The following is a 115,343-nucleotide window of genomic DNA, read 5'->3' on the forward strand; positions in this document are numbered from 1 at the left end:
CAAGAGCCAGGCACCAGGTGAGAAGAACCCAACCACCGCAACGCGGCACCGTCGAGACTGACACTGAGTGTTTGCACGCGACACGCCGCGGCTTGACGTACAACTGCGCACCTTCGCGCGCGGCCGTTAGTCCTGGTATTCCACCGCGCCGTCGTCGAGCACCACCCGCGGGTTGGCGCCGTCGGGACCGGCCGCCTCGGTGCGGAACACCGCCTTGCCCGGCTCGGTCCGCCAGATCGAGGTGGTCAGCGTCTCCCCCGGGAACACCGGGTCGGTGAACCGCGCCGAGATGGCGCTGACTCGGCTGGCATCGCCGCCACCAAGCTCGGCGACCAGCGCACGACCGGCGAAACCGTAGGTGCACAGCCCGTGCAGGATCGGCTTGGGGAAGCCGGCCAGCGTGGTGGCGAACCACGGGTCGCTGTGCAGTGGATTGCGGTCGCCGGAGAGCCGGTACAGCAGCGCCTGGTCCTCCCGGGTCGCGTACGCGACGCGTGAATCCGGTTGCGTGTCGGGGATTTGCGGCGCGACCGCCCGTTGCCCGGGTTCCCCGCCGAAGCCACCGGCCTTGCGGATGACCAGGGTGGTCAACGTCTCGACGACCAGTTCGGAGGTCTTCGAATCGGTGCCGCGCGCCCGCAGCATCACGACGGCGTTCTTGCCCTCGCCCTTGTCCTGGATGTCGGCCACCTCGGCCACCACCTGCAGGCTTCCGGCGGGCGGCAGCGGCGCGAACAGTCGCACTTCCTGGGAGCCGTGCAGCAGCAGCGCCGGGTTGAACGTGCCGATCTTGCCGACGGCCGCAAAGCCCATGCAGCAGATGACGGCGTAGGTGGGCAACACCTGCTGCGGGGTGTCATGACTGTTCTCGGTGGTGAACGCCAGATCGGCTGTTCCGGCGCCGACCCCGAGCGCGTAGAGCATGGTGTCGCGCTCGGTCCATGCGAACGGCATCGGGTCAGCGGTCGCGCCAATGGCCGTCGGATCCAGTGCCACGGATTCTCCTTCACCAGGGACGAATGGGCCCCCACCATTTCAGCAGAACCGGTCGCGTCAGCGCCATCCACACGGCAGGCTGTCGGCATGGGGAAGCACATCTGGAACCGCACCGGCACGCTGTTCGCACTGCTGGCGGCGGCGCTGGCCGCGGTCCTAGTGCTCAGCGGCTGTTCGGGGACACCGCACCCGCGCAACATCACCCTGACGCTGGTCCGGCACGCGGAATCCGAAGCCAACGCCGCCGGAATCCTCGACACGTCGGTGCCCGGCCCGGGACTGACCGACAAGGGCCGCGTCCAGGCTCAGGAAATCGCAGATCAGCTCTCCCGCGGCCACCACGACGGTGTCTACGCCTCGTCGATGGTGCGCACTCAGCAGACCGCCGCCCCGTTGGCCCGCGAACTCGGACGGCAGGTGCAGATCCTGCCCGGGCTGCGAGAGATCAGCGCCGGTTGGTTCGGCGACAAGCCCCGATCGGTGGCCAATTCGGCGTATTGGCTTGCCCCGCAGGCATGGCTGCACGGTGACCGGACCGCGGCCATCCCCGGCTCGATCGACGGCAACCAGTTCAACGACGAGTTCGGCGCCGCGATCCAGCAGATCTATGACTCCGGCGACACCAACCCGGTGGCGTTCGCACACGGGGCATCGATCGCGACGTGGACCCTGATGAATGTCAAGAACCCCCGCGATGAGCTGTTGATCGACCATCCACTGCCCAACCTCGGCAAGGTGGTGATCACCGGCAACCCGGCCACCGGCTGGAAACTGCTGGATTGGGACGGGATTCGCGCATTCTGACCTCAGGCGCCGATGAGCACGTCTGACGGCTCCGATGCCCCGGCCGGTTTGACCGACACCGGACGCGTGGAGGCGTTCAGCGACGGCGTCTTCGCGATCGCGGTGACCCTGCTGGTGCTCGACCTCAAGGCACCCGAGCACGCCCCCGGTCAGCTGCTGGAGGGACTGATCGGGCAGTGGCCGGCCTACCTCGGCTACCTCGCGTCGTTCGGCTACGTCGCGGTGATCTGGCTCAACCACCACCAGGCGTTCATCGCGATCAAACAGGTCAACAAGGGCGTACACCTGGCCAACATCGCGCTGCTGTGCACCACGGCGCTCATCCCGTTTCCGACCGCGGTGCTCTCCCGCGCGTTCATCGACGGCGCCGATGCTCACGACGCCCGTACCGCCGTGGCCCTGTACGCCGGCATTCTGGCGGCCATGTGCGCCAGTTGGCTGCTGCTGTTCGACCAAGTCGGCCGGTGCCCCGACCGGCTGGCCGCCGACGACGCGGATCCGAGCGTGTTCGCCGCCCAACGGTTTCGGTCGATCACCGGGATCGTCGCCTACCTGGCGGCGGGCGCGATCGGCGTGCTGTGGTCGCCGATGGTCGCACTGGCGGTTTTCGTCGTGATGCCGGCCTTCTACGCGTTCAATATCCCGGGCATCGGACGGCGAGACCCAACTCACCATTGACGTAGCCGAGCCAAGCGACCACCATGACCGCATGCGTTATGTCGTTACCGGCGGTACCGGGTTTATTGGACGGCGAGCGGTGGCCCGAATTCTGGAGCACAGTCCCGATGCGCAGGTGTGGGTGCTGGTGCGCCGCGCGTCGCTGGGCCGCTTCGAAGCCCTGGCCTCTCAGCACGGACAGGCGTGGAACGAGCGGGTGAATCCGCTGGTCGGCGACCTGACGGAAGAGAACCTCGGGTTGACCGACTCGGTGCTCGCCGAACTGGGCGACATTGATCACGTGCTGCACTGTGCGGCCATCTACGACATCACCGCCGGTGCGGCCGAACAGCAAGCAGCCAATGTCGAGGGCACTCGCGCGGTGATCGGGCTGGCGCGACGGCTCGACGCCACCTTGTCGCATGTGTCGTCGATCGCGGTGGCCGGCGACTTCGCCGGCGAGTTCACCGAAGACGACTTCGACATCGGCCAGAAGCTGCCGACCCCGTATCACCAGACCAAGTTCGAGGCCGAAGCGCTGGTGCGCTCGGCACCGGGACTGCGCTACCGGGTATACCGGCCGGCGGTGGTGGTGGGCGATTCCCGCACCGGCGAGATGGACAAGGTCGACGGGCCGTACTACTTCTTTCCGCTGCTGGCCAAGCTGGCGGCGCTGCCCCGGCTCAGCCCGATGGCGGTGCCGGACACCGGACGCACCAACGTCGTTCCGGTCGACTACGTCGTCGATGCGCTGATCGAGTTGATGCACGCCGACGGATATGACGGGCGCACCTTCCACCTCACCGCGCCGCGCTCCATCGGGCTGCCCGACATCTACCGGGCAGTTGCTCGAGAGGCCGGGCTTCCGCCGCTGCGCGCCACGCTGCCCGGGGCCGTGGCGGCCCCGGTGCTCAACGTCCGCGGACGGGCCCGGGTGTGGCGCAACATGATGGCCACCCAGCTGGGTCTTCCCGCCGAGGTGCTCGACCTGGTGAACCTGCGACCGACGTTCGTCGCCGACGCCACCCGCGCGGCGCTGGGTGGCCACGTCCGACTGCCCGAGTTCGCCGACTACGCACCGACGCTGTGGCGGTATTGGACGCAGCATCTGGATCCCGACCGGGCCCGCCGTGACGATCCGGCCGGGCCCCTGGTCGGGCGGCACGTCATCATCACCGGGGCGTCCAGCGGGATCGGCCGGGCCTCGGCGATCGCGGTGGCCGAGCGCGGCGCCACGGTGTTCGCGCTGGCCCGCAGCGCCGGCGCCCTCGACGAGCTGGTGGCCGAGATCCGCGCCGGCGGCGGACAGGCCCACGCGTTCAGCTGCGACGTCACCGATTCGGCGTCGGTCGAGCACACGGTCAAGGACATCCTGGGCCGATTCGGCCACGTCGACTACCTGGTCAACAACGCCGGCCGGTCGATCCGCCGCTCGGTGGTGAACTCCACCGACCGGCTGCACGACTACGAGCGCACGATGGCGGTCAACTACTTCGGAGCGGTGCGCATGGTGCTGGCGCTGCTGCCGCACTGGCGGGAACGCCGGTTCGGGCATGTCGTCAACGTCTCCAGCGTGGGGGTACAGGCGAACAGCCCCAAGTACAGCGCGTACGTGCCCACCAAGGCGGCGCTGGACGCGTTCGCCGACGTGGTGTCGACCGAAACCCTTTCGGACCACATCACGTTCACCACCATCCACATGCCGCTGGTGGCCACCCCGATGATCGCGCCGACCGGAAAACTGGTGCCGATGGGGGCGATCAGCGCCGAACACGCGGCGGCCATGGTGGTGCGCGGCCTGGTCGAGAAGCCGGACCGGATCGACACCCCGTCGGGCACGCTGGGCCAGGCCGGCAACTACTTCACACCCCGACTGTCACGCCGGATCCTGCACCAGCTTTATCTGGGCTATCCGGACTCGGCCGCCGCCCGCGGCGTGGCACCGGCCGAAGCCGTTGCGGCGCACCCGACTCGACGCCGACCGAAGCGGCCGTCGCGGGCGATCCCGCGGGTGCGGGTGCCTCGCCCGGTCAAGCGGGCGGTGCGGTTGGTTCCGGGCGTGCACTGGTGAGCCTGCGCTCGTGACGCTGCCCGTCTTCGCCGACTTCGACACCGGCGTCGACGACGCGGTCGCGCTGGTGTACCTGCTGGCCAGCCCGGATGCCGAACTTGTCGGGATCGCGTCGACCGGCGGAAACGTTGCGGTGCAGCAGGTCTGCCGCAACAATCTGGCGTTGTTGGAACTGTGCGGGACGACCGGAGTCCCGGTGTCGCGGGGCGCCGAGGTGCCGCTGAACGGCCCGGTCCACACCGCGGAGAACATCCACGGGCCGCAGGGGCTGGGGTACGCCGAGTTGCCGCCCGGCACCGGACAGCTCACCGGATACGACGCCGCCGCGGCCTGGGTCGCCGCCGCACGGGAACACCCGGGGCAGCTGATCGGGTTGGCCACCGGCCCGCTGACCAACCTGGCATTGGCACTGCGGACCGAACCCGCACTGCCCACACTGCTGCGTCGGCTGGTGATCATGGGCGGCGCGTTCTCCGGCGAACGGTCCGGCTGGGCCGAGTTCAACATCGGATTCGATCCGGAGGCGGCCGCGCAGGTGTTCACGGCGTGGGGAGCAGTTGCGCCGCAACGGCTCCCGATCGTGTGCGGTCTGGATCTGACCCGGCACATCGCGATTACGCCGGCGATCCTGGCACGGCTGGCCGCACCGGCCGGCAACCCGGCGGTTCGGATGCTCAACGACGCGCTGCGGTTCTATTTCGAGGCACACGAGGCGCGCGGCTACGGCTATCTGGCGTATCTGCACGACCCGCTGGCCGCGGCGGTCGCGCTGGAACCCACGCTGGTGACGACCCGCCCGGCCGCGGTACGGGTCGAGCTTGCGCCCGGAGACACGCGCGGGAGGACGATCCCCGACTGGGATGCCGCACAGCCCAACGCGCTGATCGGGGTGGGCGTCGACCCGGCGGCGTTCTTCGACCGGTTCGTGCAACGGGTCAGCGCATTCGCCGGCGCTCTCCCACCGAACGTGTACTGAGGGCGATCTCGGAGCCGAATTCTCGTCCTGAGTGCACGTTCGGCGCGGGGACGCCGATCGGGCAATTGACCTGGTTCACTCGTACACCCCCTCCAGATACCACCGCCGCAGCCGGTAGCACAGCAGCAGCGCCTGCCCGGGTGCCGCACTTCCCGGCGAGTCCTCCAGCAGCGCCTGAACCCGGGCGGTGCGCCCGGAGCCCGGCCCCTCCCGCTGCGGGTCCCACCACCGTTCGTCGACCGGCCAGGGGCCGGCCCACCAGCGCAGCCGGTCGTCGCGGCCCCGGGCGACCAGCCACGCCGGGTCGGCGGAGAAGAATCCCCGGCCCGTTACCCGGATCGGATTGCGTTCGGCGTCAAGCAGTTCCACCGGGTCGTCGAGCAGTACCGCCGGCGACGGCTCGGGGAGCCGGCCGGGCCACGGCTGGCGTGGGTCGGCCAGCGGCACCGGCTCATCCCCCAGCGGGGTCAAGGTGATGCGCTCTGCGGGACCGCGGCCGCCGGAGAGCACCGGCACCCGCACCGCTTCGGGGCCGAGCAGGCCCTGCACCCGTACCAGGGCACGGCGGGCACGCAGCCGGTCCTCCTCCCCGAGGCCACCCCACAGCGGCAACTGCAGCGCCTCGGTAGCCGAGAGCACCTCCACCGGCTCCAGTCGCAACAGCGTCACCGGACCGGTCGGCCGGTCGGAGCCGACGCGGCTGTTCAGCCAGCCATCCAGCTGCCAACGCACCCGATCCGCGGTGGCGTCCTCGGTCAACGGCTCGGCGCACCGCCACACCCGGGTCAGCTCTTCCCCGGTGTCGGTGACGGCGTGAATGGCCAGCCGGGTGCAGCCGACCCCGGCGGCCATCAGCGTCCGGTGCAGCACCCCGGCCAGCGAGCGGCCGGCGAACGCCGCGGCGTCGACCCGGTCGATCGGCGGATCACAGTGCAGCACGGCCTCGAGATCCGGCGTGGGTTCCCGCCCGGACGGCCCGCGTTCGCGCTCGGCGCGAGCGAACCGGTGCGCGGTGAGCGCGTCGGGGCCGAACCGCGAAGTAACATCCGGGCGGGGTAGCGCCGCGAATTGCCCGATGGTCCGAATACCCAAGCGCCACAACAAATCGACCAGGCCGTCACGCCCCGGCCCGGACAGACTGGGCTCGGCGGCCAGCTGACGGATCGACAGTGCCGACAGGAACCGGGCGTCTCCCCGAGGCGGCACCACGGCGCCGGCACGCGCGGCAAGCACCGCGGTGGAGAGCCCGTCGGCGATCCCGACCTGGCATTCGACGTCGGTCGCGGCTACTGCGTCGACGAGACGTTCGGCGGCTTGCTCCTCGGAGCCGAAGGCCCGTACCGCGCCGCGCACCGACACCACCAGCAGTCCGGGCCGCAACACCTCGGCAGCCGGCATCAGTTCGTCGACCGCAGCCAGAACCGGCTCGAACAGCCGGGCATCACGATCGGTGTCGGCGGCCACCACGTGCAGTGCCGGACAGCGCGCCGCCGCTTCTCGGCGCCGCAGCCCGCGCCGCACCCCCGCCGCACGGGCGCCCGCCGAGCAGGCGATCACCCGGTTGGCGAGGGTGACCGCAATCGGCGCGGTGGCCGGCAACCCCGCCGCGGCCGCCGCGGCAACCGCGGGCCAGTCCATGCACCACAGCGCCAGTACTCGAGAGTCGGCCATGAGAGGACTCGCTACCCGGCCTTGGTTCGCCCGGCCACGCGTCCGGCGGCCCGCACCTCGAGCCGCACCGCGCCGATCCGGCCGAACCCGGCGATGGCGCCGCAGCCCGTCATCTTGTCACCTATGGTCTCGTAGCCGCTCACCCGAGCGTCCAGCTGCAGCGCCGTGCCCTGCCAGGTGCCGCCGGAGACCAGCAGGGCACAGCCCCGCTGGCGGGCGCGGGCCAGCACAACCCGGGTGCGCGCCGGCGGCACCGATCGGCCGCCCAGTCCGAGCACCACCAGATCCATGCCGTCCATCAGCACCGCAGCCACCTCCACCGGGTCGTTGCCCGGGTCGGGAATCACCGCGAGCCGGCTCAGGTCGGCGCCCATCTCGGATGCGGCCAGCAGCCCGAGGTCCGGCTGACCGACGATGGCCGCGTTACCCCCGGCCGCCGTCACCGCGGCCACCATGCTCAGCATCAACGAGCGGGCCCCCGAGAGCACTGCCACCGTGCCGCGCGGCAGTCCGACGGGCAGCACCTCGGCCAGCAGCGACGGGACCGGCAGCACCGAGTCGGCGGCCGGGGCCGCCGAAGAGGTCGCAGCCGACGGCCCGGCCCCCCGCCGGCCCGCACCCACCTTGCCCGCCACCGCCGCCATCTGCCGACGCAGCTGTTCCAGCTGGTCGGCGCGATTTTCTCCGGAGCTATGACGTTGCCCCAAGTCCACTGCCGCCGTCATGATCGCCTCCGGGAAACACTCGAATATGTTCGAAACTATGTTCGATTGACCCGAGTGAACACTCCCCCACCGACAACCGTCAAGCCGGATCTCCCGGCGGCGCATCAACGGCCTCGCGCGCCCCATCAGCACCGCCGCCAAGGCCACCGGCCGCCAGGGTTGGTACATAGTTCAAAATATGTAACACTGTTCCGCATGACCCGATCCGTGGAGTCCGACGCGGCTACCGACGCCCTGCCGCTGGGGCCGCAATCCCTGGTGTGGCGCTACTTCGGCGACAACCGAATGTTCTTGATCGGGCCGCGGCCCGCGGTGCTGCAGAACATGCTCGCCGAACTCGGCCAGGGCGTGCTGGATCACTCGGTGTTCTTCACCGACACCGCCGCCCGCATCAAGCGTTCCCTGCCGCCGATCTTCATGACCGTCTACGGCGCCGAGTCCGACAACCCCGGCCAGCAGGTCCGCGACTTCCACCACAACATCAAGGGGACGATGCCCGACGGAAGTCGGTATCACGCCCTGGATCCCGAGACCTACTTCTGGGCGCACGCCACCTTCGTCGAGCAGGTGCTGTACTTCGCCGACACCTTCGTCAAGCGGCTGACCCCCGCCGACAAGGAGCGGATCTACCTCGAATCGAAGACCTGGTATCGCCGCTACGGTGTCAGCGATCGGGCGATGCCGGCCGACTACGCCGAGTTCGAGCGCTACTGGAATCAGATGCTGGACAAGGTTCTCGTCGACCACCCGACCGCCAAGTACGGCGTCGGCTATGTCACCAAGGGCTTCCCCTGCCCCAAGGGGATGCCGCCGGCACTGTGGCGGGCGATCTCGGTGGTCTTCAATCCGCTCGCGGCGTTTCTCACCACCGGCGGTATGCCGCCGAGCACCCGTGCCCAACTGGGCCTGCCGTGGAGTGCTCGACAAGAGCGTCGCTATCAGCGGTTCGCCGCGGCCTGTCGGTCGCGGCCGGTCAACTGGGCATGGGATCATTTGCCGATGCGACTGCGCTACAACCAATTCGCCTATGCCGGCTACACCCGGGACTGACTCGGCGACCACCGCCATCCTCGATGCCGCGGTCGTCGAGTTCGAGCAGCATGGCTTCCGGCGGGTCGCACTCGACGACGTCGCTCGCCGCGCCAAGGTCAGCCGCACCACCATCTACCGCCGGTTCGCCGGCCGCGATGAGCTGGTCGCCGCGGTCATCGACCGGGAGAATGCCGCACTCTACGACGAGATCGCGGCCGAGCTGAAAAGCTCTGGCGCCCAGTCGAATTACTATGTCGAGGCGTTCACCTCGGCGATCATGCAGTTTCGCCGGCATCGGGTGCTCAACCGGATGATCACCGACGAGCCGGCACTGGCCCTGGAACTGGGCCGACAGCACTACGACGCGATCGTGGACCGGATGTCCGAAGCGCTACGGGTGATCTTCCCGGCCGGGTTCGCCGAACGCATCGGCCCGCAGGTCGTCACCGAACTGGCCGACACCATCCTGCGATACGCGGCGCTGGCCCTGTTATTGCCGTCGCGCGAACCGCTGGATTCCGCCGAGGACATCCGCGCGTTCGCGACCGTGCATTTTCTGCCCAGCCTTCCCCTGGCGCTGCGCGCAATGCCGGTGTAGGGCAGTTCAAAACCCCCTCGGTCAGCGAGCCGCACCGACCCCCATCGAGGCGGCCACCTCGGGCATGTAGCGCTCCGCCAGCAAGGTCGCGACGGCCTCGACATCGCTGGCCAGCGGATACATGTGGCGATATTGCAGAACCTGTTTGCCGATCAACCCAAGCCGCTCGGTGAACGTCGGCATACGGCCCGGATCCAGCAACGGTGTGTTGAACGGCGCGCAGTCGGAGCGCTGAAACTCAAAAGCCGCGCTGATCCGCGGCGCGGCCCCGAGCCGGCTGCCGCGCCCGCCCCAGTGCAGCACTGCCTGATTCCAGGCGAACATTGTGCCGGCCGTGGCGGGCAACGCCCGAACGTCCTGCACATTGCGGACCACGGTGTTGTCCGGCCCGTCCCATCGACGCTGGACGAAACGATCGTCGAGATGGGCGGGCAGCACGTACATGCATCCGTTCAGCGGGTTGGCATCGCTGAACGGAAGCCACACAGTCAACGTCCGCGGCGAGTTGTCGTCGTCAAGCGTCCCGATCACCCGGTCGCGGTGCGGGCCCCAGCCCACGGCGTTATCGCTGGGATTGACGTGCCAGACCCAGAAGTCGGGCAACGCCTGATACCCCTCGCCCATCACGCTGGTGAGAAACTCCGAAAGCCCCTGGAAAGCCAGCCACAGCTCGTCGTAGACGAAGGCGAAAGCCAGTGGGATCCCTTGCTGGAACAGCGTCGACACCCCCGCGCGAATGGGCGCGATGGCCGCCTCCGGCAGCGCGTCGGGGACCTGGACGTAGCCCTCGCGCTTCAGGTTGGCCAGCTGGGTGTCGAGCTCGCCGACCGCAGCGGACGGGCGGGCGCCCCCGGCTTCTATCGACATTCCCGGGCACAGCTGCGCCCAGAACTCGCGACGCTGGGCGTCGGCAGCCGAAAGCGCAGCAATCATCGTGGCTACTCCCACTCAATAGTGCCGGGGGGTTTGCTGGTGACGTCCAACACTACGCGGTTGACCTCGGGAACCTCATTGGTTATCCGGGTTGAGATCCGCTCCAGCACCTCGTAGGGCACCCGAGTCCAGTCGGCGGTCATGGCGTCCTCGCTGGACACCGGCCGCAGCACGATCGGATGGCCGTAGGTGCGGCCGTCGCCCTGCACCCCTACCGAACGGACATCGGCCAGCAGCACCACCGGGCACTGCCAGATCTGGTGGTCCAGGCCGGCGGCGGTCAACTCCTCGCGGGCGATCGCGTCGGCCGCCCGCAGCGTCGCCAGCCGCGGTCCGGTGACCTCGCCGACGATCCGGATGCCCAGCCCGGGACCCGGGAACGGTTGGCGCGCAACGATCTCCTCCGGCAGTCCCAACTCGCGTCCGACCGCGCGCACCTCGTCTTTGAACAGCAGCCGCAGCGGCTCGACGAGGCTGAACTTCAGGTCGTCGGGCAGCCCGCCGACGTTGTGATGACTCTTGATGTTCGCGGTGCCGGTGCCCCCGCCGGATTCCACCACGTCCGGATACAGCGTGCCCTGGACCAGAAACTCGACATCGTGGTCTCCCAAGGTGTCTCGCACCGCACCCTCAAACGCCCGGATGAACTGGCGCCCGATGATCTTTCGCTTGCCTTCGGGATCGGACACCCCCGACAGCGCGTCGAGGAACACCGCTTCGGCATCCACGGTGACCAGCTTGGCCCCGGTGGCGGAGACGAAGTCGTTCTGCACCTGCTCGCGTTCCCCGGCACGCAACAACCCATGGTCGACGAAGACACACGTCAGCCGGTCGCCGATGGCGCGCTGCACCAGCGCCGCGGCCACCGCGGAGTCCACCCCGCCGGACAGTCCGCAGATGGCGTGGCCGTCGCCGATCTGTTCGCGCACCTGCTCGATCAGCGCATCGGCGATGTTGGCGGGCGTCCAGGCCGCGTCGATGCCGGCGAACTCATGCAGGAACCGGCTGAGCACCCGCTGCCCGTACGGGGTGTGCAGCACCTCGGGGTGGTACTGCACCCCGGCCAGTCGGCGGGCACGGTTCTCGAACGCGGCCACCGGAGCACCCGCGGTACCGGCCACCACGGTGAACCCGTCCGGCGCGGCGGTCACCGCGTCGCCGTGGCTCATCCATACCGGCTGAGTGCCCGGCAGACCCGCGTGCAGTTCCCCGCCGGTCACCGTCAGTTCGGTGCGGCCATACTCACTGGTCCCGGTGTGCTCGACGGTGCCGCCCAGCGCGGCCGCCATGGCCTGAAAGCCATAACAGATGCCGAACACCGGAATATCGAGGTCAAACAGCGCCGGATCGAGCTGGGGGGCGCCCTCGGCGTAGACGCTGGCCGGTCCGCCGGACAGCACGACCGCCAGCGGATCGCGCGCGGCGATCTCTTCGACGGTCGCGGTGTGCGGGAGGACCTCGGAGAACACCCGCGCCTCCCGAACCCGGCGGGCGATCAATTGGGCGTACTGCGCGCCGAAGTCGATGACCAACACGGGGCGAGAAGATGGTGATGACACGCAAAGAGTGTAGTGGCGGCAAAAGTCAGCCGAGCCGACGGCGGGCATGGTGAAGTGGAGGCACACCGGATCGCCGGAGGGAGAACACGTGCTGGGTCTGCCCGAAACGGTGCGTGCCTGCCTGTTCGACCTCGATGGAGTGCTTACCGACACCGCAAGCGTGCACACCCGCGCCTGGAAATCCATGTTCGACGCCTACCTGTCGGCACGTGCCGAACGCACCGCCGAGCCGTTCGTGCCGTTCGACCCCGAAGGTGATTACCGGCGCTTCGTCGACGGCCGCAAACGCGACGATGGAGTGCGCGCGTTTCTGGCCAGCCGCGGCATCACCCTTCCCGACGGCACCGATGACGACCCGCCCGACGCCGAAACCGTGCACGGCCTGGGCAACCGCAAGAACGAGGCGTTCCGGGTGACGTTGCAGGCCGACGGGGTGGAGGTGTTCGAAGGGTCCCGGCGCTACCTGGCGGCGGTCACCGATGCCGGCCTGGCCACCGCGGTGGTGTCGGCCAGCGCCAACGCCGGTACAGTGCTGGCGCTCACCGGCCTGGAGCGCTTCATCGGCGAACGGGTCGACGGCGTGACGCTGCGCACTGAACACATCGCGGGAAAGCCCGCGCCGGACTCGTTCCTGCGGGCCGCGCAGCTGCTCGGTGTCGCCCCCGCCGCATCCGCGGTGTTCGAGGACGCGCTGTCGGGGGTGGCGGCCGGTCGAGCCGGCGGGTTCGGCTTCGTGGTGGGCGTCGACCGGGTGGGCCAGCGCGACGACCTACTGAGCCACGGCGCCGACGTCGTCGTCACCGATCTAGCGGAACTGATGTGAAAGCGGGCCGATGATCTCCGAGGATTACTTTCCGATAGAACCGTGGCAGATCCGCGAAACCCACCTCGACCTGGATCTGCTCGGGCAGACCGAGTCCCTGTTCGCCCTGTCCAACGGACACATCGGTCTGCGCGGCAACCTCGACGAGGGCGAACCGCACGGCCTGCCCGGCACCTACCTGAACTCGTTCTACGAGGTGCGGCCGCTGCCGCACGCCGAGTCCGGATTCGGTTACCCGCAGGCCGGGCAGACCGTCGTCGACGTCACCAACGGCAAGATCATCCGGTTGATGGTCGACGACGAACCGCTGGATGTCCGCTACGGCGAGCTGATCGACCACGAGCGCATCCTCGATCTGCGGGCGGGCACCCTGTCCCGCCACATCCACTGGCGCTCACCAGCGAAAAAACAGGTCAAGGTGCATTCCACCCGACTGGTTTCGCTGGCTCACCGCAGCGTCGCGGCCATCGAATACGTCGTCGAGGCGATCGACGAATTCGTCCGTGTGACAGTGCAATCCGAGCTGGTCGCCAATGAGGACCAACCCCCGACCTCCACCGACCCGCGAGTGGCGGCGATCCTGGAGAACCCCCTGGAGGCCGTCGAATGCGAGAACACCAACACCGGTGCGGTGCTGGTGCATCGAACCCGCACCAGCGAACTGATGATGGCCGCGGCCATGGATCACGAAGTCGAGGTACCGGGGCGCGTCCAGGTCACCACGATGACGATTCCCGACGTGGCGGCGACCACCGTGGTGTGCGGTCTGCGCCCGGGGCAAAAACTGCGCATCGTCAAGTACCTGGCCTACGGCTGGTCCAGTGAGCGGTCTCGGCCCGCGCTGCGCGATCAGGCCATCGCGGCGCTGACCGGTGCCCGCTACAGCGGCTGGCAGGGGCTGGTCGACGCCCAGCGGGCCTACCTCGACGAGTTCTGGGACGGCGCGGACGTCGAGGTCCACGGCGACCCGGACTGCCAGCAGGCGATCCGCTTCGCACTGTTCCACCTGCTGCAGGCCAGCGCCCGCGCCGAACGCCGCGCCATCCCCAGCAAGGGCCTGACCGGCACCGGGTATGACGGCCATACCTTTTGGGACAGCGAGAGTTTCATTCTGCCGGTGCTGATCTACACCGCTCCGTACGCCGCGGCGGACGCGCTGCGCTGGCGGGCGACAACGCTCGATCTCGCGCGCGGGCGAGCCACCGAGCTGGGGCTGTCCGGCGCGGCCTTCCCGTGGCGGACGATCCGTGGCCAGGAGTGCTCCGGGTACTGGCCGGCGGGCACCGCCGCCTGGCACATCAACGCCGACATCGCAGCGGCGTTCGAGCAGTACCGGGTGGTCACCGGCGACCCCACGGTGGAGCAGGAATGCGGGCTGGCGGTGCTGATCGAAACCGCGCGGCTCTGGCGCTCGCTCGGGCACCACGACCGGCACGGAGTGTGGCACCTGTACGGGGTGACCGGCCCCGACGAATACACCGCGATCGTCCGGGACAACGTGTTCACCAACCTGATGGCCGCCCACAATCTGCGCACCGCCGCCGAGGCGTGCGCCCGCCACCCCGACGCCGCCCACGAACTGGGGGTCACCACCGAGGAGATGGCCGGCTGGCGGGACGCGGCCGACGCGGCGCACATCCCCTATGACGAGGAACTCGGGGTGCATCCCCAGTGCGACGGCTTCACCACGGCCGCGGAATGGGACTTCGACACCCGCAACACCTACCCGCTGCTGCTCAACGAACCCTATGTGCGGCTGTATCCGGCGCAGGTAGTCAAGCAGGCCGATCTGCTGCTGGCCATGCAGTGGCGCAGCCACGCGTTCACCGACGAGCAGAAGGCCCGCAACGTCGACTATTACGAGCGGCGCACGGTGCGCGACTCGTCGCTGTCGGCGTGCACCCAAGCGGTGATGTGCGCCGAGGTGGGGCACCTGGAGTTGGCCCACGATTACACCTACGAGACCGCGTTCGTCGACCTGCGCGATCTGCACGACAACACCCGCGACGGCCTGCATATGGCGTCGCTGGCCGGGACCTGGCTCGCCCTGGTCGCCGGGTTCGGCGGCCTGCGTGACGACGCCGGCGTACTGTCGCTGGACCCCGCACTGCCGGACGGGATCTCACGGCTACGGTTCGGGTTGCGCTGGCGGGGATTTCGGGTGACGGTCGACGCCAACCACAGCGAGGTCACCTACACGCTGCGCGATGGCCCCGACGGTCGGCTGACGATCAACCATGCCGGCGAGGACATCGAGCTGAGCACGCAGTCCCCGACGACGCTGCCGGCCCGTCGGCGTGAACCGTTGCTGCCCACCCCCACCCAGCCGCCGGGGCGCGAGCCGCAGCACCGGCGGGAGGTCGCGCGGTAAACCCGTGCAATAGCCCCGCGGTTTCGGCGCGGTTGCGCCCGCTCAGCGGGAATTACCGCGCCGAAATCACTACTTCCAGCGCAGCGCACCGAAGGCGCTGTCGGGCACCGCGGGGTTCTTCGGCGCGATCGGGTCCAGCCGCCGGTAGACCTCGCCCTGGGCCGGCCGCAGATCGTCCTCGCCCTTGTTGGGCCACAGCGACGCGGCCCGCTCGGCCTGCGCGGTGATCGACAGCGACGGGTTGACGCCGAGGTTGGCCGAGACCGCCGCGCCGTCCATCACCGCCAGGGTCGGGTAGCCGTACACCCGCTGGTAGGGATCGATGACACCGTGCTCGGGGCTGTCCCCGATCGCCGCCCCGCCCAAGAAGTGCGCGGTGAGCGGGATGTTGAACAACTCACCCCAAGTGCCGCCGGCGACGCCGTCGATCTTGGCGGCGATGCGGCGGGTGACCTCGTTGCCGACCGGGATCCAGCTCGGGTTCGGCTCGCCGTGGCCCTGCTTGCTGGTGTAGCGGCGCAAGCCCAGCTTGCCGCGTTTGGTGAAGGTGGTGATCGAGTTGTCCAGGTGCTGCATGACCAGGGCGATCACGGTGCGCTCGCTCCAGTCCTTGGGGTTCAGCAGCCGCAGAATGTTGCGGGGGTCTTCACGGCCCTGGTTCAGCAGTTGCTTCCAGCGCGGCACATCGGTACCGCTCGGCCCGGTGCCATCGGTCATCAGGGTCTGCAACAGCCCCATGGCGTTGGAGCCCTTGCCGTAGCGCACCGGTTCGACGTGGGTGTCAGCGGTGGGGTGAATCGAGGAGGTGATCGCCACGCCGTGGGTCAGGTCCAGGTCCGGGTTGACGTTCAATGTCGCCGCACCCACGATCGATTCGGAGTTGGTGCGGGTCAGCACGCCCAGGTTGTCCGACAGCTTGGGCAGCTTTCCCTTGTCGCGCATCTTGAACAGCAGCCGCTGGGTGTTGTAGGTGCCGGCCGCCAGGATCAGGTGCCGGGCGGTGAAGGTCTTGCGGTGCCGGCGCGCACGCAGGCCGGTTCGCACCGTCGTCACCTGCCACAACCCGTCGGCGCCCTGCTCGAAGGCCGTCACGGTCGTCATCGGATGTACCTGCGCACCATTCGATTCCGCCAGATACAGGTAGTTCTTCACCAAGGTGTTCTTGGCGCCCCAGCGGCAGCCCGTCATGCATTCGCCGCACTCGATGCACCCGGTGCGCTTCGGGCCCACCCCGCCGAAGAACGGGTCGGCCACGGTCTTGCCCGGCGCCTGAGCCCCGTCCTCACCGAAGAACACCCCGACCGGGGTGGCCACGAACGTGTCGCCGACCCCCATGTCGTCGGCGACCTGCTTGACGATGCGATCCGCGTCGGTGAACGTCGGGTTCTTGACCACGCCGAGCATCCGCTTTGCCTGGTCGTAGTGCGGCATCAACTCGGCGTGCCAGTCGGTGATGTGCGCCCACTGCTTGTCGGCGAAGAACGGCTCCGGCGGCACATAGAGCGTGTTGGCGTAGTTCAACGACCCGCCGCCGACCCCGGCGCCGGCCAGCACCATGACGTTGTTGAGCAGGTGGATGCGCTGGATGCCGTAGCAACCCAGCTTCGGCGCCCACAGAAATTCGCGCAGATGCCAGGAGTTCTTGGCGAAATCCTTGTCGGCGTATCGGCGACCCGCTTCCAGCACACCGACCCGATAGCCCTTCTCGGTCAGCCGCAACGCACTCACGCTGCCACCGAAACCCGAGCCGATGATCAGGACGTCGTAGTCAGGCTCCATAGCCAGCAAGTATGACCGTACTCACCGGTAACTTGCTAGATAGGCTGCCCTTACCTGCCAGGCTCAGGAACCGACGGTCAGGCCGACCTTCTGGAATTCCTTGAGATCGCAGTAGCCGGCCTTGGCCATCGACCGGCGCAGCCCGCCGACCAGGTTCAGCGCGCCGAACGGGTCGTCAGAGGGGCCTTCGAGCACCTGCGCCAGGCTGGGACGCTCCCCGTAGGCGACCTGCATCAGCGCGCCGCGCGGCAGGGACGGGTGGGCGGCAGCCGACGGCCAGTACCAGCCGTCGCCCTGCGCCTCGGCCGCGGCCGCCAGCGGCGTGCCCAGCACCACCGCGTCGGCACCGCACGCGATCGCCTTCGCCAGGTCCCCGGACGTGTGGATGTCACCGTCGGCCAGCACGTGCACGTAGCGCCCGCCGGTCTCGTCGAGGTACTCGCGACGCGCGGCGGCCGCATCGGCGATCGCGGTCGCCATCGGCACCGAGATGCCCAGCACCTCATCGGAGGTGGTCACCCCGGAGGTGGAGCCGTAGCCGACGATCACCCCGGCCGCACCGGTCCGCATCAGATGCAGCGCGGTGCGGTGGTCGATCACCCCACCGGCCACCACCGGGATGTCGAGCTCGGAGATGAAGGTCTTCAAGTTGAGCGGTTCCCCGGCCCCGTCACGGTCCACGGCAACCCGCTCGGCGGAGATGATGGTGCCCTGGATGACCAGCAGGTCGACACCGGCGGCCACCAGCGCCGGGGTCAGCGCCGCGGCGTTCTGCGGGCTGACCCGGACCGCGGTCGTCACTCCGGCGTCACTGATGCGCGCCACCGCGGCGCCGAGCAGCTCGGGGTTCAACGGCGCGGCATGCAACTGCTGCAGCAGCCGGATTGCCGCCGACGGCTCCGGCTCCTTGGCAGCGGCCTCGGTGACTTGAGCGATCTTGGCTTCGACGTCGGCATGCCGGCCGATCAGCCCCTCGCCGTTGAGCACCCCCAGCCCGCCGAGCCGGCCCAACTCGATCGCGAACTCCGGGGAGACCAGCGCGTCGGTGGGATGAGACAGCACCGGCATCTCGAACCGGTAGGCATCCAGCTGCCAGGCCGTCGACACGTCCTTGGATGAGCGAGTACGCCGAGACGGCACGATGTTGATGTCGTCGAGCTCATAGGTGCGACGGGCGGTGCGGCCCATGCCGATCTCAACCATGTCACGCATGACGGGTCAGCCTCGTTTCTGTTTCGCTGCGCGAGAATACGCCGGACGAACGCCTGCTTAACGCACGTAGTAGTTAGGCGCTTCGACAGTCATGGTGATGTCGTGCGGGTGGCTTTCCTTCAAGCCCGCGGCGGTGATCCGTACGAATTGTGCCTGCTGCAGCGCCTCGATGGTGGCCGAACCGGTGTAGCCCATCGCCGCCCGCAGCCCGCCGGTGAGCTGGTGGATGACCGTGCTCAACGGGCCCCGGAACGGCACCCGGCCCTCGATGCCCTCGGGCACCAGCTTGTCCTCGGAGAGTGCGTCGTCCTGGAAGTAGCGGTCCTTGGAGTAGGACTTAGCTCCGCCGCGGCCCTGCATGGCTCCCAGCGAACCCATCCCGCGGTAGCTCTTGAACTGCTTGCCGTTGACGAAGATCAGCTCGCCGGGCGACTCGGCGGTGCCGGCCAACAGCGAGCCGAGCATCGTCGTGGACGCGCCGGCGGCCAGCGCCTTGGCGATGTCTCCGGAGTACTGCAAGCCACCGTCGGCGATCACCGGTACACCGGCCGGTGCGCAGACGGCAACGGCCTCCATGATGGCGGTGATCTGCGGCGCGCCCACCCCGGCGACCACCCGGGTGGTGCAGATCGAGCCGGGGCCCACCCCGACCTTCACCGCGTCAGCGCCGGCCTCGACCAGCGCGGCAGCTCCGCTTCGGGTGGCGACGTTGCCACCGACCACCTCGACGCGCTCCCCCACTTCGGCTTTGAGCTTGCCGACCATGTCCAGCACCCCGCGGTTGTGGGCGTGCGCGGTATCCACGATCAGCACGTCCACCCCGGCGTCCACCAGCGTCATCGCCCGTACCCAGGCGTCGTCGCCGACGCCCACCGCGGCCCCGACCAGCAGCCGGCCGTCGCTGTCCTTGGTGGCCAGCGGGTGCTGCTCGGTCTTGACGAAGTCCTTGACGGTGATCAGCCCGGTCAGCTTGCCGTGGCCGTCGACGATCGGCAGTTTCTCGATCTTGTGCCGGCGCAGCAGGCCCAGCGCGGCGTCGGCGGAGACACCTTCTTGCGCGGTGATCAGCGGCGTCTTGGTCATCACCTCGGCGACCGGCTTGTTCTCGTCGACCTCGAACCGCATGTCGCGGTTGGTGATGATGCCGACAAGGGAGCCGTTCTTGTCGACGACCGGCAGCCCGGAGATCCGGAAGCGGGCGCACATCGCATCCACCTCGGCCAGGGTGTTCTCCGGTGTACAGGTGACCGGGTCGGTGACCATGCCCGCCTCGGACCGCTTGACGGTCTCGACCTGGCCGGCCTGCTCGGTGACGGGCAGGTTGCGGTGCAGGACGCCCATGCCACCGGCGCGGGCCATCGCGATCGCCATCCGTGCCTCGGTGACGGTGTCCATCGCGGAACTGACCAGCGGCACCTTGAGCGTGATGTTGCGCGTGAGCCGACTGGCGGTGTCGGCGGTAGCCGGCACCACGTCGGACGCAGCCGGAAGCAGCAGGACATCGTCGAAGGTCAGCCCCAGCATGGCGATCTTGGGGGACTGTCCACCGACCGCACCATCGGCGTACACCACATCATCTTGCGGGCCCATGGCACCGGTCATCGGAGCGCTGACCTCTGTTTTGGACAACCAACGGCCATCTGGGAGCCTCCACTACAAAGCCGGGGTGAGAAGTCCATCCTAATAGCGTCCCGCGAGCGCTTTCGCCCGCCACCACCCTTGACCCCCGACGGCGTCCCACGGCCCACCGCTGGCGTTCTGTCATGGCGACTGCGTACCCTGATGGGCGTGCGTGACCACCTGCCACCCGGTTTGCCACCCGACCCGTTCGCCGACGATCCGCATGACCCGTCCGCCGCACTGGACGCCGTCGAACCGGGCCAGCCACTGGACCCGCAGGAACGGACCGCGGTCGAGGCCGACCTCGCGGATCTGGCGGTCTACGAAGCGTTACTGGCGCACAGGGGAATTCGCGGCCTGGTGGTGTGCTGTGACGACTGCCAGCAGGACCACTACCACGACTGGGACATGCTGCGCGCCAACCTGCTGCAGCTGCTCATCGACGGCACCGTCCGCCCGCACGAGCCGGCCTACGACCCAGAGCCGGACAGCTACGTGACGTGGGATTACTGCCGCGGCTATGCCGATGCGTCGCTCAACGGGGCGACCTCGGAAGCCGACGGTTACCGCTGATCAGGGCTCAATACCAGTAACCACCGCGGTGGCGCACCAGCTCCGCGGCGTCCTCGCGCAGGCCGCGTAACTCTTCAGCCGTCCGAGTATTACTGCCGATATCGGCCAACATGCATGCCAGCGCCCATCGCAACGGAATCAACCCCAGCCGGTCGGTGTCCAGCAGCGCTGCCTCGGCCACCACGCGCGCCCGGTCGAGATTTCCCGCGCAGCACAGCGCGCCGGCCAGCACCACCTGACTTTTCACCCGGTGCCGCACCATGACGTCGCTCGCGAGCTCGCACGCCTGCTCGGCATGGCGCACCGCGGTGGCTCCGTCGCCGGTGACCATCGCCAGTTCTGCGGTCACCCAATGCCGGCGGACCGCCAGGCGCGCCTGCGCGGTGGACGGCTCCGGCTCGACTCGGCCCAGCAGTGCCGCCGACGCCGCGAAACGCCCGACTCCCAGGGCGTCGGCGGCCAACCCGACCAACGCGTCGGCGCGGGCCACATAATCGTCACCGGCCAGCGCCAGCGCCCGGCCGTCCACACCGCGGGCCAGAACGTGCCCGCCGAGCTGGCGCAGAAACGAGCCCCGGGTGCTGTAGGCCAGGGACACCAGCGGGCCGGCCGGCGCCTCGCGCAGCAACGCCGCCAGATCGGCGGCGGCGCTGGCGTAGCGCCCCTGCCCCCCGGCCGCGACGGCGCGCAGCCACCGCTGCCGCGGATTGGTCGCCTTCGGCAGGGGCCAGCGGCCGGGCTCATCGCCGAACGCGGCGGCCGCCAAGACTGCATTTGGGTCCTCGATCATCGCTGCGCGACGTTACGCGGTACGGCCTACGCATAACCACTCCACAGAATGCGGAATAACATCCACTCTCACGGAAACTCCACCCTTTTAGGCCAGCCTTTCTTAACCATCGCGTTGGTTTTACTTCAGATCATTTAGTTACCGTCCCCTCGGCGCCGGAAGACAGCCGGCGCTGTTTTACGCGCACCACCTGAGACACCGCTCGACAAGCCGCATCCCAAAGGTCCGGCCCGAACAGCGTTTTGAGAGGGGTTCCCATGCCACAGGTTGAGCAATTGCCCGGGCGCAACGCGGACGTATGGGATTGGCAGCTCCGGGGAGCATGTCGAGGTGTCGACTCATCGGTGTTCTTCCCGCCCGACGGCGAGCGCGGTCGCGCCCGCGCACAGCGTGAACAGAACGCCAAGCAGTGGTGCCGCAGTTGCCCGGTGCTGGAACAGTGCCGGACGCACGCGCTCGCGGTAGGTGAGCCCTATGGCATCTGGGGCGGTATGTCCGAAGCCGAGCGGCACGCCGCCCTGCGCTGCAACCTGCGCCCCAGCGGCTAATTACTTCCCGACCGGGCCGGCGGCGTCACATCCGCGGCCCAGTGGGTACCTGAGCAGCCCCCGGTTTCCCGGGGGCTGTTCACCCTACCCGGTGTCGAACCCGCGGACCGTTACGCCTGGTCGGCAGGTCTGGTGGCCCTGATCGTGAAGCTCAGTGGCATCACGCCAGATCGCTCGGCCAGGGCCCATTCGCTACCTTCACGGCGCGTCATCTGACCGGGAAGCGCTTCCCACGGCGCGGTGTCGTGCTCGACGAGAAGGTCGATGCGCAATCCGCTGGCGATCAACGCGGTCACGATCTCACCCAGGGAGTGGTTCCACTCGTAGGTTCTCGTCGCCGCGACGGCCCACTCGTCGGAACGTAGCTTTGGTCGTCATCCCACTGCACCGGCTCGTCGTGTTCGAAGTACGGATATCTCAAGTGCACATCGTCACCCAGGGATTCGTCCGTCGATAGCAGGATGGGATGCGCTTCGCGCATGACGAGAGACCCGCCCGGTGCAAGCAGTGCCGAGACCGCGTCAGCCCAAGCGGCAATGCGCGGCAGCCAGCACAACGCTCCGATCCCGGTGTAGACGAGGTCGAAGCTGTTACGCGGCAGAACTTTTGGTGCGTCGTGGACGTCCGCCTGCACGTAGGTCACGGCGTCGCCTGTCTCGGCGGCCAACGTCCGCGCCTCGCGGACGGATTCTTCCGAGAAATCGAGTCCGGTGACCGTGGCACCGAGGCGGGCCAGCGTCGGACAGCAGCGACCGGTCATCGATGAATTGCTGTACCTGATATCCCGTTCCGTCACGCGCCGGCGTGGATCGTGGCCCGGTCGTTCCAGTTGGCGCGGTTCGCCGCGATCCACTCGGACTTCACCTTGCAAACCTACCGCCGCGGTTTCGGTCATTACCCGACTCGCCTGGCGCCGACGCCATACGCTTCCCAACACAACCGTTACGCGGAGTACAAGGGGGAGCAACGTGAAGAAGCAGCTTCTGTTCGGAACCATCGCGGCCGGGTTCGCCATCGGTTTCATCGGCGCGCCCACGGCGAGCGCCGATGAGCAAGGTTTCCTCAATGAACTGCGGGCCAATGGGTTCCCGGGGCTGAGCATCGGGGACGCCCAACTGCCCGACGGTGTGGTCGTGGCGAACGGCTGGATGGCGTGCAACAGGCTGCATCTGGGTGAGAAGCCCGAACAGACGCTGGCCCAGGTGAGCCCGAACGACGTCGACAAGGGGCGCATGCTGATCAACGCCGCGCAGCATCACCTGTGCCCCGATACGCTCTGAGACCCGCGAAGTCGTGCATGCGATGACATCGCAAGGCAGAGCGGGCAAAAGCGCAGTTGCTCACGTCGTCGCCGTCGGCCTGGTGGCGGCCGGTGTCGCAACCAGCCAACCGGTCGTCCACGCCGCGGCCACTCTGCTGTCTGCCATCGGTCCACTGGCGGGCAGCCAGACGGCGCTCATCCTCGGCGGAACCACTCAACCGACGCCCTCGCCCGAATTCGCGCGGTCCGCCGAGAACCTGTTTCTGAACCCGCTGGGCTTCAACGGTGGTTCAACCGGATCGACGGTCTGCTACATGGACGGCACCGACCCGTGCAGTGCCCCGCTACAGGTGCTGACGACGCCCGAACTGATCCAGCAGGGCCCCAGCAGTCTCACGGCAGCCTCGGCGATCGTTCTCGCCGTCGAGAACCAATTCAACGCCAACCCAGGCGCTTTCGACGCCGAGCACCCTCTGACGATCTTCGGCTACTCACAAAGCGCCACCGCCGAGTCGATCGCCATGACTCGACTGGCCGAGGCCGGCATTCCCAGCGACGCTCTGCACTTCGTGTTCATCGGCGACCCCTCCACCCCGACCGGCATCTGGCAACACCTGGAAGCGGCCGTGGAAGCGCTGCTCGGCCCTGACCTGACGGCCTATCTGCTCAACCTTTTCGGCATGACCGATGTCCTGGGCGTCGAGACACCCAATGATCTGTATTCGGCCACCATTTACGGCCTGCCCGGCGACCCGGTCTCCAACTTCGCCGCCGTCTACGCCGCCGAAGGCCTGTGGGGTGCGCTGCTGGATGTCTTGGGCCCGCACGTGTGGTATCTCGGACTGACGCCGGAGCAGGTCGCCGACGCCACCATCACAGTCGACGGCAGCCTGACCTACGTCGATATTTCCGACACCGACATCAACGGCCTCGACGCCTGGATCAACGCGGTTTTCAACGGCGGGGCCGCCAACAGCGGCATCTTCGACAGCCTGTGGGATTCTCTGCAGCTGTTCTTCAACGACTTCTTCTGAGCCCCCCCCCCCCCGGTGACGCCGGCGGCTTTTCTCCAACACATTGGCAGCACCGCTTGGGGGCGCTTCGGCGGCACGAGAACCCTAGACTTCAAAAATGAGAATGTGATATTCATATGCCATACACGGCGGGGGGTTCTCATGGCTCAGGTGACACTGCGCAGGGGCAGTGGTGCTGACACTGTCGGCCGCCTGGCCACTGTCAGCATGGTTCTCGCTGCGTCCGGCGCAGCGCTCATCCCACCCGCCGGGGCCCTGCTCGCCGAGGCGGCCCTGCTGGCCACCACCGGTCCGCTGGCGGGCAGCCAGACCGCACTGATCCTCGGCGGAACCGGCCAGCCGACGCCGTCGCCGGAGTACGCCCGCTCCGCAGAAGAGCTCTACCTCAACGCGCTGGGCTTCAACGGCGGCTCGACCGGCTCGATGGTCTGCCACATGGACGGTACCGACCCGTGCAGCGCCCCCCTGCAGGTGCTGACGACCCCCGAGCTGTTCCAGCAGAGCAGCCTTGCCGACGCAACAGCGCTCGTCCTGGCCGTGGAGAAGGAATTCGACGCAAACCCAGGCGCATTCGACGCCGACCACCCGCTGACCATCTTCGGCTACTCGCAGAGCGCCACCGCCGGGTCCATGGCCATGGCCCAACTCGCGGCGTACGGAATCCCCAGCGATGCACTGCATTTCGTATTCATCGGCAACCCCTCCAACCCAGACGGCGTCTGGCAGCACCTGGAAGCCGCCATGGACGCGACGCTGGGCGCCAAGTTCACCGACGCCTTCCTCAGCTTCACCGGTATGGATGACAGCATCGGCAGCTCTACACCGAATGACCTGTACCCCACCACCATTTACAGCCTGCCCACCGACCCCGTGGCCAACTTCGTGGACTCCTACGCCGAAAACGGCCTGTGGGGCGCACTGCTGAACATCTTCGGCCCACACGTGGAGTACTTGGGTCTGACCCCGGAGCAGATCGCCGACGCCACCACCATCACCGATGGCCTGCTGACCTACGTCAACATCAACGACGACGACATCAACGGCTTCGACGCCTGGCTCAACGCGCTGTTGTTCAACGGGGTCGCCACCAGCGATCCGCTCCAGAGCGTGTGGGACTCGCTGGTGCTGCTGTTCACCAACTCGTACTGAACTCAGCCGGTTTTATCCGCTCGAACTGCACAGTGCCCTCAGCCGTGCGGCGCCTCAGATATCTTGCTCTCCGGCTTTCCCAACGTCTTGCAGTAGGTAGACACCGACAGACGGGTCGCCGAGATCTCCAGATTCGATGGGTCGGCACCGCTTTTGTCCTTGAGCATCTTGGTGATTTCGTCGTCCTGCTTCTTCTCGTCCTGGTCGACGAAGTCCTTGCACTTCGTGTCGCCGCCGGTGTTGATCACCTGTGAGGCCGAACAGCCGCTGGAAATCAGCACGCCCAGCGCAAAGGCAGCAAACGCAACGTTTTTCATCATCGCCACTCCCCTATGCCTCGCGCCCGAACAGGCGCAGCAACCAGAGCAGGATGATCGCGCCCAAAATTGCGGTGAACAGGGTGAACCACCAGCCGCCGCTCGCCGTGTCGACGACGAAGCTGAGCAGGAACCCACCGATCAACGCTCCGACGACACCCACGACTACGTCGGCGAGCAGACCATATTTGGTCTTCATGGCCATACCCGCGATCCAGCCGGCAATAGCGCCGATCACGATGTAGCCGATCCACCCCACACTGGTCAACGTTGTGGAACGGGCCAGGAATTCGGTGGCCGCCACTGCGTTCATGGTGATCTCCTTTTCGACACCTTTAGCGCCGCCCGGTCAGCGTCGCGGAGGATTCATACCCGTTCTTCGCGGCGGCCAATCACCCATCGCTGCTGTTCACCATTGGACCGGAAAATGAATTGATAACCGATGCAATAGATTCGCCCGCTCCGAGTTATCCCGAGCCCTTCGGCAGCTGGTAGGCGAACGACTTCTCCTGACGCTGCTTCATCTTCTCGAGGCACTGGTGGTGCTTACGGGCGTGGTAGGCCAGCGGGAAGTAGGTGAGCCGGTCGGGCAGCACGCGGTAGGCAACCCGAATCGCGGTGTAGATGCGGGTGAGCTGACGCTGCTCGTCGGCACTCCAGGTGACGCCGAGCTTCTCGCGAAGGCGCGGGTCCAGCAGCCCGACCACCGACAGGTAGTTGAACCGCATGGCGGGTCGTAGTGCGGCCTGCACCAGCGGCGCCAACAGTTTCGGCACCGCCGGCGGCAGCTCGGCCTTCCCGGACTGCAGGTCGGCGATCAACTGGCGCGCCTGCGGTGTGCCGCGCAGGGTGTCGATCATCCGCTCGTAGTAGTCGGCCATCTCCTGCTGCGACTCGGGATAACCCCGCATCGGCACGTGCAGCAACCGGGCCAACCGGCGGTTGTCGCGCAGCAGCTCTTCCTTTTCGGCGTCGGTGAACTCGCGACCGATCATCAGTCGCCCCGACTGGGCGTTGATGATGTAGCCGGTGGCAATCACCCACTGGTAGGACTCCGGATGCAAGGCGCTGATCCGTTTGCCGGTTTCGGCGCTTTTCATCGTGATCGGTTTGTGCAGGGCGCGAACGCGGTCACCCTCGGCCTTGGCCTCGGTTCCGCCGTAGGTCCAGCGCAGCACCGAGTCGACCGAGCGGATCGCCCGGCCGCCCGGGTCGCCGTGGAAGGCCGCCGAATAGCGGCCGGTGACCTCGGCGATGACCGGATGCATGGCCTGCATCATGAACGCCGCGCCCTCGAGGATGAGGAAGGTCCATCGGCCGGTGTGCTCGGCGGTCAGCGATTCCGGTGGAATGAGTTCGATCTGTTCGAGGTCCTCGATGTCCTCGACCTCCTGGGCGGGCTGGTGAGCCTCGAGATCGGGTGTTGAGGTCATCGGATTCCCCTGTCTTCCCGTGCCATCTGATCCTGGCGCCGACGCTAATGTGCACGTACGGTCGCATACAAGTCGCGTTAGGAGGTCAGGTGAACGTGCATAGCCCCAGTTCACGGCACCGAAAGTCGCCACAGCAGGCGCGTTCCCGTGAGATGGTCGCAAAAATAGTGACGTCGACGGCGTGGCTGTTGCACCGGCACCCGCCCGAGCAGATCACCACCAACCTGATCGCTGAGACGGCCGACATCAGCAAGGGATCGATCTATCAGTACTTCGCGAACAAGGAGCAGATCATCGACGCCGCGGTGGAGCGCCTTGCCGCCGAACAGGCGCCCGCGATCGAGGACATGCTGCGGGCGATCACGCTGGACCGGCCGGCCTCAGCTATGGAGGCATCGATCGACATTCTCGTCGACTACACGATCGCCAACCGGCGACTGATCCGCTATCTGGCACAACGGCCCGATCATCTGCGCGCGTTCGAGAACGTCTCCGGACTCAACGCCACCTTGTTGGCGATGACCACACTGCACATGAGTCACTACCGCAGCCAATACCGCGACGAACTGAGCCCGAGCGCTCTGGCTTGGTTGTTCTTCAATATGGCCGTGGCAACCACCATGCGCTACATCGAGTCCGACGACCCCATCTCGCTCGACGAACTGCGGGCCGGGCTGAAGTTCGCCTCGGCCGGGCTGCTGGCGCCCAGCTCGTAGGGTTAGCTCGCGCCCGCCGTGATCACCTCGTTGACCTCGACGGCGCGCGCGGCCATCTCGGCGTGCGCCCGGTCCAGGGATTCGGCCTGATCCTCGTCGGCCTTCATCAGGGCCTCGATGTCGAAACCGGCCATGTCGAGCACACCCATGTCCCGAAACGCCTTCTGCACCTTGGGGCCCCACAACCCGATGTCCTTGACAATCGGCACGATGCGACTGAACAGGTGCGACCGGAACTGGATCATCAGCGGTGACGAGTCGACCCATTCCGCGCACTCTTTGACGTTCATGCCGAGGGTCTCGAAGACCTCCTCGCCGCGGAATCGGTCGCGCATCAGGTAGCAGGCATCCACGACGAACTCTTCGCGGTCGTCCCGTTCAGCGTCAGTGAGCTCGGAATAGTAGTCCTTCAACGAGATTCGACCGAAGGCGACATGGCGGGCCTCGTCCTGCATGACGTAGGCCAGCACCTTCTTCGCCAGTGAGTCCGGTGCCGCCAGGTCACGCTGCACCCCGAACGCCGCCAGTGCCAGCCCCTCGATAAGGACCTGCATGCCCAGATAGGGCATGTCCCAGCGGGAGTCACGCAGGGTGTCATCCAGCAGCGCGGTCAGGTTCTTGTTGATCGGGTAGACGAGGCCGATCTTCTCTTGCAGGAACCGCGAGAAGGTCTCGACGTGCCGGGCCTCGTCCATGGTCTGGGTGGCCGCGTAGAACTTCGCGTCCAGATCCGGGACGACCTCGACGATCTTGGCCGCACACACCATCGCGCCCTGCTCGCCGTGCAGGAACTGGGAGAACTGCCAGGCCTGGGAGTGCTGGCGCATCTCGGCTCGGCGCGCGTCGTCCGCGGCCTCCCACATCGGGCTGCCGAACAGTGGATGGAACTCGTCGGGCAGACCCACCGGGTTCATCGGATCGACGTCTTGGGACCAGTCAATGCGTGACTGGGCATCCCACTGCTTGTCCTTGCCCTTCTGATACAGCGACAGCAGCCGGGATCGCCCGTCGTCGTACTCCCACGTGAAGCGCGCGTCGCCGGCGCTGGGGACCTCCCACGAGTACGGCGTGGGAACGTCGGTGTACTTGTCCCGTGTGGTCATGCGCTGCCGCCTTTACCGGGTGTGACCAGTGGTCTCATGACGTGTATCACACTGCGCCGCGGGCGGCGGCGCGTCAAGGATGGCGGGGCCGAAACCTTCGTCGCGGCCCCTCTCGAATCGCCGACCGAAGGCCCCGCAGTGAGCGAAGATCGTCGGCATGGACGGCAACGACGCACGAGCGCGGCGTGCGGCGGCGGAACCCCGGACTGACCTGACGCTGCCGCGCTTCCGGAACGTCATCTGGCTGATGCCGGCCGCCTACCTCCTGCACATCGTCGAGGAATACCTCGGCGGATTTCCCGCGTGGGTCACCCATGACGTCCACGGCCGCTTCGACAACGCCGCCTTCGCCGCCAACAACGTCGCCTTCATGGCGATCCTGGTGACGCTGGTCTACGCGAACTACCGAAGGCAGACCCTGCCTCGCAGCGCTGCGTTGGTTGCCTTCGCCAGCGCAAACCTGTTCTGGGACGCACTCTTTCATCTGGCGATGACGCCGGCTCTCGATCGGTATTCGCCCGGCGTCGTCACCGCCATGCTGTTCTACTACCCGATCTGCCTCGTAATCGGCACCGTCACCATCAAGGAGAGGGTCCTCACCAGGGGCCAGTTCACCCTGGCCCTACTGGGTGGTCTGGCGCTGTTCGCCTTCGTCGTTTGGTACGGGCTGTTCCACTTCGCCGTCTGACCACAACGAAGTCATCGACGCAGCGACGGTGCCGGCGATCGAGAAGGGTTCCACTGCCCGGCCAATCCGCAACGCGCGCCGCGGAGCACTCCTACGCTTCTGACATGCAGGCAGTCCTGTTCAAGCTCGGATTGCTCCTGTTTCTGCTCGGCCTGCTCACCGGGCTCGCCATTCCCGCGTGCAAGAACCCTCGCATGGCGCTGTCGAGCCATCTGGAGGCAACGCTCAACGGAATGTTCCTGGCGCTGTTGGGCCTGCTGTGGCCATACATCCATTTGCCCAACGCGTGGGGAGTTACGGCGGTCTCACTGATCGTCTACGCCGCCTACGCGAACTGGCTGGCGACACTGCTCGCAGCGGCATGGGGCGCCGGCCGGAAGTTCGCCCCGATCGCGGCGGGGGATCATGCGACATCAGCGGGCAAAGAAGGGATCGTCGGCTTCCTATTGGTGTCGCTCGCAGTGTCGATCGTGGTCGGCGTGATCATCGTCATCGTCGGACTCTGAGGCGCCGCCTGCCGACCACCGGCTGGTTACCTCTCCCGCGTCCTTGCCCAACCCCCGATAGCGACGTGGCTTCCGCGCGCGGAGTCAAGGGTCAATACAGGGGGACCGTCAATCGGGCCTCACGACGAGTGGACCGTTGAAATGACGTGGTACGCAGACGACAGGCACAGGCCGGAAAGGTTGGTGATCCGTCCAACCGATCCCGACAAGAGGCCAGCAGCCGGCATCTCTCAGACGGTACTGCGTGAGGTCGACTTTGCGAGCCGCTGCTGAAGTGGTGCGCGCCGCTGACGAGTTCTCGTCTGAGGCCCCCGAGATCAACTGGGAGACCATCGGCCACACGCTGGCCGAGATGTCGTCACACGGCGTCGCGGACGAGTACCCGGCGATGCTGTCCGTGGTCTATTCAGCCCCCGCCGCATCAGAGCCGAAACCGTTGGAGGCCGTCGCCAAGCTCTCGGGGAAGTCGCCCGCCGCTATCAAGAATCACCTATGGCGGGCGGCCCGTGAGGGCCTACTTGAACGGTCACCGGGTCGAGCCGGCGGCGCCTTCACCCAGAAGGCGGTGGATCTGCTCACCGAAACTTGACAGATACCGGCCCTGGCGACGGGACAGCACCGCTGCTTACCTTTAAGTCTATAAAAGCACTATACGGTCACTGTAGCTAAACTATAGGACATTTGCGCATTGTGGACATGGAAGTGCAAATTATGTGCGCCGATCTATTTGCGTTGTGCTCGATCCCGGCGTAGCGTCGCTCGCTGCACGGAGAGAGGGGTTGTGATGGTTACGGAGCGCGACCAAAACTATGTATTGGGTTACCGGTACGCCGAGATGCGACGCCACGAAGGCGCGTGGGTCACCGTTGCAGTTCAGAAAGAATTCGGACGCTTCTACGCGGACGAATGCGTTGCGCGGGGCTTGTCTCAGTCCGAGGCTTGGAAAGAGTTCAAAGACGACCGCGACGAAGACTGATGCTCGATGGTGATTAAAGCATGGCTGGATGGTGATCCCGCGGATCTAGACGCACTGGCCAGGCTGTTGCCGGACGGCGATACCCGCGTGGTCCACGACGCCGAAAGAGACGGCTATTATCTGACCGCACCCGAGATCGACAACCCGCCAACTGGCCAGGCGTACTACGAAGTTGCGAAAGCACTTGTGGTCACCGTGAACGGCTTCGCCCGTGCGACAAACACAACACTTCGTCCCGTGAAGCTGAAAGGCTCATTTTCCGAGGGAGCCTCGGAACATCAGGTGATTTTTCTGGAGTCCGTCGCGGAACTTCGCATACAGGTCGGTAGACCGACTATCACCGTGACGAAGCCAGATGGCACCGTTGTTCCTAGCCCTCCACCCCGTGGGCCGGGAAGATTCGCGGCGGCGAGCAAGCACCCAGACACGGTTGAAGCGCTCGAAATTATGGGCCAGTCCCAGCAACTCGGGTGGGTTGAACTGTACAAGATTCACGAAATCATCCGAGATGCGATCATGCCCGACAAAATCCATGAACTCGGTTGGGCCGACAAGGTCACCGACTCGGCGTTCACGGGGTCGGCGAACCTACCCGGCGTCAGCGGGTCGAGTGCACGGCACGCCCGGATGCCGGGAGTCCCAAAGAACACCATGACTATCGCGGAGGGACGCGACTACATCCGTGGGCTAGTGATCCGATGGCTGGACTCACTGGCCGGAACTTGAGGCATACGCGCGACCTGTCCGAGGTAGTAGTTACGGTGCCCGCATGAAGACACCAGCGTTCACCCTTGTCGCCCTGGCCAGTTCCCTCTGCTCTGCGGCGCTGCTAGCCGCTGCGCCTGCCTCAGCAGGTGACGACGCCGGATTCATCTCAGAAGTCCGAGGGAACGGTGCGATCCTGCCGATGGGCGGGTTGATGGGTGATGCCCAGCTGGTGGCCGGTGGATACGAGGCCTGCGGCCAGATCCGCGGCGGGATGTCCCCGCAGGCGCTGGCCGATTCGAAGCGAGGCTTCAACGTCTACTTCGACCCGGACAAGATGATCGCCGCTTCCCAGCGTCACCTGTGTCCCGACACTTTGTAGAGGGTGAACTCAAGTTTGCTAATGCGGACCTGATGTCCGCGCTACGATCCTGTGCGTGGATTATCTGAAATACGTGGTCCCGCTGATCTCGCTTGGCGGGGTACTGGCTGCCGGATACTATTTTTGGTACAACAAGCGGCGGAAGCGACTTGCAATTGAGACCCACACTACCCCGCTGGTAGCCGCAGGTGTTGTTACTAATGGCGATCTAGAGGTTAGAATAAAAGGACGCAGGATAAACAATCCCTTCCTACTTACAATAGCGGCGACCAACGTGGGACACAAGGACATTGCAACCGCAGATTTCGATGCACAGAAGCCTGTCAAATTTTGGCTAGGGTCGGAAGTAATCGCCAGCCTCAGATTGAACAATGACAGCGATGAAGAGCAGCTATTTCAGTTCGACACCGCGCCGACATTCCTCCTTTTGACCCCTGGGAAGATCGCTGCTGGTGAACGCTGCGCGATTCGCCTAGTGCTAGACGGCAAACCCAACTTCAGGGTGGTGTCAAACCCACTCATCGACACAGATTTGGTCGAAGCTAAAGAATGGTCAACGGCTGATTTCAATGCGAGCATACGGACGCAGCAAATCACAGGAATTTCAGCCACTTTGCCATTTATCCTGGCCCTGATAGTTAAGTCTATTATAGACGGTTACGGCGCTAAGCTAAAGCCACCCTGGGATAGCATCTTTGCATGGTCCTTTAATGTCGCAACAGGCGTGGTTGTCATAGGCGCCATACTCGTGTTGACTGAATTGATTCGGAGGGGTCGACGATTCAAGCGAATCGCCACGACGCTGCCTCGTTGAACCGCTTCGCCTGCGGCTTGCGACTCCGCAGGATCAGCGAGTACAGCCCGGACTCGTTGACGACGGTCCTCACCGGGGTTCCAGGGATTCCATCATTATTAATGATGGAATCACGTTCGTCGTCGTCCAGGTAGGTCAGCGCTGGCTCACGTTGGACACATCAGGCACGTCGCACACGTTCCTTGGCGACGAACCACGGGCTCACCGTCGATGGTCAGGGCCCGCAGCTCCGCGCTGTTCTCGGCGATGGTGGTCGGCACACGCAGGCCGCACAAAAACGCCCCCGGCCCATCAGGACCGGGGGCGTTTCGTGCGAACTATCTAGTGGGCGTGCCCGTGATGGCCGTGGCCGGCGTGCGCGTCGACCTCGACGGGCTTGTCGACCACAGCGGTCTCGGTGGTCAGCACCATCCGCGCCACCGACGCGGCGTTGAGCACCGCTGAGCGGGTCACCTTCACCGGGTCGATGACACCATCGGCGGCCAGGTCGCCGTAGGACAGCGTTGCGGCGTTGAAGCCCTGCCCGGCCGCCAGCTCGGAGACCTTGCTGGTCACCACGGCACCGTCGACGCCGGCGTTGGTGGCGATCCAGTACAGCGGCGCGCTCAGCGCGGCGGCGAACACCTCCGCGCCGGTCGCCTCGTCGCCGGTCAGCGCCAGCCCCGCCAACGCCGCGCGGGCCTGTACCAGCGCCACACCGCCGCCGGTGACGATGCCCTCCTCCACCGCAGCCTTGGCCGCCGCCACCGCGTCTTCGACCCGGTGCTTGCGCTCCTTGAGTGCGGTCTCGGTGGCTGCGCCGACCTTGATCACGGCCACGCCGCCGGCCAGCTTGGCCAGCCGCTCCTCGAGCTTTTCGCGGTCCCAGTCGGAGTCGGTCGCCTCGATCTCGGCACGCAGCTGCTTGACCCGCCCCGCGATGGCCTCGGCGGTGCCGGCGCCGTCGACGATCACGGTGTCGTCCTTGCTGACCACCACCCGGCGAGCCGTGCCCAGCACGTCCAGGCCGGCCTCCCGCAGCGTCAAGCCCACATCGGGGTTGACCACCTGAGCGCCGGTGACAATCGCGAGGTCCTCCAGGAACGCCTTGCGGCGGTCACCGAAGTAGGGCGCCTTGACGGCAACGGCCTTGAGCGTCTTGCGGATTGCGTTGACCACCAGGGTCGACAGCGGCTCGCCCTCGACGTCCTCGGCGATGATCAGCAGCGGCTTGTTCGCCTCAACGACCTTCTCCAGCAGCGGCAGCAGGTCCGGCAGCGAGCTGATCTTGTCGCGGTGCAACAAAATCAGGGCGTCTTCGAGGACGGCTTCCTGCGAGTCGAAGTCGGTGACGAAGTACGCCGACAGGAAACCCTTGTCGAAGCCCACACCGTCGGTGATCTCCAGCTCGGTGGACAGGGTCGAGGACTCCTCCACGCTGACCACGCCGTCGGTCCCGACCTTGGTCATCGCCTCACCGACCAGCTCACCGATCTCCTCGTCGCGCGAGGACACGTTGGCCACCTGGGCGATCGATTCCTTGCCGGAGACCGGGATGGCCGCGGCCAGCAGCGCTTCGGACACGGCGTCGGCGGCCTTGGCGATGCCGGCGCCCAGCGCGATCGGGTTGGCGCCGGCCGCAACGTTGCGCAGCCCGCCGGAGATGATGGCCTGGGCCAGCACGGTGGCGGTGGTGGTGCCGTCGCCGGCCACGTCGTTGGTCTTGGTGGCCACCGACTTCACCAACTGGGCGCCGAGGTTCTCGAACGGGTCTTCCAGGTCCACGTCGCGGGCCACGGTGACGCCGTCCATGGTCACCGTCGGGCCGCCGAAGGACTTGGCCAGCACCACCGTCCGGCCGCGCGGGCCCAGGGTCACCCGGACTGCGTCGGCGAGCTTGTTCACGCCGGCTTCCAACGCCCGGCGCGCGGCCTCGTTGAACTCAATCTGCTTGCTCATAGCTGTTTAAGCCCTTTTCTCTACGCGTGCCGCCCCGGACATCACCCGTATTACGGGGATCTCCGGGGCGGGCACGGTGGTTGCTTTGTGGCTACTTGCCGACGATGGCCAGCACGTCGCGCGCGGACAGGATCAGGTACTCCTGGCCGCCGTACTTGATCTCGGTGCCGCCGTACTTGCTGTACACGACGACGTCACCCTCGGCGACGTCCAGCGGGATCCGCTTGCTGCCGCTCTCGTCCCACCGGCCGGGGCCGATGGCAACGACAGTGCCTTCCTGCGGCTTCTCCTTGGCAGTGTCCGGAATGACCAGACCAGAAGCGGTCGTGGTCTCGGCCTCGTTGGCCTGAACGAGGATCTTGTCCTCGAGTGGCTTGATGTTCACGCTCGCCACGATTGGAGCCCTCCACATTGTCTGGATGCGACCCGGCCGATGCCGAGCCCATCGGAACGTACTTACTTAAGGTGTTCGGCATTCGTACGAGCCCTCGCGTCGTCGTCGCGGGTGCCGAGCGAGAATCCGACCGACTGCCACCTAGCACTCTATACATGAGAGTGCTAGCACTCAAGGTGACCCCGCTGCGAATCGGTCAGGAGATCTGGCCCTGCACCACCGGCAGGCCCGGGTTGGTGGCCACGTCCAGGGGCGACGGCGCCGCCCCGGCGGCGATCAGGTGTGCCGCGAACGACGCGATCATCGCCCCGTTGTCGGTGCACAACCGCAGCGGCGGGATGCGCAGCGTTAAGCCTGCTGCCGCACAGCGTTGTTCGGCGAGTTCACGCAACCGGGAGTTGGCGGCCACCCCGCCGGCGATCAGCAGGGTGCTGACCCCCAGATCAGTGGCCGCGCGCACCGCCTTAGCGGTCAGCACGTCGGCGACCGATTCTTGGAACCCGGCCGCCACGTCGGCTGGGACGAAGTCCGGGTTGCGCTCCACATAGCGGGCCACCGCGGTCTTCAGGCCCGAGAAGCTGAACACGTACGGGTCGTCGCGCGGGCCGGTCATCCCGCGCGGGAACACCACCGCACTGCGGTCGCCGGTGCGGGCCAGCTCATCGAGCACCCGCCCACCCGGATAGCCCAGCCCGAGCAGCCGGGCCACTTTGTCGTAGGCCTCCCCCGCCGCGTCGTCGACGGTGCTGCCGAGTTCGACGATCGGCTCCCCCAGCGACCGCACATGCAGCAGGTGGGTGTGGCCGCCGGAGACCAGCAGTCCCACGCACTCCGGCAGCGGGCCATGGGCATAGACGTCGGCGGCCAGGTGCCCGCCCAGGTGGTTGACGGCGTAGAACGGCACTCCCCAGGCCGCCGCGTAGGCCTTGGCCGCGGCCGCACCCACCAGCAGCGCCCCGGCCAGGCCCGGCCCGATGGTGGCTGCGACTGCGTCCGGACGGCGGTCCCCTCCCAACCCCGCCGTTGCCAACGCCCGGCGCATGGTGGGGCCCAACGCCTCCAGGTGCGCCCGGGACGCGATCTCGGGCACCACCCCGCCGAACCGGGTGTGCTCCTCCACGCTGGAGGCCACCTCGTCGGCCAGCAGCGTCAGGGTGCCGTCGGATTCCAGGCGGGTGATGCCGACACCTGTTTCGTCGCAAGAGGATTCAATGGCCAGGACTACTGTCAAGATCGGGCCCCCCGCCGCATGGTGTAGGCGTCGGCGCCATTGCGGTAGTAGCGCTTACGAAGTCCGGTCTCGACGAAACCGACGTCGCGGTAGAGCGCGATCGCCGCGGCGTTGTCGGTGCGGACCTCTAGGTACACGACGCCGCCGTCGGCGTACTCCAGCAGGTCGGTGAGCAGTCGCCGCCCGATGCCGCGCCCCTGGTGTGCCTTGTCCACCCCGATGGTGTGCACCTCGTATTCGAACGGCGCGGTGCGCCCGAGCCGCGCGATTCCGCCGTAGCCCACCACGGCGTCGCCGATCCGGGCGGCGACGTAGTGGTTGTCACGAGCATCGATCGCCCGGCTGAACGCCTCGGCCGGCCACGGGTCGTCGCCACCGAACAGTTGGGCTTCCAGTTCGGCGCAGCGCAGCGCGTCGCTGTGAACCAGCGCGCCCAGCGTCACCGGCGCAGCGACGGTCGCTGGGGGCTTGGCGTCGGGGCGACGCAGGTACAGCGGTACCAGCGATTCCGGCGCCTCATTCCAATCCCGCACTGCGGCAACCAGTCCCGCAGGAGTCGGATATGTGACGTCAAGGATCGGCAGGCCGAACAGCTCGGTGTGCGCAGGCGAGCCGGCCAGCGCGACGGCATCGGCGGGGTCGACGGCGGCCGGGGCACACACTGCCGGGCCCGCCACCCGGGCCCCGTCGCGATAGCGCGCCCAGTAGACCTCTCGACGGCGAGCATCGGTGACCACCAGGGTCGGTCCGGAAGTGCGCACGCCCATCGCGTCCAGGCTGCACACGCCGTACACCGGGATGCCCAGGGCGTGGCCATAGGCCGCGGCGCTGGCCATCCCGACCCGCAGGCCGGTGAACGGTCCCGGTCCGCAACCCACTACGACCGCGGCCAGATCGGCCATGGTCAGGCCTGCATCGGCCAGTGCGCCCAGCACATTGGGGGTCAGCCGTTCGGCGTGCGCGCGGGCGTCGGGGGTGACCCGCTCGGCCAGCACGGTGCGGCGGTCGGCGGCCACCACGCCGGCGGTGACGGCGGGGGTGGCGGTGTCGATGGTGAGAATCGCTCCGGTCACGGCGCGTGCCACCGCCAGGTCGCGGTGCGTGTCTCGCAGTCCGCCGCGCGGTCCAGCCGAATGTCCAGGTGCCGGTCGGAGAGCCGCTCGGCCAGGCCTTCACCCCACTCCACCACGACGACGGCGTCGTCGAGTTCGGTGTCAAGGTCCAAAGAGTCCAGCTCGGCCAGCAGGTCCAGGCCCGACTCATCGAGCAGCCGGTAAAGGTCGACGTGAATCATCGCCGGGCTGCCCGGCCGGCGGGCCCGATGTTCGCGGGCCAGCACGTACGTCGGGGAGGTGACCGGACCATCGACATCGAGTGCCGCGGCGATCCCCTTGGCCAACACGGTTTTTCCAGCACCCAGCGGACCGGACAGCACCACCACATCGCCGGCTCGTAGCTGTTCGCCCAGCCGGGCTCCCAGCGCGACGGTGTCCTCGGCGGTGGACAGGGTCGCCTCCTGCGGATCAGCCACTGCGCCCGGCCTTTCGGCGCAACCGGTGCGTCAGCATGCCACGGCGCGGAGTGGCGCGCTCCACCAGTCGCACCAGCGCCTCGTCGATGACATCGGGTTCCTCCAACTGCACCAGATGCCCGGCCCCGGGCACGATCACCAGCTCACAATCCCACAACGTGGCCGCCATCGCCCGCGAGTACCCCGGTGGGGTGAGCAGGTCCTGGTCGCCACAGGCGACCAGGGTAGGGATCTTGGCCAGCGTCGGCAGCGCGGCACTCTCGTCGTGGACTTCCAGGGCGTGCAGGAAGCCCACCATGGTGGCGACCGGGGTGGAGTGCATCATCTCCTCGGAGTAGGCCACCACACTCGGGCTGATCTGGTCGGTGCCGTAGGAGGCGGCCCGCAGAATCGGTGCGATCACCCCGCGCGCCGCGCCGCGGCCCCGGTGCACCAGTTTCGGCGCGTACCGCACACTGAACTGCACGGCTTCCAGCGCCGGGTTGCGCAGGATCTGCCCCAGCGGAGACCGCGAAACCCCTTTGGCGGCCGACGATATCAACGCCGTACCGACAATCCGGTTGCCGTAGCGCTGGGGAAACTGCCGTGCGTGCGCCAACACCGTCATGCCGCCCATCGAATGGCCTACCAGGACGATCGGTCCGCGCGGCACGGCCGCCCGCAGCACCGCCTCCAGATCCTGGCCGAGCCGCGGCACGGTGTAGGTGCCCGGTGGGGCAACGCTGGAATCCCCGTGCCCGCGCTGGTCGTAGAAGACCATGCGCACCTGATCGCCCCACTCCGCTGCCAGCCGCGCCCGCTGAAAATGGAACGAGCCCATCCGCAGACAGAATCCGTGCGCGAACACCACGGTCAGCGGTGCATTGCGCGGACCCACGTCGCGCACCGCCAGTTCCACGCCGTCGTCGGTGACCACCACCGAGCTGTGGTCGTGGTCGAGAATCTCGAAATCCTCATCGGCGTAAGCGTCTTCGGCGGTGGTGCGTCGCGTCACCGACCGGGCGATGGTGCTTCCGGCGATGGTGCCGACGGCCGCCAGACCGGCCACCCCCGCCAGCCAGCCGCCGGCCCGCCGCGACCCGCGCCGATTACCCGCCATCGGCGCCCCGATAAGTCCTGGCGACCCGCCCGCGCGGGCTGTTGACCACCTCATAGTGGATGGTGCCCAACACGTCGGCCCAGTCCTGGGCCAGCGGTTCGCCGTCCGCTCCGGACCCGAACACGATGACCTCGTCACCCTCGGTGACGTCGACGGGGCCGGGACCCAGATCGACGACAAACTGGTCCATGCAGACGCGCCCGACGCTGCGCCGACGTCGGCCGTTGATCAACACGTCGAACCGTCCGCTCAGCGGTCGGAACACCCCGTCGGCGTAGCCCATCGGCACCAGTGCCACGGTGGTGTCGACCGGGGCGACCCAGGTGTGCCCGTAAGAGACGGCCTCGCCGGCTTTGATCGGACGAACCAACACCACAAGCGATTTCAGCGTCATCGCCGGAATCAGGCCCATGTCGCCGCGCTCGGGGATGGGGCTCAGGCCGTACATGGCTATTCCCGGCCGAACCATGTCGTAGGCCAGGTCGGGGCGGGTCATCGCCCCTGCCGAGTTGGCCAGGTGCGCGACCGGGAACTCCAGGCCCTGCGCGCGCGCCACAGTCAGCAGGTCGGAAAAGCGTTGCGCCTGAACATCGTTGACCGGGTTGTCAGTCTCGTCGGCGCAGGCCAGATGCGACATCAGGCCACGCACCCGGATCGCGTCGTCGGCGACGGCCCGCTGCAGCGCGGTCACCAGTGCCGGGAAGTCGGCGCCGCCCACCCCGTTGCGGTTCATGCCGGTGTCGGCCTTGACCGTGACGGTCGCGGTGCGCCCGGTGCGCTCCACCGCATCGAGCAACTCGTTCAGCTGCGCCACTGAAGAGACCGCGATCTGTACGTCGGCGGCCAGGGCGGGAGCGAAGTCGGCGTGCGGCCCGTGCAGCCATGCCAGCACCGGTGCGGTGATGTCGGCCGCTCGCAACGTCAGCGCCTCGTCGACGGTGGCCACCCCGAGTTCGACCGCACCGGCACCCAGCGCGGCGCGGGCCACCGGGACGGCGCCGTGGCCGTAACCATCGGCCTTGACCACAGCCATCACCCCGGCGGCGCCGGCGTGTTCGTCCAGCACCCGCACGTTGTGGGCAATGGCGTCCAGGTCCACCAGCGCCTGCGCCAGCAGGCCGGACGTTCGGGATACGGCAGTCATGTCAGGTTCGATTGTCCCAGAACCTCCCAAACCGGCCCGTCGGATCGCCGAGTGTGCGGTTTGATCGGCCTCAAAGCCGTTTTGCGACCGAGAACACACACTCGGCCGCAGCGCTCGCCTGATCAGTGCGAAAAGTGCTGCTGATCGTCGTAATGGCCCGCGGGCTTGACCCGGTCCAGCGCGGTCACCGATTTCATGATGTCGTCGAAAAGCGCGCGGGCGAGATCCGCCGACAGCCCCTCGCGGACCACAACGCGCAGCACCGCGACGTCCTCGGCGCCCTCCGGCATGGTGTAGGCCGGCACCTGCCAGCCGTAGGTGCGCAACTCGTGGGACACGTCGAACTCGGTGTAGCCGCGCTCGCCGGCCAGCCGGCAGCTCACCACCGGGATCGCCGAACCGTCGCTGATCACCTCGAAGTGCTCAGAAGCGGCCAACTGGTGGCTCAGCCAGCGGGCGGTGTCGGACAGGGTCCGCATCACCTCGGTGTAGCCGGCGCGGCCCAGCCGCAGGAAATTGTAGTACTGGCCGACGACCTGGTTGCCCGGCCGGGAGAAGTTCAGCGTGAATGTCGGCATGTCGCCGCCCAGGTAGTTGACCCGGAACACCAGCTCCTCGGGCAGGTAGTCGGCGCTGCGCCACACCACGAAGCCGATGCCCGGATAGGTCAGGCCGTACTTGTGGCCGCTGACGTTGATCGAGACGACCCGCGGCAACCGGAAATCCCACTTGAGGCCCGGGTGCAGGAAGGGCACCACGAATCCGCCGCTGGCGGCGTCCACGTGCACCGGCACGTCCGGCCCGCTGCCGGCGGCGAGGGTGTCCAGTGCCGCACAGATCTGCTCGACGGGTTCGAGTTCCCCGGTGTAGGTGGTGCCCAGGATGCCCACCACGCCGATGGTGTTCTCGTCGACGGCGTCGATCACCTGTTCGGGGGTGATCACGTAGCGGTCCTGGCCCATCGGCAGGTAGCGGGGTTCGACGTCGAAGTAGCGGCAGAACTTCTCCCACACCACCTGGACGTTGGAGCCCATCACCAGGTTCGGAGTGCGACCCTTCCAGTCGTCACCGACCTGCTGGCGCCAGCGCCACTTCATCGCCAGCCCGCCCAGCATCACCGCCTCGCTGGACCCGACGGTGGACACCCCGATCGCGCTGGCGGGGTCGTCGTCGCGCAGGTTCTCGGCGTGGAACAGGTCGGCGACCATGGACACGCAGCGCTGCTCAATGGCCGCGGTGGCCGGGTATTCGTCCTTGTCGATCATGTTCTTGTCGAACGACTCCGCCATCAGCGCCGACGCTTCGGGGTCCATCCAGGTGGTGACGAAGGTGGCCAGATTCAGCCGAGAGCTGCCGTCGAGCATCAGCTCGTCGTGGATGAAGCGGTAGGCGGTCTGCGGGTCCATCGGGTCGTCGGGCAACCGCAGCGCCGGGACCGGCGAGGTAAACATCCGGCCGGTGTAGGCCGGAGCGATGGCATGCGCCGGCACGGACGGGTGGGAATGGGTCACTGCGACTCTCCTCTATAGCTGGGCCAGGGCGGTGCGGATGTGGGTCAGGATGCGCGAGGCCGACGTCGGGGTGTCGCCGGGGCCGGGGTCGGCGGCCGAGGCTGCGGCGGCGCGGGTGTGCACGAATGCGGCGGCGGCAGCGGCCTGGGCGGTGGGCAGGCCCGATGCCAACAGCGCGCCGATCATCCCGGACAGCACGTCGCCGGAGCCCGCGGTGGCCGCCCATGACCCGCCGGACGGGTTGAGATAGACCGGGCCGGCGGGGTCGGCGATGACGGTGACGTTGCCCTTGAGCAGCACGGTGGCCCCGAAGCGGTCGGCCAGCTCGCGGGCCGCACCGACCCGGTCGGGTCCGGGTGGGTGCCCGGCCAACCGGGCGTATTCGCCGGCATGCGGTGTCAGCACCGTTGGGGCGTTGCGCTCGGCCACCAGGGCTGGGTGGGCGGCCAGGATGGTGAGCGCATCGGCGTCGACGATCACCGGCAGATCGGCGCCAAGCGCGAACCACAGTGCGGCGGCGGCCTGTTCCCCGGTGCCCAGACCGGGACCGACCGCCCAGGCCTGCACCTTCCCGGCGGCGGCCGGACTGGGTGCGGCGACCACTTCCGGCCAGTGCGAAACCACTTGGGCGTCAGCGCTTCCGGCGTAGCGCACCATCCCGGAGGTGGCGGCCACCGCCGCCCCGGCGCACAGGATCGCCGCGCCCGGGTAGGTCGCCGAGCCGGCCAGGATTCCGGTGACGCCCTGGGTATATTTGTCGTCGCGGGGACCGGGCGCCGGCCAGCAGGACTCGACGTCGGCGGCGGTCAATGACCGAATGTCGGTGTCCGGCAGGTCCAGACCGATCTCGACGAGCTCGACCCGCCCGCACTGCCCCAGCGCGTGCACCGGCTTGAGGCCACCGAAGGTGACCGTGAGAGCGGCGTGCACCGCGGGCCCGTCCGCCGCGCCGGTGTGCGGGTCCAAGCCGCTGGGGATATCGACGGCCACCACCGAGATGCCTCGCGCATCGACGTCGGCGAAGATCTCGGCGGCGTGCGGCCGCAGCGGGCCGCGCCCGGAGATGCCGACCACACCGTCGATCACCAGATCCGTTGCGGGCGGCACGGTGTCGACGATCCGGCCACCGGCACGTCTGAACGCCGCGAGACCTTTGGCGTGGGCCCGCTCGGGGTCGAGCAGGATGGCGCTGGCCGCCACGCCGCGTCGGCGCAGCAGGGTGGCCGCCCACAGCGCATCGCCGCCGTTGTCGCCGGAACCCACCACCGCGCACAGGTTGCGTCCGGCTATCCCGCCGGTGCGCGCGGCCAGTTCCCCAGCGATCGCGGTCGCCAGCCCGAACGCCGCCCGGCGCATCAGCACCCCGTCGGGCAGGCTCGCCAACAGCGGTGCTTCGGCGGCGCGAATGACCTCGACGCTGTAGTAATGCCGCACTTGCCCTCCTCGCCCTGCTCGCGATTGTCAGGCTAGTGGCCGCCGGCGGTACTCGGGTGATGTCGCAGCGGATGGTGGGGATGGGTCAGCGGGTAGCAGCACAACCCGATCACCAGCGCGGCGGCGTGGCCGATCGCGGTGAAGTCGGGATTGATGAGCAGCGGCACCGTGAAGATGACGACCAGGCCGGCCAGGTAAACCCAGCGCCAGGGCCGACGGATCCGGTAGGTGAGCACCGCCATCACCCCGACCAGGAAGTAGCTGACGCCGATGTCGCGGGCGTAAGTCAGGCGCTCCGATTCCCGGTGCAGGTGGATCAGCGCATACAGCGCACCCTCGCTGACATAGGTGGCACCGACGTGGGAGATCAATCCGACCATCAGCCAACGCAGGTGGCCCAGCCAGTGTTCGGCCGGCGCCAGGAACAGGGTGAAAAGCACCAGATACGGTGACCAGTCCTTACCGTCGATCCACAGCAGGCTGGAGACCAGCACCTCCAGCGGGTCGGTGGCCAGATGGTGCAGGTTGGTGGATTGCTCGACGAGCATGGTGTGCAGCCGCCGGCCGACCAGGTGCTGGATGACGGTGGTGACTCCCAGCACCGCCAGCCACAGGTAGGTCAGCGGCGCGGTGTGCACGAAGTGCCACACCGCCGCCAGGCGCGTTCTGACGTCCGCCACGGCGTACAGCGTCGCATGGTTGATGCAGACACGGACAGACCGACCGCTGATAACCTCGGTGATAATCGGGCCATCCGCCTGCGATCGGCCCCAGGGGATGTGGGGGCACCTCATGAGCGAACCGCATGGTCCGACGCCCAATCCGTATTACCAGTCCCCTTTCGCGCCCATGAACCAGCCCATCCCGCCGGTTGGCGGCGGACCGTTCCCGCCGCCGCTGCTGCCGCCTGGGCTCGGCGGTCCGCCCCCGGGATCACGCGGGCCCAACCGCCGCAAGATGTGGACGCTGCTGGCCACGGTCTGCGTACTCGCGGTGATCGGCGTCGTGCTCACCGTGACGCTGTCCGGGCGTGGTCAGCACGACACGGCCAAACCCGCTGCAAAGACCGGGACCTCGGCAACGGCGTCGGCGTCCTCTGACAAGACACCGGTACCCGTCTCGAAGATCGACGGGTTGTTGCCCCGCCAGGAAGCCCTCGCCGCGGCGGTGGCTGATCCCGAACTCGGGGTCGTGATGAGCGGTGAGGCCATGGATGAGGTCACCGTGGTGGACGCGGACTGCCAGGGCATCAGTTCGGTCGCCTCGGGCCCCGTCTACGCCGGAACCGGTTGGACCGCGATCCGCTGGCAGCGCTGGTACAGCCCGCCCGACATCGATACCCACGACCTGAAGCACGGTCTGCTGGTGTCGGTGGCGACCTTTCCTCGGGCGGAGAACGCGCAGGCGTTCTACACCAAGCAGAGCGACAAGTGGAAAAGGTGCGCCGGCCGCACCCTGAACATGACCGTGACCAGTGGCGACAACGAGCCGCGCGTTTTCTGGACCGTCACCGAGGTCACCGAGTCCGATGAGCTCGTCAAGACGACCGCGATCAGTGAGGGCGGCGGTGGATGGTCATGCCAGGACGCCCTGACCATCCGTAACAACGTCGTCGCGCAGGCCGATGTCTGCGGTAACAGTATCCCGGCCAATGCGGCGCAGGACATCCTCAACGACATCACCCGGAAGGTCGACGCGGCCGGGTGAGCTGACCGAGCGGGCTCCCGAACACCGCCCGCCACGCAATTCCTTGATCAGCCCCTGCGCCTCGCGTATCGTCCGATTCAATTTCGCGTCGCACAGTAGCGAATAGAGGGAGAGGGCCGAGCCGTTGCGCAACCGCTACGCCGGGGAACCGTTCACCACCGCCGATGCTGAGATCGCGGCGGCCTTGGAGCAGGTCTCCATCCCCACGTTGTTGCTGTCGTGCGTGCACATCACCGGCGACCCCCGCTTCATCCGGGACTTCAGGCAGAACGGGATCTTCCTCAACGAGATCCAGGGGTTCATGTCCGAAGAGGACAAGGCCCGGGCCCGCGCCGAAGCGCTGCCGGTGATCGTCGACTATCGCGATCGCGGCTGCCCGCAGCCCGCTCCCCTGCCTGCCGAGCTGGTCAAGGAGATGATGGACTGGGCGGCCTGCGAGACCGTGCCGGATGCCTACCTGGGGCTGCTCTCCGAAGAACTCGACCTCGACGGGGTCGACCCGCGCAGTCCAGCGCCGGTGGAACGCGCGGCGGAGCTGTCGGTGGTGGTGATCGGCTGTGGCGAATCGGGCGTGTTGGCCGGAATTCGGCTGGCCCAGGCCGGTATTCCCTTCACGATCATCGAGAAGAACGAGGGCCCGGGCGGAACGTGGTGGGAGAACGACTACCCGGGCGCTCGGGTGGATGTCGCGAACCACTTCTACTGCTACAGCTTCGAACCCAACAACGACTGGGGTCACTATTTCGCCGAACAACCCGAGCTGCGGGCATACTTCAGCGATCTGGTCACCAAACACGGCCTGACTGAACATATTCGGTGGGGTACCGAGGTCACCGATGCCGTCTGGAACGAGGGCAACGGAACCTGGACGCTGACCACCCGCACCGCCGACGGCGCAGGGTCCACGCTGTCGGCGCGCGCGGTGATCACCGCTGTCGGTCAGCTCAATCGGCCGAATCTGCCCGACCTCGACGGCGCGGACAGTTTCGCCGGGCCGTCGTTTCACTCTGCGGCGTGGGATCACAGTGTCGACCTGACCGGTAAGCGGGTCGCGCTGATCGGGGCGGGTGCCAGTGGATTTCAGATCGCACCGGCGATTGCGGAGAAAGTGGCTCACCTGACGGTGTTTCAGCGCACCGCACAGTGGATGTTCCCCAACCCGATGTATCACGACGCCGTCGACGGCGGGGTGCGCTGGGCGTTGGAGCACCTGCCGTTCTACGGCCGCTGGTACCGCTTCCTGCTGCTGTGGCCCGGTGCCGACAAGGGCCTGGAGGCCGCCCGAGTAGATCCGGACTATCCCGACCAGGACTACGCGGTGAGCGAGATCAACGCCCTGGCCCGGCAGATGTTCACCGGCTGGATCACCGATCAGGTGGGCGACGACGACGAGCTGCTGGCCAAGGTGCTGCCGGACTATCCGGCGACCGGCAAGCGCACCCTGCAGGACAACGGCACCTGGCTCAAAACCCTGCGGCGCGACAACGTCGAACTGGACCGCACCGCCATTCGGCGAATCACCCCGCAGGGCGTGGAGACCGACGACGGCGTCCACCACGAGGTGGATGTGATCGTGTACGCCACCGGTTTTCGGCACACCGATGTGTTGTGGCCGATGCGCATCACCGGCCGCGACGGCACCGATCTACACGCGCTGTGGGGCAGCAAGCCGTACGCGTATCTGGGCATCACTGTGCCCGGCTTCCCGAACTTCTTTGTGCTCTACGGCCCCGGCGCGCATCTGGCACACGGCGGCAGCCTGATCTTCAACTCCGAGTTGGAGATGCGCTACATCGACGCCTGCCTGGCCAAGCTCGCCGATGAACAGCTGCACTCGATCGAGCCGACCGTGCGGGCGGCCACCGAGTGGCATCAGGCCACCCAGGCCGCGATCACCAAGACGGTGTGGGCGCATCCGGCGGTCAAGCATTCCTATTTCAAGAACGCCGACGGCGAGATCCATACCGTGAGCCCGTGGCGGCTCGACGAGTACTGGTCGGCGGTGCGTGAACCGGATTGGTCGCAGTTCGTCATCGCAAAGGAGCGCTGAATTGAGCGGAGTTGTCGTCACCGGGGCAGCATCGGGAATCGGCCGGGCCTGCGCCCAGGCCCTGGTTGCCGACGGCCGCCGGGTTGCGTTGTGGGACATAGCCCCAACGGTTCTGGACGTGGCCGAGAGTTTGGGAATGCCCGGCACGGTGGTCGACGTCTGCGACGACGCCGGGATGCCCGCCGCGGTCGCGGCAGCGGCTGAGGCGCTGGACGGAATCGACGGGCTGGTGCATGCCGCGGGCCGGGTGCTGCCCGAACCGGTGGGCGCCTACACCGGCGAATCCTGGGACGCCGTGATGAGCGTCAACCTGCGCGCCCAGGCGATGCTGGTGCAGTTGATGCTGCCGCACCTGGAGTCCGTCGCCCGAGCAGGCGGCGACCCAGCGGTGGTCGGCATCTCGAGCATCGAGGGGCTGACCGCCAACCCGTTCATCCCGGCCTACTGCGCCTCCAAGGCCGGACTGCTGGGGCTGACCAGGTCGATGGCCGCCCAACTGGGTCCGGCCGGAATCCGTATCAACGCGGTCTGTCCTGGCTTCATCGAGACACCGATGCTGCAGATCGCGCTCGACGTCGAAGAAGTCGCGGCCGGCTTTGTGGCCGCCGCGCCGCTGGGGCGGATCGGTCAACCGGGCGAGGTCGCCCAGGCGGTGGCGTTCCTGATGTCGCCCCGGGCGTCGTTCATCACCGGGACCCAGATCGTCGTCGACGGTGGAGTCACCGCCCGGCATCCGTGAGGTTTAGAAGACCCAGCTCTGCGGTGCGGCAATGACGAAGCCGTGGGCGGCCACCGGACTCACCGCACCGGGCACCTGTGGCTCCTTGAGCACACAGACCAAGTCGGTGGACGGCGGAACCCCGCAGACCATGGACTGGGCGGGTGAGAAGTCCCAGAACACGATCTTGTGGCCCACCGGAAGCTTTGCGGCCGGCGGGCTTCCGGCGAGCAGCGCGTCCGGCGGAGCAGGCAAGAAACGCGCCGGGATGCTTTCCTTCCCGTAGATCCCGGGCAGCTGTACCGAGCCGGCGTCGCGCGGCGCCCCCGGAATGTCGCCCGCGCAGTTGACCTCATGGGTGATCCTGCCCTGCCGCATCCTGCAGACCAGCCCGGATTCGGTGGCGAAGACGACGTTCGGAGCCTGCTGCAGATCGCTGACCGAACCGGGCAGCGGCCCGCTGTCATCGATCAGGGAGTCCACGTCGGGGAAACCCGGGGCCGCCACGGCGTTCGGCACCGTCATCAGCAGGACAGCCGAGCTGACCGCCACTGCCAGTGCTCGCCGCACCACCCGAAGCCTCCCTGTTCGCCGTCAGATCTTCAAAACTACGAGCGGCGGGCTCGCTGGTCAATGTCGCCGGCCGGGCCAACCGCGCGCATGGCCGAAGCGGCGATCGCTTCCTGTAAGCCCCGCGTTGCCAACTCATCGGCCAGCTCGTTGTCGGCGACCCCCGAATGGCCTTTCACCCAGAACCACTCGACCTGGTGACGCGCGCAGGCGGCCTGAAGCCGTTGCCACAGATCGACGTTCTTCACCGGTTGCTTGGCGGCGGTCAGCCAGCCGTTGCGTTCCCAGCCTGACACCCACTTGGTGATGCCATTGCGGACGTAGGTGCTGTCGGTGTGCAGATGTACCACCACGGGCCGGGTGAGGGCTTCCAGCGCCGCGATCGGAGCGGTCAGCTCCATCCGGTTGTTGCTCGTCTCGCCGGGCTCGCCACCGCACATCTCGCGGACGTGGTGGCGCATGCGCAGCACCGCGCCCCAACCACCGGGGCCCGGGTTGGGGCGGCACCCACCGTCGGTATGGATGACGACCACGTCATCGGTGGATTCGGTCATCGGCTGAGGATAGGCGGCGAGATCATCGCGGTGCGGACCGACATACCCAGATCGCGATGCCGCAGCGTGGTGATCCGGCGACCGGGCTGCACGGCGTCCTTCACCGGCGACGTGCGCTCGCCGAAGAACGACGCCGTCGCCTCGATATCGGCGACGACGTAGGTGATACCCCACAGCGTTGACGGACCGTCCGCCCCCGTGTGGGGCGACCCGACGACTTCGAGGATCACCGCACCCAGCCGGAAGAAGATCTGCCGCATCGGCCGACCGCCGAGTTCGGCGTCGCGGACCCGGCGCGACTGCAGCCCGACTGCAGCCAGTGCCTCGACGGTGCGAGGCAGGTTGAGGGACAACAGCACAACGTGATCGATCGAGATCACGCCGTTCGGATGCGCGGCCGGTTCGGTGGCCGCCGCGACAGAGCGGGAGGTGGGGATACCGTCGAGCGGCCCGTCCTGGGGCAAGCCCCGCAGTGCCCACCCGAGGATGCCGGTGCCGCCCCCGGTCAGCCGCAGCCGGACCTCACCCACCCGGCAGACGTCGTCGGGATCCACACTGAACCCCGCCGACCGCCACGTGTCAGGCGGATCGGCAAGATGGAGTTCGTCGATGGTGACGGACATGCCGCTCACAGTACTGCGCCTTGCCGCGCATCTTGTCAGTCCGGTGTGACGGGCTCGGGTTTCAGGTCGCGCCACCAGCAGTAGATAAACAGCAGCATCGACATCACCAGCGCGACGATCACCCAGAGCGTGATCGTGACGTCAATCCAGGATCCGATCGGCGGAGCGTCCGGCAGCGCGTTTCGCAGCGGGACCACCGCGAAAAGCATTGCCGCATACCAGGTCGTCATCGGCGGCTGGAACTTGCGCCAGCCGAGGAAGGTCAGGTTCGCCACGACAACGGCCACCGCGGCCAGGGCGATCAAGACGCCTACGATCACGGCACCGAACGCCATGGTGCTCGGCGACCGGTGCAGCGTGATGCGGTATGGGCCACCATCTTCGCGGTCGCTGACGATCTCGTTCTTCCAACCGGCGATGTGGTCGACGAACGTCACCGACATCCGTTCCGGAACCGTGGCATCCCCGCGCACGACATCGACGGTGATCGGCCCGGTCTGATAGTGATCGAACGGCCACTTCGCCGAGTTACCGGAGATGGTCAAGGGCACCGGGAACTCACCGGGCACCATGCCCTTCGTCCAGGTGCGCTTCGTCGGCGTGACCGCGGAGTGCACCGCGATGCTCAGTTCTTCCGTGAGCCCATGCCGGACAGGGTCGAGCAGTTCGGCCCCCGGCGTGATGGTGACCTTGCCGGTCAGTGTGCCCTTGACCGTCTGGAGGTCCTCGATATCGATGGTCACGGTCGTGCCGTCGGCCGACGCCACGCCTTCGGTGAGGTGGCGCGGGCATCCACAACCCGCGCGCTCATACAGCGCGACGGTGACGAGGTAGGACGCGACGAAGAAGATCGTCATGCCGAGGATCAGAAGCAGTCTGGGCCGGTTGACGTGAACAGCAGGCTCAACGTTGGACAAGTCTGTTCTCCCTCACTCGGTCAGCTTCGCAGTCGACAACAACGGCTGCATCGTCTCATCGTCGCCGCGATTGCCGCCGAGTTTTCGACGGACGGGCGACACACAATCGAGCTGCTGCAACCAGATTCCGGCACCGCCGCGAATCTGCGCCGCGTTAGAAGACTTCGCTGTTCGGCGCGGAGATGACGAATCCGTGCGTCACCGCCGGGCCGCCGCTCTTGCCACCGTTCTCGCGCGCAGCCTTGAGCACACAGGCCACCTCGGTACCCATCGGTGCACCGCAGACCAGCGATTCGGTGGGCGAGAAATCCCAGAACACGATCTTGTGGCCGGGCGCCAACATGATCGACGGAACCTTTGCGGGATCGCCGAGGAGCCCGGCGGGGGCCATCGGCATGAACTGCGCCGGGCCGTTGCCGTCGGCATAGACGGTCCCAAGACTGACGCTGCGAGTTCCCGCCGGGGCGCCAACGAGATTCCCGGCACAGGCCACACTGTGCGTCACTTTCCCGCGACTCTTCCGGCAGGCCAGACCCGACGGGGTGGTAAACGCCAGATCCGGGATTCCGGTGAGGTCAGCGACCGAGCCGGGCAGCGGTCCGCTGTCGTCGAAGAGCGGGCCCAGGTCGGGAACCTCGTTCGCCGCACCAGCATTCGGCGCCTGCGCCAGCACCGCCATCGCGGCGCACACCACCGCCAACAATTGTCGCACTGAATGCTCCCGCTACTCGACGGTGACTGACTTGGCCAGGTTGCGCGGCTTGTCCACGTCGTAGCCGCGAGCCTGCGCCACGCCGGCGGCAAACACCTGTAGCGGGATGGTCGACAGCAGCGGCTGGTACAGCGTTGACACCGCAGGTATTTCAATCAGATGGTCGGCGTAGGGACGCACCGTCTCGTCGCCCTCCTCGGCAATAACGATGGTGACGGCACCGCGGGCCTGGATCTCGCGAATGTTGGAGAGCAGCTTGGAGTGCAACATCGCCGCATTCTTGGGCGAAGGCATCACAACGATCACCGGAAGGTCGTCCTCGATCAGTGCGATCGGGCCATGCTTGAGTTCACCGGCGGCAAAGCCTTCGGCGTGCATGTAGGCCAGTTCCTTGAGCTTGAGCGCGCCTTCCAGTGCCACCGGGTAGCCGACATGGCGACCAAGAAAGAGCACCGCACTCGACGACGCGAACTGCCGCGCCAACTCGGCGACCGAGTCGATGCCTTCCAGCACATGCGACACCAGTTCGGGCATCGCCTCCAGTTGCCGGTACTCGTGCTCGACCTCGTCGGGGTATTTGGTGCCCCGGGCCTGCGCCAGCGCCAGACCGACCAGATAGTTCGCGGTGATCTGGGCAAGGAACGTCTTCGTGGACGCGACACCGATCTCCGGTCCGGCCCGGGTATAGAGCACCGCATCGCACTCCCGCGGGATCTGCGAGCCGTTGGTGTTGCAGACCGCGAGCACCTTGGCCTTCTGCTCCTTGGCGTGCCGGACAGCCTCCAGGGTGTCGGCGGTTTCGCCCGACTGGCTGATCGCCACCACCAGGGTGCTGCGGTCCAGAACCGGGTCGCGGTAACGGAACTCACTGGCCAGTTCGACTTCCACCGGCAGCCGCGTCCAGTGCTCGATCGCGTACTTGGCCAATAGACCGGAGTGGTACGCGGTGCCGCAGGCCACGACGAACACCTTGTCGATCTCGCGCAGCTCCTGGTCACTCAGGCGCTGCTCGTCGAGCACGATCCGGCCGTCCTCGAAGTGCCCCAGCAGAGTTTCGGCCACCGCGGTGGGCTGTTCGGCGATCTCCTTGAGCATGAAGTATTCGTAGCCACCCTTTTCGGCGGCAGACAGGTCCCAGTCGATGTGAAAACGCCGGGCGTTGGCGGCATCGTCGTTGCCCGCGAAATCGGTGATGCGGTAGCCGTCGGCGGTGATGACCACCGCCTGGTCCTGACCCAGCTCGACGGCTTCGCGGGTGAAGGGGATGAACGCCGCCACATCCGAGCCCAGGAACATCTCGCCGTCACCGATACCGACCACCAGTGGGGTGGACCGACGCGCCGCCACGATCGTGCCCGGCTCGTCTGCGTGGGCGAACACCACGGTGAAGTGGCCCTCCAGCCGACGGAGCACCGCCAGCGCCGAGGCGACGAAGTCCCCGGCGGTGTCACCGTCCCGGTATTGGCGGGCCAGCAAGTGGACGGTCACTTCGCTGTCGGTCTCGCTGGTGAACTCCACCCCGGCGCGTTCCAACTCGTCGCGCAGTACCGCGAAGTTCTCGATGATGCCGTTGTGCACCACGGCGAACTTGCCGGCCGCGTCGCAGTGCGGGTGGGCGTTGTGGTCGGTGGGGCGGCCATGGGTTGCCCAGCGGGTGTGACCCAGCCCGGTGCCCCCGGCCAGCAACGCGGGATCGGTCGCGGCCAGTTCGGCTTCTAAGTTGGCCAGCCGACCCGCGCGGCGCCGAACGGTCAGCTGCCCGATTCCGTCGACGACGGCGATGCCCGCGGAGTCGTAGCCCCGGTATTCCATGCGACGCAGGGCCTCGACGACAACGTCGCGGGCAGGGCGTTGCCCGACGTAGCCGACGATTCCACACATAGCTGTTCAGGGTAGTGCACCGGCAGCCCGGTCCCGTCAACCGTGCAGGTCAGTGGCGTCCGGGCTGCCAGCCGTGCAACTGCCGTTTCAGTCCGAGGCTTGCGCTACTCGCTACTGCGCGCCACCGAACAGGTCCGCCAACAGGGCGCCGAAGTCGAAGTCCGTAGCCGCGCCAGGATCCGGCTCAACCTCGGGAGGTGGCCCATCGAAGTCCAGGTCGCCAGTGAGCAGCAATGCGATCACCTGCTCCAAGCCGGCCAACGCGCCGGTCAACCCGACCCCCTGCCCCGGACCGAAGGTCAGGTCGAGGGTGAGTGGGTCGGTGACCGAAATGGTGATTCCGAGCGCGTTGAGGATCGAGCCGCCGCCGTAGATGGGCGGAGGGAGCTCTTCCGCGGACAACGCATCGATATTGCCGCCGACTTCTCCCGGCGATAGCAGGCCGCCGAAGGCGAAGCTCAGGCCGGAAACGGCGACGCCCTCGGGCAGCAGGCCGGCGTCGGCGACTATCGGGATCAACGCGTCCAGGTTCAACGTGGCGCCGTTGAGTAGGCCGTTGAACATATTGGCCGGAATGTTGATCAGCTCCTGCAACGCCGCCGTGGTGTCCGGGTTGTCGCCGCCGAGATTGGCGCTGATGGCTTCGATGCTGTTGATGAGCGCCACCAACGGCGACAGGGACGGCCCCAGGGCGCCGATCAGCAAGCCGGACAACGGCGAGGCCAAGACTTGGACGATCTCCGGGATCGGGTCGGGAATTGCCGGAATGAGCCCGGGAGCCAAGGCTTCCCCTTGGTTGCTGAGCAGGCCGTAGAGCAAGAAATTGCCCAGGAAGAAGTCCGGACTCCCAATCCCACCGTCGCCCGACGGGAGGCTGGTCGTAAATTCGGCCAGCGGGTTGAGGAAGCCCTTCTGGTCACCACCAAGGAACGTCAGGGCGGCACCCAGCTGCTCGAGGTCCAGGTTGCTCAGATCGGCGTTGCTGAGCGCTTCGCTCAGCGCGCTGTTGGCGTCCTGCATCGCGGTCTGCAGGTGCTCGAAGTTGACTTCGGCGGTATTGAAGGCGTCGGCCCAAGCCCCCGTGAAATCGATATCGGCGGTCAACGCGACGTCATGAACCGTGTGAGCTTCGAGCAACGGCGTGGCCACCGGCGTGACAGTGATCATGCCCGCACCTACCAGCGCGATTCCGGCGGTGACGAAGGGGCGCAGTGTCGGATTCATTTGAGCAACTCCTCAAGATCCAGTGTCTTGCCAGCGGAAATAACTGAGTGTGAGGAAGATCATATTTAATAAATAGCTGTGATGCAAGGCTCAGTTCCCAGATTTCCGGCATCGCCGCCGGGCGTTTCGGCACCGACGTGGCCTTTTCGACCCCGATACTTTCTTGGGCTGCTCCCAGCACGTTGCGGCCAACCCGGCTCAGCTCCGGTCCCCAGCGGTTATGTTGGGGATCCGCACGAAGACCCGAGGCGGGGTCGGCCAGCAAACGACGGTCTAGGTGACGACATGCCAGAGGACAACCCAGCCACCGCGCGCACCCTGGTGGAATTGCTACGTCAGCAGGCCGACCGCTATCGAGACAAGGTCGCGTTCGTGTTCGCCCCGGACGGCCTGGAGGAACAGGGTCGGCTGACCTACGCCGAACTCGACCGCAGCGCGCGGGCGATCGCGGCCGCACTGCAACAACAGGGAGCGGCGGGACGCCGCGTGCTTGTCATCTGCCGGCCGGGCCTGGACAGCGTCGCGGCCTACTTCGGCTGCCTGTACGCCGGCGCGGTTGCGGTGCCGGTGCAGGATCGGCTCGGGCGGCTGACGCTGATCGCCCCCGATGCGCGAGCCGGTTTCGCCCTGGCGGACTCCGCGACACAGGACAAACTCAGGGCGAAGGTCGACGGTATGACCAAACGGCCGCTGCGCTGGCTGGCCCCGGGCGACCCCGGCGCGGACCCGGACAGCTGGACGCTGCCGGATATCGACGCCGACAGCACAGCGATGTTGCAGTACACCTCGGGCTCCACCAGGGCGCCCAAGGGCGTCGTCCTGACGCACGGCAATCTACTGGCCAACCTGATCGCGATCCATGAGGCGTGGGGCGGCGACGACCAGAAAGTCGCAGTCTGCTGGCTGCCCCAGCACCACGACATGGGCTTGATCGGCGGCATCCTGCAGAGCATCTACGTCGGCGGCAACACCGTGCTGATGTCGCCGGCCGGCTTCATCACCCGCCCGATGCGCTGGCTGGAGGCCATGTCCCGGTATCGCGCCACCATCGCCACCGCACCGAATTTCGCCTACCAGCTCTGCGTCGAGCGCAGCACCGCCGAGGAGCGCGCGGCGCTGGATCTGTCGCAGTGGTCGACCGCGATGAACGGCGCCGAACCGGTACAGGCCGACACCCTGCGCGCCTTCGCCGAGGCTTTCGCGCCCGCCGGTTTCCGGCCGGAGGCGTTCCTACCGGTGTACGGATTGGCCGAAGCCACCCTGCTGGTCTCGGGCGGATCGGACGCCACCGCACCGGTGATCCGCTGCATCGACCGCACCGCGCTCGGCGAAGATCGGGTAGTCGAGATCACCGACGCCGACGACGGCGATCCCGGCGTCGTGGAGTTGGTCGGGTGCGGCCTCCCGCGAGGCGATCAGCAGATCGTGATCGCCGACCCGGAGACTCGCCGGCGCCGCGACGCCGAGCAGGTTGGCGAGATCTGGGTCTCCGGCCCGTGCGTCGCCCACGGCTACCGAGGCAAACCGGAGGACACCGAGCAGACGTTCGGCGCCTACCTGGCCGACACCGGCGAAGGGCCCTTCCTGCGCACCGGCGATCTGGGCTTCCTGCGAGCCGGCGAGGTGTTCATCGCCGGGCGCTGCAAGGACCTGATCATTCTCCGCGGCAACAACTACTACCCCAACGACATCGAAAAGACGGTGCAGGGCAGTCATTCAGCGCTGTTGTCCGGGCGCGGTGCGGCCTTTTCGGTGACGCCGAAACCGGGTGCCGGCGAACAACTCGTGGTGATACAAGAGGTCGGCGCCACCGGTGACCCCGCCGCCCTCGCCCGCGTGCTGGACGCGATCAAAGCGGCGATCACCCGCCACCATGGCATCGGGGCCCACACCGTCGCCCTGGTGGAGCCGGGCTCGATCCCGACCACCTCCAGCGGCAAGATCCAACGGCAGGCCGCCCGGCAGAAGTTCCTCGACGGAGGGTTCACCGCACTGGCGCAATGGCGAGCCGCGCAGGGATCCAGCAGCGCCCCCGCGCAGCCCCTGGCGGCGGCCCAGACCGCCGCTGCGGCGCAGCGGGCGGTGGCGCTGCAGTACTGGAAGGCACGGCAGGGCTGAGAGCTCAACGTACGAACCGGCGTGCGTTACGGTCATCAGATGGCCAGCATCAAGCGCCTTTACGCCGCGTTGACCCGTCCCGGACCGCATCGCGTCCTGCGCGGAAACCTGGCCTATGCGGGCCTGGCCGGGGCGGTGTACACCCCAGAGTCCGGGTATCGACTTCCCGCGGTGGCCTTCGGCCACGATTGGCTGACCGGCGCCGATCGCTACGCCGGATTGCTGGAACACCTGGCCTCCTGGGGCATCGTGGCCGCGGCCCCCGACACCGGACGAGGGTTGGCGCCGTCGGTACTGGATCTGGCAGCTGATCTGGGCCGCGCCCTGGAGATCGCCACTGAGGTCCGATTGGGGCCGGGCCGGATCAGTGTCGACCGCGACCGACTCGCGGTGGCCGGTCACGGCTTCGGCGGTTCGGCCGCGGTGTTCGCCGCAGCCAGCTTGTCGATGAAACCCAAAGCGGTGGCAGCGATCTTCCCAACCGTGACCACGCCGCCCGCCGAGCAGGCGGCGTTGACGCTGGATTCGCCGGGCATCGTGTTCAGCAGTCCCGACGACCCGAAAGCACTGCGTTCCAACGCGATCGAGCTCGCGCATGCCTGGCAGCATTCCACCCTGCGGGTGATCGGCAAAGCATCGCCGGCCGGGTTGCCGCAGGGCCGCCGACTGACCGGGTTCTTCGGCTTGCCGACCTCGGATCGGCGCACCCAGCGGCGGGTACGGGCCCTGCTGTCCGGATACCTGCTGGCACAACTGGTGGGCGACAAGACATTCCGAGAATTCGCCAACCCGCAGGTGTCCCTGCCTAAGACCGAGGCATTCGACACTCTGCCGGAGCCGGTGAGCCCGGAAGAGAAGATCGCCGCACTGTTCAAGTAGCGCGCGGCAAGCGGTCGCGGCCCCCGGGCCGGAACCCGACGGCCGCAACCGCTGTGGTGATCTAGACGTCGGACAGCATGTCGCCGATCGGGTCGAGCCCGAAAAGGGGCGGGATCTGGTCGGCGCCCTTGCCGTCCCAGTTGTCGCCGAGCAGCACCCCCATGACCTGCGACCACTGCTCCATGGCCGCGATCGGACCGATGGCCACGCTGTCGAGGGTCAGCGTGTCAAGGATCGGAACACCGGTGAGCGTCAGACCCAGGCTGTTGAAGATCGACCCGCCCACCGGGTCCACCGTGGTGCCATCGGCAAAGGTGTAGGTGCCCTGATCTCCGGCCCCGCCCGCAATGCCGGGGCTGAACAACCCACCGAACGCAAAGTCGAGCGCGGTGAGCTCCATGCCCTCCGGCAGCAGTCCCGCGTCGTTGATCGTCGGTACCAGCGCATCGAGATTCAGGTCGGCGCCGTTGAGGAATCCGTTGACCATATTGGCGGGAATATTGAGCAGCTCGTTGAACGCCGCCTCGAAGTCCGGCGTGTCACCGTTCAGCGCGTTGGAGACGTCGGTGACGCTGTTGACCAATGCCACCAGCGGGCTGATAGAAGGCCCCAGCGACCCGATGAGCATTGCGCTCAACGGCGACGACAGGAACTGCAGAATGTCGGTCACCTGATCCGGATCGATCCCGGAATCTTCGGGCAGGAAGCCGGGCAACAGGCTGACCATGATGCCGCGTAACCCGTCGAGGGTATGCGGGGTCACCGCATCCCAGATGGCTTTGCCGGCGTCCTCGGAGGTGTCGACGTTCAGCGTCAGCGCCGACCCCAGCATCTGGAAGTTGCCCTGGATCTCAGTGAACGCGTCCTGGACGGTCTTGGTGCCGTCGGAGACCTCCGCCCAGAGGGCTTGCTGGTTGACGATGAACTGCTGCAGCCCCACCTCGGGGGCGATCAGGAAATTGTTGGCGACCTGCGTGGCGTTGGCGGACGCGGTGTCGAAGACGTTCTGCCATGCGTCAAGGAAGCCCTCACCGGCGGTGAGTCGCAGTGCAGGCGCATGCGCGACAGCGGACGCGGTGACCACAGGAGTGACAGCGATCGTGCTGGCGCCCAGGACCGCTACACCCGCGGTGACGTAGGGACGAAGTGATTGGTGCATCGACATCTCCTCAAATTTCCGTTGCGCGCCCCTTAGGCGCCATGCCAATTCATGCAACACAACTGACATTAGGCTGAGAAATAATGCGAATGTTCGGTTCGGAAAAATTCGCCAGAATCCAGAGCGAGACCCGGAACTTCGATTCCCCATACACTAATAGTTTTCAGATACCTACAGCTCACAGTGACTTTCCAGTCGCCTCACACCTATTTACTCGACGCAAGATTACATTTTGCAACCAAATGTCCATCTTTATGAAAGCCTATCCCATATGAGGGAATGCTGAGATTTCCGATCTGAAATCCAGGGCTGCGCAGACAGACGCACCCGGGTGTCTGCAACAACGGCAACGGCCGCCGAGTCTTTTCAGACCCGACGGCCGTTGCCGTTGTTGTGTGGCGTCTATCCGCCCGCGCCCGCGGTGCCCGAGGCTCCGACCGTGCCGGCTGTCCCGGGCGGCGTGCCGTCACCGGCCGCGCCGCCGGCGCCACCCTTGCCGAGCGCCCCGCCGGCGCCGGGCGTTCCGGTGCTCGCGCCGCCGGTGCCACCGTCGCCGCCCTGGCCACCATTGGCGCCGTTACCGCCAGCGGCCCCATCGGTGCCGGCGCCACCGGCTCCACCGACGCCGCCTGCCGCACCAGCGCCGCCCTTGCCGCCGGCGACACCCTCGGTGCCGACTCCACCTGTACCGCCGTTGCCGCCGGTTCCGGCCGCACCACCGTTGCCCGCGGTGTTGCCCGCACCGCTGGCCGCGCCGCCGGCCCCGCCAGCGCCGCCGACGCCGCCGGCTCCACCGACGCCACTGGCACCGGTCGAACCATTCGTGCCCGAGGTGCTCGCCCCGCCCAGCCCGCCGGACCCGGCAGTACCGCCATTGCCACCGGCAGCACCGGTACCGCCGTCGAAGCCGGCACCGTTGTTCGTGCCACCGACACCGCCGGCACCACCCTTACCGCCGGCACCACCGGTGCCGCCGGCACCACCGGTGCCGCCGGCGCCACCAGTGCCACCGTTGCCGGTGCCCGAGGTGCCACCGTTGCCGCCGGCGCCGGCCGCGCCTCCGTTGCCACCGGTGGTGCCGTTGCCGCCGGCCGCGGTCGTGCCGGCATCGCCGGCCGTCCCTGCGACCCCGGCCCCACCGGCGCCACCCCGGCCGCCCGTGCCGCCGTTGCCGTCCAGTGCCCCGGCACCGGCGTTGCCCGCAGTTCCGCTGGTGCTGGCACCGCCGCTGCCGGCAGTCCCGGCCGCTCCACCGGCCCCGCCGTCACCGCCGATGCCACCGGCCATACCGTTGCCGTCGCTGTCCACGCCGCCAGTCCCACCGGCACCACCGGTACCGCCGTTGCCACCCTTGCCTGCGGCACCGCCGTTGCCACCGTTACCGGTGTTCGAGGTACCACCGTTGCCGCCGGTGCCACCGACGCCGCCGGCGGATCCGTTACCGCCGTTGCCACCGACCGTGCCGGCGACAGTGTCCGTGGCCGTCGTGCCGGTTGCCCCGGTGCTGCCGGTGGTACCCGTGCCACCGGCGCCACCAGCGCCACCGTTACCACCGTTACCGGCATCCGCCGTGCCACCGTTGCCACCGGTGCCGCCGTTCGCGGCCGCACCGCCGGCGCCACCGTTACCGCCGTTGCCACCGTTGACCGCGAGGGCGCCGTTACCGCCGTTACCGCCGGCGCCACCGATCCCGTTGGCCCCTCCGGTACCGCCGTTACCGCCGTTACCGGCGTGACTGGGTGCGACCCCGATGTTGTTGGTCGGTATCGCAGTTCCGGCGCTGTTGCCGCCCTTACCACCCGCACCGCCGGCCGAACCGGCGCCGCCGGTAGCACCATTGCCGCCGTTTCCGCCGCTGGCGGTGCCATTGCCGCCGTCGCCGCCGGCACCGCCGGCGCCGACCGCACTGCTACCACCGTTACCGCCGTTGCCGCCGATGCTCACCCCGGTGGCCGCGCCGTTGCCGCCGGCACCGCCATCGCCGCCGGTGGCGCCGGTACCGGCCGTGGAGGACGGTCCGGATCCGCCGTTACCGCCATTACCGCCGACGCTGTAGACGGTGCCCGCGGTGAAGTGGTCACCATTGACGTCGCGCCAGCCGGTACCGGAACCACCGGCACCGCCGTCGCCGCCGTTGCCGGCGGTTCCCGCCCCGGCCAGGCCGGTACCACCACCGGCACCGCCGTTACCACCTTGGGCGTGGTTGCCGGAGAGCAAACCGCCGCCGGCACCGACGGTGCCATTACCGCCCGCGCCACCGTTACCACCGGTTCCGCCGACGCCGGAACCGGGCGCGCCACCGGTGCCACCGTTACCGCCGTTGCCGCCGAAGGTCTGGACGGTGTCGTCATCGGTGGCGCCGTTACCGCCCGCACCACCATTGCCGCCTGCCCCCGCGGGCGCGCTGGCAGCGGCACCGCCGGCACCACCACTGCCGCCGTTGCCCGCCACACCTTGGACATTGGCGGCGCCGCTGGCGTCACCACCGCGGCCGCCATCACCACCGGCAGCACCCACGTTGAACCCGGTCGAGGCGCCAGCGGCACCACCGACACCGCCGTTACCACCGTTGGTGACACCGTCACCACCGGCGCCACCGACGCCACCGGTACCACCGGAACCGTCACCGGCGTTCGCGCCGGCACCACCGACGCCACCGTTGCCGCCCTTGACACCGTCACCGCCGGAACCGCCGGCAGCACCGTTGCCGGCGACACCGCCGCTGGTGCTGCTCAGGGGGTCACCGCTGCTGCCGCCGGCACCACCGGCGCCACCATTACCGCCGTTGCCCAGGAAGTTGCCGCCTGCGTCCTTGAAGCCCTCGCCACCGTTACCGGCCGCGCCACCATTGGCCCCAACGCCCGCGTGGCCCTGTTCCCAGAAGTTGCTTCCGGCCGCGCCACCGGCGCCACCGGCGCCACCGTTGCCACCGTTGACGTGGTCGACGGTGCCGGCCGCGCCGTCACCGCCGGCGCCGGCCTTGCCGCCATCGCCACCGTTGCCGAGGTTGAAGGCTCCGCGTCCACCGGCGCCACCGTTACCGCCGGCGGTGCCGTTGCCGTTGCCGCCATTGGCGAAGCTGCCGGCCACGCCGTTACCGCCATCGCCACCGACGCCGCCGTTACCGAAGAACCAGGCCACAGAGGCGCCACCGTCGCCACCGTCGCCACCGATACCGCCGGCACCGCCGACGCCACCGTGCCCCAGGCCCCAGGCGCTCGCGCCACCGTCGCCACCGGCGGCACCGAGCCCGCCGGCCCCGCCGTCGCCACCGTTGCCCAGCCAGCCGAGCGCGTCACCACCGTTGCCGCCGGCCACGCCATCGGCATCGCTGCTCCAGCCGGCGCCACCGTCACCGAACCACAGCCCGCCGTCGCCGCCGTCAGGGTTGAGCTCCGTGCCGGCCGCACCATTGCCGATCAGGTATTGCCCGGACATTTCGTTAATGGCGTTGTTGACCATCGCGCCGAAGTCGCTGTCGATCCAGGCGGTCATCCCCATGTGCAGCGGGGTGTAGAACCACTGGTCGAGGATGGTGATCATGTCGAAGGCGGCGGGATCGAAGGCCGCGAGTCCGGGGTCGACGTCGGAGGTGACGTCGGCCGGGGTGAGCCAACTGAAGTCGAACAGATCCTCGAAACCGTCGGCCTGGGCCGCCGGCGCGCCGGCCAGCGGGGCCATTCCGAAGGCCAAGAACGCTGCCACGGCGCTGCCGGTGCCGATCGCCCGGTTGCCGCGCCGCGCTCCGGCCTGAACTTCTGAACCCGGCTGGCTACCGGTGTGACGACGAGTCATTGCGAATACCTCTCCTGATGAAAAGTTCGGCTAGTAGTGAAAGTTGTTGGGGAAAGCGAAGGATCAGCCGACCAGGCCGAGGTCCGAGAACAGGTCGCCGAAGCTGAAGCTGTCCGCCATCGAACTGCCCGCGCCGCCATCGTCAATGCCGCCGTCGTCGACGACGAAGCCCTCGGGCGCCGGGATGCTGAAGATCGGGTCCTTGCCACTCCACGAGCCCCAGCCGAGCTGCGACCCGATGACCTGCGACAGACCCAGCAAGGCACCCAACGGGCCGATCGCGTCGCTGGGCGCGTCGATGGTGGGCGACAGCGCGACACCGGTGTTGAGGTTGAAGCCGATGCTGTTGAAGATCGAGCCGCCGGAGGCCGGCGCCGTGCCGATCTCGTTCCCGTCGGCGTCCAGAATGTGCATGGGGCCGGCCGTGACATGCCCGCCGGTGCTGAACCATCCGCCGAACGCGAAGTCCAGGTGGGTCAGCTCCATGGGCGCCGGGAGCAGACCGGCGCCGTTGATCGCCGGCAGCAGGCCGTCCAGGTTGAGGGTGGCGCCGTTGAGCGATGCGTCGAACATGTTCGCCGGGATGTTGATCAGGCCCTGCAGCGCCCCTGACGTGTCACCGTCACGCAGTGCGTCGCTGATGTCGTCCCAGCTGTTGCCCAACGCGACCCAGGGCGCGATCCAGGGGCTCACCGAGGCGAGCATGAGGGCGCTCATCGGCGAGCCCAGGAAGTTGATGATCGGGGTGAGGGTGTCGGCCTGATCCTCCGGCAGGAAGCCCGGGACCTGGTTGAAGATGATTTCGTGGCCACCGCTGAGGTTGCCTACCGTGTAGCTGCTGTCCATCGTGTGGCGGATGACGTCGTTGATGGTGGCCTGGTCGGCGCTCATCAACGTGATCGCAGACCACGCGTTCTTGAGGTCCGTCTGGATCGCGTTCATCATCGCCGGGATGGTCGACGGGTCGTCGATCATGCTCTGGATGTAGCCCTCGACGTTATTTGTGAACTGGGTGAACCCGATGTTGGGCGCCGCGTCATAGGAGGCCATCATCTGCGCGATGTTGTCCTGAGCGGTGTTGTAGGCCGCAAGGTACGGGTCAGTGAAATCCGAGAGGCTGAAGCCGGCGGTCAAGGCCAAGTCACGTGCGATGGCCATGTGGGTCGCCGGTGTGGCACCCGGGGTGGCAGCGATCAGGCTTGCGCCCACGATCGCGACACCGGCGGTGGCGTAGGGGCGAAGTGCTTGCTGCATCAAAATTTCTCCTCACAACTTGTCGCCGCACCCTGAGGCGCAGGTAGGACCACGGGGAACCTATCTAATATTTAACTTAGAAGCAACTGGAAACGTGAAGTGCCTCAACGGCGGCCCAAAACGTGATCCACGCCTCGAATTGGCCTCGGCCAACCACCCTTGACCTGCGGTTATCTGTCACGCAGTGGTCGGCAGAACCGAATCTCGCTCCCCGGAAGGATCGTTCACGTAAGTAGACTTATCCGACATGCTGTGAACACACTGAGGAACGATGATTAGCGGGGCGACGAACACTCGGACCGGGGGAAATCCTCATGGTCGATAACTTGTGTCCGCTTCGCGGCGTGGATTCATCGGTGGATTATTGGTACAGGCAGGTGTGCCGAAAGCCCCTTGAGTGGACTCTCGAGGTCATATCTGGCTCTAAGGCCGGTCGAGTCGCGTGGAGACACGCGCGCTCGCCCGCCGTGAAGGCGAAAATGACACCGAAACGACCACGGTCGCCGAGCCCGTGATGGACCCGGCGACCGTGGTCGCGTTCAGCTTTCGGCTAGGCGCCGGGCGCTCCGTCCGCGCCCGGGGTACCGGGGGCGCCATTGCCGGCACCGCCGGTTCCAGTGCCGCCGGTACCGGCTGCACCACCAGCCCCGCCGGGACCACCCGGTGTGCCACCGTTGCCGCCTGTGGCGCCATCGCCGCCGTCGCCGCCGGTGTTGCCGGCGCCTTGGGCGGCGCCGCCCTTACCGCCGGCCCCACCGTGACCGCCGGCCCCGCCGGCCCGATCAGCACCGTCGCTACCGGCCGTGGCGCCGCTACCGCCCGCCCCGCCGACGCCGCCCTGACCGCCGGTGCCACCGACCCCGCCGTTGCCGCCGTCAAAGCCGTCACCGGTGGCGTTGGTTCCGCCGCTGCCGCCGGCGCCGCCGGCGCCACCCGCACCGGCAAGACCACCGGCGCCACCGGCACCGCCGTGACCATCGACGGAGGTGCCACCGGCACCGCCCTTGCCGCCGTTGCCGCCGTCGCCGGCCGCACTGCCGTTGCCGCCGGCCGCGTTCGAGTTGTTGGTGCCGGCTGCACCGGCACCGCCCGTCCCGCCGTTGCCGCCGGCCCCGCCGGCTCCACCGGTGCCGTCGCTCCCGACGGTTCCGGCCGGTCCACTAGTGCTGGTACCGGCCGCACCGCCGACGCCGGCCTTGCCGCCGATGCCGCCGTTGCCGGCATTTCCGCCGTCCTGGCCGGTGCCACCGGCCCCGCCGTTACCGCCCGCACCGCCGGCACCGCCGGTGCCACCGACTCCGCCGCTGCCGGCGGCCCCGGTGCCCGAGGTACCGCCCGCTCCGCCGTTGCCGGCGCTGCCGCCGTTGCCGCCGTTGGTCCCGTTGCCGCCGGCCGCGCTCGCCGAGCTGGCGCCGTCAGTGCCGGCAGATCCAGCCCCGCCGTTACCGCCGGCACCACCGGCACCGCCACTGCCGTCGAGTCCAACGGTTCCGGCGGCACCGCTGGTACCGCTGGTGCTCACGCCGCCCGCGCCCGCTGCGCCGCCGTCACCACCGGCACCGCCCTTGCCGCCGTTGCCGCCGGCCAGGCCATTGCCACTGGCATCAGTGCCGCCGGCGCCGCCTGCCCCACCGTGACCACCGATACCGCCGACACCGCCGTTACCGCCCTTGCCACCGTCACCGGTGGTTGCGGTACCGCCGGCACCGCCCTTGCCGCCGGCACTGCCGGCCGAGCCGTCGCCGCCGTTACCGCCGGCCGCGCCGGCAAGCGCTGTGCCAGCGGCGCCGGCCGCTCCGGCCGTGCCGGCACCGCCGTTACCGCCGTTACCGCCGTCCGCCGTGCCGGTAGCGGCACCACCGTTACCGCCCTGGCCGCCGCCGGCCCCGCCGTCACCGCCGTTACCGCCGTGGCCGTCGCCCGCCGCGATGCCGAGGGGGTTGCCGATCGGCGCCGCCGCGGAGCCGCTGCTCGCGCCGCCGTTACCACCGTTGCCGGCCGTCCCGTACGTGCCACCGACACCGGCGTCGCCACCGGTACCGCCGTTACCGCCGATGACCGTGCCGGAGCCACCGGCACCACCGACACCACCGTTACCGCCGGGAAGCACGAGGCCGCTGAGCCCTTGGCCGGCAGCGCCGCCGGCACCACCAGCGCCGCCGTTACCGCCCACGCTGATACCGGTGCTTGCGCCGGCACCGCCGGCACCGCCAAGGCCGCCGTTACCGGCGCCGGCACCGCCGTTGGCGAAGGCCATGCCACCGGCACCACCCGCGCCACCGTTGCCGCCACGGCTGTAGACACCGGATCCGTTGTTCCAGCCGGTGGCGCTACCGCCCTTACCGCCGTTACCGCCGTCGGCGCTTGCGTTCGTGTAGCCACCCTGGCCACCGGCGCCACCGTTACCGCCGGCGAAGGTACCGGTACCGCCGTCGCCACCATTACCGGCGAGGCCGCCGGGGCCGCCCTTGGAATTGGCGGCGCCACCGCTACCACCGGCGCCACCGGCACCACCGGTGGTCTTCACGGTGGCATCGTTAGTGGCGCCTGCACCACCGGCGCCACCGTTGCCACCGGCACCGGCGGCGCCCGTGCCATTGGTGCCTCCGCCGAACCCGCCGGCACCGCCGGCGCCACCGACACCCGGGCCGGTCGCGGAACCTGTGGCGGCACCGCCGGCACCACCGTTACCACCGTTACCGGCGTTGTCGGCGCCGGCGCCGGTGCCACCCGAGCCGCCGGAGCCACCGGCACCACCGTTGATGCCGGCACCGCCAGCACCACCGTCACCACCGTCAGCCGCGGCACCCGCCGAAGCGTTATAGCCCGGGCCGCCGCCCTGACCGCCCGAGCCACCCCAACCGCCGTTGCCGAGGAAGGCACCGCTGCCGTCCTTGGCCGCGTCGCCGCCGGCTGCACCGTTACCGCCGTCCGAGCTGGCGCCGGTCTGGCCGGGCCCGCCGAGCATGCCGTCCACCTTGATCCCCGCGACACCACCGACGCCACCGAGACCACCGGAGCCACCGTTACCACCGTTGAGGTGGGTGGCGTCACCGTCAGCGCCGGCGCCGCCGTTACCGGCAGCGCCGGCCGCGCCGCCGTTGCCGCCGGCGCCGAAGATGTACCCGCTGCGGCCGCCGGCCCCACCGTTGCCGGCGCTACCACCCGTGCCGCCGTTGCCGCTGCCGCCGTTGGCGAAGGTGCCGGCGGCGCCATTGCCGCCGTCACCGCCGACGCCGCCGTTGCCGCCGACGCCGAACAGCCAGCCCACACCGGCACCACCGTCACCAGCTGCGCCACCGGCGAAGCCCGCGGTGATAGCACTGCCGCCGGCACCGCCATCACCACCAATCCCCATCAGCCAGCCACCGGAACCACCATCACCACCGGCCGCGCCGGCTCCACCGGCGCCGCCGTCACCACCGGTGCCGATCCAGCCGAGGGCGCTGCCGCCGTTGCCGCCGGCGACACCGGCCGCGTCGCTGGTCCATCCGGCACCACCGTCGCCGAACCAGAGGCCTCCGTCGCCACCATCGGGATTCAGCGCCGTCCCGTCAGCACCGTCACCGATCAGATACAGCCCGGACATGTCGTTGATGGCACCGTTGACGAACTCGCCCAACGGGTTGTTGATCCAGAACTCCATCACCATGTGGATCGGGTTGTAGAACAGGTTGGTGAACAGGTCGGTACCGAAGTCCGCCGCGGACCCCGGTTCGAAGTTGAAGTTGAAGTCCGCCGGCTGGGCGTCGGACTGGAACATGTCGGAGAGCCAATCGAAGTTGAACAGATCTTCGAAGTCGGCCTGCGCCGCGGGTGCGGACGCCAACGGGGCCATGCCGAACGCCAAGAACGCGGCTACCGCGCTGCCGGCACCGGCCGCCCGGTTGCAGCGCCGCGCGCCAGTCCCGGGCTGAGAGCCACGCTGGCTGCTGGTGTGACGACGATTCATTTTCGAACACCTCTCCTGTGAACAGTCCTGTTGAGCGGTTGTGACTTCTCAGTTCGGGTCATATGACTTGCTGGTCTGCGGGCTTAAAGGCCCAGACCGCCCAAGGCGTCCATGAGGCTGGTCCAATCGAACTCGCCCCCCACGCTGGAGCCTGCGCCGCCGTCGTCGAAGAAGTCGGAGGGGATGACGGGGAAGGAGAACCCGGACAGCGGCGGATCCGCGGGCGGCGGGGGGCCACCGCTCTTGCCGCCCCAGTTCCAGGCGTCTGCGCCCAGCAAACCGGCGATGGTCTGCGACCAGGCCATCATGGCGCCGATCGGCCCGACCGCATGGCTTTGGATGTCCAGCGTCAGCGGGACCCCCAGGAAAGCCGACCCGTCGATAGTGAGGCCGACGCTGTTGAAGATCGAGCCGCCGACCGCGGGCACCTCGGAGACAACGGCTCCGGAAGAGTCGTAGCTCGTGTAGGGGAGGTTGGCGACCGTGCCGGTGCTGAGCAGCCCGCCCAGCGCGAAGTCCAGATGGGTGACCGTGCCCGGCGGCACCACGCCTTCCAGCATCGGCAGCACAAAGTCGAGGTTGAGGGTGGCGCCGTTGAAGAAGGCACCGGTCATGTTGGCAAAGATCTCGTTCAGGCTGTCGCCGTCGGAGATGCTGTTCATCAGCGCGACCAGGGGACTCAGCCCGGGCCCCAGCATGCCCATGATCATGCCGCTCATCGGTGACGAGATGAAGTTGATGATCGGCACTATCGCCTCGGCGTCGGTGCCGGGCGGCAGGAAGCCCGGCAACAACTGCGGCAGCAGCGTGAAGAGCAGGTCGTGTCCGATGGACAGGGTGTTGAGGTCGCTACCGCTGAGGGTGTGCAGAATCGTGGCGGCCGCGATGGGGTCATCCGGGGCGATACCGAGCATGGTGTATGCACTCGTCACCGCGTGCAGCTGATCCTGCATCTCCATGACCACGTCCGGGATCTTCGACGGGTCGCTGAGGATCTCTTGGAAGGCCGCGTACTGGTTGGCGATGAACTGCTGGAACGCCACGAACGGGGCGATGCTGAAGTTGTTGGCGAGCACCGTGGAGTTCTCGGCCGCGATGTTGTACTGCTCGATCCACGGCGCCATCGAGTCGGTCAGAAAGCTGGTGAGCGCTACGTCGCGGGCCGCGGGAATGTCGGGCAGCGACGCAACCGCCGGCGGCACGCTGATAAGCGTGGCGCCCACGATCGCGACACCCGTGGTGGCGTAGGGGCGAAGGGTTTTCTGCACAGCCATCTCCTTAGGTGAGGTGCCGCCCTCGGCAAGCGCCTGGAGAGGTCATGGCGCCGCCGTGTTGCTCCTGAATTCACACTTATTCACTGATGCGAAACAGAACACTAACCGTGAAGAACATAAGACACAAGCATCTTCGTCGAACATTCTTCTTGAGTTTTCAAAGCTCACAGGCGTTAACTTTGCGGTATCTCGCGATCCTGCATAATTTTCGCCTGAGAGTGGACGGTCACCCTGTTCTGGGCATGGCGCATATTCACAACAGAACTGACGTGAACGACATGGCCGAATCGCTGGAAAGCCCCGCAAACCACGCGGTCGCCGGGTCCCCTGGTGGGGACCCGGCGACCGTCAGGCGATCTATCTGGGTGTAACTAGCTGCCGGGGTTACCCGGGGTGCCGGCGGTCCCGTCGGCACCCGAGGTGCCGGGGCTGCCATCGGGGGTGCCGGTGCCGCCCGCACCGGGCGCACCACCGGTCCCCAGCGCGCCCCCGGCGCCGCCGTCGCCGGGCGTTCCGGTGCCGGCCGCGTTGCCGCCGTCACCGCCGTCACCGCCACTACCGCCGCCGCCGCCGTTGGCTCCGGCACCGCCACGCCCGTCGGTGCCGCTGGTGCTCGATCCGCCGTTTCCGCCGGTCCCGGCGCTGCCGCCCTTACCGCCGTTACCGCCATTGCCACCGTCAAGGCCATTGCCGTTGGCGCCGGACCCGGCGCTGCCGGTCCCGCCGTCACCGCCGTTGCCGCCGTGGCCGCCGGCGCCGGCCGCGCCGCCGGCGCCGCCCGTGTTGCCGGTGGAACCGCCACCGGCCCCGCCAGTGCCGCCCGTGCCGCCGGCCCCGCCGTTACCGCCATCGTCGCCTGGCTTGGTAGGCACGCTGGCGCCGTCGGTGCCATTGCCGCCGGCCCCGCCGGCGCCGCCCGCGCCGCCCGCGCCACCGAAAAGGTCGTTCCCGGCAGTGCCGGCGGTGCCGCTGGTGCTGGCACCACCCGCGCCGCCGGTGCCGCTGTGGCCGCCGACGCCACCAGCACCGCCGTTACCGCCGGCCAGTCCGTTGCCGTTGGCGTCGACGCCACCAGCACCGCCTGCGCCGCCGTCGCCGGCCTTGCCGCCCTGACCGCCAGCGCCGCCACCGCCACCGTTGCCGGTGCCCGAGGTGCCGCCGGCGGCACCGTTGCCGCCCTGACCACCGGCACCGCCGGCCTGGCCATTTCCACCGGCCGTGGTGGCCGAGCTGGTGCCGGTGCTGCCGTTTGCGCCGGCGCCACCCTGACCGCCGAACCCGCCGAGGCCGCCGTCGCCGTCGGTGGCAGTGGCACCGTTACCGGCGCCGCCGTGCCCGGCAGTGCCGGCAGTACCGCCGGCCCCACCGATCCCGCCGTTACCGCCGGTGCCGCCGGCCAGGCCGACGCCGGTGGTGGGGTCGTTGCCGCCGGCACCGCCGTCACCGCCCGCTCCGCCGCGGCCACCGGTGCCGCCCCTGCCGGCGTTGCCGCCGATCCCGTTCTCCGAGGTTCCGCCGTTGCCGCCCTTGCCTCCGGCAGCAGCATTGGTGCCGTCGCCGCCAACGCCGCCGGGGGTAGTGCCGCCGGTGCCGGTCAAGGCGCCGTTCGTGGTCGATCCGACAGCGCCGGCCGCGCCCGCACCGCCGACGCCGCCAGTGCCGCCGTTACCGCCGTTGACGTCACCGGCACCGTTTCCGCCGTTGCCGCCTTGTCCGCCGACGCCGCTGGTGCCGTTGCCGCTGCCGCCGACGCCGCCGTTGCCGCCGTTGCCGGCGTGGCTGGTCCCGAAGCCGGCGGGGTTGCCGACGGTGGTTTGCACGCCACCGCTGTCGCCACCGCTGCCGCCGGCCCCGCCGACTCCAGCGGCCCCGTGCTCGGCGTCGCCGCCCTTGCCGCCCACGCCGCCGTTGCCGCCGGAGGCGGTGCCGCCGGCACCGTTACCGGCGGCACCGCCGGTACCCCCGACCTGGTCGCCGTAACCATCCGCACCGCTGCCGCCGTTGCCGCCGTTGCCGCCCACGCTGACCACACCGGCACCGGTGGCACCGGCCCCGCCGTCGCCGCCGACACCACCGTTGCCGCCGACACCGGAGGCACCGATCAGCACGCCCGAGACTCCACCACCCCTACCACCGGCACCACCGTTGCCGCCTTGGCTGTAGACGGTGCCGTCGGCCGCCTTCCAGCCGGTGCTGGTACCGCCGGCACCACCGTTACCCCCATTCCCGCCGGTGCCACCGCTGATGGTGCTGCCGCCGCCACCACCGATGCCGCCGGCGCCGCCCTTGAAGGTTCCAGTGCCACCGACGGTGCCGTTACCGCCGTTGCCGCCGGTCAGGCCCGCACCGCCGCCGCCGCCAGCACCGCCACTGCCACCGACGGTCTTGATGGTGGCGTCGTCGGTGGCGCCGTTGCCGGCCGCACCGGCGTTACCACCGGCACCACCGGCACCGGCCTCACTGGCGCCGCCGGTGCCACCGCGACCGCCGTCGCCGGCGGTGCCCGTCACCCCGACAGCACCGGTGGCGTTACCGCCGACGCCCCCGTTTCCGCCGGAGCCGCCGGCGGTGGCGCCCACGGACGAGCCGCCCTGGCCACCCTGACCGCCGCCACCGCCGTTGATGCCTTCGGCGCCGTTGCCACCGTTGCCACCGTTGCCGCCGACGCCGCCGTTGCCACCGCCACCACCGAGGCCGGCCCTACCTCCGTCTCCGAGGAAGGTGCCGGTGGCGTCCTTGAAGCCCGCACCGCCGTTGCCGCCGACACCACCGTCGCCGCCGGCGCCGACCTGGCCGGCCGCACCGAGCAGCGGCGAGTTGTAGAAGTTGGAACCGCGCGCGCCGGCCGCGCCGCCCGCACCTCCCAAGCCCTGGTTGAACGAGGCCGAGCCTCCGTTACCACCGTTGTGGTGGTCGACGGTTCCTGCGGCGCCGTTACCGCTGTTGCCGGCGATACCACCGGCACCGCCGCTGCCGCCGTTGCCGAACAGGTAGCCCGAGACCCCGCCCGCGCCGCCGGCACCGCCGTTGCCGCCGATTCCGCCGTTGCCGGTACCGCCGTTGGCGAAGCTGCCCTGCGCACCGCCCGAACCCTGGCCGCCGGCGCCGCCGGCGCCGCCGTTGCCGAACATCCAGGCCATGGCCGCACCACCGTCACCGCCGGCGCCGCCCATCAGACCGTTGCCGTTGGCTGCCAGGCCCACGGCGTCACCGCCGGCGCCGCCGTCGCCGCCGTGGCCCATCCAGACCCCACCGATGCCACCGTTGCCGCCGGCCGCACCCGCACCGCCGTCACCACCGTCGCCGCCGTTGCCGAAGCCGATCGCGTTACCGCCGTTGCCGCCGACAACCCCGGCCACATCACTGTTCCAACCGGCACCACCATCGCCGAACCACAGGCCACCATGGCCGCCATCGGGGTTTTCCGCGGTGCCATCGATACCGTCACCGATCAAGTACTGCCCCGAGATCGTGTTGATGGCGCCGTTGACCATCTCGCCGAGCGGATTGTTGATCCAGAACTCGGTCAACATGTGCAGCGGGCTGTAGAACACCTGATCAAACAACGTGGCCACGTTGAAATCACCGAACATCGCCGACATATCGAACGCGTCCGCCGAACCCGAGACATCAACATCGGCGGCCGTCGGAACCAACCAATCGAAACTGAACAGATCCTCAAAATCAGCCGAAGCGGCCGGCGCAGGCGCCAACGGCGTCATACCGAACGCCAAAAACGCCGCCACGGCGCTGCCAGTGCCGATCATCCGATTGCGGTGCCGCGATGCGGTCTTACCTTGAGTCATGCGAATACCTCTCGTGTGAAAGTCGTTTGGGGATAGCAGATTTCGGGCGATCTATGTCGGGCGGTGGCTACAGGCCCAGCCCTGCCACCAGGTCGGCGAACCAGTCGGTAGCCGCGGCCCCACCGGCGCCGCCATCGTCGAGGTCGGGGATCAGCGGCAGGTCAGTCCCGGCCAGCGGCGGGGTGACCGGCACCGCGCCCTTGCCGTCCCAGCCCGAGCCCAACAGCGCACCGAGGGTCTGCCCGAGCCCCAGGATCGCGCCGATCGGGCCGACTGGGTTGCTGTCGATGCTGATGCTCCCCAGAATCGGAACACCGGTGAGGTCGATGCCGACACTGTTGAGGATCGAGCCGCCCACCGCGGGCGTCTCGGCGACGACCTCGCCGTTGGCGCCGAGCACCTGATAGGGGTCGATGGCCACATGGCCGGCGCTGAGCAGCCCGCCGAACGCGATGTCCAAGTGGCCGATCCCCATGCCGGCCGGCAGCATGCCACCGGCGACTTCGTTGATCATCGGCAGCAGGCTGTCCAGGTTGAGGGTGGCGCCGTTGAGAGAGGCCCCGAACATGTTGGCCAACGTGTCGGAGATGCCGTCGTGGTCGCTGATGCTGTTGAGCAGCGCGACCCACGGGGCAATCGCCGGGCCCAGTGAGCCCATGATGATGCCGCTCAAAGGCGAGGACAAGAAGTGGATGATCGGGATGAGATCCGCCGGGAACATTCCACCCGCAATCGACGCCAACGGGCCCGCAAACAGGTCATACCAGCCGAACGTGAAGTCCGCCGAGTTGCCGGCCGCCAAGGTGTGACTGAGCACGATGTTGAGGGTTTCCTCGGTGGGATTGCTCAGGGTGTACCCGGTCAGCACGGCGTCGAGGTTGTGGCGGATCTGCTCGGTGACGTGGGTGAGGTTCGCCGGGTCGTCGAGCAACTGCTGGGCGTAGTCGTTCTGGTTGGCGATGAACTGCTGGAACGCCACACCCGGCGCCAAGTAGTAGTTGTTCAGCATCTGGGTCAGGTTCTGCGATGCCGCGTTGAACACCTCGTCCCACGCACTGTTCGCGGTCAGCGCCACATCACGGGCGGTGCCGATGGTTGGCGGCGACATCGCGGCCGGGGTGGCTGCGATCAGGCTTGCGCCCACGATCGCGACGCCGGCGGCGGTGACGTAGGGACGAAGGGTTTGTTGCACAGCCATCTCCTTGTTGTTGGGTACCGCCCTTGACCAGCGCCCCGTAGGCCGTGACGCCGCCGTATTGCGTCTGCAGTCACATTTGTCCACAGATGTGAAAGGCGACACTACCGGTGAGTAACCTTAGAGGCAAGCAAATTCATTAGATGTTTTTCCAGGGTTTTCGGTGCTTACTCCAAGTGCCCCGGTTAACTTCCCAGGTCAACCGTAAGTAAGACCTGAGACCGATCGGTGGACTTGTTGCCGATATGGCGCACCGCTCAGGCTGTCGCAGTAAGGAGCGCCGTGGTATCTCTGTTAAGTGCGGATCGGTGTACAGCTGGCCTATGCGGGTGGGTTCAAGGAAGCGGTCGAGCAGGTTGTCGCGCTGGAGCGAGTCGGGATCGACGTGGTCTCGGTCGCCGAGGCCTACTCGTTCGACGCCATCAGCCAGCTGGGCTACCTGGCGGCCAAGACGTCGCGAGTCGAGCTCCTGACCGGGGTTCTGCCGATCTACACCCGAACGCCCGCCCTGCTGGCGATGACGGCCGCCGGCCTGGACTACGTCTCCGACGGCCGGTTCGCCTTGGGCCTGGGCACCTCCGGGCCGCAGGTGGTGGAGGGCTTCCACGGGGTGCCGTTCGACGCCCCCCTGGGCCGTACTCGCGAGGTCGTGGAGATCTGCCGGGCGGTGTGGCGCCGCGAACGCCTCAGCTACGACGGGAAGCACTACCAAATGCCGCTTCCGGCGGAGCGCGGAACCGGACTGGGCAAATCTTTGCAGCTGATCAATCACCCTGTGCGCGAGCGCATTCCGATCTCGATCGCCGCGTTGGGGCCCAAGAACGTCGAGCTGACCGCCGAGATCGCCGACGGTTGGCAGCCGGTGTTCTTCTACCCGGAACGGGCCAATGACGTGTGGGGTCCGTCCCTGAAAGCCGGTGCGGCCAAACGTGATCCGGCGTTGGGCCCGCTCGACCTGATCGTGGGTGCCTCGCTGGCCATCGGCGAAGACGTCGAGGACCGGCTGGCTTGGGTGAAACCGCAGCTGGCGCTCTACATCGGTGGAATGGGCGCCAAAGGCCGCAACTTCTACCACAACCTGGCCACCCGATACGGCTTCGGCGACGTCGCCAACCGCATCCAGGAGCTTTACCTGTCCGGACGCAAGAACGAGGCAATCGACGCGGTGCCCGACGAGCTGGTGCGCAACACCTCGTTGGTCGGGCCGCGGGGCCTAGTGGCCGAACGACTGGCCGCATACGCCGAGGCCGGCGTGACGACGCTGCTGGTCGGCCCGCTGGCCACCGGGCCCGCCGAAGCGCTGCGCTACGTCGAGGAGCTGCGCGCCCTGCTGCCGTCCTGACTCAGTGCGCGGGGGCCGGGTGTGGTCCAGAACACCCCGCACGCCAAGATGGGCCCATGGAATTCACGCCCACCGTGACAACCCCCATCGCAGAAACCCTGGTAGACCTGCTACAGCGGCAAGCCGAGCGGTTCGGCGACAAGGTCGCCTTCAGCTTCTCCTACAACGGCGACGACGAAGGCCGCAGCGAGCTGACCTTCAGTGAGCTGGACCGTCGCGCGCGTGCCATCGCCGCGAACCTGCAGCGCTACGACGTCACCGGAGAACGAGTGTTGGTGCTGGTGCGGCCGGGCCTGGACTTCATCGCCGGGTTCTTCGGCTGCCTGTACGCAGGTGCCGTGGCTGTGCCGGTGCACCAGAAGCTGGCGCCGCGCCTGCAGGTAGTCGTCCCTGACGCCCAGGCCCGGTTCGCACTCACCGCCGCCGAGAAGAGCCAGGACACCCGGGCCGCGGTCGCAGGGATTCCCGGGGAACCCGAGCAGTGGTTCTTCACCGATGCGGGCACCGACCCCGACACCTGGGTCGCCCCCGATATCGACACCAACTCCCCGGCTGCCATCCAGTACACGTCGGGCTCGACCCGCTCCCCCAAGGGCGTGCTGCTGAGCCACGGCAACATCCTGCACAACTGCGATGCCATCCGTCAGTCGTGGAACGGCGACGAGAACGCCAAAGGCGTGTTCTGGCTGCCACCGCACCACGACCTGGGTCTGATCGGCGGGATCTTGTCCATGATCTACGTCGGGGCCAGCACGGCGCTGATGTCGCCGACGGCGTTCATCAAACGCCCGATGCGTTGGTTGGAACTGGTGTCGGCGCATCGCGGCGTGATCACCGCCGCGCCGAACTTCGCCTATGACCGGTGCGTGGAGACCAGCACTCCCGAAGAGCGTGCCGCACTGGATCTTTCCTGCATGACCGTGGCGATGAACGGCGCCGAGTCGGTGCGCGCCACGTCGCTGGCGGCGTTCGCCGACGCCTTTGCGCCGTCGGGTTTCCAGCTCTCGTCGTGCTATCCGGTGTACGGGTTGGCCGAGGCCACCCTGTGTGTGGCGTCCGGTTCGCCCGCCGGAGTGCCCGGGGTGCGCTATCTCGACCGAGTCGCGCTGGAGCAGGACCGCATCGTCGACGTGTCGCCGGATGATCCCGCCGCCGCAACGTTCGTGGGCTGCGGTCAGCCGCGACAAGCCGACATCGCGATCGTCGACCCGGTGACCCGCCAGCCCTGCGGTCCCGACGAGGTCGGCGAGATCTGGGTCGCCGGACCCAATGTCGCGCAGGGCTATTGGAACAGGCCGGAGGAGACGGCGGCGACATTCGGGGCGGTGCTGGCCGAGCCGGGCGAGGCGACCCGCGGCCCGTTCCTACGCACTGGAGATCTCGGCTTCCTGTGTGCCGGTGAGATTTTCACCACCGGACGATGCAAGGACCTGATCACCATCGACGGTCACAACTACTACCCCAACGACATTGAGTTCACCGTGCAGCACTGCGACCCGGTACTGGTGTCGGGTCGCGGGGCGGTCTTTGCCACCGACGCGCCGCCCGGTGGCCTCGAGCAGCTTGTCGTCGTACACGAAGTGGACAGCGCGCGGGCCGCTGAGACCGATCTCGATGCCGTCATCGAGGCAATTCGGCTGGCGGTCGCCACCCATCACGGGATCGCGGCCGACGCCGTGGTCCTGGTGCATCACGTGTCACTGCCGACCACCTCGAGCGGCAAGATCCAGCGCGGCCAGTCCAAGCAGAACTTTGTCGAGGGCAAGCTGGCAACCCTGGCCGAGTGGCGTACGCCCACCAAGGAACTGTCGCTGGAGGAGCTGGAGGCGGCGGCCAAGATCGTCTCGACACTGCAGTCGTGGGGGGCCCGCCAAGGCTGAACAACGCGCCGGGCACCTAGCCGGATGTCAGCGGGTTGATCCAGCGCAGGCCGGGAAATCGCTGAAAATCGGAGTCGGCCGAGGCTAGTTCGACGCCGTGCTCGATCGCGAGGGCAGCAAGCTGGGCATCCGGTACAAGGTTGCCGGTGACGTCGACCTGCGTGCAGATCTTGGCGTACGTCTTTGCCGTCGATTCGGTGGCGGGCGGGATCCACACCACCGGGACCGCTAACCAGTCCGAAACGTACGTCCACGCTTCGGGCCCGGTCAATGGGTTGGCGGCCACCCTGGGATGTGTGACGATCCGCAAGAACGCACCGATGGTCTGCCATGGCAAGCCAACCCGGTTGGCGCCGTTCAACGTTTCTTCCAACCACGCCGCGGCCACCGGATTGTGGTTGCTATCGGCGTCGACGGCGTACAGCAGGAGGTTCGCGTCGACAATCATCGGTCGTCATCGAGTAGGTCGAGCACCTCGGCCACGTTGGTGACATCGACCTTCAGTCCGATCGGCGCGGTGCGATGGCGGTATCGAGCCCCGGGGGCGCTGGCCTGTGCGGCGATGCCGCGGCGGGCAAGCAGGTTCAGCGCCTCGCTGATACCCATTCCCTGCCGCCGAAGTCGCTCGACCTCGGCGGCGACATCGCTATCGATCACCACGGTGGTTCTCACCTTGAGCATCGTACGCGTGGCGCATCATGATGCGATAGATGGCACATCATGATGCATGCCCTCGGATCACTCCCCCACCTGCGGTAATTCCTCGGCCGCGGTCTCACACGGGGTCTTCGGTGGGATGACGTCTGTCGGCTGTTCGGCCTCGCTGTTGTCCCCGTCGGCTACGGGTTCGGAGTCCCCGGTCACCGGTGCTGACTCCGGTGCGACATCGGTGACCGGCGCGTCGCCGGTGAGATCCTCGGCATCAGGCTCCTCAGCGGTCTCCGCCGCCGGTTCGGCGTCCGGCTCGGAATCGCCGGGGTCATCGGAGTCTGTGGGGTCGGCATCGCCCCGGGGGTGATCATCGAACGGCTCGGCGAACGGCTCCCCGACGCCGGGCGCGCCGAGCGCATCGGCAAGCCGCGGGATCAGCCCACCCAGGCCTGCGAGTCCGCCGAGGCCACCGCCCGCGCCGCCCGGCAGTCCCGCCGATGGCAAACCCCAGTCGCCGGGCAGGCCGAGCGCTCCGGGCGGCCCCAGATCACCCGGCTGCCCCGCAGGTGGTCCTGCGGGCACCGGGTCGCTCGCCGGCTGGGCCGTTGGATCCGGCGCCACCGCTGCCGTCTGGACCGGCGGACCATCGACGGGGCCAGCGATCGGCGTAACCGGGACCGGCACGGCGGGCACCGCCACGTCGGGCTCGAGCACCGGTCCGAGATCCCCCGGAATCGCGAACGCCACACCCGCCCCGGGTTCCGCTGCCGCGACCGCGGCGCTGTAGGCCGCGGCACTCCCATCCTGCGCCGACCGGACGGCCGCCACCCACTCGCCGCGAACATCGTTGTCCACGTAGGGCATCACTTGCGTCTCCACCACCTCGGCAGCACGCTCGTCGTCGGCGCCGGAGCTCACCGCGTGGGCTGCCGCCAGCCAGGAAGGCCGGTGCGTGCCCACTCGCTGATCGACGTCCACCACCGCGGCGACCTTGGTGTCGATCAACCGCCACAGCTCATCACGCAGCGCACCACAGCCCGCGGCCGCGGCACGCAGCCGGTCCGTCAGCTGTGCTGCGGCGTCGCAGTGCTGGCGCAGGAATTCCGCGGCGGCGTCCGCGCCCGACCCCCGCCAGGCATTGTCCAGCTCGGCCAGTTGCTGTCGTTGTGTGCGCAGTGCGTCGCCGGCGGCATCGGCCAGTGCGTTCAGCGCGGCGCAGTCATCATCGAGCGACCGCAGGTCCAGGCCGGTTTCACTGTCGTAGCGGTCGACGAGCTGACCGTCGTAGCCGGTGAGCTCCGGATCCCGGTATCCACGCCGCTGGCAGGCCGCCACGTAGGCCTGAGTGTCCGTGACAGCCTTGCGCCCCTCGGCCAGCCGTGCGGACACGTCATATCGCTGGGCCACCTCAGCCCACTCGCAGGGCAGAAGCGGCCTCGACCTGCCCGTAACGCGCCAGCGCGGCGCGCAGTGCCGTCGCGATCTCACTGGTGGCCCGCGACCAGCGCATCAGCTCGGGCGACCAGGCCTGTACGGCACGGCGCAGTGCCTCCCCTGCCCCGACATGGTCGCGCCCGGCAGTTCCGCCATCGAATGTCAACCCGCCCAACCGGATACGGGAGGCCATATCGATAGCCGCTGCGGTGGAATCGAAGTGGTCGGCCACCGAGCGCAGCGCGGAGGCCTCGAGGTAGAGCTGTTGTCGTCCCATACGGGTTTGACGCTGACAGCGCTCGAGGGGTTCCCCTGAGTTCGCCGAGATTCGCCGGGTTCATGCGGCGGTCCCAGCTTCGCCTCTCCTACGTCGAGCCTCGCTGAACCGCCGGGCTCAGCGCCGGGTGCGGACCGCGTCGGCGACGTCGGCCGCGATCCGGCGAGCCGTCTCCTCGTCGGAGGCCTCCACCATCACCCGGACCAGCTGCTCGGTTCCGGACGGGCGCAACAAGATTCGTCCGGTATCACCGAGCTCGTCGGTGGCACGCTGCACCGCGTCGCGCACGGTCGGGCGCCCGACCGCCTCGGCCTTGTCGGTGACCTCGACGTTGATCAGCACCTGCGGCAGCGTGCGCATCGCCGAGGCCAGGCCGGCCAGTGGAGTGCCAGTCTGCGCCATCCGCGCCATCAGACGCAGGCCGGTGATGATGCCGTCGCCGGTGGTGGCCACCTGGGGCAGCACGATGTGACCCGACTGCTCACCACCGAGGGTGAATCCGCCGGCCCGCAGCTGTTCGAGGACATAGCGGTCGCCGACATCGGTGGTGTGCACGGTCACCCCGGCCTCGCGCATCGCCAGATGCAGTCCGAGGTTGCTCATCACGGTCGCCACCAGGGTGTCCTCGGCCAGTTCACCGTCATCGCGCATGGCCAGGGCCAGCACGACCATGATGGCGTCGCCGTCGATCACGTTGCCGTCGGCATCCACGGCCAGGCAGCGGTCGGCGTCCCCGTCGTGTGCCAGGCCCAGGTCGGCGCCGTGGTGCAGTACAGCGGCGCGCACCGGTTCCAGGTGCGTCGAGCCGCAGCCCTCGTTGATATTGAGGCCGTCGGGCTCGGCGTTGATGGTGATCACGGTGGCACCGGCGGCCCGGTAGGCCCGCGGCGCCGCGTCCGATGCCGCGCCGTGAGCGCAGTCCACCACCACGGTCAGGCCGTCCAAGCGGGTGCGATGGGATTCGCCCAGGTGCCGCAGGTAGCAGTCCAGCGCATCCTTGGCGTCCACCACCCGGCCCAGCTCGGCGCCGATCGGGCGCAAGCCCGGTCCGGCGGCTACCAGGTCTTCGATCTGGTCCTCGGTGGCGTCGTCGAGTTTGTGTCCGCCCGGGCCGAAGAATTTGATGCCGTTGTCGGGCATCGGGTTGTGCGAGGCGGAGATCATCACCCCGAAGTCGGCTTCATATGCGCTGGTCAGATAGGCCACCGCTGGGGTCGGCAGCACACCGGCGCGCAGCGCGTCAACGCCCTGACTGGTCAGCCCGGCGATGACCGCGGCCTCCAGCATCTCGCCGCTGGCCCGCGGGTCGCGTCCAACGACGGCCACCCGGCGCCCGGTACCGGTGGAGAGCCGCTGCGCCGCCGCGCCGCCCAGCGCGACCGCCAGCTCGGCAGTCAGCTCGCGGTTGGCAACGCCGCGGACGCCGTCGGTGCCGAAAAGTCGACCCATAACTATCCTTTATCGCCGCGAGCGCGCGTATCCCCGACCCGACACGCCGGTATCGGACCGAGAACACGCACCCTCAAACGCAAGCCGGGGGCACCTTCCGCGTGCGGAAGGCACCCCCAACTCGCTGCCAGAATGCAATCGCAGATCAGCGCTTGCTGTACTGCGGAGCCTTGCGGGCCTTCTTGAGACCGTACTTCTTGCGCTCGGTGGCCCGGGGGTCACGAGTCAGGAAGCCGGCCTTCTTCAGCGCCGGACGGTCTTCGGGCTGGACCAGGATCAGGGCGCGGGCCAGAGCCAGCCGCAGCGCACCGGCCTGGCCGGAGGGGCCGCCGCCATCGAGGTGGGCGTAGACGTCGAAGCTGTCCACCCGGTCCACGGTGACCAGCGGAGCCTTGATCAGCTGCTGGTGCACCTTGTTCGGGAAGTACGCCTCCAGGGTGCGCCCGTCCAGGTTGAACTTGCCGGTGCCGGGCACCAGGCGCACCCGCACCACGGCCTCCTTGCGGCGGCCGACGGTCTGGATGGGCCGACCCAGGTCGTGCGGCTCGTAGGCCGGCGCGACCTCTTCGTGCACCTCTACGGTCTCCTCGACCACGATGGCCTCGGGGGCCTCGTCGACCTCGTGGGCCTCAGTACCTTCAAATGCCGTCTCGGTCATTGCGCCACCTGCTTGATTTCGAACGGGATCGGCTGCTGGGCGGTGTGCGGATGCACCGGCCCGGCGTAGACGTGCAGCTTGCGCTGAATCTGACGCCCCAGCTTGGTGTGCGGGATCATCCCGAGGATCGCCTTCTCCACGACACGGTCGGGACGGGTCTCCATCAGCTCACCGATGCTGCGCTTGCGCAGCCCGCCCGGGTAGCCCGAGTGGCGGTAAGCCATTTTCTTCTGCAGTTTGTCGCCACTGATGGCGACCTTGTCGGCGTTGATGATGATGACGAAGTCACCGCCGTCAACGTTCGGCGCGAATGTCGGCTTGTGCTTGCCGCGCAGCAGGGTTGCTGCCGCAACGGCGAGCCGGCCGAGCACCACGTCGGTGGCGTCGATGACATACCACGAACGCGTGGTGTCACCCGCCTTCGGCGCATAGGTGGGCACAGCGCTTACCTCTTCTTTTAACTCGAGCCGGGGTTTCCCGGTTCTTGCGGATCCCGGTGCGAGCCGGGTGCCGGTCTGGCGTCGACGCGTTGGTTCTCGGCGACCGACAGTGACCCGAGGACCCGCTGTGCCAGGAGGCACCGCACGCCAACGGTGCAGCTTACCGGCGGGGATCCGCGCAGGTCAAAACGGGGCATTGCACCCCAATAGCCGCCGTGGCCAGCCTAGATGCCGGTGTGGCCCCGTCGGCTCTCCTCCTTCGGGGCCACACCGTGCTCCGGGGGCAGGCTCTCCTAGCTGCCCCAAGCTCCCGCGGCGCGACGATCGGCATCGGCAACGTCGGCGGCGCCGTCGCGCACGGCGCTACCCAGGTCGAACAGGATCTGGTTCAGCGCGCTGACGGCGTGCTGCCATCGCAGCTGTTCAGCGTGGTAGGCACCGGCCGCCTCCCGTGTCCACACCTGCTGCAGGGGCGCGATCTGCGACCGCAGCTCCTCCAGGGCCCCGTTGAGCCGGGCGGCCGTGGCGTGGATCTCCTGACGGACGCCATATTCGATCTCGTCGAAGTTGTACGACAATGCGGTGTCCATATCCGACCCCACTCAGATTCCGTCGCCGGCGGCGGCGATGTGGTGCGAGTGGGTCTCGGCGACCTCACGCAGCGCACGCTCGTTGTGGCGGATGGTCTCGGCGATGCGCGCCAGCGCGTGGTGCAGGCTCAGCGATTCGGTGTTCCAGCGGTCCAGCACGTCCTGGAAGCGGGCAGCCGCCAGGCCCGACCACACCGACGGCGGCACCGACCGCATCTTGCCGACGAACGCCTGCAGCATCCCCCGGATTTCCTCGTTGCGGGCGTCGGTGGCAGCCGCGACGGCGAGCATGAGGTCGAAGTCGGCGCTGAGTGTGCTGGTGGCTGCGGGTGTGGTCACATCGTCTCCTGCCGTCGGCGGCCGCGGTTCAAGTCGCGCTGATATGTAGTTCGACTGCTGCCGGGCGGGTTCGGTTCCATTGGGCATTGCCACAGCAGCGCGTTGCCGCCGAGGTGACGCGTCGATCTGCGCATTCCCCGTCCACTGCCACCGCCTGGATGACATAAATGCAGAACGAGGACCGTACGCCTTGAGCTGACTGCCGCGTCCGGCCCGTCGACTGCATCGAGGAGGGGAAATGCAGCTAGCTCTGGGCGCCTATCTCACCGCTGGACTGGTCATCACCGGCGCCGGCATGCAGCTGGTTCCGCCGGCGCAACCTGCGGTAGCTCATGCGCCGGCGCTACTGGCCGCCGTTGAGTCCTCGCTCGGGGACGGCACCGCGCTGATCATGGGCGCCAGCTTCATTGCAACCCCCAGCCAGGGCTGGCTCAACGCGTTCGACAGGCTGTACCTGCAACCACATGGCTTCACCGGCGACATGCTGGCGGTGACCACACCGGAGTCGCTGTATCCGTTCACCGGCCCCTTCAGCATGACGTTCGACAACTCGACGGCCCAGGGCCAGCAGATCATCCTGGACGCGATCAAAGCGCAGATCGCCGCCGGCGGAGTCAGCCACGACAATCCCGTTGTGGTCAGCGGCTATTCGCAGAGTTCCACGATCGACTCGCTGCTGATGTCGCGGCTGGCGGCCGAGGGGGTGGACCCCAACGACGTGCACTTCGTGCTGCTGGGCGACCCCAGCAATCCCAACGGCGGCCTGCTGGAACGCTTCGCGGTCCCGGACGGCAACAGTCCCGACGCCACCAGCCTGGGACTCACTTTCAGTGGTGCGACACCGTCGGATATCTCCCCGACCGACATCTACACCTACGAATACGACGGCTTTGCCGACTTCCCGAAGTACCCGATCAACCTGCTGTCCGATCTCAACGCGTACCTCGGCATCGTCTTCAACCACATCGCGTACCTGGGCCTGACACCGGATCAGGTCGCCAACGCGATCCCACTCCCGACGTCGACGGCCGACTCGCTGACCAACTACTACATGATCGAGTCGCCCAGCCTGCCGTTGCTTGACCCGCTGCGGTTGATTCCGTTCGTCGGCAATCCCCTGGCGGATCTGCTGCAGCCGAGCTTGTCGGTGTTGGTCAATCTGGGCTACGGCAGCATCGACAACGGTTGGTCGCCGGGGTTCGCCGATGTGCCCACTCCCATGGGGTTCCTGCCGCCCCAAAGTGTCCTGGACCAAGTTCCCGATGCGCTGCTGAACGGCATACAACAAGGCGTCCAGGACGCGTTCAACACCCTGATGAATCCGACCAATTACCAACTGATCTCGCCCCAGACGATGGACTACGTACTCGGTCCGATCATCAACTCCGCGATAGCCGCGTTCAACCTCGACGGATCACCGGACGACATCTCGAACTACCTCTCGACGTTCCTCGCCGGCGCCGCGAACTGGTTCACCCAGGGCTTCGGGGAGTTGTCGTTCACCCACACCGGCCTCCCCGCGGTCGACATGGCCAGTGCGCTGCTGTTCACCCTGCCACCGCTCGCCGTGGAGCTCTTCAACACCGAGATGGCCGCCGGCAACCCACTCGACGCGATCGGCGAACCACTGGCAGCGCTGGTCGGACTCGCCCCGCTCATGCTGATTGGGGCGCTGCTCTAACCACTCGCCCGGACCACGGCGAGCGTGCGCAGACGCACGATTCTGCGCCGCGTGTCGTGTACAGACACGCACCCTCGCGGTAGAGAGGCTCGCGGCTCAGGGGCTCGCGGGAGAGGGGGCAGCCACAAATGGCACGGTCGCCGGGCCCCATGTAGGGACCCGGCGACCGTGTCGAGGAGGTACTGGCTAGCCAGGGCTGCCCGCGTTGCCGGCGTTGCCGTCAGCACCAACGGGGTCTCCGGGGCCACCGGCGCCACCGGCACCGGCCGCACCGCCGGCGCCGCCTGCGCCCACCGAACCCGCAGCGCCGTTACCGGCACCGCCGTGTCCGGCCGTGCCGGCTGCACCACCGGCCGCGCCGTTGCCGCCGTTGCCGCCGTCGCCGCCCGCCAGGCCGGCTCCGGTGGTCGGGTCGACACCGCCGGCACCGCCGTTGCCGCCTTGGCCGGCGTCACCGCCCTTGCCGCCATTACCGGCGTTGCCGCCGACACCGTTCTCCGAGCTGCCGCCATTGCCGCCCTTGCCGCCGACCGCGCCGTTGCTGCCGTTGCCGCCGACACCGCCGGCCACCTTGCCGGGCGCCCCGGTGAGCGGGTTGTTACCAGTCGAGCCCTCAGCCCCGAAATTGCCGCGACCACCGGTGCCGCCCGTGCCGCCGTTGCCGCCGTTGACGTCGCCGGCGCCGTTGCCGCCATTACCTCCGGCGCCGCCGACGCTGCTGGGGCCGCTGCCGTAGAAAGTGGTGCCGTTGCCGCCGTTGCCGCCGTTGCCGGCGTGGCTGGGCCCGATGCCGAGGGCGTTGGTGGGGGTTTGCACGCCACCGCTGTTGCCGCCGTTACCGCCCACCCCGCCGACTCCGGCGGTTCCGCTGGTGTCCGTAGTGCCGCCTCCGCCGCCTCCGCCGCCGTTACCGCCGGAGGCGGTGCCGTCACCACCGTCGCCACCGGCACCACCGGCACCACCGTCGGCGCCGCTACCCGCGCCGCCGGTGCCGCCCCAACCGCCGTTGCCGCCGATGCTGACCACGCCGGGACCGGTCAACCCGTCTGCGCCGGCACCGCCATGGCCGCCGGCCCCGCCGGAGCCGGTGCCGCCGGTGAGCATGTTGCCGCTGGTCTGGCCGCCGCCGCCGCCGGCGCCACCGTTGCCGCCGATGCTCCAGATCACTCCGTCGGCGTCCTTCCAGCCGGTCGCCACGCCGCCGTCGGCGCCGTTGCCGCCGGCACCGCCGTTGACGGCGTTGGCGCCGTTGCCGCCGCCGCCACCGTCGCCGCCTTTGTAAGTGCCGGTGCCGCCGGCCCCGCCGTCGGTGCTGGCCCCGGCGGTCTGGCCGTTGCCGCCGCCGCCGCCATAGCCACCCCGGCCGCCGATGGTCTGGATGGTGTTGTCGGTGGTGGCGCCGTTGCCGCCGGCCCCGGCCTGGCCGGCGTCGCCGCCGGCGTGGTTGGAACCGCTGTAGCCGCCCTGGCCCCCGGATCCACCGTTGCCGGCGGTGCCGGTCACCCCGACCGCACCGGTGGCATTGCCACCGACACCGCCATTGCCGCCCTGCCCGCCGATACCGGTGGCGCCGTCGGTGGTGGCGGAATTGCCCAGGCCGTATCCGCCGCTGCCGCCCCAACCGCCGGCGTTGCCGCCGTTGATGCCGGAGCCGCCGTTGCCGCTGTTGCCGCCGTTGCCGCCCGCGTATCCGGCGCCGCCGTCACCGCCGATGCCGCCCTCAGCGCCGTTGCCGATGAAGTGGCCGTTGGCGTCCTTGACTGCTTCGCCGCCGGCGCCGCCGTTGCCGCCGTCGCCACCGTCGCCGGCCTGGCCGGCACTGCCATAGAGCGGGGCGCCATAGAACATGGAACCGCGGGCACCACCGAGGCCGCCCACGCCGCCGCGGCCACCGACGCCACCGGCCAGTCCGTTCGTGCCATCGTTGGTGCCGGCGCCACCGTCGCCGGCCGCGCCGCCGCCGCCACCCTTGCCGCCGTTGCCGAGCAGGTATCCGCTGACCCCGCCGTTGCCGCCGTTGCCGCCTTGGCCCCCGCTCATGCCCGTGCCGCTGGCGTTCTGGGTGCCATCCATGCCGGTGCCGCCGGCTCCGCCGGCGCCGCCGTTGCCGAACATCCAGGCCATCGCCGCACCGCCATCGCCTCCGGCGCCACCGAAGCCGCCCGCCACAGTCGCAATGCCGCCGGCGCCGCCGTCGCCGCCGTGGCCCATCCAGACCCCACCGATACCACCGTTGCCACCGGCGGCACCCGCACCACCGTCACCGCCATCGCCGCCGTTGCCGAAGCCGATCGCGTTACCGCCGTTGCCGCCGACAACCCCGGCCACATCACTGTTCCAACCCGCGCCACCATCGCCGAACCACAGGCCACCATGGCCGCCATCGGGGTTTTCCGCGGTGCCATCGATACCGTCACCGATCAAGTACTGCCCGGAAATGGTGTTGATGGCGCCGTTGACCATCTCGCCGAGTGGGTTGTTGATCCAGAACTCGGTCAACATGTGCAGCGGGCTGTAGAACATCTGGTCAAACAACGTGGCCACGTTGAAATCACCGAACATCGCCGACATATCGAACGCGTCCGCCGAGCCGGGAACATCGACATCAGCGGCCGCCGGGACCAACCAATCGAAACTGAACAGATCCTCGAAATCAGCCTGGGCGGCCGGCGCAGGCGCCAACGGCGTCATGCCGAACGCCAAAAACGCCGCCACGGCGCTACCGGTGCCGATCATCCGATTGCGGTAACTCATGTGTGAAAACCTCTCGTGTGAAAAGTCAGATAGGGGAACGGTTTTAGGGGATCTACGCCAGGCGCCAGTTACAGACCCAGCAAGTCCGCGAACCAATCGGTCGCCGCAGCACCACCGGCACCGCCGTCATCGAGGTCATTGATCACCGGCAAGTCGACACCGGCCAGCGGCGGGGTCACCGGCACCGCACCCTTGCCATCCCAACCCGAACCCAACAACGCACCAACGGTCTGGCCCAGGCCCAGCATCGCCCCGAGCGGGCCGACCGCATTGCTGCCGATGTTCAGGGCGCCGATCACCGGGGCACCGGTGAGCTCGATGCCGACACTGTTGAGGATCGAGCCACCCACCGCGGGCGTCTCGGCCACCACCTCACCATTGGCGCCGAGCACCTGATAGGGGTCGATAGCCACATGACCGGCCGTCAGCCACCCACCGAACGCGATGTCCAAATGGCCGATCCCCATACCGTCCGGCAGGAAGTCGCCGGCGGCCTCGTTGATCATCGGCAGCAGGCTGTCCAAGTTGAGGGTCGCACCATTGAGCGAAGCCCCGAACACGTTAGCCAGGGTGTCACCGAAGTTGTCGCCTTCCGTGATGCTGTTGAGCAAGCCCACCCACGGCGCGATCCACGGCCCCAACGAACCCATGATCAGTCCACTCAACGGCGAGGACAGGAAGTGGATGATCGGGACCATCTCCGCGGGGAACATCCCCCCCATCAGCGACGACAACGGACCGGCGAACAGGTCATACCAGCCCAACGCAAAGGTCGAGGAGTCACCGGCCGCCAGAGTGTGGCTCATGACGATCTCGAGGGTTTCCTGACTGGGGTTACTCAAGGTGTACCCGGTCAGCAGTCCGTCAAGGTTATGCCGGAGCTGCTCGGTCACCGCCGTGATGTTCGCCGGGTCATCCAGCAACTGCTGCAAGTAACCACTCTGATTGGCAACGAACTGCTGAAACGCAATCCCCGGCGCCAAATAGTAGTTGTTCAACATCTGCGTCAGGTTCTGCGAGGCCGCGTTGAACACCTCATCCCACGCGCTACTGGCGGTCAACGCCACATCACGCACTGCACCGATCTGCGGCAACGGCGTAACCACCGGCGTGGCCGCGATCAGACCAGCACCCGCGATCGCGACACCAATGGTGGCGTAGGGACGGATTGTTGCGCGCAAGGGATATCTCCTCAAGGTTGTGGCGACTGTCAGGGGTGGATTTGGTACTGCTTGGCACGCGATAGGGAGGTGAGGCTAACCATAGACATCTCTCAGGCAGCGCACGGTTTTCTTAACGCCGGCCGCACGACGAGATGCGAATGCAACGCAATAACAGGACATCTCGGTCGGCACGCCTTAAAGCTAACCGTCATTTTTCTGTGAAGTTAGGACGTTCTTCCGCAGGTTTGGATTATCGTCGGCGCCATGGTTCCCACAGCCCGCTTGGTGCGGCAACGCGCCGGGGTACAGGTCTACGAGTATCCGACCGACCCACATCTGCCGCCGGTGGTGGTGGCCCGGGTTGGCCAGGAACGGCTGTCCCAACACGGCCAGATCCATAACTTCCCGGCGCTGTGGTGCGACCGGGCGACCGGGGTGGTCTACGTGGTCGCGATGGGCGCCACCGTCGGTCCGGAGGCGGTGGAATGCGCCGATGATGGCATCGCGGTGTTCTTCGACCCGGTCGCGGTCGGCGACGACGGCACGTCGCCCTGGCTTTCCTGGCGATCACATCCCCTGCTGCGCCTTTTCCTGCATGAGCACGAGGACGGCCTGCTGCGCATCGAACTGCCAGTTGCTGATCATCCGGCGATCTTCAAAATCCTCGACGCGATGAAAACCGAACTCGCGCAACGCCAGGACGGTGACCGCGAAGCGGTGTCGGCGCTGCTGACCCTGCTGCTGGTCAAGCTCACCCGACTCGCCACCAAGACCATCGACGGCCTGCGCCACGAAGACGAACCGCTGCTGGCTGAGGTGTTCGCAACCATCGACCGGCGCTTCACCGAACCGCTTTCGCTACGCGAGGTCGCACGCGAGGTCTCCGTATCGGCCGGGCATCTGACCACCGTCGTGCGCCGCCGCACCGGACGCACCGTACTGGAGTGGATCACCCAACGCCGCATGGGCGAAGCCCGCCGCCTGCTGACCGACACCCGACTGCCGATCACCGAAATCGGCCAGCGGGTCGGACTTCCCGACGCGGCCTACTTCACCCGGCAGTTCCGCCAAACACACGGCATTTCACCCAGCCAATGGCGAAAATCGCCCCCACCGCCTCTCTGACGGTTGGTGACGTCACTCAGCTGACGGTGTGGGCGGAGCGCACCGCCTGCTCGCACACCGCGCGCAGCGCGTCCTCGCCTCCTGGCTCGCTCTGGCACCCGATGCCGATGCGCACCGCACGGTCGACCAGCACCGCCCAGTCCACCTGATGGCCGTTGCGAATCTCCCGATAGGTCACGGCGGGCCGTCCCGCGCGGGTGCCGACCGGGTTGAAATCGATGAATACCCCAGGCGTTTCGGCGTCAGCGCGTTGCAGGGCCTGCCGCAGCGGCTCTGCGACAGCGGTCTGGGTATCGCCGGCGGCAGGTGCCTGAGTCACATGCAGCACCAGCTGCGGGTCGGTGGGCGAAACCACCTCCACCCGAGCCGATCCCGGCCCGGCAGTCACCCGCCTGGTCGCCCACCCCTGCGGAACCTGCACCGCTACACGGCTTTCCACGAGGTACGTCGTCCCAGGATGTTCGGGGTTCGGAGCGATATCGGGGCGCACCACCAGGGCCAGCGCGAGCACCCCGCCGACCACGCCGGCCGGGGCCAGCCGCAGCCGGCGACCGACGGGCGCCGGATCGGCGACCGACGTATCGACCGTGCGGCGGAGCGGCGGCAGCTGATCGATCACCGTCGCCCGCACCCCGGGCCGCAGCCGCTCCTCGATCATCGTCGAGAGCTCCGGGGCCCCACCGACCCCGACCGGTACGTCGATCACGACAGCGCCGGGACGTTCCCACACCGCCGCACGTATCCGGCGCGCCACCGCGTCGGCGACCTCGTCGGGGGAACCGATACGTGGCTCGGCGAACATGTCAGCGCTATCGGCGCCCGCGACGGCCACCAGGCCAGCGGCGATCTCCACAACCACCGCGGCACCCAGCACCGTCGCTCGCGATCGGGTGACCACCTCGCCGGTCAGCACTCGCGCCGCCGCGGCGAGCAGCTGCACCCTGCGGACCGGCCACCACGACGGATGGATGAGCTCGACCGATTCAACGGGCAACGAGCAGGTCAGCGCCTGGCGCAAGAGCTCGGGCACCGCGACCGGTTGCCCATCGACCAGACCGACCGGGTCATCGATCCAATCCAGCGCCGCTGCGGCGTCGGCCGATTCAGCACCGCCGCAACACAGTCGGCGAATGATTGCGGGGCCGGCCTCGATCACCGCCCGATGCCCGAGGCTCACGGTTCCCAAGCCACCTGGATGAGGCGCTCGCCGTCGGCGCGGGTGATCAGGGTGCCGCGCCCGGGCGGGAGGGTTGCCGGTCGAACCGAACTCAGCGGGCCGTCCGGGGCGGCCCCGCTCATCATCAGCCTCATCGCGCCCAGATCGGCCAGCGCGGTCAGCATCGGCTCGTACATCGACCGGGCCGCTCCCCCGCTGCGGCAGGCCACCATCAGGTGCAGCCCGAGATCGGCGGCATGTGGCAGGTATTCCAGCAGCGGTGTCAGCGGATTGCCACTGGCGGCGGCCACCAGGTCGTGGTCATCAACCACCACATACAGCTGCGGCCCGGACCACCAAGACCCGGCGCGCAGTTGCTGCGCGCCGACGTCGGCGCCCGGCATCCGCTCGGCCAGCTGGTCGATCAGGCTCGGCAGCAGCGCTGTCAGCGCGGGCCGAGACATCGCGTAGCCGGCCAGATGTCCGGTCGGTACAACGTCCAGCAGGCCCCGCCGATAGTCGACCACCCATAGCTGAGCCTGCCCGGCGGGCTGTGCCCGCACCAGCTCGCGGCAGAGCGTTCGCAGCACGGAGGTCTTGCCGCATTCGCTGTCGCCCAGGATGAGCAGGTGCGGTTGGCGGCCGAAATCGATTGCCACAACCTCAAGTCCGCGTTCATCGATCCCCAGAACAGGCGGGCCAGCGGCGGCGGCTAGCTCGGCCCGGTCGACGACGGTCGGCAGCAGCCGGATCGGTGGCGCGACGGCACCGTCGGGGTGCCGCATCGGTGCCCAGCCCTGCGGGCGGGCCAGCAGCATGTGCATGCCGTCATGGGTCAGGCCGCGTCCGGGCCGGCCCTGCGGCACCCGCTGAGCCTGCCGTCGGTCCACTTCGGATTCGGCCGGATCCCCCAACCTCAGCTCGATGCGGGTGCCGATCAGGTCACGCAACGCGGGCCGCACCTCGGCCCACCGCGATGCAGCCAGCATCACGTGCACCCGAAAGGACAGGCCGCGGGCGGCCAGCGCGACGATCCTGGCCTCCAGTTCGAATTCGCGGCACAGGGCGGCCCATCCGTCGATCACCAGGAAGATGTCCGGGACCGGGCCTTCGACGTCCGCAATACGGCCGGCCCGCTGGGCTTCGCGCCGCGCCAGGATTGCCTCCATCTCGGCGACCACCCGCCGAACCAGGTCCGGTTCCCCAACGCCGGCGACCGTCCCGACGTGCGGCAGGCTTCGAATCGCCGAGAGCGCCCCACCACCGAAGTCCAAGCAGTAGAACGCGATTCGCGTCGCGTCGTGGGTGGCACACAGGGCGGCGATCAGGGTGTGCAGCCCGGTCGACTTGCCCGATTGCGGGGCGCCCACCACCGCGACGTGTCCGGCGGCGCCATCCAACCGGATCGACAAGGTGGTGCGACGCTGGTCGAAGGGCCGATCGACGACGCCGGCCGGGACCGTCAGATCGCCGTGGTCGGCGTCGAGCAGGGATCCCAGAGCTGGGGAATCTCCCAGCGGCGCCAGCCATATCTGCCGTGCCGCCGGACCGCGCCCACCCAATCGCGCCAGCATTGTCTGCAGCACGGTGCGCCCGGCCGGATCACCCCCTTCCAAGGCGGGGCCCAGCGGCGCTGCGGTGAACGGGCGTACCGCGACGGAAGCCGATCGGGCACGCGGGTACATCCCGGAGACGTAGGCCGTCTGGAATCGCCGTACCGCGCCGTCGGCGGTCCGCAAGAACCCGACTCCGGGGGTGTTGGGTAATTCGTAGGCGTCGCTGGTTCCCAGCACGAGCCGGGATTCGGCGGCCGACATCGTCTTAAGGCACACCCGGTAGGACAGATGCGATTCCAGGCCGCGAAGCCGGCCCTCCTCTAGGCGCTGGCTGGCCAATAGCAGATGCATTCCCAGTGATCGGCCCAGCCGGCCGATGGCGACGAAAGTGTCGAGGAGATCGGGATGCTGGTGCAGCAGTTCGGAGAACTCGTCGACGATGATCAGCAGTGTCGGCAGGGGCGGTAGCTGCGGCTGCGCGGTCCGCGCCTGCCGATATGCGGCGATGCCGAAGGCCCCGACGGTGCGAAGGAGTTGCTGACGCCGGTGCATCTCGCCGGCCAGCGCATCGCGCATCCGCCCCACCAGCGGTGCCTCGTCGGCCAGATTTGTGATCACCGCACAAACATGGTTGGGCTGCTCGAAGCCGAGAAATGTTGCGCCACCTTTGAAGTCCACCAGCACCAGATTCAGGTCCTCGGGCGAATGCCGGGCCGTCAGGCCCAGCACCAGGGTGCGCAAGAACTCCGATTTGCCCGAGCCGGTGGCACCGACACACAGTCCGTGCGGCCCGCTGCCCCGCTCGGCGGCCTCTTTGATGTCCAGCCACACCGGGTCTCCGCTCGCGTCGGTGCCGATCGGGACGCACAATTGCTGTGCCGCGGCGCCTGCCCATTGGGTCGGCGGGTCGAAGCGGTCGATGTCGCCGATGCCCAGCAGGTGCGCCCACCCCTGGCCACTGCCGGAGCCGACGGGCCGGTGTGCGGCCAGGCGCCGCGCGCACACCGTCGCGTCGGCGAGGGCCAGAAAGTCCGGCCGTCCGACGTGGCGATCGGAGTCGCTTAGCGCCGTCGCGGTCACGTGCAACCGGCGAGCATCGCCTCGCGCACCTGCCTCGGCCACCCGCAGACCGCTGGCATCGTCGATGATCACCACCGCCCGCCGGCCGGCCAGGCTGGTTTCGGCGGTCATCAGGTCGGGGTAGGTCAGCCGCAGCGGACCGCCGGCGTCGAAAGCCGATGGATGCTGGTGGTGCGGTAGCCATTTCAGCCAATCCCAGTGATGCCGACCTGCGACGGCCGCGATCAGCACCGCGTCGGGGCCGTGCAGGACCGCGAGCTGGCAGATCAGCGCACGCACCAGACCCCGCGCCCGCTCCATGTCGCCGTCGAGCAGCAGCGGCGCCGGGCCCAGCACCGTCAGCTCGACCGGCACCTCGGCTATGGCTGCGTGGGCCTCGAGGAAACGGCGCAGCGCGGTATCGGTGACCGGATCGACCTGCCGCGCCGGATCCCGCGACGGTGCCACCAGGCGAGTGGCCGGGATGGCCGACCCGATCCCCCACCGCACCGAACCGAACGCGGGGTCGCCGGGTCCGCGCTCCCACATTCGGGGCCCACCGGCCAGCGCCCACAATGCGTCCGGTTCCGGATGCGACCACACCGCAAACGCGTACTGGGCCGCAGCACGGCCGGCCACAAACTCACGCAACCCGCCGAGATAGGCCAGGTAGCTGTCGCGGATGTCGTCAATGCCGCTGCCACGTCCCCGGTTTCGTCCGGCGAGTACGGCTGCCACCGCCGATATGAGCATCATCAGCGGGAACAGGGCGAACAGCGGGCTACGTGCGGCCGGAGTTCCCGAGCGGTAGGCGGCGGCGGTCACGACAAGCATCCCCACCGCCACGACGGCCGGTAGCAACCGGGTCAGCATCATCCGAGACTCGGGGTCGGGCACCGATGGCGGTGCGGCGACAGCGATTTCACCCCGCGACGGCGGCGCGGGCGAGATCGCGGTCAACACGGGACCGGTCATCGGCACACCGTAGACAGCACCAATTACACCGGCAAGTCAGCTGTGGATAGCCGAAAACCTCTCCCCTGCCGGGACAGTAGCGTGCGGCCAACGACGCCGAAAGGAGAACACGACGTGTCGACTTCGGATTCCGGCATGTACCGGGTCGCCATACACGCCGACACCGCGCGCGCCGATCTGACGCTCCCCTCCGGGGTCCCGGTGGCGGCCCTGATCGCGGCTGTCGCAGATCTGATACCGCACCGGGCCGGCCCGGAATCACTGCGCCCCTATCGGCTGGCCGAGCCGGGCAGGGCTGCCCTCGATGGGACGAAAACCCTTTCTCAACAAGGTATCCGAGATGGATCGATCCTGCTGCTGACCCACGCCGAATACCGGGCTCCGCAGGTGCTGTTCGACGATCCGGCAGAACAGGTGGCGGCCGCGGTGCGGACGAAGGAGCGGCCCTGGGATCCGCCGGCGCGCCGGCTCAGTGCCGCGCTGGCGGCGTCCGCGCTGGCCGGTGTTGCCGGCTTCGTGGCGATTCCCGGCGGTCCCGGATCCCCGAACGCGCTGCTGGCGGCCGCGGCGGCAGGGACGGTCGCCCTGATGAGCGTCCCGCCGAGCGGCTGCAGCGCGCCGGTACGCACGACGTTGTGCTGCCTGGCCGGGCTGGCGGTACTGGCCGCGGTCGCGGGAATGGCCGCCGCGGTGACCGGGATTGCGCCGACGCCGGTGGGTGCCGTGGCGGCTGCCGCCGGAGTCGGCATGATCCGCATTGCCGGCCGGATGGTGTCCGCGGCCACCGGGCTCGCTCGCCGGGAAGCGCAGGTGGGCGCGGCGCACGATCTGCTGACGGGGTTGGTGGCGGGTGCCGCGGCGCTGGTGACCCTGGGCGCCGCCGCGGTGGTCGCCGGGACACCGGCTTCCGGGGCGCCCCGGCTGGTCGGCGCGGTGTTCGCGGCGACGGCCGGTGTGGCGCTGACGCTGCGGGCCCGCTCGCACACCGATGGCGTGCAGATCGCGGCGCTGATTGCCGGCGGTACCGCCACGCTGGGAATCGCCCTACTCGGGGCGGCGCGCAACACGGCGGCGCAATGGCCGGTGGCGGCAGCCGTGCTGCTGGTCGCGGTGGTGCTCGGCCTCGGCTTCGCCGCGCCCGGCGTGTCCCCGCTGATCGGGCGTGGCGCTGAAGTCATCGAGGGCCTGGCTCTCGGGTCGCTGGCGCCACTGACCTGCTGGCTGTGCGGGTTGTACAGCGTCGCCCGCGGACTGAGTCTGGGCTGACCCATGCGGTGGACCCGGATCTCCCGGTTGGCGGCGGTCGCCGTGATCGCAGCGACACCGTGCGCACCGCCTGCGAACGCGGTCGCGCCGCCCCCGGTCGACCACACCCGATTGCCCGCACCGGCGCCCGCCGCTCCGGCACACCGCAGCGTCCAGCGCAGGGTATGCACGGTGGGCTCGCTGGGCCCGGGTGGCGCGCCGACCCAGCTCGACGGGCTGGACCTGGCCGCGGCGTGGGCGCTCACCCGCGGGGCCGGCCAGCGGGTTGCGGTGATCGACACCGGCGTTGCGGCGCACCGGCGACTGCCGGGCCTGATTGGCGGCGGCGACTACGTGTCCACCGGCGACGGCACCCGCGACTGCGATGGGCATGGCACCGTGGTCGCCGGAATCATCGCGGCTGCACCGGATCCCGCGGCCGACCGGTTCAGCGGGGTGGCACCGTTGGCCACCGTGATCGGCATTCGCGCATCCAGCGCCAAGTTCGCCGTCCACGGTGATGGCCCCGGAATCGGCGATGTCGACACCCTGGCCAAGGCGGTGCGCACCGCGGCCGACCTGGGCGCGTCGGTGATCAACATCTCCGCGGTGGCCTGCCGACCCGCGAGCTCCGGCCTCGACGACCGCGCGCTGGGCGCCGCCCTGGCGTATGCGGTCGAGATCAAGAACAGCGTCGTCGTCGCGGCGGCGGGCAACACCGACGAAGGCTGCGCCGCCGAGCGACCCATGATCGTCAGCCCGGCCTGGTACGACGACTATGTGCTGACCGTCGGGTCGGTGGATGCCCGCGGCACTGCCTCGGCGTTCACCCTGCCCGGCCCATGGGTCGACGTGGCCGCTCCCGGCGAGGCGGTGCTGTCGTTGAGCAACATCGGCGATGCGATGGCCGACACCGCCAATGGATCGGCGCTGCGCGGCACCAGTTTCGCCGCGCCGGTGGTCAGCGGTCTGGCCGCGCTGATCCGCTCGCGGTTCCCACAGTGGACGCCGCGGCAGGTGATGGACCGGATCAGGGACACCGCACACCACCCACCGGGCGGGCGTGATGACGCCGTCGGTGCCGGCGTGGTGGACCCGTTGGCGGCGCTCACCTTTGACGTGCCCACCTCCCGCGAACAGCCCCGGCCTGCCGCACCTGTGCCCCATCCCGCCTCGGCCTCAGAACCCGCTGCCGAAGCCGCGCCCGCCGGGCTGCACACCGCGATCTTCGGCACGGCTGTCCTCCTGGCGCTGCTCCTGGCAGCCGTCACCGCCCGGGCGGTCACGGGCCGGAAACCACGTCGCGGCCCAGCAGCGCTTGATCCCGGCTGAGCCGGGGGCCGGCCGGTAAACCGGCCAGCATCGCCCACGGCACCCCGGCGGCCGTCGCGGGCAGCCCCAGCCTGCGCGCGGCATCGTCGTCGTCGATGGTGAACCGCACCCCGCCGTCGGCGATGAGATATCCCGCGCCCCCGGCGTGGCCGGAACTGTCGACCGCGCGCACGTAGGCACTGTGTCCCGGCGGAAGGTAGACGCCGTCCAGGGCAGGGCCCGGCCCGTCCGCTTGAGCCAGCACGCTCGGCGCCGCCCCCGCCGGCAGGCCCACCCCACCCGACAGGGTGACCCCGCCCGGATCATCCGCGCGCCAGTGCACGCACAGCGCCACCGGGGCCAAGCCCACCCTGAAGCCCATCCCGCGGTGGTCTGCCGGGTCCGACGGCGCTTCGGGGATCGCGTTCAGCAGCAACGCCGAGACACGTCTCGATACGGCGGACTCCAACACCGGGTCGGCAGGATCGACCGCAAGCCGACGTCCGTCGCGCAGCAGATACGGTGCCCCGGACTCGGAGCGGACCGCAATCGCCTGCTGCGGGTCGAGGCGGTCGGATGACGGCGGGTCGGCCCCGACGATGAGGGTGGTGCCGGCCGAGTCCTCGCACAGCGACCAGGTCTGGGAGTCCGGCAGTGCCGATCCGAGTACGCCGGGCGCACCCGGGATGCCCACCAGCGGCCCGCGCCGGGCCCGGCCGACCGCGCTGCCGTCTACCGGTCGCGGGTCGGCTGCACCGGTGATCAGCCGAGCCGACGCGAGGTTGTAGACCGGATGCACCGTGTCGCCGATCCGGACATACAGGGCCCCGGTCGCGCGATCCAGCACGATGGGCGCGTCACCCAGGACCGGCTGCGGCCATAGGACGGCCAGCACCATCGCGCCCGCGGCGATGACCATGCTGAGCAGCCACCCCAGGCCCAAGGCGGCCCGGCCCGGGACGCGGCCGCCCGTCACCTGCCCACACCGCAGCGCCCGTTCCATCCGGCGGGCCACAAAGCGGTGCGCGCTGAGCTGCAGCTGCGTCGTCGATCGCTCGGCCATCTCGGCCACCCACTCCCGTCATCGGTGTTCTGGCGACGCTAACCGCGAGACCGACGCACCGGTGTCCGGCCGTCCACAGGCCCGTCGGTATCGAATTTCGGTTTCGGTACCATCTCGGGTATGCGTTTTGTTCAGCTGAGCAGCATTTTCTCCGCAACATTGATGGCCGGCGCACTGCTGGCGCTCCCGGCGGTCGCGCCGAGCGTCGCCCCGGTGGCGTCCGCCTACGACTGCCCGGACGTCGAGGTCATCTTCGCCCGCGGCACCAGCGAACCGCGCGGCGTGGGCCGGGTGGGGCGGGCATTCATCGACTCGCTGCGCCAGCAGACCTCCAAGAAGGTCGACGAGTACGGGGTCGACTACCCCGCCGGCCGCCTACAGCTGGGCGGCGGCGACGGCGCCAACGACGTGATCAAGCGGGTCAAGGCGGCCGCCGACGTCTGCCCGAACACCGATCTGGTGCTGGGCGGCTACTCGCAGGGCGCCTCGGTCATCGACATCGTCACCGGTACTCAGGTCGGCGGTATCACCTGGGGCAACCAGTTGCCCGCGGACCTTGCCGACCAGGTGGTGGCCGTCGCCACGTTCGGCAACCCCGCCGACCGCACGGGCGGGCCGATCAGCCAGCAGAGCGTCCTGTTCGGTTCCAAGGCCATCGACCTGTGCAACCCGGGTGACCCGATCTGCCATGAAGGCCCCGGGAACGAGTGGAGCGATCACACCGACGGCTACATCCCGGCCCTGACCAGCCAGGCCGCCAACTTCGTGGCCGGCCGGCTGCGAGCCGCGGGTCCGGCACCGACGCTGGCGCCGTGATGCGGCCCACCCCGGTTTAGTTAGCTGATCAAGGCTTATTTTCGCTACTATCGTTCACCATGAAGGCATTCCGGATCCTGGCGGCAGGGGCCGCTGCCGCAGCGCTGCTGATGGACCCCAGCGCGTCATCGATGCCGACAGCCTCGGCTGACGGTTGCCCCGACGTCGAGGTGGTGTTCGCCCGCGGCACCAGCGAGCCACCGGGCCTGGGCCGGGTCGGCGACGGCCTGGTCAACGCCCTGCGGAACCAGACGTCCCGATCGGTCGGCGCCTACGCGGTCAACTACCCGGCCAGCTACGACTTCGGCCGGGCAGCCGACGGCGCCAACGACGCCAGCGGGCACATCATGTGGATGGTGGAGAACTGCCCCGGAACCCGCCTGGTCCTCGGTGGCTACTCGCAGGGCGCGGCGATCATCGACATCGTGGCGGCGGCACCGGTGCCCGGCTTCGGTTTCACCGCCCCGCTGCCGCCCGAGGCCGCCGATCACGTTGCGGCGATCGCGGTGTTCGGCAACCCGTCGACCAAGATCGGGCAGCCGCTGACCAACAGTCCGGCCTACGGCTTCAAGACCATCGACTTGTGCACCGATGGCGACCCGATCTGCTCCCCCGGGCGCATCTTCTCCGCGCACTCCGGCTACACACCCGGCATGACCAATCAGGCCGCCTCGTTCGTCGCCGGCCTGCTGTAGCCCATCTCCCGCGAGGGAGCGTGTTTGTACGCCGACACGCCGCCAAAGCTGTACAACCGTGCACGCTCGCGCCCGGGAAGACCTAGCGCGTGCGCAGATCCCTGGTGATGAGGGTGCGCGCCCCCAGCTGATCGTCCGGCGGGTAGTCGACGCCGACCAGCGTCAGCCCACGGGCGGGCGCGGCGGTGAAGTCACTGGATCGGCGCTGCGCGTTCAGCAGATCGGCGCACCACGCGGCATCGCGCCGGTGCTCACCAACCGCCAGCACCGCCCCGACCAGCGAGCGCACCATCGACCAGCAGAACGCGTCGGCGCTGACGTGGGCGGTGACCAGATCACCGTCCCGGACCCAGTCCAGGCGCTGCAGGTCGCGAATGGTGGTGGCACCCTCGCGATGCCGGCAGAAAGCCGCGAAGTCATGCAGCCCCACCAGGTGTCGGGAGGCCTCGGCCATCGCGTCGACGTCCAGCGGGCGAGACCACGCGGTGATGTAGCGGGCCTCCTGGGGCACCACACCGTAGGGCGCGGTCGACAATCGGTAGGCGTAATGGCGCCGCAGCGCCGAGAACCGGGCGTCGAATTCGGCGACCGTGCGCTGCACCCGCAACACCCGCACGTCGATCGGCAGGAAACGCGCCAATCGCCGTGTCAGTGCTAAGAATTCCGGCTCACCGTCACGCCGAGTCCGCGAATAGGCATGTTGGAGCGCCGAATTCGGAACATCGATGTGGGCCACCTGTCCGGTGGCGTGCACGCCGGTGTCGGTGCGCCCCGCCGCGAACAACCGCACCGGAGTGCGGAACACGGTCGTCAGAGCCTCGTCGAGGACTCCGGCGACCGTGCGCTGGCCCGCCTGAACCGCCCAGCCGGCGAATTCCGTGCCGTCGTAGGCGATGTCGAGCCGAAGCCGGACGGCTTCGGCCACGCCGTCAGGACTCGTCGGTACCCTCAACGGCCTCGGTGGCTTCAGCGGCCTCGGTCTCCTCGGCGGCCGGCTCTTCGACCTTCTCCTCGGCCTCGACCTTGGCGGGCTTCTCGGCCTTAGCAGCCTTCTCTGCCTTGGCCGCGGCGCGACGAGCGCGGTCGGCCTCCGAGGTCACGGTCTTCTCCCGAACCAGCTCGATCACGGCCATCGGGGCGTTGTCACCCTGACGCGGCTCGACCTTGATGATGCGGGTGTAGCCACCGTTGCGGTCCGCGAAGTGCGGGGCGATCTCGGCGAACAGCGAGTGCACCACGTCCTTGTCACGGATCTTCTTGAGCACCTCACGCCGGTTGTGCAGCGTGCCCTTCTTGGCGTGCGTGATCAGCTTCTCGGCGTACGGCCGCAGTGCCCGCGCCTTCGGCTCGGTCGTCTTGATCCGGCCGTGAGTGAACAGCGACGTGGCCAGGTTGGCCAGCAGCGCCTTCTGGTGCGAGGACGATCCGCCGAGGCGGGGGCCCTTGGTGGGCTTGGGCATTGCGACTTCTCCTAAATGGGGCCGGCCCCCGTATCAGGTAGGGCCGGGACGGCTCTCTTTTCGAGAGGTTGGGCGTTACAGCTGTTCGGTTTCGGCGTAGTCCTGCTCGTCATATCCGGCGTCGGCCGACCAGGTGCCGGTGGCAACGTCGTAACCCGCCACCTGCGACGGGTCGAAGCTGGCCGGGCTGTCCTTGAGCGACAGGCCGAGCTGGTGCAGCTTGACCTTGACCTCGTCGATGGACTTCTGACCGAAGTTACGGATGTCGAGCAGGTCGGACTCCGTGCGAGCGACCAACTCCCCGACCGTGTGCACTCCCTCGCGCTTGAGGCAGTTGTAGGACCGCACGGTCAGGTCCAGGTCGTCGATCGGCAGGGCGAACGACGCGATGTGGTCCGCTTCGGCCGGCGACGGACCGATCTCGATGCCCTCGGCCTCCACGTTGAGCTCGCGTGCCAGACCGAACAGTTCAACCAGGGTCTTACCGGCCGAGGCCAGCGCGTCCCGGGGGCTGATGGAGTTCTTGGTCTCCACGTCCAGCACCAGCTTGTCGAAGTCGGTGCGCTGCTCGACACGGGTGGCCTCGACCTTGTAGGTCACCTTGAGCACCGGCGAGTAGATCGAGTCCACCGGGATGCGGCCGATCTCGGCGCCCGACACCTTGTTCTGCACGGCCGGAACGTAACCGCGGCCGCGCTCGACGATCAGCTCGACCTCGAGCTTGCCCTTGTCGTTCAGGGTGGCGATGTGCATGTCGGGGTTGTGCACCGTCACGCCCGCCGGCGGGACGATGTCACCGGCGGTGACCGCACCGGGTCCCTGCTTGCGCAGGTACATGGTGACCGGCTCGTCCTCCTCGGACGAGACCACCAGGCCCTTGAGGTTCAGGATGATGTCGGTGACATCCTCCTTGACGCCCGGGACCGTGGTGAACTCGTGCAGCACACCGTCGATGCGGATGCTGGTGACCGCCGCGCCGGGGATCGACGACAGCAGGGTGCGACGAAGCGAGTTGCCCAGGGTGTAGCCGAATCCCGGCTCCAGCGGTTCGATGACGAACTGCGACCGGTTGTCGGCCACGACCTCTTCGGACAGGGTCGGACGCTGTGAGATCAGCATGGTGTTCTTTTCTCCTTCTGGCACCCGCTATTTGATGCCGCTCGGTTGTCTCGCGGCGATCCGCTTCGCCCGGCTACGCCGCGCTCGCGATCCCCGCGGGGGACTCGGGGTCGGAACCCCGAGTTGTCTTACTTCGAGTAGAACTCGACGATCAGCTGCTCGGTGAGCGGAACGACGATCTGCGCGCGCTCGGGCAACTGGTGGACCAGGATGCGCTGACGCTCCCCGACCACCTGCAGCCAACCCGGGATCGGGCGGTCGCCCGCGACCTCACGCGAGATCTGGAACGGCACCGTGTTGATCGACTTGTCCTTGACGTCGATGATGTCGTACTGCGACACCTGGTAGCTGGGCACATCGACCTTCACACCGTTGACGGTGAAGTGGCCGTGGCTGACCAGCTGGCGGGCCATCCGACGAGTGCGGGCCAGGCCGGCGCGGTAAACCACGTTGTCCAGCCGGCTCTCCAGGATGCGCAGCAGTTCCTCGCCGGTCTTGCCGCCGCGACGGACGGCTTCCTCGTAGTAGCGACGGAACTGCTTCTCCATCACGCCGTAGGTGAAGCGAGCCTTCTGCTTCTCCTGCAGCTGCAGTCGGTATTCGCTTTCCTTGACCCGGGCGCGGCCGTGCTGGCCGGGCGGGTAGGGCCGCTTCTCGAATGCCTGGTCGCCGCCGATGAGGTCGACGCCCAGACGGCGGGACTTGCGGGTGGCGGGTCCGGTGTAACGAGCCATGTTGTTTCAGTCCTCCTAGACCCGACGCCGCTTGGGCGGACGGCAGCCGTTGTGCGGCTGCGGGGTGACATCGGAAATCGCGCCGACCTCGAGGCCGGCGGCCTGCAGCGAGCGGATCGCGGTCTCGCGGCCCGAACCCGGACCCTTCACGAACACGTCGACCTTCTTCACGCCGTGCTCCTGCGCCTTGCGGGCAGCGTTCTCGGCGGCCAGCTGCGCGGCGAACGGGGTGGACTTACGCGAGCCCTTGAAGCCCACGTGGCCCGACGACGCCCATGCGATCACGTTGCCCTGCGGGTCGGTGATCGTCACGATCGTGTTGTTGAAGGTGCTCTTGATGTGAGCGGCACCATGCGGGATGTTCTTCTTTTCCCGCCGGCGGGTCTTCTGACCCTTCTTCGGGCCGGTCGCTTTCTTCGGTGGCATGACGATTACCTGGCCTTCTTCTTACCGGCGATGGTGCGCTTCGGACCCTTACGGGTGCGCGCGTTGGTCTTGGTCCGCTGGCCGCGCACCGGCAGACCGCGACGGTGCCGCAGACCCTGGTAGCAGCCGATCTCAATCTTGCGACGGATGTCCGCCTGCACCTCGCGGCGCAGATCGCCCTCAACCTTCAGGTTGCGCTCGATGTAGTCACGCAACTGGGTGAGCTGGTCGTCGGTCAGGTCCTTGCTGCGCTGGTCCTTGTCGATACCGGTCGCAGCCAGGATTTCGTTGGAGCGAGTACGGCCGATGCCGTAAATGTAGGTCAGCGCGATCTCCATGCGCTTATCGCGCGGCAGGTCGACGCCCACAAGTCGAGCCATGTGTGGCATTCCTCTTTCGTAGCGGAGGTTATGGTCCCAGCCCGTTCCCGGCTAAAAGCTCCGGGGCCCGGCCTCCGATCCGGGCGTGTGTGAGCGGCCTATCCGCTCACTGGTACTGGGAGGTCTGCATTCAGTTGTGGCTGGTGCCCGGCTACGCCGGGCCGGCGACTGCTAGCCCTGGCGCTGCTTGTGGCGCGGGTCCGAGCAGATCACCATGACCCGGCCGTGCCGACGGATCACCCTGCACTTGTCGCAGATCGGCTTGACGCTGGGGTTCACCTTCACGGCTGCTGTGGTCCTGTTCTAATCGCTGGTTGACGTACTTCGGGCGGTCGGGAGCTACTTGTACCGGTAGACGATGCGTCCCCGGGACAGGTCATAGGGAGACAACTCCACGACCACCCGGTCTTCCGGCAGGATACGGATGTAGTGCTGCCGCATCTTGCCGCTGATGTGGGCGAGCACCTTGTGACCGTTCTCCAGCTCAATGCGAAACATCGCATTGGGCAGGGGCTCGACCACTCGACCCTCGACCTCGATTGCACCGTCTTTTTTGGCCATTACTCTCCGGCGATCCTCCGTGTCTGACTTACTTGTCGCGTATGCATGCGCCCGCCACGGCGCAGCATCGACTACGACTTCAAAACGTGGGCCGGTGACAGGAAATTCCAGGTAGAACCCCAAGAATCTCAGACTGGACACGCAAGAGTCGACGCGGACGCCGCACCGTCGACCTACGATACCCGCATCCGCCTCCCACGCCAAAAGCGCCGGGTTCATGCGGCGGCCCCAGCCTCACCTCTCCTGCGTCGAGCCTCGCTAAACCGCGGGGTTCATGCGGCGGCCCCAGCTTCACCTCTCCTGCGTCGAGCCTCGCTAAACCGCCGGGTTCACGCACGCCCGCGACATGCGAGGATGACCCTGACAAGCGGTGAAGTGGCGGCGCTCGATCTGCAGGAGGCGTGGTGACGGCTGTTTACCTGGCGGCATTCGCCGTCGGCGCGATCGCCCTGCTCACCGCCTTGCTACTGACCGATATCGGGCACGACGGGATGCCGTTCCTGAGCTTGACCGGAATGTCCGCCGCCCTGGTCGGAACGGGTGCCGGCGGACTGGTGGGGACGTGGGCCGGGTTCAGTGCCCTGCCCGCGGGTGCGTTGGGACTCGGCACGGGAGTCACGCTGGCGCTCATCCTGCACGGCGTGGTGCTGCCCTACCTGCGGCGACAGGAATCCAATTCCCAGCACGGACGGTCGGCCTACGTCGGCCTGTTGGGCACAGTGACGATCGACGTGCCGCCCGGCGGGTGGGGTGAGATCGCCTTCGTCGACCCCGACGGCAACCGGGTCCGGTCCCGGGCGATCAGCCCGGAGCCGCAGACTCTCGCCAAAGCCACCCGCGTCTACATCGCCGATGTCGACGCCGATTACCTGCACGTCGTCGCAGTACCCGCTCAGTAACCCAGCTGGAGAGGCAGTAATCGTGTCGCTTGTCTTGATCGTGGTCATCAGCACCGTCGCCGCACTGCTGTTGCTGGTCGTGTTGCCGATGATCTACGTCCAGAACTACATCAAGGTCCCGCCGAACGAGGTCGCGGTGTTCACCGGGCGCGGTCAGCCGAAGGTGGTGCGCGGCGGGGCCAGGTTCCGGATGCCGGGCATCGAGCGGGTCGACATCATGTCGTTGGAGCCGTTCAACGTCAGCATCAACCTGCAGAACGCGCTGTCCAACAACGGGGTGCCGGTCAACGTGGAAGCCGTCGGCCTGGTCCGGATCGGCTCGGCCGACGATGCCGTGCAGACCGCGGTACAGCGCTTCCTGACCTCGGACCTCGACGATCTGCAGCGCCAGATCAATGACATCCTCGCCGGGAGCCTGCGTGGCATCACCGCGACGATGACCGTCGAGGACCTCAACTCCAACCGCGACACGCTGGCCCGCAGCGTGGTCGAGGAAGCCGGCACCGACCTGTCCCGCATCGGCATGGAAGTCGACGTGCTCAAGATCGCCGGCATCTCCGACCGCAACGGCTATCTCGAATCGCTGGGTCAACGCCGCATCGCCGAGGTGAAACGGGACGCCACGGTCGGGACCGCCGAGGCCGAGCGGGACGCCCAGATCCAGTCCGCCAAGGCCCGTCAGGCGGGGGCGGTCGCCCAGGCCGAAGCCGACACGGCGATCGCCACCGCCAATCAGAAGCGCGACGTCGAGCTGGCCCGGCTGCGTGCCCAGACCGAGGCCGAGAACGCCCAAGCCGACCAAGCCGGTCCGCTGGCGCACGCCCGCGCCGAGAAGGACGTCGGAATCGCCGTCGAGCAGGCCGAGGCCGCCCGGGTGCAGGCCCGCATTGAGGTGGAGCAGCGTCGCGCCGAGCAGGCCCAGGCCGCGCTGCAGGCCGATGTGATCGCCCCCGCCGAGGCGCAGCGGCAGGCCGATGTGGCCCGTGCCGAGGGGCAGCGCCAGGCCGCGATCCTGGCCGCGCAGGCCCAGGCGGAGGCGGCCCGACAAGCCGGCGAGGCCCAAGCCGACGCTCGCAAGGCGGCCGCCGACGCGCTGCGGGTGGAACGCCAGGCCGAGGCCGACGGCGCCAAGGCGAGCCTGGTCGCCGAGGCCGAGGGCACCAAGGCCAAGCTGCTTGCCGAAGCCGAGGGCAAGAAGGAGATCGCCAACGCCCTCAACAGCTACAGCGCGGAGGCGGCCCGAATGCTGATGCTCCCCGACGTGTTGGCCTCGGTGGTGGCCGCCACCCAGGCTGCGGCCGCGCCGCTGTCGGACATCGAGCGACTGTCGATCGTCGGCGGCGCCGGCGATGCGCATGATGCGATCGGCGGTCTGCTGGGTATCAGTCCGTTGGGCATTGCCAAGGTGCTGGAGACGCTGAAGGCGTCCGGGGTGGACGTGGCGGCGATGCTGCGCCCAAAGGCCGCCGAACCCCCACCGGTCGACAACTCGTATCCGCTGCCCACCGAGTAACCGCGACGAGCGAGGAGTCACGATGTCGGACACGTTCGCACTCAAGCCCGACCTGGGCCGCTACGCGGTGTGGACCTTCGGATCCCCCACCCCTGAGCAGGCCGCCGAGATCGAACGCCTGGGCTACGGCGCGATCTGGGTGGGCGGCTCGCCGGCCGCCGACCTGGCGTTCGTCGAGCCGCTGCTGGCCGCGACATCGACCCTTCAGGTGGCCACCGGGATCGTCAACATCTGGTCGGCGCCGGCCGAGCAGGTCGCCGAGTCCTACCACCGCATCGAATCGGCCTACCCGGATCGGTTCCTGCTCGGCATCGGTGTCGGTCACTCCGAGGCCACCGCCGAGTACCGCAGCCCGTATGCCGCCCTGACCGACTATCTGGATGCCCTCGATGAGGCCGGGGTGCCCACCAGCCGCCGGGTGCTGGCAGCGCTGGGCCCCAAGGTGCTGCAGTTGGCGGCGCAGCGAAGCGCCGGGGCGCACCCCTACCTGACCACTCCCGAGCACACCGCCAGCGCACGCGAGCTGGTCGGCCCGTCGGTGTTTCTGGCCCCCGAGCACAAAGTCGTGCTGTCCACAGATGCCGCCGCCGCCCGCGAGGCCGGACGCGAGGCGGTCGGCTTCTACCTGCGGCTGTCCAACTACGTCAACAATTGGCGCCGGCTGGGCTTTTCCGACCGCGATGTGCGCGCGCCGGGCAGCGACCGGTTGATCGATGCGGTGGTGGCCCACGGCACCGCCGGCCAGATCGCCGCCCGGCTGGGCGAGCATTTGGAGGCCGGCGCGGATCAGGTGACCATCCAGGTGCTGGGCGGATGGCAGAACCTGCTGCCGACACTGACGGAGCTGGCCGGGCCGCTCGGGTTGACGCCGCGGGACTGAACGCGAGCGGGAACCTCACGACGCGACACGCAGACGCGGCGTCGTGGTTTTCCCGCTGGCAGCCACGACACCACTCGCCCCACCGTTAGGGTTGCCCCATGCATCTGCTGGTCACCGGTGGCGCCGGGTTCATCGGCGCCAACTTCGTGCACAGCACGCTCGCGCAGCGCCCCGGCACCACGATCACCGTGCTGGACGCGTTGACCTACGCCGGCAGCCGCGAGTCCCTCGACCACGTCGCTGATCGGATCCGGCTGGTGCAGGGCGACATCACCGATGCCGCGCTGGTCACCGAGCTGGTCGCCGAGCTGGATCCCGCAACCGACGCGGTGGTGCACTTCGCCGCCGAAACCCACGTGGACAACGCGCTGGCCGACCCCGAGCCGTTCCTGCGATCCAACGTGATCGGCACCTTCGCCGTGCTGGAAGCGGTGCGCGCCCAGGGGGTACGGCTGCACCACATCTCCACTGATGAGGTCTATGGGGACTTGGCCCTCGACGATCCGCGCCGGTTCACCGAGACGACGCCCTATCGCCCGTCCAGCCCGTATTCGTCGACCAAGGCCGCCGCCGATCTCCTGGTGCACTCCTGGGTGCGCTCCTATGGGGTGCGGGCGACCATCTCGAACTGCTCCAACAACTATGGGCCGTACCAGCACGTGGAGAAGTTCATCCCACGCCAGATCACCAACCTGCTCACCGGGCGCCGGGCCAAGCTCTACGGCAGCGGCGCCAACGTCCGCGACTGGATTCACGTCGACGACCACAACAGCGCCGTCTGGCAGATCATGACCGGCGGCCATATCGGCCGCACCTACCTGATCGGCGCCGATGGGGAGCGCGACAACCGCAGCGTGCTGCAGACCATCCTGCGGCTGATGGACCACGACCCCGACGACTTCGACCACGTCTCCGACCGGCCCGGTCACGACCTGCGCTACGCGATCGACCCGTCGGCGTTGCGTGACGAACTGGACTGGAAGCCCGAGCACACCGACTTCGATGCCGGCCTGCGCGAGACCATCGCCTGGTACCGCGCCAACGAATCCTGGTGGGCCCCGCTCAAAGAGTCCTCCGAGGCCCGCTACGCGGCGCTGGGACGCTGACGTGGACGCGCGCGAACTGACCATCCCGGGTGCGTGGGAGCTCACTCCGACCCAGCACACCGATACCCGCGGCACGTTCTTCGAATGGTTCACCGACCGCGAGTTCACCGCGTTCGCCGGGCACCGTTTCGACCTGCGCCAGGCCAACTGCTCGGTATCGAGCGCCGGGGTGCTGCGCGGCCTGCACTTCGCCCAGCTGCCGCCTGGGCAGGCCAAATACGTCACCTGCGTGTCGGGCTCGGTCTTCGACGTCGTCGTCGACATCCGGGTCGGCTCCCCCACCTACGGCCGCTGGGATGCGGTGCTGCTGGACGCCCGGGACCGCCGGTCGGTGTATCTCGCCGCCGGACTGGCGCATGGATTCGTTGCGCTACAAGATAATTCGACGGTGATGTATCTGTGCTCCGCTGAATACGATCCCCAGCGCGAGCACACCATCTGTGCCACCGACCCCGCGATCGGGATCGACTGGCCCGACGATCACCCGTTGGTGCTCTCGCACCGCGATGCGGATGCCCCGACGCTGGCGCAGGTCCGCGCCGCCGGGCTTCTCCCCGACTGGGAGCCGAGCTAGAACCCCTCCACCCCGCCGACTGTGCGGATTGGTAGGCCCAACGGCGACAAACCCCACAAATCCGCACACTCGAGGATCACACCCCCTCGCATTTACTAGGATGTCCTAGTAATCTGGCGATCATGACCCGCCAGATTCCGCACTTCATCGATGGCCGCCGCAACGCCGGCACCTCGCAGCGCAGCACGGACGTCTTCGACCCCAACACCGGCGAGGTGCAAGCCACCCTGCCGCTGGCCAACACCGCCGACGTCGACGCCGCGGTCACCTCCGCGGCAGCGGCCCAGCGCGGTTGGGCCGCCTACAACCCGCAGCGCCGGGCCCGAGTGATGATGCGCTTCATCGACCTGGTCAACACCCATGTCGACGAGCTGGCCGAACTGCTCTCCCGCGAGCACGGCAAGACCCTCGAAGACGCCCGCGGCGACATCCAGCGCGGCATCGAGGTGATCGAGTTCTGCGTCGGCATTCCGCACCTGCTCAAGGGCGAGCACACCGAGGGTGCCGGCCCCGGCATCGACGTGTTCTCGCTGCGCCAGCCGCTGGGCGTGGTCGCCGGGATCACCCCATTCAACTTCCCGGCGATGATCCCGCTGTGGCAGGCCGGACCGGCCCTGGCATGCGGAAACGCGTTCATCCTCAAGCCGTCCGAACGTGACCCGTCGGTGCCGGTGCGGCTCGCCGAGCTGTTCTGTGAGGCCGGGCTGCCGCCGGGCGTACTGCAGGTGGTGCACGGCGACAAGGAGGCCGTCGACGCGCTGCTGCACCACCCGGGAGTCGCCGCCATCGGCTTCGTCGGCAGCTCCGACATCGCGCAGTACATCTACTCGACGGCCACGGCCAACGGCAAACGCGCCCAGTGCTTCGGCGGGGCCAAGAACCACATGATCGTGATGCCTGACGCCGACCTGGACCAGGCCGTCGACGCGCTGATCGGCGCCGGCTACGGCAGTGCCGGCGAGCGCTGCATGGCGATCTCGGTGGCGGTGCCGGTCGGCGAGCAGACCGCCGAGCGGCTGCGGTCGCGACTCGTGGAGCGGATCAACAACCTGCGGGTCGGCCACAGCCTGGACCCCAAGGCCGACTACGGCCCGCTGGTCACCCGGGCCGCTCTGGACCGGGTCAACGACTACATCGGCCAAGGCGTCGCCGCCGGCGCCGAGCTGGTGATCGACGGTCGCGAACGGGCCAGCGACGACACCGTGTTCGGGGACGCCGACTTGACCGGCGGCTTCTTCGCCGGCCCCACGTTGTTCGACCGCGTCGGCACCGACATGTCGATCTACACCGAGGAGATCTTCGGCCCGGTGCTGTGCATCGTCCGGGCCCACGACTACGAAGAGGCCCTGCGGCTGCCGAGCGAGCACGAGTACGGCAACGGGGTGGCGATCTTCACCCGCGACGGCGACACCGCCCGCGACTTCACCTCCCGGGTGCAGGTCGGCATGGTCGGGGTGAACGTGCCGATCCCGGTGCCGGTGGCCTATCACACCTTCGGCGGCTGGAAGCGGTCCGGCTTCGGCGACCTCAACCAGCACGGGACGGCGTCGATCACCTTCTACACGAAGGTCAAGACCGTCACCCAGCGCTGGCCCTCGGGCATCAAGGACGGCGCTGAATTCCACATCCCCACAATGCAATAGGGCCGCTTTATGAACACGATCTTGGATGACGAAGAACGGGTGATCGTCGACACCGCGGCAGCGTTCGCCGACAAGCGACTGGCCCCCTTTGCCCTGGAATGGGATGCCACCCACCACTTTCCGGTCGACGTGATGCAGGAGGCGGCCCAGCTGGGGATGGCGGCGATCTACTGCCGCGACGACGTCGGCGGCTCCGGGCTGCGCCGCCTGGACGGGGTGCGGATCTTCGAGCAGCTCTCGATCGCCGACCCGGTGATCGCCGCCTATCTGTCGATCCACAACATGTGTGCCTGGATGATCGACAGCTATGGCACCGAAGACCAGCGCAAGAGCTGGGTGCCACAACTGGCGTCGATGGAGGTTGTGGCCAGCTACTGCCTCACCGAGCCCGGGGCGGGCTCAGATGCCAGTGCATTGAGCACGCGTGCGGTGCGCTCGGGCGACGACTACGTGCTCGATGGCGTCAAGCAGTTCATCTCCGGCGCCGGCGTCTCGGACGTCTACGTGGTGATGGCCCGAACCGGCAGTGACGGCCCCCGGGGAATCTCCACGTTCATCGTCGAAAAGGACACGCCGGGGCTGAGTTTCGGCGCCGCCGAGCAGAAGATGGGCTGGAACTCCCAGCCGACCGCGCAGGTGATCTTCGATGGCGTGCGGGTGCCGGCCGAGGCGATGCTCGGCGGTCCCGACGGGGAGGGCAACGGTTTCGCCATCGCGATGAACGGCCTCAACGGCGGCCGGATCAATATCGCCGCCTGCTCGATGGGCGGCGGCCAGGCAGCGTTCGACAAGACCGGCAGCTACCTGGCTGACCGGACGGCATTCGGCAAGTCGCTGCTGGACGAGCCGACGATCCGGTTCACCCTCGCCGACATGGCCACCGCGCTTCAGACCTCACGGCTGCTGTTGTGGCGCGCGGCGACCGCGCTCGACAACAACTCTCCCGACAAGGTGGAGCTGTGCGCGATGGCCAAGCGCTACGTCACCGACGCATGCTTCGACGTCGCCGACAAGGCGCTGCAGCTGCACGGAGGGTATGGATATCTGCGCGAATACGGTCTGGAGAAAATCGTCCGGGATCTTCGGGTGCACCGCATTCTGGAGGGCACCAACGAGATCATGCGGTTGGTGATCGGCCGGGCCGAGGCGGCCCGCGTCCGTTCCGGGCAGTAACCCCGCCACCCAAGACCCCAGGGCCACTTAGGAGCACATATGGCAATCGTCGCGTTTCTCGGTCTGGGCCACATGGGTGGGCCGATGTCGGCGAACCTGGCCGCGGCCGGGCACACCGTGCGCGGCTTCGACCCGGCGCCGGCCGCCACCGCGGCCGCCGAGCAACACGGCGTGAGCATCCACGCCAGCGCCGCGGAGACGGTGGCCGGCGCCGACACGGTGGTGACCATGCTTCCGCACGGGGACGCGGTGAAGGGCTGCTACGCCGAGATCCTGCCCGCGGCCTCCCCCGACACCCTGTTCATCGACAGCTCGACCATCTCGGTGGCCGACGCCCGCGAGGTCCACGCCCTGGCCGGCTCGCACGGGTTCGCCCAGCTCGATGCGCCGGTCTCCGGCGGCGTGACCGGAGCGGTCGCCGGGCGACTGGCGTTCATGGTCGGTGGCGAACACGCCGCAGTGGCGCGAGCCACCCCGGTGCTGGAACCGATGGCCGCCAAGATCATCCACTGCGGTGCGGCGGGCGCCGGCCAGGCCGCCAAGGTCTGCAACAACATGGTGCTGGCCGTGCAGCAGGTGGCGGTCGCCGAGGCGTTCGTGCTGGCCGAAAAGCTGGGCCTGGCCGACCAGGCGCTGTTCGACGTGATGACCGGCGCCACCGGGAACTGCTGGGCGCTGCACACCAACTGCCCGGTCCCGGGGCCGGTGCCCACGTCACCGGCGAACCGGAATTTCGAGCCGGGTTTCGCCACTGCGCTGATGAACAAGGACCTGGGCCTGGCGATGGACGCGGTCGCCTCCACCGGGTCGGCCGCCCCGCTCGGCAGCCACGCCGCGGCGATCTACCGCGACTTCGCCGCCAAACACGGCGCGCAGGATTTCAGCGCGGTGATCAACCTGCTGCGCGAGAGCTGAGTGCCCCGCCGGCCTGATCGTTCACGATCGGGCCGCTCAAACTTGTCAGACCCTGCTGCCATGCTGATGCCATGTCCGCGACCGCGACCTCAGCCGGGGCCGAAGCGCGTCCCGGCGAACGTCTTGAGGTGCTCTTCGAGGAGCTGTCGGAGTTGACCGGCCAGCGCAACGCGATCGACGGCCGCATCGTGGACATCATCGCCGAAATCGACCACGACGAACTGTGGGGCGCTACCGGGGCACGCTCGGTCGCCGCGCTGGTGGCCTGGAAGACCGGGACGTCGCCGGGCAACGCGCACACCATCGCGACCGTGGCACACCGACTCGAAGCGTTTCCCCGCTGCACCCAGGGGATGCGGGAGGGCCGCTTCTCGCTAGACCAGGTCGGCGTCATCGCCCAACGAGCCGCCGACGGATCCGATGAGCACTACGCCCAGCTCGCCGGTGTAGCCACCGTCAGCCAGCTACGCACCGCCGTCAAACTGGAGCCACGCCCCGACCCCGCTCCACGGTCCGACCTGCAACCGGCAATCACCAAGACTTCCAACGCCGAGCTCGACATCTGGCGCATCGCCTTGCCGCACACCGAATCAGCGATGCTCGACGCTGCACTGCAGTCACATCTTGATGCCCTGGTCGCCGAGTGGAGCCGCGACCGCGACAGCAGCAGCGCAAAGCCCGACAACGATCCCCCGATGCCGACCCAGATCGATGCGTTCCTAGCGCTGGTCGAGACCGGCTGGGACACCGAAGTACAACGACGACCGCACGGTCAACGCACCACCGTGGTGGTGCATCTCGATGTCGAACAGCACATCGGCAACCTGCACCTGGGCCCGCTACTGCCCGATTCCGAGCGGCAATACCTGACCTGTGACGCCACCTGCGAAGTGTGGTTCCAGCGCGCCGGCGAAGTGATCGGGTGCGGTCGATCGACCCGCACAATCAGCCGTCGACTGCGCCGCGCCCTCGAACACCGCCACGCCACCTGCGCCGTGCCCGGGTGTAGCGCCACCCGCGGCCTGCACGCCCACCACATCCGACATTGGGAAGACGGCGGCCCCACCGAACTGAACAACCTGGTCCTGGTCTGCCCCTACCACCACCGGCTGCATCACCGAGGCATCATCACCATCGCCGGGCCGGCCGGTCATCTCCTCGTCGCCGACACAGACGGCCGACAACTGCACCCCGGATCCCTGGCCCGCCCACCGCGCAACCCGCCACCGGTAGTCGCACCCTGCCCCGGGCCGACCGGCGAACGAGCCGACTGGTGGTGGTACCAACCCTTCCAACCCCAAGCACCGCCGAGCACCAACTGATTGGCCGTATCAATCTGCAGCCCAGGCCCGATTGCAGGGCATGTGCGGGGGAGCTGCTGTCGCGGTCGGTGTCACCGCAAGCCCGCTGAGCGGAATCAGTCGCCCCACGACTGACGCGGCGGATCATAGTCAAGTTCCCACGATCGCCAAGTGGGCCGCCAGTACAGGTCGGCCTCGGCTTCTCGTTGTCGGCGCTGCGCGAGCTGTTCGTCGATCTGGCGTTGTCGTTCAAACGCTTTCAGTTCGGCCTCCCGAACGGCTTCCAAAAGCCGCGCGCGGGCCTCGGCTGGGCTAATGATCGGGATGCCGAGTGCGCGGGCGGTGATATGCCGCGAGTCTGTGGCCTCCGGGGTTGAGGTGGCCAGCCACCGGACGGTCTTGGTGATGTTGACAGCGAGTTTGGCGCCGTACGATTCGGCCTCTTTACGCAGCTCGATGATTTCGCTGTGATCACCGAGGATCGCGATGCGCAGACCCCGAAGGTAACGGGCCTCGGCAGACGGTGGGGGCTCGGCGCTGGCTTCGATGACGTGACGAAGTTCCTCGGCCAGGACGGTCAAACCGAGGGCGTCGGCGAGCAGATACATCTCCTTGCGGTGGGTGGCGGACAAAGTGGCCCAGTCGGAGCGATGCTCGGGAAACGCTGCTTCCCAGGCCTTCTGGTGAAGCTGTCGAAGCTGGGTACCGGTTAGTCGGGTCAGGCGGGCCTGGTCGATGAGCGCAGCTGCTTCCTCGTAAGTCAACCGGCCGTCTTCCACGGCATCGGCGAGAACAGCCTGATACTGCGAGATCGCCAGTGGGTCACCGACTCGTATCACCGGTGACTGCGGGAATGCATCCAGAAGCTCCGCCACCGAGGCGCGGGAAAGCCCGACGGGTCGACAGCTGATGGCGCACTGCCGCATGGGCACCGGTATTGCGGCGGGCGGCGCCTGCGTCAAGTAGAGCCGGTGAGGTGACGTACGCAGCAACCAGAGCAGCACCTCACGGACGGCGCGCGCATCGCCGAGCGCTGTATGCCGCTGATCGTTCCAGCCTCCGGTGGCTGTTTTGTACATCGACGTCAGGCTGAATGCCCGCCCTTCGAGTTGTCGCCGGGAGGTCTGCAACGTGCACAGGCCGAGCACCGGCGGCAGAGTCAGCCGGGTGTGAGCCGCGGCGGCAGCAAGGAATCCACCCTCGAAGTCCAAATTGTGGGCGACGAGGGCAGTTCCCGCCATGAACGCGAACGCCTCCGGCAGCACTTGGTCCAGGCGCGGCGCCCCGGTGAGATCGTCGTCGAGAATGCCGTGGACCTCCCGGGCGCCAAGACTTGAACCAGGGCTGTCGACTAACGTGGCGAACTCGTCGAGGACCGTGCCGTCCGCGGTGAACTTGACCAAGCCGATCTCCACGATCTGATCGGCGCTGGGGTCCAAGCCGGTGGTCTCGATGTCGATCGCCGTGAATGTAACGCCGTCGACGGTGTGCTTTGTAGGCGTGCGGGT

The 115,343-nt window shown here is 68.3% G+C and carries 106 protein-coding genes and 1 pseudogene (1 of these 107 running past the window's edge); 43 read left to right on the top strand and 64 right to left on the bottom strand.

Going from position 1 to position 115,343, the window contains the following annotated elements:
- Positions 1-126: 126 nt before the first annotated feature.
- Positions 127-996: a MaoC/PaaZ C-terminal domain-containing protein gene (locus ACJH71_RS08740; protein WP_406757638.1), complete on the bottom strand. Its 870-nt coding sequence runs from the start codon at positions 994-996 to the stop codon at positions 127-129.
- 87 nt (positions 997-1,083) lie between these two features.
- Between ACJH71_RS08740 and ACJH71_RS08745 the strand changes: the two genes are divergently transcribed.
- Genes ACJH71_RS08745 through ACJH71_RS08760 form a run of 4 tightly spaced genes read left to right on the top strand, consistent with a single transcriptional unit; the run spans position 1,084 to position 5,504 of the window.
- Positions 1,084-1,800, top strand: coding sequence for a histidine phosphatase family protein (locus tag ACJH71_RS08745; protein WP_406757639.1), 717 nt, complete (start codon positions 1,084-1,086; stop codon positions 1,798-1,800).
- 12 nt (positions 1,801-1,812) lie between these two features.
- Positions 1,813-2,478 (top strand): TMEM175 family protein, encoded by a 666-nt coding sequence (locus tag ACJH71_RS08750; RefSeq protein WP_406757640.1) that lies wholly within the window; start codon positions 1,813-1,815, stop codon positions 2,476-2,478.
- A 31-nt stretch (positions 2,479-2,509) separates the two neighbouring features.
- Positions 2,510-4,528, top strand: coding sequence for an SDR family oxidoreductase (locus ACJH71_RS08755; RefSeq protein ID WP_406757641.1), 2,019 nt, complete (start codon positions 2,510-2,512; stop codon positions 4,526-4,528).
- A gap of 10 nt (positions 4,529-4,538) precedes the next feature.
- Positions 4,539-5,504 (top strand): nucleoside hydrolase, encoded by a 966-nt coding sequence (locus tag ACJH71_RS08760; RefSeq protein ID WP_406757642.1) that lies wholly within the window; start codon positions 4,539-4,541, stop codon positions 5,502-5,504.
- Positions 5,505-5,579: 75 nt separating this feature from the next.
- On the opposite strand, the gene ACJH71_RS08765 is transcribed toward ACJH71_RS08760, so the two are convergent.
- Both ACJH71_RS08765 and ACJH71_RS08770 read right to left on the bottom strand, forming a co-directional pair.
- Complete coding sequence (locus ACJH71_RS08765) at positions 5,580-7,175, bottom strand: DNA polymerase Y family protein (RefSeq protein WP_406757643.1); 1,596 nt, start codon at positions 7,173-7,175, stop codon at positions 5,580-5,582.
- Positions 7,176-7,186: 11 nt separating this feature from the next.
- Entirely contained in the window at positions 7,187-7,900 is a 714-nt protein-coding gene (locus ACJH71_RS08770) for a hypothetical protein (RefSeq protein ID WP_406757644.1), read from the bottom strand.
- A gap of 195 nt (positions 7,901-8,095) precedes the next feature.
- Between ACJH71_RS08770 and ACJH71_RS08775 the strand changes: the two genes are divergently transcribed.
- Together ACJH71_RS08775 and ACJH71_RS08780 are read left to right on the top strand one after the other, a co-directional pair.
- Positions 8,096-8,950, top strand: a complete 855-nt coding sequence (locus ACJH71_RS08775; protein ID WP_406757645.1) for an oxygenase MpaB family protein — start codon at positions 8,096-8,098, stop codon at positions 8,948-8,950.
- A complete protein-coding gene (locus tag ACJH71_RS08780) occupies positions 8,928-9,530 on the top strand; it encodes a TetR/AcrR family transcriptional regulator (protein ID WP_406757646.1) in 603 nt (200 codons plus the stop codon). The genes ACJH71_RS08775 and ACJH71_RS08780 overlap by 23 nt, the downstream gene beginning before the upstream one ends.
- A gap of 21 nt (positions 9,531-9,551) precedes the next feature.
- On the opposite strand, the gene ACJH71_RS08785 is transcribed toward ACJH71_RS08780, so the two are convergent.
- Together ACJH71_RS08785 and guaA are read right to left on the bottom strand one after the other, a co-directional pair.
- Positions 9,552-10,463, bottom strand: coding sequence for a phytanoyl-CoA dioxygenase family protein (locus tag ACJH71_RS08785; RefSeq protein WP_406757647.1), 912 nt, complete (start codon positions 10,461-10,463; stop codon positions 9,552-9,554).
- Between the two features lie 5 nt (positions 10,464-10,468).
- Positions 10,469-12,022: a glutamine-hydrolyzing GMP synthase gene (guaA, locus tag ACJH71_RS08790; RefSeq protein WP_406757648.1), complete on the bottom strand. Its 1,554-nt coding sequence runs from the start codon at positions 12,020-12,022 to the stop codon at positions 10,469-10,471.
- A gap of 46 nt (positions 12,023-12,068) precedes the next feature.
- On the opposite strand from guaA, the gene ACJH71_RS08795 reads away from it, so the two are divergent.
- Together ACJH71_RS08795 and ACJH71_RS08800 are read left to right on the top strand one after the other, a co-directional pair.
- Positions 12,069-12,845, top strand: a complete 777-nt coding sequence (locus tag ACJH71_RS08795; protein ID WP_406757649.1) for a beta-phosphoglucomutase family hydrolase — start codon at positions 12,069-12,071, stop codon at positions 12,843-12,845.
- Between the two features lie 10 nt (positions 12,846-12,855).
- On the top strand, positions 12,856-15,216 hold the full coding sequence (locus tag ACJH71_RS08800) for a glycoside hydrolase family 65 protein (protein WP_406757650.1): 2,361 nt from the start codon (positions 12,856-12,858) through the stop codon (positions 15,214-15,216).
- Positions 15,217-15,285: 69 nt separating this feature from the next.
- Here the strand turns inward: ACJH71_RS08800 and ACJH71_RS08805 are convergent, their stop codons facing one another.
- The 3 genes from ACJH71_RS08805 to guaB all read right to left on the bottom strand — a co-directional run bounded on the left by ACJH71_RS08805 (position 15,286) and on the right by guaB (position 19,809).
- Positions 15,286-16,995, bottom strand: coding sequence for a GMC oxidoreductase (locus ACJH71_RS08805; RefSeq protein WP_406757651.1), 1,710 nt, complete (start codon positions 16,993-16,995; stop codon positions 15,286-15,288).
- A gap of 63 nt (positions 16,996-17,058) precedes the next feature.
- The gene (locus tag ACJH71_RS08810) at positions 17,059-18,198 is read right to left on the bottom strand and encodes a GuaB3 family IMP dehydrogenase-related protein (protein WP_406757917.1); all 1,140 of its coding nucleotides are present in this window, start codon (positions 18,196-18,198) and stop codon (positions 17,059-17,061) included.
- A gap of 66 nt (positions 18,199-18,264) precedes the next feature.
- On the bottom strand, positions 18,265-19,809 hold the full coding sequence (gene guaB, locus ACJH71_RS08815; RefSeq protein ID WP_406757918.1) for an IMP dehydrogenase: 1,545 nt from the start codon (positions 19,807-19,809) through the stop codon (positions 18,265-18,267).
- Between the two features lie 186 nt (positions 19,810-19,995).
- Between guaB and ACJH71_RS08820 the strand changes: the two genes are divergently transcribed.
- Positions 19,996-20,400: a DUF5319 domain-containing protein gene (locus ACJH71_RS08820; RefSeq protein WP_024440345.1), complete on the top strand. Its 405-nt coding sequence runs from the start codon at positions 19,996-19,998 to the stop codon at positions 20,398-20,400.
- Positions 20,401-20,407: 7 nt separating this feature from the next.
- Here the strand turns inward: ACJH71_RS08820 and ACJH71_RS08825 are convergent, their stop codons facing one another.
- A complete protein-coding gene (locus ACJH71_RS08825; protein WP_406757652.1) occupies positions 20,408-21,190 on the bottom strand; it encodes a hypothetical protein in 783 nt (260 codons plus the stop codon).
- Between the two features lie 257 nt (positions 21,191-21,447).
- On the opposite strand from ACJH71_RS08825, the gene ACJH71_RS08830 reads away from it, so the two are divergent.
- On the top strand, positions 21,448-21,738 hold the full coding sequence (locus ACJH71_RS08830; protein ID WP_406757653.1) for a WhiB family transcriptional regulator: 291 nt from the start codon (positions 21,448-21,450) through the stop codon (positions 21,736-21,738).
- Positions 21,739-21,848: 110 nt separating this feature from the next.
- On the opposite strand, the gene ACJH71_RS08835 is transcribed toward ACJH71_RS08830, so the two are convergent.
- Together ACJH71_RS08835 and ACJH71_RS08840 are read right to left on the bottom strand one after the other, a co-directional pair.
- Entirely contained in the window at positions 21,849-22,034 is a 186-nt protein-coding gene (locus tag ACJH71_RS08835) for a hypothetical protein (RefSeq protein ID WP_406757654.1), read from the bottom strand.
- The gene (locus ACJH71_RS08840) at positions 22,031-22,633 is read right to left on the bottom strand and encodes a class I SAM-dependent methyltransferase (RefSeq protein WP_406757655.1); all 603 of its coding nucleotides are present in this window, start codon (positions 22,631-22,633) and stop codon (positions 22,031-22,033) included. Before ACJH71_RS08840 ends, ACJH71_RS08835 begins: the two co-directional genes overlap by 4 nt.
- Before the next feature lie 73 nt (positions 22,634-22,706).
- Here ACJH71_RS08840 and ACJH71_RS08845 point away from each other — a divergent pair, with 73 nt between their 5' ends.
- From ACJH71_RS08845 to ACJH71_RS08855, 3 genes are all read left to right on the top strand, one after another.
- Positions 22,707-23,018, top strand: coding sequence for a DUF732 domain-containing protein (locus ACJH71_RS08845; RefSeq protein WP_406757656.1), 312 nt, complete (start codon positions 22,707-22,709; stop codon positions 23,016-23,018).
- A gap of 22 nt (positions 23,019-23,040) precedes the next feature.
- On the top strand, positions 23,041-24,033 hold the full coding sequence (locus ACJH71_RS08850; RefSeq protein WP_406757657.1) for a PE-PPE domain-containing protein: 993 nt from the start codon (positions 23,041-23,043) through the stop codon (positions 24,031-24,033).
- Between the two features lie 141 nt (positions 24,034-24,174).
- A complete protein-coding gene (locus ACJH71_RS08855) occupies positions 24,175-25,182 on the top strand; it encodes a PE-PPE domain-containing protein (protein ID WP_406757658.1) in 1,008 nt (335 codons plus the stop codon).
- A gap of 38 nt (positions 25,183-25,220) precedes the next feature.
- Here ACJH71_RS08855 and ACJH71_RS08860 read toward each other — a convergent pair whose 3' ends face one another.
- The 3 genes from ACJH71_RS08860 to ACJH71_RS08870 all read right to left on the bottom strand — a co-directional run bounded on the left by ACJH71_RS08860 (position 25,221) and on the right by ACJH71_RS08870 (position 26,932).
- Complete coding sequence (locus ACJH71_RS08860; protein ID WP_406757919.1) at positions 25,221-25,502, bottom strand: hypothetical protein; 282 nt, start codon at positions 25,500-25,502, stop codon at positions 25,221-25,223.
- Positions 25,503-25,512: 10 nt separating this feature from the next.
- Complete coding sequence (locus ACJH71_RS08865; RefSeq protein ID WP_046285240.1) at positions 25,513-25,812, bottom strand: GlsB/YeaQ/YmgE family stress response membrane protein; 300 nt, start codon at positions 25,810-25,812, stop codon at positions 25,513-25,515.
- Positions 25,813-25,966: 154 nt separating this feature from the next.
- Positions 25,967-26,932 (bottom strand): oxygenase MpaB family protein, encoded by a 966-nt coding sequence (locus ACJH71_RS08870; protein WP_406757659.1) that lies wholly within the window; start codon positions 26,930-26,932, stop codon positions 25,967-25,969.
- Positions 26,933-27,084: 152 nt separating this feature from the next.
- Here ACJH71_RS08870 and ACJH71_RS08875 point away from each other — a divergent pair, with 152 nt between their 5' ends.
- Positions 27,085-27,648, top strand: a complete 564-nt coding sequence (locus tag ACJH71_RS08875; protein ID WP_406757660.1) for a TetR/AcrR family transcriptional regulator — start codon at positions 27,085-27,087, stop codon at positions 27,646-27,648.
- A 2-nt stretch (positions 27,649-27,650) separates the two neighbouring features.
- Here the strand turns inward: ACJH71_RS08875 and ACJH71_RS08880 are convergent, their stop codons facing one another.
- Positions 27,651-28,751, bottom strand: a complete 1,101-nt coding sequence (locus ACJH71_RS08880; protein WP_406757661.1) for a ferritin-like domain-containing protein — start codon at positions 28,749-28,751, stop codon at positions 27,651-27,653.
- A gap of 157 nt (positions 28,752-28,908) precedes the next feature.
- Between ACJH71_RS08880 and ACJH71_RS08885 the strand changes: the two genes are divergently transcribed.
- The 7 genes from ACJH71_RS08885 (at position 28,909) to ACJH71_RS08915 (ending at position 32,822) form a co-directional block, all read left to right on the top strand.
- Positions 28,909-29,439 (top strand): HXXEE domain-containing protein, encoded by a 531-nt coding sequence (locus ACJH71_RS08885; protein WP_406757662.1) that lies wholly within the window; start codon positions 28,909-28,911, stop codon positions 29,437-29,439.
- Between the two features lie 104 nt (positions 29,440-29,543).
- Positions 29,544-29,945: a hydrogenase gene (locus ACJH71_RS08890; protein ID WP_406757663.1), complete on the top strand. Its 402-nt coding sequence runs from the start codon at positions 29,544-29,546 to the stop codon at positions 29,943-29,945.
- A gap of 244 nt (positions 29,946-30,189) precedes the next feature.
- Complete coding sequence (locus ACJH71_RS08895) at positions 30,190-30,534, top strand: hypothetical protein (RefSeq protein ID WP_406757664.1); 345 nt, start codon at positions 30,190-30,192, stop codon at positions 30,532-30,534.
- Positions 30,535-30,729: 195 nt separating this feature from the next.
- A complete protein-coding gene (locus tag ACJH71_RS08900) occupies positions 30,730-30,921 on the top strand; it encodes a hypothetical protein (RefSeq protein ID WP_406757665.1) in 192 nt (63 codons plus the stop codon).
- Positions 30,922-30,927: 6 nt separating this feature from the next.
- The gene (locus tag ACJH71_RS08905; RefSeq protein ID WP_406757666.1) at positions 30,928-31,647 is read left to right on the top strand and encodes a hypothetical protein; all 720 of its coding nucleotides are present in this window, start codon (positions 30,928-30,930) and stop codon (positions 31,645-31,647) included.
- 43 nt (positions 31,648-31,690) lie between these two features.
- The gene (locus ACJH71_RS08910; RefSeq protein ID WP_406757667.1) at positions 31,691-32,008 is read left to right on the top strand and encodes a DUF732 domain-containing protein; all 318 of its coding nucleotides are present in this window, start codon (positions 31,691-31,693) and stop codon (positions 32,006-32,008) included.
- A 55-nt stretch (positions 32,009-32,063) separates the two neighbouring features.
- Positions 32,064-32,822: a hypothetical protein gene (locus tag ACJH71_RS08915; protein WP_406757668.1), complete on the top strand. Its 759-nt coding sequence runs from the start codon at positions 32,064-32,066 to the stop codon at positions 32,820-32,822.
- Here ACJH71_RS08915 and ACJH71_RS08920 read toward each other — a convergent pair.
- From ACJH71_RS08920 to ACJH71_RS08975, 12 genes and pseudogenes are all read right to left on the bottom strand, one after another.
- The gene (locus ACJH71_RS08920) at positions 32,791-32,961 is read right to left on the bottom strand and encodes a BRO family protein (RefSeq protein ID WP_406757920.1); all 171 of its coding nucleotides are present in this window, start codon (positions 32,959-32,961) and stop codon (positions 32,791-32,793) included. The two genes, ACJH71_RS08915 and ACJH71_RS08920, sit on opposite strands and share 32 nt — an antisense overlap.
- A gap of 182 nt (positions 32,962-33,143) precedes the next feature.
- Positions 33,144-34,760, bottom strand: coding sequence for a chaperonin GroEL (gene groL, locus ACJH71_RS08925; RefSeq protein WP_406757669.1), 1,617 nt, complete (start codon positions 34,758-34,760; stop codon positions 33,144-33,146).
- Between the two features lie 91 nt (positions 34,761-34,851).
- Complete coding sequence (gene groES, locus ACJH71_RS08930) at positions 34,852-35,154, bottom strand: co-chaperone GroES (protein WP_406757670.1); 303 nt, start codon at positions 35,152-35,154, stop codon at positions 34,852-34,854.
- Between the two features lie 196 nt (positions 35,155-35,350).
- Positions 35,351-36,385, bottom strand: coding sequence for a tRNA (adenosine(37)-N6)-threonylcarbamoyltransferase complex transferase subunit TsaD (tsaD, locus tag ACJH71_RS08935; protein ID WP_406757671.1), 1,035 nt, complete (start codon positions 36,383-36,385; stop codon positions 35,351-35,353).
- The gene (gene rimI, locus ACJH71_RS08940) at positions 36,382-36,828 is read right to left on the bottom strand and encodes a ribosomal protein S18-alanine N-acetyltransferase (RefSeq protein WP_406757921.1); all 447 of its coding nucleotides are present in this window, start codon (positions 36,826-36,828) and stop codon (positions 36,382-36,384) included. Before rimI ends, tsaD begins: the two co-directional genes overlap by 4 nt.
- Before the next feature lie 15 nt (positions 36,829-36,843).
- Positions 36,844-37,470, bottom strand: a pseudogene (gene tsaB, locus ACJH71_RS08945) (tRNA (adenosine(37)-N6)-threonylcarbamoyltransferase complex dimerization subunit type 1 TsaB); the annotation flags it as partial.
- Positions 37,455-37,916 (bottom strand): tRNA (adenosine(37)-N6)-threonylcarbamoyltransferase complex ATPase subunit type 1 TsaE, encoded by a 462-nt coding sequence (gene tsaE, locus ACJH71_RS08950; RefSeq protein ID WP_406757672.1) that lies wholly within the window; start codon positions 37,914-37,916, stop codon positions 37,455-37,457. The pseudogene tsaB and the gene tsaE, both read right to left, overlap by 16 nt.
- Positions 37,909-39,015 carry an alpha/beta fold hydrolase gene (locus ACJH71_RS08955; RefSeq protein WP_406757673.1) on the bottom strand — a complete coding sequence of 369 codons (1,107 nt, stop codon included), beginning with the start codon at positions 39,013-39,015 and terminating at the stop codon, positions 37,909-37,911. The genes tsaE and ACJH71_RS08955 overlap by 8 nt, the downstream gene beginning before the upstream one ends.
- A complete protein-coding gene (gene alr, locus ACJH71_RS08960; RefSeq protein WP_406757674.1) occupies positions 39,005-40,159 on the bottom strand; it encodes an alanine racemase in 1,155 nt (384 codons plus the stop codon). Before alr ends, ACJH71_RS08955 begins: the two co-directional genes overlap by 11 nt.
- 122 nt (positions 40,160-40,281) lie before the next feature.
- Entirely contained in the window at positions 40,282-41,670 is a 1,389-nt protein-coding gene (locus ACJH71_RS08965; protein WP_406757675.1) for a glutamate decarboxylase, read from the bottom strand.
- 12 nt (positions 41,671-41,682) lie between these two features.
- The gene (locus ACJH71_RS08970) at positions 41,683-43,104 is read right to left on the bottom strand and encodes an NAD(P)H-hydrate dehydratase (RefSeq protein ID WP_406757676.1); all 1,422 of its coding nucleotides are present in this window, start codon (positions 43,102-43,104) and stop codon (positions 41,683-41,685) included.
- Positions 43,105-43,136: 32 nt separating this feature from the next.
- Entirely contained in the window at positions 43,137-43,784 is a 648-nt protein-coding gene (locus tag ACJH71_RS08975; protein ID WP_406757677.1) for a rhomboid-like protein, read from the bottom strand.
- A gap of 112 nt (positions 43,785-43,896) precedes the next feature.
- Here ACJH71_RS08975 and ACJH71_RS08980 point away from each other — a divergent pair, with 112 nt between their 5' ends.
- The 3 genes from ACJH71_RS08980 to ACJH71_RS08990 all read left to right on the top strand — a co-directional run bounded on the left by ACJH71_RS08980 (position 43,897) and on the right by ACJH71_RS08990 (position 47,600).
- Positions 43,897-44,811: a sensor domain-containing protein gene (locus ACJH71_RS08980; protein WP_406757678.1), complete on the top strand. Its 915-nt coding sequence runs from the start codon at positions 43,897-43,899 to the stop codon at positions 44,809-44,811.
- Positions 44,812-44,935: 124 nt separating this feature from the next.
- Complete coding sequence (locus tag ACJH71_RS08985; protein WP_406757679.1) at positions 44,936-46,861, top strand: flavin-containing monooxygenase; 1,926 nt, start codon at positions 44,936-44,938, stop codon at positions 46,859-46,861.
- A gap of 1 nt (position 46,862) precedes the next feature.
- A complete protein-coding gene (locus tag ACJH71_RS08990) occupies positions 46,863-47,600 on the top strand; it encodes an SDR family NAD(P)-dependent oxidoreductase (RefSeq protein WP_406757680.1) in 738 nt (245 codons plus the stop codon).
- A gap of 3 nt (positions 47,601-47,603) precedes the next feature.
- On the opposite strand, the gene ACJH71_RS08995 is transcribed toward ACJH71_RS08990, so the two are convergent.
- From ACJH71_RS08995 to gjpA (ACJH71_RS09025), 7 genes are all read right to left on the bottom strand, one after another.
- Complete coding sequence (locus tag ACJH71_RS08995) at positions 47,604-48,152, bottom strand: hypothetical protein (protein ID WP_406757681.1); 549 nt, start codon at positions 48,150-48,152, stop codon at positions 47,604-47,606.
- Between the two features lie 35 nt (positions 48,153-48,187).
- Positions 48,188-48,703, bottom strand: coding sequence for a ribonuclease HI (gene rnhA, locus ACJH71_RS09000; RefSeq protein ID WP_406757682.1), 516 nt, complete (start codon positions 48,701-48,703; stop codon positions 48,188-48,190).
- Positions 48,700-49,326, bottom strand: coding sequence for a glyoxalase (locus ACJH71_RS09005; protein WP_406757922.1), 627 nt, complete (start codon positions 49,324-49,326; stop codon positions 48,700-48,702). Before ACJH71_RS09005 ends, rnhA begins: the two co-directional genes overlap by 4 nt.
- Positions 49,327-49,361: 35 nt before the next feature.
- Positions 49,362-50,183, bottom strand: coding sequence for a DUF4436 domain-containing protein (locus ACJH71_RS09010; protein ID WP_406757683.1), 822 nt, complete (start codon positions 50,181-50,183; stop codon positions 49,362-49,364).
- 214 nt (positions 50,184-50,397) lie between these two features.
- Positions 50,398-50,955: a hypothetical protein gene (locus tag ACJH71_RS09015; RefSeq protein WP_406757684.1), complete on the bottom strand. Its 558-nt coding sequence runs from the start codon at positions 50,953-50,955 to the stop codon at positions 50,398-50,400.
- Positions 50,956-50,967: 12 nt separating this feature from the next.
- Complete coding sequence (gene glmS / locus ACJH71_RS09020; RefSeq protein WP_406757685.1) at positions 50,968-52,836, bottom strand: glutamine--fructose-6-phosphate transaminase (isomerizing); 1,869 nt, start codon at positions 52,834-52,836, stop codon at positions 50,968-50,970.
- Between the two features lie 111 nt (positions 52,837-52,947).
- On the bottom strand, positions 52,948-54,060 hold the full coding sequence (gjpA, locus tag ACJH71_RS09025; protein ID WP_406757686.1) for an outer membrane porin GjpA: 1,113 nt from the start codon (positions 54,058-54,060) through the stop codon (positions 52,948-52,950).
- Between the two features lie 285 nt (positions 54,061-54,345).
- Between gjpA (ACJH71_RS09025) and ACJH71_RS09030 the strand changes: the two genes are divergently transcribed.
- Entirely contained in the window at positions 54,346-56,178 is a 1,833-nt protein-coding gene (locus ACJH71_RS09030; RefSeq protein WP_406757687.1) for a fatty acyl-AMP ligase, read from the top strand.
- 39 nt (positions 56,179-56,217) lie between these two features.
- Positions 56,218-57,057, top strand: coding sequence for a dienelactone hydrolase family protein (locus ACJH71_RS09035; protein WP_406757688.1), 840 nt, complete (start codon positions 56,218-56,220; stop codon positions 57,055-57,057).
- Positions 57,058-57,118: 61 nt separating this feature from the next.
- Here ACJH71_RS09035 and gjpA (ACJH71_RS09040) read toward each other — a convergent pair whose 3' ends face one another.
- The 7 genes from gjpA (ACJH71_RS09040) to gjpA (ACJH71_RS09070) all read right to left on the bottom strand — a co-directional run bounded on the left by gjpA (ACJH71_RS09040) (position 57,119) and on the right by gjpA (ACJH71_RS09070) (position 73,495).
- The gene (gene gjpA / locus ACJH71_RS09040) at positions 57,119-58,216 is read right to left on the bottom strand and encodes an outer membrane porin GjpA (protein ID WP_406757689.1); all 1,098 of its coding nucleotides are present in this window, start codon (positions 58,214-58,216) and stop codon (positions 57,119-57,121) included.
- A 402-nt stretch (positions 58,217-58,618) separates the two neighbouring features.
- Positions 58,619-62,011: a PGRS repeat-containing protein gene (locus ACJH71_RS09045; protein WP_406757690.1), complete on the bottom strand. Its 3,393-nt coding sequence runs from the start codon at positions 62,009-62,011 to the stop codon at positions 58,619-58,621.
- Positions 62,012-62,074: 63 nt separating this feature from the next.
- A complete protein-coding gene (gene gjpA / locus ACJH71_RS09050) occupies positions 62,075-63,265 on the bottom strand; it encodes an outer membrane porin GjpA (RefSeq protein ID WP_406757691.1) in 1,191 nt (396 codons plus the stop codon).
- A 550-nt stretch (positions 63,266-63,815) separates the two neighbouring features.
- Positions 63,816-67,217, bottom strand: a complete 3,402-nt coding sequence (locus ACJH71_RS09055; protein WP_406757692.1) for a PGRS repeat-containing protein — start codon at positions 67,215-67,217, stop codon at positions 63,816-63,818.
- Positions 67,218-67,300: 83 nt separating this feature from the next.
- The gene (gjpA, locus tag ACJH71_RS09060; protein WP_406757693.1) at positions 67,301-68,491 is read right to left on the bottom strand and encodes an outer membrane porin GjpA; all 1,191 of its coding nucleotides are present in this window, start codon (positions 68,489-68,491) and stop codon (positions 67,301-67,303) included.
- A 371-nt stretch (positions 68,492-68,862) separates the two neighbouring features.
- Positions 68,863-72,297, bottom strand: coding sequence for a PGRS repeat-containing protein (locus ACJH71_RS09065; protein WP_406757694.1), 3,435 nt, complete (start codon positions 72,295-72,297; stop codon positions 68,863-68,865).
- Positions 72,298-72,364: 67 nt separating this feature from the next.
- Entirely contained in the window at positions 72,365-73,495 is a 1,131-nt protein-coding gene (gjpA, locus tag ACJH71_RS09070) for an outer membrane porin GjpA (RefSeq protein ID WP_406757695.1), read from the bottom strand.
- 295 nt (positions 73,496-73,790) lie between these two features.
- On the opposite strand from gjpA (ACJH71_RS09070), the gene ACJH71_RS09075 reads away from it, so the two are divergent.
- Positions 73,791-74,834: an LLM class F420-dependent oxidoreductase gene (locus ACJH71_RS09075; RefSeq protein ID WP_406757696.1), complete on the top strand. Its 1,044-nt coding sequence runs from the start codon at positions 73,791-73,793 to the stop codon at positions 74,832-74,834.
- 56 nt (positions 74,835-74,890) lie between these two features.
- Complete coding sequence (locus ACJH71_RS09080) at positions 74,891-76,714, top strand: fatty acyl-AMP ligase (protein WP_406757697.1); 1,824 nt, start codon at positions 74,891-74,893, stop codon at positions 76,712-76,714.
- Between the two features lie 16 nt (positions 76,715-76,730).
- On the opposite strand, the gene ACJH71_RS09085 is transcribed toward ACJH71_RS09080, so the two are convergent.
- The 9 genes from ACJH71_RS09085 to ACJH71_RS09125 form a co-directional block, all read right to left on the bottom strand.
- Positions 76,731-77,162, bottom strand: coding sequence for a TA system VapC family ribonuclease toxin (locus tag ACJH71_RS09085; protein ID WP_406757698.1), 432 nt, complete (start codon positions 77,160-77,162; stop codon positions 76,731-76,733).
- Positions 77,159-77,386, bottom strand: a complete 228-nt coding sequence (locus tag ACJH71_RS09090) for a CopG family transcriptional regulator (RefSeq protein ID WP_406757699.1) — start codon at positions 77,384-77,386, stop codon at positions 77,159-77,161. The genes ACJH71_RS09085 and ACJH71_RS09090 overlap by 4 nt, the downstream gene beginning before the upstream one ends.
- A 66-nt stretch (positions 77,387-77,452) precedes the next feature.
- A complete protein-coding gene (locus ACJH71_RS09095) occupies positions 77,453-78,754 on the bottom strand; it encodes a hypothetical protein (RefSeq protein WP_406757700.1) in 1,302 nt (433 codons plus the stop codon).
- 19 nt (positions 78,755-78,773) lie between these two features.
- Complete coding sequence (locus tag ACJH71_RS09100; protein WP_406757701.1) at positions 78,774-79,076, bottom strand: type VII secretion target; 303 nt, start codon at positions 79,074-79,076, stop codon at positions 78,774-78,776.
- A gap of 117 nt (positions 79,077-79,193) precedes the next feature.
- The gene (gene glmM, locus ACJH71_RS09105) at positions 79,194-80,525 is read right to left on the bottom strand and encodes a phosphoglucosamine mutase (protein WP_406757702.1); all 1,332 of its coding nucleotides are present in this window, start codon (positions 80,523-80,525) and stop codon (positions 79,194-79,196) included.
- Between the two features lie 145 nt (positions 80,526-80,670).
- The gene (gene rpsI, locus ACJH71_RS09110; RefSeq protein ID WP_406757703.1) at positions 80,671-81,183 is read right to left on the bottom strand and encodes a 30S ribosomal protein S9; all 513 of its coding nucleotides are present in this window, start codon (positions 81,181-81,183) and stop codon (positions 80,671-80,673) included.
- Positions 81,180-81,623 (bottom strand): 50S ribosomal protein L13, encoded by a 444-nt coding sequence (gene rplM, locus ACJH71_RS09115; RefSeq protein ID WP_046191136.1) that lies wholly within the window; start codon positions 81,621-81,623, stop codon positions 81,180-81,182. Before rplM ends, rpsI begins: the two co-directional genes overlap by 4 nt.
- 293 nt (positions 81,624-81,916) lie before the next feature.
- Positions 81,917-82,213 carry a WXG100 family type VII secretion target gene (locus tag ACJH71_RS09120; RefSeq protein ID WP_406757704.1) on the bottom strand — a complete coding sequence of 99 codons (297 nt, stop codon included), beginning with the start codon at positions 82,211-82,213 and terminating at the stop codon, positions 81,917-81,919.
- Positions 82,214-82,225: 12 nt separating this feature from the next.
- Positions 82,226-82,552: a WXG100 family type VII secretion target gene (locus ACJH71_RS09125; protein WP_406757705.1), complete on the bottom strand. Its 327-nt coding sequence runs from the start codon at positions 82,550-82,552 to the stop codon at positions 82,226-82,228.
- A gap of 238 nt (positions 82,553-82,790) precedes the next feature.
- Here ACJH71_RS09125 and ACJH71_RS09130 point away from each other — a divergent pair, with 238 nt between their 5' ends.
- Entirely contained in the window at positions 82,791-84,233 is a 1,443-nt protein-coding gene (locus ACJH71_RS09130) for a PE-PPE domain-containing protein (protein WP_406757706.1), read from the top strand.
- Positions 84,234-84,419: 186 nt separating this feature from the next.
- Here the strand turns inward: ACJH71_RS09130 and ACJH71_RS09135 are convergent, their stop codons facing one another.
- Entirely contained in the window at positions 84,420-86,987 is a 2,568-nt protein-coding gene (locus tag ACJH71_RS09135) for a PGRS repeat-containing protein (protein ID WP_406757707.1), read from the bottom strand.
- Between the two features lie 68 nt (positions 86,988-87,055).
- Positions 87,056-88,168 carry an outer membrane porin GjpA gene (gene gjpA, locus ACJH71_RS09140; RefSeq protein WP_406757708.1) on the bottom strand — a complete coding sequence of 371 codons (1,113 nt, stop codon included), beginning with the start codon at positions 88,166-88,168 and terminating at the stop codon, positions 87,056-87,058.
- Positions 88,169-88,414: 246 nt separating this feature from the next.
- On the opposite strand from gjpA (ACJH71_RS09140), the gene ACJH71_RS09145 reads away from it, so the two are divergent.
- Entirely contained in the window at positions 88,415-89,275 is an 861-nt protein-coding gene (locus ACJH71_RS09145; RefSeq protein ID WP_406757709.1) for a helix-turn-helix transcriptional regulator, read from the top strand.
- 16 nt (positions 89,276-89,291) lie between these two features.
- On the opposite strand, the gene ACJH71_RS09150 is transcribed toward ACJH71_RS09145, so the two are convergent.
- Positions 89,292-90,452 carry a type VII secretion-associated protein gene (locus tag ACJH71_RS09150; RefSeq protein ID WP_406757710.1) on the bottom strand — a complete coding sequence of 387 codons (1,161 nt, stop codon included), beginning with the start codon at positions 90,450-90,452 and terminating at the stop codon, positions 89,292-89,294.
- A complete protein-coding gene (gene eccCb / locus ACJH71_RS09155) occupies positions 90,449-94,021 on the bottom strand; it encodes a type VII secretion protein EccCb (RefSeq protein WP_406757711.1) in 3,573 nt (1,190 codons plus the stop codon). Before eccCb ends, ACJH71_RS09150 begins: the two co-directional genes overlap by 4 nt.
- Before the next feature lie 114 nt (positions 94,022-94,135).
- On the opposite strand from eccCb, the gene ACJH71_RS09160 reads away from it, so the two are divergent.
- Both ACJH71_RS09160 and mycP read left to right on the top strand, forming a co-directional pair.
- Complete coding sequence (locus ACJH71_RS09160; RefSeq protein WP_406757712.1) at positions 94,136-95,287, top strand: EsaB/YukD family protein; 1,152 nt, start codon at positions 94,136-94,138, stop codon at positions 95,285-95,287.
- A 3-nt stretch (positions 95,288-95,290) separates the two neighbouring features.
- Positions 95,291-96,598, top strand: a complete 1,308-nt coding sequence (gene mycP / locus ACJH71_RS09165; protein WP_406757713.1) for a type VII secretion-associated serine protease mycosin — start codon at positions 95,291-95,293, stop codon at positions 96,596-96,598.
- On the opposite strand, the gene eccB is transcribed toward mycP, so the two are convergent.
- The gene (eccB, locus tag ACJH71_RS09170; protein ID WP_406757714.1) at positions 96,549-97,640 is read right to left on the bottom strand and encodes a type VII secretion protein EccB; all 1,092 of its coding nucleotides are present in this window, start codon (positions 97,638-97,640) and stop codon (positions 96,549-96,551) included. The genes mycP and eccB overlap by 50 nt on opposite strands.
- Before the next feature lie 120 nt (positions 97,641-97,760).
- Between eccB and ACJH71_RS09175 the strand changes: the two genes are divergently transcribed.
- Positions 97,761-98,456 (top strand): cutinase family protein, encoded by a 696-nt coding sequence (locus ACJH71_RS09175; protein ID WP_406757715.1) that lies wholly within the window; start codon positions 97,761-97,763, stop codon positions 98,454-98,456.
- A gap of 59 nt (positions 98,457-98,515) precedes the next feature.
- The gene (locus tag ACJH71_RS09180) at positions 98,516-99,151 is read left to right on the top strand and encodes a cutinase family protein (protein WP_406757716.1); all 636 of its coding nucleotides are present in this window, start codon (positions 98,516-98,518) and stop codon (positions 99,149-99,151) included.
- An 82-nt stretch (positions 99,152-99,233) separates the two neighbouring features.
- Here the strand turns inward: ACJH71_RS09180 and truA are convergent, their stop codons facing one another.
- From truA to infA, 8 genes are all read right to left on the bottom strand, one after another.
- Positions 99,234-100,121: a tRNA pseudouridine(38-40) synthase TruA gene (gene truA, locus ACJH71_RS09185; RefSeq protein WP_406757923.1), complete on the bottom strand. Its 888-nt coding sequence runs from the start codon at positions 100,119-100,121 to the stop codon at positions 99,234-99,236.
- Entirely contained in the window at positions 100,081-100,611 is a 531-nt protein-coding gene (gene rplQ / locus ACJH71_RS09190) for a 50S ribosomal protein L17 (RefSeq protein ID WP_406757717.1), read from the bottom strand. Before rplQ ends, truA begins: the two co-directional genes overlap by 41 nt.
- Before the next feature lie 75 nt (positions 100,612-100,686).
- Positions 100,687-101,730, bottom strand: coding sequence for a DNA-directed RNA polymerase subunit alpha (locus tag ACJH71_RS09195; protein WP_019738182.1), 1,044 nt, complete (start codon positions 101,728-101,730; stop codon positions 100,687-100,689).
- 128 nt (positions 101,731-101,858) lie between these two features.
- A complete protein-coding gene (rpsD, locus tag ACJH71_RS09200) occupies positions 101,859-102,464 on the bottom strand; it encodes a 30S ribosomal protein S4 (protein ID WP_406757718.1) in 606 nt (201 codons plus the stop codon).
- Between the two features lie 15 nt (positions 102,465-102,479).
- Positions 102,480-102,890 (bottom strand): 30S ribosomal protein S11, encoded by a 411-nt coding sequence (rpsK, locus tag ACJH71_RS09205; protein ID WP_046189661.1) that lies wholly within the window; start codon positions 102,888-102,890, stop codon positions 102,480-102,482.
- Between the two features lie 5 nt (positions 102,891-102,895).
- On the bottom strand, positions 102,896-103,270 hold the full coding sequence (gene rpsM, locus ACJH71_RS09210; protein WP_024443769.1) for a 30S ribosomal protein S13: 375 nt from the start codon (positions 103,268-103,270) through the stop codon (positions 102,896-102,898).
- Between the two features lie 171 nt (positions 103,271-103,441).
- Positions 103,442-103,555 carry a 50S ribosomal protein L36 gene (rpmJ, locus tag ACJH71_RS09215; protein ID WP_003879483.1) on the bottom strand — a complete coding sequence of 38 codons (114 nt, stop codon included), beginning with the start codon at positions 103,553-103,555 and terminating at the stop codon, positions 103,442-103,444.
- Positions 103,556-103,609: 54 nt separating this feature from the next.
- A complete protein-coding gene (gene infA / locus ACJH71_RS09220) occupies positions 103,610-103,831 on the bottom strand; it encodes a translation initiation factor IF-1 (protein ID WP_003418601.1) in 222 nt (73 codons plus the stop codon).
- A 404-nt stretch (positions 103,832-104,235) separates the two neighbouring features.
- On the opposite strand from infA, the gene ACJH71_RS09225 reads away from it, so the two are divergent.
- The 9 genes from ACJH71_RS09225 to ACJH71_RS09265 all read left to right on the top strand — a co-directional run bounded on the left by ACJH71_RS09225 (position 104,236) and on the right by ACJH71_RS09265 (position 113,856).
- Positions 104,236-104,730 (top strand): hypothetical protein, encoded by a 495-nt coding sequence (locus ACJH71_RS09225; RefSeq protein ID WP_406757719.1) that lies wholly within the window; start codon positions 104,236-104,238, stop codon positions 104,728-104,730.
- 22 nt (positions 104,731-104,752) lie between these two features.
- Complete coding sequence (locus ACJH71_RS09230) at positions 104,753-106,243, top strand: flotillin family protein (protein ID WP_406757720.1); 1,491 nt, start codon at positions 104,753-104,755, stop codon at positions 106,241-106,243.
- A 22-nt stretch (positions 106,244-106,265) separates the two neighbouring features.
- Entirely contained in the window at positions 106,266-107,123 is an 858-nt protein-coding gene (locus ACJH71_RS09235) for an LLM class F420-dependent oxidoreductase (RefSeq protein WP_406757721.1), read from the top strand.
- 98 nt (positions 107,124-107,221) lie between these two features.
- Positions 107,222-108,229 (top strand): dTDP-glucose 4,6-dehydratase, encoded by a 1,008-nt coding sequence (rfbB, locus tag ACJH71_RS09240; RefSeq protein WP_406757722.1) that lies wholly within the window; start codon positions 107,222-107,224, stop codon positions 108,227-108,229.
- Between the two features lies 1 nt (position 108,230).
- On the top strand, positions 108,231-108,803 hold the full coding sequence (rfbC, locus tag ACJH71_RS09245; RefSeq protein ID WP_406757723.1) for a dTDP-4-dehydrorhamnose 3,5-epimerase: 573 nt from the start codon (positions 108,231-108,233) through the stop codon (positions 108,801-108,803).
- A gap of 122 nt (positions 108,804-108,925) precedes the next feature.
- Positions 108,926-110,446: a CoA-acylating methylmalonate-semialdehyde dehydrogenase gene (locus tag ACJH71_RS09250; protein WP_406757724.1), complete on the top strand. Its 1,521-nt coding sequence runs from the start codon at positions 108,926-108,928 to the stop codon at positions 110,444-110,446.
- 9 nt (positions 110,447-110,455) lie between these two features.
- Positions 110,456-111,619: an isobutyryl-CoA dehydrogenase gene (locus tag ACJH71_RS09255; RefSeq protein ID WP_406757725.1), complete on the top strand. Its 1,164-nt coding sequence runs from the start codon at positions 110,456-110,458 to the stop codon at positions 111,617-111,619.
- Between the two features lie 39 nt (positions 111,620-111,658).
- Entirely contained in the window at positions 111,659-112,534 is an 876-nt protein-coding gene (gene mmsB, locus ACJH71_RS09260; RefSeq protein ID WP_406757726.1) for a 3-hydroxyisobutyrate dehydrogenase, read from the top strand.
- A 71-nt stretch (positions 112,535-112,605) separates the two neighbouring features.
- Complete coding sequence (locus tag ACJH71_RS09265) at positions 112,606-113,856, top strand: HNH endonuclease signature motif containing protein (protein WP_406757727.1); 1,251 nt, start codon at positions 112,606-112,608, stop codon at positions 113,854-113,856.
- A 95-nt stretch (positions 113,857-113,951) separates the two neighbouring features.
- On the opposite strand, the gene ACJH71_RS09270 is transcribed toward ACJH71_RS09265, so the two are convergent.
- A protein-coding gene (locus ACJH71_RS09270) for a DUF4236 domain-containing protein (protein ID WP_406757728.1) crosses the window boundary here: on the bottom strand, positions 113,952-115,343 show its 3' portion. 1,335 nt of this gene lie beyond the right edge of the window; 1,392 of the gene's 2,727 nt are visible here — the last part of the coding sequence; its start codon lies off the right edge, out of view — the gene reads right to left on this strand; its stop codon occupies positions 113,952-113,954.

This window comes from Mycobacterium sp. SMC-15, assembly GCF_045310925.1.
Taxonomy (GTDB): domain Bacteria; phylum Actinomycetota; class Actinomycetes; order Mycobacteriales; family Mycobacteriaceae; genus Mycobacterium.

Bases quoted from the DNA above. Each gene is read 5' to 3' on its own strand.
- ACJH71_RS08825 (WP_406757652.1), bottom strand. From the start codon at position 21,190: ATGATCGAGGACCCAAATGCAGTCTTGGCGGCCGCCGCGTTCGGCGAT.
- ACJH71_RS09135 (WP_406757707.1), bottom strand. From the start codon at position 86,987: ATGAGTTACCGCAATCGGATGATCGGCACCGGTAGCGCCGTGGCGGCG.
- rfbB (WP_406757722.1), top strand. From the start codon at position 107,222: ATGCATCTGCTGGTCACCGGTGGCGCCGGGTTCATCGGCGCCAACTTC.
- ACJH71_RS09055 (WP_406757692.1), bottom strand. From the start codon at position 67,217: ATGAATCGTCGTCACACCAGCAGCCAGCGTGGCTCTCAGCCCGGGACT.
- ACJH71_RS08810 (WP_406757917.1), bottom strand. From the start codon at position 18,198: ATGGTTGAGATCGGCATGGGCCGCACCGCCCGTCGCACCTATGAGCTC.
- gjpA (WP_406757695.1), bottom strand. From the start codon at position 73,495: ATGGCTGTGCAACAAACCCTTCGTCCCTACGTCACCGCCGCCGGCGTC.
- ACJH71_RS09080 (WP_406757697.1), top strand. From the start codon at position 74,891: ATGGAATTCACGCCCACCGTGACAACCCCCATCGCAGAAACCCTGGTA.
- ACJH71_RS09035 (WP_406757688.1), top strand. From the start codon at position 56,218: ATGGCCAGCATCAAGCGCCTTTACGCCGCGTTGACCCGTCCCGGACCG.
- rpsD (WP_406757718.1), bottom strand. From the start codon at position 102,464: ATGGCTCGTTACACCGGACCCGCCACCCGCAAGTCCCGCCGTCTGGGC.
- ACJH71_RS08775 (WP_406757645.1), top strand. From the start codon at position 8,096: ATGACCCGATCCGTGGAGTCCGACGCGGCTACCGACGCCCTGCCGCTG.
- glmS (WP_406757685.1), bottom strand. From the start codon at position 52,836: ATGTGTGGAATCGTCGGCTACGTCGGGCAACGCCCTGCCCGCGACGTT.
- ACJH71_RS08980 (WP_406757678.1), top strand. From the start codon at position 43,897: ATGAGCGAACCGCATGGTCCGACGCCCAATCCGTATTACCAGTCCCCT.
- ACJH71_RS09180 (WP_406757716.1), top strand. From the start codon at position 98,516: ATGAAGGCATTCCGGATCCTGGCGGCAGGGGCCGCTGCCGCAGCGCTG.
- ACJH71_RS09265 (WP_406757727.1), top strand. From the start codon at position 112,606: ATGTCCGCGACCGCGACCTCAGCCGGGGCCGAAGCGCGTCCCGGCGAA.
- ACJH71_RS09045 (WP_406757690.1), bottom strand. From the start codon at position 62,011: ATGACTCGTCGTCACACCGGTAGCCAGCCGGGTTCAGAAGTTCAGGCC.
- gjpA (WP_406757693.1), bottom strand. From the start codon at position 68,491: ATGGCTGTGCAGAAAACCCTTCGCCCCTACGCCACCACGGGTGTCGCG.
- ACJH71_RS08905 (WP_406757666.1), top strand. From the start codon at position 30,928: ATGGTGATTAAAGCATGGCTGGATGGTGATCCCGCGGATCTAGACGCA.
- rpsI (WP_406757703.1), bottom strand. From the start codon at position 81,183: ATGACCGAGACGGCATTTGAAGGTACTGAGGCCCACGAGGTCGACGAG.
- mmsB (WP_406757726.1), top strand. From the start codon at position 111,659: ATGGCAATCGTCGCGTTTCTCGGTCTGGGCCACATGGGTGGGCCGATG.
- ACJH71_RS08885 (WP_406757662.1), top strand. From the start codon at position 28,909: ATGGACGGCAACGACGCACGAGCGCGGCGTGCGGCGGCGGAACCCCGG.
- ACJH71_RS09085 (WP_406757698.1), bottom strand. From the start codon at position 77,162: ATGATTGTCGACGCGAACCTCCTGCTGTACGCCGTCGACGCCGATAGC.
- ACJH71_RS09030 (WP_406757687.1), top strand. From the start codon at position 54,346: ATGCCAGAGGACAACCCAGCCACCGCGCGCACCCTGGTGGAATTGCTA.
- ACJH71_RS08800 (WP_406757650.1), top strand. From the start codon at position 12,856: ATGATCTCCGAGGATTACTTTCCGATAGAACCGTGGCAGATCCGCGAA.
- ACJH71_RS09005 (WP_406757922.1), bottom strand. From the start codon at position 49,326: ATGTCCGTCACCATCGACGAACTCCATCTTGCCGATCCGCCTGACACG.
- gjpA (WP_406757686.1), bottom strand. From the start codon at position 54,060: ATGAATCCGACACTGCGCCCCTTCGTCACCGCCGGAATCGCGCTGGTA.
- ACJH71_RS09010 (WP_406757683.1), bottom strand. From the start codon at position 50,183: ATGACGATCTTCTTCGTCGCGTCCTACCTCGTCACCGTCGCGCTGTAT.
- groL (WP_406757669.1), bottom strand. From the start codon at position 34,760: ATGAGCAAGCAGATTGAGTTCAACGAGGCCGCGCGCCGGGCGTTGGAA.
- ACJH71_RS08890 (WP_406757663.1), top strand. From the start codon at position 29,544: ATGCAGGCAGTCCTGTTCAAGCTCGGATTGCTCCTGTTTCTGCTCGGC.
- ACJH71_RS08750 (WP_406757640.1), top strand. From the start codon at position 1,813: ATGAGCACGTCTGACGGCTCCGATGCCCCGGCCGGTTTGACCGACACC.
- ACJH71_RS08870 (WP_406757659.1), bottom strand. From the start codon at position 26,932: ATGACCTCAACACCCGATCTCGAGGCTCACCAGCCCGCCCAGGAGGTC.
- ACJH71_RS08865 (WP_046285240.1), bottom strand. From the start codon at position 25,812: ATGAACGCAGTGGCGGCCACCGAATTCCTGGCCCGTTCCACAACGTTG.
- rpsK (WP_046189661.1), bottom strand. From the start codon at position 102,890: ATGCCACCGAAGAAAGCGACCGGCCCGAAGAAGGGTCAGAAGACCCGC.
- ACJH71_RS09235 (WP_406757721.1), top strand. From the start codon at position 106,266: ATGTCGGACACGTTCGCACTCAAGCCCGACCTGGGCCGCTACGCGGTG.
- ACJH71_RS08755 (WP_406757641.1), top strand. From the start codon at position 2,510: ATGCGTTATGTCGTTACCGGCGGTACCGGGTTTATTGGACGGCGAGCG.
- rplQ (WP_406757717.1), bottom strand. From the start codon at position 100,611: ATGCCCAAGCCCACCAAGGGCCCCCGCCTCGGCGGATCGTCCTCGCAC.
- ACJH71_RS09145 (WP_406757709.1), top strand. From the start codon at position 88,415: ATGGTTCCCACAGCCCGCTTGGTGCGGCAACGCGCCGGGGTACAGGTC.
- ACJH71_RS08795 (WP_406757649.1), top strand. From the start codon at position 12,069: ATGGTGAAGTGGAGGCACACCGGATCGCCGGAGGGAGAACACGTGCTG.
- ACJH71_RS08910 (WP_406757667.1), top strand. From the start codon at position 31,691: ATGAAGACACCAGCGTTCACCCTTGTCGCCCTGGCCAGTTCCCTCTGC.
- ACJH71_RS08785 (WP_406757647.1), bottom strand. From the start codon at position 10,463: ATGATTGCTGCGCTTTCGGCTGCCGACGCCCAGCGTCGCGAGTTCTGG.
- ACJH71_RS09100 (WP_406757701.1), bottom strand. From the start codon at position 79,076: ATGGGACGACAACAGCTCTACCTCGAGGCCTCCGCGCTGCGCTCGGTG.
- rnhA (WP_406757682.1), bottom strand. From the start codon at position 48,703: ATGACCGAATCCACCGATGACGTGGTCGTCATCCATACCGACGGTGGG.
- ACJH71_RS09175 (WP_406757715.1), top strand. From the start codon at position 97,761: ATGCGTTTTGTTCAGCTGAGCAGCATTTTCTCCGCAACATTGATGGCC.
- glmM (WP_406757702.1), bottom strand. From the start codon at position 80,525: ATGGGTCGACTTTTCGGCACCGACGGCGTCCGCGGCGTTGCCAACCGC.
- eccB (WP_406757714.1), bottom strand. From the start codon at position 97,640: ATGGCCGAGCGATCGACGACGCAGCTGCAGCTCAGCGCGCACCGCTTT.
- ACJH71_RS08860 (WP_406757919.1), bottom strand. From the start codon at position 25,502: ATGATGAAAAACGTTGCGTTTGCTGCCTTTGCGCTGGGCGTGCTGATT.
- rpsM (WP_024443769.1), bottom strand. From the start codon at position 103,270: ATGGCTCGACTTGTGGGCGTCGACCTGCCGCGCGATAAGCGCATGGAG.
- ACJH71_RS09255 (WP_406757725.1), top strand. From the start codon at position 110,456: ATGAACACGATCTTGGATGACGAAGAACGGGTGATCGTCGACACCGCG.
- mycP (WP_406757713.1), top strand. From the start codon at position 95,291: ATGCGGTGGACCCGGATCTCCCGGTTGGCGGCGGTCGCCGTGATCGCA.
- guaB (WP_406757918.1), bottom strand. From the start codon at position 19,809: ATGACCGGTGCCATGGGCCCGCAAGATGATGTGGTGTACGCCGATGGT.
- ACJH71_RS08765 (WP_406757643.1), bottom strand. From the start codon at position 7,175: ATGGCCGACTCTCGAGTACTGGCGCTGTGGTGCATGGACTGGCCCGCG.
- ACJH71_RS09120 (WP_406757704.1), bottom strand. From the start codon at position 82,213: ATGGACACCGCATTGTCGTACAACTTCGACGAGATCGAATATGGCGTC.
- ACJH71_RS08900 (WP_406757665.1), top strand. From the start codon at position 30,730: ATGGTTACGGAGCGCGACCAAAACTATGTATTGGGTTACCGGTACGCC.
- ACJH71_RS09065 (WP_406757694.1), bottom strand. From the start codon at position 72,297: ATGACTCAAGGTAAGACCGCATCGCGGCACCGCAATCGGATGATCGGC.
- gjpA (WP_406757691.1), bottom strand. From the start codon at position 63,265: ATGCAGCAAGCACTTCGCCCCTACGCCACCGCCGGTGTCGCGATCGTG.
- ACJH71_RS08875 (WP_406757660.1), top strand. From the start codon at position 27,085: ATGGTCGCAAAAATAGTGACGTCGACGGCGTGGCTGTTGCACCGGCAC.
- eccCb (WP_406757711.1), bottom strand. From the start codon at position 94,021: ATGACCGGTCCCGTGTTGACCGCGATCTCGCCCGCGCCGCCGTCGCGG.
- ACJH71_RS09130 (WP_406757706.1), top strand. From the start codon at position 82,791: ATGCAGCTAGCTCTGGGCGCCTATCTCACCGCTGGACTGGTCATCACC.
- ACJH71_RS08855 (WP_406757658.1), top strand. From the start codon at position 24,175: ATGGCTCAGGTGACACTGCGCAGGGGCAGTGGTGCTGACACTGTCGGC.
- ACJH71_RS08850 (WP_406757657.1), top strand. From the start codon at position 23,041: ATGACATCGCAAGGCAGAGCGGGCAAAAGCGCAGTTGCTCACGTCGTC.
- ACJH71_RS08880 (WP_406757661.1), bottom strand. From the start codon at position 28,751: ATGACCACACGGGACAAGTACACCGACGTTCCCACGCCGTACTCGTGG.
- ACJH71_RS08840 (WP_406757655.1), bottom strand. From the start codon at position 22,633: ATGACCGAAACCGCGGCGGTAGGTTTGCAAGGTGAAGTCCGAGTGGAT.
- alr (WP_406757674.1), bottom strand. From the start codon at position 40,159: ATGACTGCCGTATCCCGAACGTCCGGCCTGCTGGCGCAGGCGCTGGTG.
- ACJH71_RS08780 (WP_406757646.1), top strand. From the start codon at position 8,928: ATGCCGGCTACACCCGGGACTGACTCGGCGACCACCGCCATCCTCGAT.
- ACJH71_RS08770 (WP_406757644.1), bottom strand. From the start codon at position 7,900: ATGACGGCGGCAGTGGACTTGGGGCAACGTCATAGCTCCGGAGAAAAT.
- ACJH71_RS09195 (WP_019738182.1), bottom strand. From the start codon at position 101,730: ATGCTGATCTCACAGCGTCCGACCCTGTCCGAAGAGGTCGTGGCCGAC.
- gjpA (WP_406757689.1), bottom strand. From the start codon at position 58,216: ATGCACCAATCACTTCGTCCCTACGTCACCGCGGGTGTAGCGGTCCTG.
- ACJH71_RS08805 (WP_406757651.1), bottom strand. From the start codon at position 16,995: ATGGAGCCTGACTACGACGTCCTGATCATCGGCTCGGGTTTCGGTGGC.
- ACJH71_RS08745 (WP_406757639.1), top strand. From the start codon at position 1,084: ATGGGGAAGCACATCTGGAACCGCACCGGCACGCTGTTCGCACTGCTG.
- ACJH71_RS08830 (WP_406757653.1), top strand. From the start codon at position 21,448: ATGCCACAGGTTGAGCAATTGCCCGGGCGCAACGCGGACGTATGGGAT.
- ACJH71_RS09250 (WP_406757724.1), top strand. From the start codon at position 108,926: ATGACCCGCCAGATTCCGCACTTCATCGATGGCCGCCGCAACGCCGGC.
- infA (WP_003418601.1), bottom strand. From the start codon at position 103,831: ATGGCCAAAAAAGACGGTGCAATCGAGGTCGAGGGTCGAGTGGTCGAG.
- ACJH71_RS08955 (WP_406757673.1), bottom strand. From the start codon at position 39,015: ATGGCGGGTAATCGGCGCGGGTCGCGGCGGGCCGGCGGCTGGCTGGCG.